Raw genomic sequence first — 112,605 nt, forward strand, 5'->3', positions numbered from 1 at the left:
GAACCGTTTCGACAAGCCGCCAAGCTGCTGAGCACGATGCCCGGCATCAGCGACGTCAGCGCCAACGTCGTCGTTGCAGAGATTGGCATCGATATGTCGCGCTTCCCCACGCCCGGCCATCTGTTGTCCTGGGCATGCCTGTGCCCTCGCAATGACGAGAGTGCCGGCAAGCGACGCAGCACCCGGCTGCGCCGTGGCGGCGTCTGGCTCAAGACTACGCTGGTGCAAGCGGCCTGGGCCGCCATCAAGGTCAAGGGTAGCTACCTGCAGGCCCAGTTCCAACGATTGCGTGCACGGCGCGGCACCAAAAAGGCCATCGTCGCCGTCGCGGCCTCCATGCTCACAGCCGCCTGGCACATGCTGCGCGACGGCACCGAATGGCAAGACCTCGGCGCGGCTCACTTTGATCGCGCCGACATGACCAAGACTGCCAATCGACTCATTCGCCGCCTTCAGCAGATCGGCTACAAGGTCGAGGCCATTCCGGCTTGAGGTTGAGTGTTTCACTTCAGTTGTAGGCGACGGTCACCTGGATGGTGCCGGTGTAGGTGGCCGCAGCCTGGGACGCACCCACCGTCAGCTTGCCGCCGACGAAGACATAGGCCGCCCCCGAGGACAGCGTGCCCGTCGCGGCGTCGGTGGTCTCGTCGGTCTTGCCGCTGGCCGTGGTCGACGTGAGCGCCTCCGTGATCCAGTCCACGGCCATGGTGTTGCCGCCACCGTCGTCGAGCTCGGTGGAGCTGCCGGTGTAGTCGATGGCAAAGGTGTTGTTGCCGGTGCCGGTCACGTCGAAGCGCGCGGCCACGCCGGCGACGCCGGTGGGCAGGGCGGTCGTGCCGCTCCTGGTGCGCGCGCCGTTGGTGGCCAGCGTGACGACGCCGTTGCCGGCGACGACATTGCCGAACACGAGGTCGGCGAACTTGGCCACGGCGATGGGCTGCAGCACGACGGCGGTCGCGCTCGCGGTCGCGTTGTCTGCGGCCTGCACGGCGCGGATGCCGGTGGCGCCCAGCAGCACGAGCGCACTCACGGCCAGCAAGGCCTGCAGGCGCGTGGGACGGTGGAAGGCTTTTGTCATGTGACGCTCCTCGGCGCAAGATGGGCACGGAACCGCGAATGTGCGTGCGTACTCCAGAGGCTTATCGGCCGATGAGCGCCGGGCTTGACCGGCAATTCAGCGCCCTGCGGTTTACCAGGTCGGGCCGAGCAGCAGGTAGGCCGCCGACTGCCCACCCCGCGTCGCCCCCAATGCAAGGAAGAACGGCCCGAAGCGCGTGTCCACGCTGAGGAAACCGCTGGCCGCCTGCTGCCAGCCGGTGCGCGGCACGTTGGACAGCTTCAGCCCTGCGCCGGCGCCGACCGCGCCGGTCTCCAGCGAGAAGCCCACGCGCACCGCGCCGCCCAGGCCCACCGGCATCTCGCCGATGCGCCGCGCCATGACGAGGCGGGCCAGCACCATGTTCTCGCCCAGCAGCGAGCCGTCCGGTGTGCCCGACAGCCGCAGGTAGCCGCCCAGCGAGCGCGCCTGGCCGCGCTCGGCGTGGGCGAATTCGCCGTACAGCTGGCCCGCCCATTCGCCCAGCCGGAAGGCCGTGAGGCCCAGCAGCGAGGCGTTGATGACGCTGGGCTCGCCGCGCGGCTGCAGCCATTCGATGCGCGCCGTCGTCCACTGGCCGCGGCTGGGGAAGGCCAGCGAGTCCAGCGAGTCGGTGTGCAACTCCACGTATTGCTGGCCGTAGGTCTGGGCGCGCCGGCTGCCGCCCGGGATGACGGGCAGCACGACCTCGTTGTTCGCGCGCAGGCGGCCGATGCCGAAGCGCAGGTCGCCCAGGCCAGCGACGCGGTGACCCAGTTCGAGCTGGGCGCTGGTCAGGCTGCTGGACAGGCGCAGCGCGCGCTGGCCCTGGTCGAACAAGTCGTTGCTGCCGGCCGCGTAGCTGAGCTTGGCGCTGGCGAACCAGCGCGAGCCCGGGCCCAGCGGCTGGTAGAACTCAGTGTTGAGGCCGCGCGACGAGCCCAGGCGCGCGACGCTGCGCAGCTCCGCCCCCCAGGGGTTGAGCCAGTTGGCCACGTGCATGGCCACCAGCGAGTAGCTGTTGGCGTCGGCGAAGTTGCTGTACAGCTCCAGGCCGAGGCGCACGCGGCTGGCGGCCCAGTCGGCCTCGGTCACTTTGAACTCGACGTGACGCCGGCCGTCGCGGTCGTCGACGTCGGCCTCGATGCGCTCGAAGTCGCCGGTGCCGTCCAGCCGCTCGACGGCGCGTGTCAGCTCGGCGCGGCCCACCCGGTCGCCCGGCTGCAGCGCCAGCTCCGCGCGCAGCGCCTCGGGGTTCAACCGGTGCGTGCCGCTGATCTTCAGCTCGGCCAGCGGCAGCGCCGGCAGCGCACTCTCGGGCTGCCCCAGGCGGCGGGCCTGCAGCGTGGCGTGGTGCTTCGCCGAGGTGAGGGCGCCCAAGCGCTCGCCAGCCGCCAGCGCCGCGCGCCGGCCGGTGGCCATGGCCTCGTCGGCGCGATGGAAGTCCATGAAGCCCATGCTGCCCAGGTCGGGGTCGATGACGATGTCTTGCGCCTTCAGCTCATGCAGCGAGCGCTGCACGTTCTGCTCGGTCAGGATCTGCAGCATCTGGTTGGCCACGGCGACGGCGCTGGTGATCTCGCGCTCCTCCAGCAGCGGCGTGCCGACATTGACGGCGATGACGATGTCCGCACCCAGACTGCGCGCCAGATCGATGGGCAGGTTGCGCACCAGGCCGCCGTCCACGCGCGGCCGGCCGTTGACGCGCAGCGGCGCGAACACGCCGGGCACGGCCATGGAGGCGCGCAGCGCCTCGAACAGCGGCGTGTCGGCCTGGTCCAGCATGGCGCCGGAGAGCAGGTCCGTCGCCACGGCGCGGAACGGGATGGGCAGGCGGCGCAGCGGGTCGTCCGTGCGCGTGGCGGGCAACAGGGAGGTCAACGTCGCCTCCAGCTGACCGTTGCCAGCCGCACCGCCGGGCAGCATGGCGCCGCGCTCCAGGCTGAAGCCGAATTCGATGCGCGAGGGCAGGCGCTCGTCGTCCTCGCGGCGGCGGATGGACAGGCGCTCGCGTGCCGGGCGGTCGGCCAGGATGGCGTTCCAGTTGGCGCTCTTCACCAGCGCCTCCAGTTCGTCCAGGCTGCGCCCCGACGCGTAGGCGCCGCCGACGACCGCGCCCATGCTGGTGCCGACGATGAGGTCGATGGGCACCTGCTTCTCCTCCAGCACGCGCAGCACGCCGATGTGGGCCAGGCCGCGCGCGCCGCCGCCGGACAGCACGAGGCCGATCTTGGGGCGGGGCGGGTGCTGCGCGCTGACGGCTTGGGCGACGGCGAGCAGGCACAGCAAGCAGGAAAGGGCGAGTCGTTTCATGGCGGGCCGCACCATATCAGGCGGCCGGCGAGAATGTCGTCATGACGCTCCCTCTGCTCAGAATCGGCGAGGGCTGGGACACCCACCAGCTCGTCACCGGCCGCCCGCTCGTCCTCGGCGGCATCACCGTCCCGCACACGCACGGCCTGCTGGGCCACTCCGATGCCGACGCGCTGGCGCATGCCATCACCGACGCGCTGTTGGGTGCCGCTGCCCTGGGTGACATCGGCAAGCTCTTCCCCGACACGGCCGCCGAGTTCAAGGGCGCCGACTCCATGGTGCTGCTGGCCGAGGCCTACCGGCGCGTGCGCGAGGCCGGCTGGCAGCTCGTCAACCTGGATGCGACCATCGTCGCCCAGGCGCCCAAGATGGCGCCGCACATCCCGGCGATGCGTGCCCGTCTCGCCGAGGTGCTGGGCGTGGACATCGGCCAGATCAACGTGAAGGCCAAGACGGCCGAGAAGATGGGCCCGGTGGGCGAGGGCCGCGCCATCGAGGCGCGGGCGGTCTGCCTGCTGTCAGCGGCCTAGGCCGAACTCGGCCAGCTCGCCGTTGACGCGCAACTGCGTCAGGCCCGCGTTCAAGCGGTCGACGATGGCCGCGGGTGTCGCGATATGGCAGGCCACGTACAGGTCGATGCGGCCGAAGCTGTACAGCACGCGTGGCATCGCGGCGCCACTGGCCTTGAGGGCGAGGCGCGTCACCATGTCATTGCCCAGCCAGTAGTCGACACGGCCGGCCTGCAGCAGGCGCAGGCCGGCGGCCACGTCGTTGACCTCGTAGGCGTCGAGCCCGCGCTCCTGCAGCCAGGTGGCCGTCGGTGCGGCGCGCAGCGCGGCGATCCTGGCGCCGCGCATGTCCTCGGGGCCCTTGACCTGGCGCGTCTCGCCGGTACGGCCGTACAGCGCGATGACGCTGCTGGACCAGGGACCCGCCCAGCGATAGCGCGCCTCGCGTTCGGGCGTGCGTGTCAGCGCGATGAGGCAGGTGCCGGGTTGCAGGCTCTCAGCCAGCAGCGCCCGGGCGAAGGGAATGACCTTGGGTTCGAGCTGCGTGCCGCTGAGGTTGCGCAGGCGGTCCAGCATCGCCGCACCGGGGCCCGCGATACGACCGCCGTCGTCGATGTCGAAGATGCCGGCATTCGGATAGACCAGCATGTCCAGCGCCTGGGCAGGGGCTGCGCTGCTCAGCAGCAGCGCAAGAAAGGCAGTCGGTCGCATGCCTTAGGTTATGGGCTTGGCGGCGCGGCGGCAACGGGGGTGTTTCAGCGCACGCCGAACGGCGCCAGCTCACCGCTGCGGCGCAGATGGGCCAGCGCGCTGTGCAGCTTGGTCATCGTGGTGGGCATGCGTGACGTCATCTCACCCGCTCACGCCGCCTGCAGTTTCAGCACCGTGATGAGGCCGCCGCCCTCGGCATTGGCGATGGTGAACGTGCCGCCCAGGCGTTGCACGGACTTCTCGACGATGGCCAGCCCCAGGCCCGCGCCGCTGGCCGCCGTGCGCGCGGCGTCGCCGCGGTAGAAGGGCACGGTGAGGCGCTGCAGCCGGTCGGGCGGCACGCCGGGGCCGTGGTCGCGCACGCGCAGTTCCACCCAGGCACCTTGGCGCGTGGCGCTCACGTCGACACGCGCCGGCTCGCCCTCGGCATGGCCGTAGCGGCGCGCGTTCTCGAACAGGTTGAGCAGCACGCGGCCCAGCTCGGTGTCGTCCACGAACACCTTCAGCGCCTCGCTGACCTGCACGCGGAAGCGGATCTGGTCGGGGTCGCGGAAGCCCTGTACCTCGCGCTCGACGATGTCGGTCAGCCGCGTCTCGCGCAGCTGCGTCTCGTTGGGCCGCGCGTAGTCCATGAACTTGCTGATGATGGCGTCGAGCTGGTCGATGTCCTGCGCCATGAAGTGGCGGGCCTGCTCGTCGTTGACGCTCATCTCGGTTTCCAGCCGCAGGCGCGCCAGTGGTGTGCGCAGGTCGTGCGAGATGCCGGCCAGCATGACGGCGCGGTCTTCCTCCAGCTTGGCCAGCTCGCGGGCCATGCGGTTGAAGCCCATGTTGACCTCGCGGATCTCGCTGGTCATGGTGTTCTCGTCCAGCCGCGAGTCGTACTCGCCGTCGCGGATGCGCCCCGCCGCGTCGGCCAGTTCGCGCAGCGGCTGGTTGATGAGGCGGGCGATCAGCGCCGAGCCGACGACGGTGGCCAGCAGCGCGATGACCACCCACCACCAGTTGCTGGCCAGCGAGATGGACAGCGGCGCCGGCGTCGTGCGCAGCCAGAAAGCGTCCTCGCCGACGATGTAGCGCACCCACAGGCCCGACACATCGTTGACGCTGCGGGCGATGACCGTCTCCGGCCCCAGCGCCTGGCTCAGCTCCGCAGCCAGCTTCTTGCCGAAGGGGCTGGTGTCGTAGGGCAGCCAGCGGTCGCTGGCCTCCGCCACGCGCACCTGCACCGTGTCGCCGCGCGACATGGACGTGATGACGGCCACGCGGTTGATCGGGTCGGTGTGCTCCAGCGCGATGCGGCTGAGCTTGACGAGGCCGGCCAACTGCTCGGCCGACTCCAGCGCCCGCGGCTGCGCTTCCAGCAGCTTGAACGTGTACTGCCACGCCAGCACAGCGCCCGCCAGCAGCAGGGCCAGCCAGGCGAAGGTGCGCCAGAAGAGGTTGAGCGCGAGGTGCGGACGGGCCATGCCCTAGCTGTTTTCGTCGGGAACGAACACGTAGCCCACACCCCAGACGGTCTGGATGTAGCGCGGCTGGGCCGGGTCGGCTTCCAGCATCTTGCGCAGGCGCGAGATCTGCACGTCCAGGCTGCGGTCGAAGGGCTCGAACTCACGGCCGCGGGCGAGCTGGGCGAGCTTGTCGCGGCTCAGCGGCTGGCGTGGGTGGCGCACCAGCGTCTTCAGCATCGAGAACTCGCCGGTCGTCAGCGGCAGCTGCTCGCCGTTCTTCATCAGGCGGCGCAACGCCAGGTCGAACTCGAACGGGCCGAAGGTGACCGTCATCGGCTCCTTGCTCGGCGCGCCGGGCGCTTCCGGCGTCGGGCGGCGGCGCAGCACGGCGTTGATGCGGGCCAGCAGTTCGCGCGGGTTGAAAGGCTTGGCGAGGTAGTCGTCCGCACCCACCTCCAGGCCGACGATGCGGTCCACGTCCTCGACCTTGGCCGTCAACATGATGATGGGCGTCTGGTCGTTGGCGGCGCGCAGGCGGCGGCAGATGGTCAGGCCGTCTTCGCCGGGCAGCATCAGGTCCAGCACGATCAGGTCCACCGTCTCGCGGGTGAGCTGCTTGTTCAGTGCGCGGCTGTCTTCGGCCAGCAGCACCTCGAAGCCTTCCTGCGTCAGGTAGCGGCGCAGCAGGTCGCGGATGCGGGCGTCGTCGTCGACGACGAGGATGCGGTTCTGGCGGGGGTTGGCGGTGGTGCTCATCGCGCTTCCTTGATTTGTAACAGCGCCATTGTGTTCAGGTTTGAAACCCCGGCATGTAGGACAGCAGGCAAGGCTTACAAGTCGTTGCCATATGGCCCGCTAAGCTCGGGTTCCCCTCATTGAAAGGTCGCTCTATGCGTAAGTTCGTCATCGTTTCCGCCCTTGCCATGACGTTTGCGGCCCAAGCCGCCGACGTGCCGCGCGAGCGCCTGAGCCTGTCGGCCAGCGCCAGCGCCGAGGTCGTGCGCGACGTGCTGGGGGTCAGCTTCTCGACGGCGCGCGAGGGCGCGGACGCAGCGGCCGTGCAGGCCGCGCTGAAGCAGGCGCTGGACGCCGCGTTGGCCGAGGCGCGCAAGGTGGCTAAGCCCGGCCAGGTCGATGTGCAGACGGGCGGCTTTGCGCTCTACCCGCGCCATGATCCCAAGACCGGCAAGCTCAACGGCTGGCAGGGCAGTGCGGAACTGCAGGTCGAAGGCCGCGACACGGCGGCAATCGCGCAACTGACCGGGCGCATCAGCACGCTGACGATTGCCCGCGTCGGCTACAGCCTGTCGCGCGAGGCGCGCGAGAAGGCCGAGGCGGACATCACCGCGCAGGCCATCGCCCGCTACCGCGCCAAGGCGTCGGAGTACGCCAAGCTGTTCGGTTATGGCAGCTACGTCGTCGGTGAGGTCAGCATCGGCAGCGACGAGGCGTCGGCACCGCGACCGATGATGGCCATGGCCCGCATGAAGGCCGAGTCGGCCGACATGGCCTTGCCGACCGAGGCCGGCAAGGCGACCGTGACGGTGAACGTCAATGGTTCTGTGCAGCTCACCAAATAGTCAGACCGCCGTCCAGCCGCCGTCCATCGCCCAGGCCTGGCCGCGCACGTTGATCGCCGCGTTGGAGCACAGGAAGACGGTCAGCTCGCCCAGCTCATCCGGTGTGGTGAACTGCAGCGACGGCTGCTTCTCGGCCAGCAGGCGGCGCTTGGCCTCGTCGTTGCTCACGCCGTCTTTCGCGGCAAGCGCGTCGACCTGCTTCTGCACCAGCGGCGTCAGCACCCAGCCCGGGCAGATGGCGTTGACGGTGACGCCCGTGGTGGCCGTCTCCAGCGCGATGCTCTTCGTGAAGCCCACCAGGCCATGCTTTGCCGCCACATAGGCCGACTTCTGTGCCGACGCCACCAGGCCGTGCGCCGACGCGACGTTGACGATGCGGCCCCAGCCCTTGCTCAGCATGCCGGGCAGCGCCAGGCGCGTCGTGTGGAAGGCCGAGGTGAGGTTGATGGCGATGATCGCGTCCCACTTCTCGACCGGGAAGTCCTGCACCGGCGCGACATGCTGGATGCCGGCGTTGTTGACGAGGATGTCGATGCCGCCGAACTCGGCGTCCGCGTAGGCCACCAGCGCGGCGATCTCGGCCGGCTTGCTCATGTCGGCACCGTGGTAGCCGACCTTGACGCCCAGCGCCGCGACTTCGGCCTTGGGTGCCTCGGCGTCGCCGAAGCCGTTCAGGATCACGTTGGCGCCCTGGCGCGCGAGCGACAGCGCGATGCCCAGCCCGATACCGCTGGTGGAGCCCGTGACGAGGGCGGTCTTGCCTTTCAACATGGAGGGTCCTTCTGGGTTGCTACGATGGTTTCAAAGGATTGAACCATGACCCAGCCCGACCTGCGCTTCGTCAATTGCCTCGATGCCACGGGCCTGCATCGCATGGCCTACTGGGAGTGGGCCGGGCCGAGCGCGGACGCGCCGGTGCTGGTCTGCGTGCACGGCCTGTCGCGCCAGGGGCGGGATTTCGACGCACTGGCCCGCGTGATGAGCAGCCGCTACCGCGTCGTCTGCCCCGACGTTGTCGGCCGGGGCCGCTCCGACTGGCTGCGCCAGCCCGGTGGCTACCAGATCCCGGCCTATGTGTGCGACATGGTGGCGCTGCTCGCGCGGCTGGATGTGGGGCAGGTGGACTGGGTGGGCACGTCCATGGGCGGGTTGATCGGCCTGGGCCTGGCCTCGCTGCCCAGGCCGGACGGCGCACCCAGCCCCATCCGGCGCCTGGTGCTCAACGATGTCGGCCCGGCCATCCAGTTCGAGGCGCTGCAGCGCATCGGCAGCTACCTCGGCAAGGCGCCGCGCTTCGTGTCGCTGGCTGACGGGGCGGCCTACCTGCGCAGCATCGCGTCGGGCTTCGGGCCGCACACCGATGAGGAATGGCTGGCGCTGTCGGCACCGCTGTTCCGCGAGGAGGGCGGCGAGCTGAAGCTGCATTACGACCCGGCCATCGCCTTGCCGTTCGCGGCCGTGACGCCCGAGGTCGCTGCCGCCGGCGAGGCCGCGCTGTGGGCCGCCTACGACTCGCTGACCTGCCCGACGCTGCTGATCCGCGGCGCCGAGTCTGACCTGCTCAGCAGCGACACCGCCCGCGCCATGACGCAGCGCGGCCCCGGCGCCCGCCTCGTCGAGCTGCCGGGCATCGGCCACGCGCCCACCTTGGTCCACGACGACCAGATCGCCATCGTGAAGGATTTTCTGAGTTGAAGACAGGCTTGATGCCCGAGGGCGCGGCCACCGCGCCCATCGTCGCGTTGCTGGATGCCGGCACGGGACATTCCAACGCCGAGGTGGCCCGCGCCCGCGCCTTTGCCGAGCCGCTGCTGGTCACCGAGACCCTGGACACCGGCGAGAACGCGCTGGCCCATGCCGACGGCGTGGCGGCCATCCTGCAGGCCATCGGCGCCGCGCAGGAGTTGCAGGCATCGGCCTATCTCGTCTATGCGGCCGACTTCCTGAACAAGCCCGAGGAGGTCGTCGCCAAGGCCTTCGGCGACAGCCAGGCCCGCCTCGTCACCTACACGCGCCGGCTCGTGCAACTGCAGCGCGCGGCGCGTGGCGCGCAGGTGGCTACCGATCGCAGATCGGACCTGCGCGCCGAGCAGACCGAGCGGGTGCGCAAGATGCTGCTGGCCTTCTCCAAGGACTTGCGCGTCGTGCTGCTGCGCCTGGCCTCGCGGCTGCAGACGCTGCGCTGGTATGCCGCCAGCAAGACGCCTTGCCCAGCGGAGCTGGCGGCCGAGTCCCAGGCCGTGTTCGCGCCGCTGGCCAACCGGCTGGGCATCTGGCAGATCAAGTGGGAACTGGAGGACCTGGCCTTCCGCTTCCGCGAGCCCGACCGCTACAAAGCGCTGGCCAAGGCGCTGGATGAGACGCGGGTCGAGCGCGAGCAGCGCGTCGAGGCGGCGCGCGCCGCCTTGCAGGCGGACCTCTACGGGCTGGGTATCGCCGCCGAGGTGCAGGGCCGGCCCAAGCACCTCTACAGCATCCACAAGAAGATGCAGGGCAAGGACCTGGCGCTGGACCGCGTCTTTGACCTGCGCGCGCTGCGAGTCATTGTCGCCAGCGTGGCCGACTGCTATGCGGTGCTGGCCCGCCTGCATGAACTGTTCGCGCCGGTGCCTGGCGAGTTCGACGACTACATCGCCCGCCCCAAGCCCAACGGCTACCAGTCGCTGCACACGGTGGTGCGCGGCTCAGACGGCCGGGCGATGGAGGTGCAGATCCGCACGCGCGAGATGCACGACCACGCCGAGCACGGCGTGGCCGCCCACTGGGCCTACAAGGAGGCTGGCTCGCGCGGCTATGCCGGTGTCAGTGCAGCTGGGGAGTTCGAGGAGCAGGTGGCGCGCGCGCGCAAGGCCGTGCTGAACCAGCTGCTGGCCTGGGAGCGCGACGCGGTGCAAGGCCCGGATGGCGGCGAGGGTGCGCCGACCTTCGACGAGCGCATCTATGTCTTCACGCCGCAGGCCACCATCGTCGAGCTGGCGCCGGGTGCGACGCCGGTGGACTTCGCCTACGCCGTGCACACCGATCTCGGTCACCGCTGCCGGGGCGCGCGCATCGACGGCCAGATGCTGCCGCTGAACACGCCGCTGAAAAGCGGCCAGACGGTGGAGATCATCGCGGCCAAGGAGGGCGGCCCGTCGCTGGACTGGCTCAACGCCGAGCTGGGCTATCTGCAGAGCCAGCGCTCGCGCGCCAAGGTGCGCGCCTGGTTCAACGCGTTGCAGCAGGCGCAGACGATCGCCAAGGGCCGCGAGCTGGTCGAGAAGCTGCTGCAGCGTGAGGGCAAGACGGCGCTCAAGCTCGACGAACTGGCCTCGCGCCTGGGTTTCAAGGGGGCGGACGCACTGTTCGAGGTGATTGGCAAGGACGAGTACTCGCTGCGCAACATCGAGCTGCTGCTGCGCCCGCCGGAGCCCGTCGCCGATGAGGACGAGCTGCTGGCGCAGCGGCACACGCGCAGTGCCAGCAGCGGCACGCGGGGCGGCGTGCTGGTCGTGGGCATCGACTCGCTGATGACGACGCTGTCGCGCTGCTGCCGGCCCGCGCCGCCGGACGGCATCTTCGGCTTCGTCACGCGCGGCAAGGGCGTGGCCATCCACCGCGCCGACTGCAGCAACCTCGCCGAGATGAAGCGCCGCTCGCACGAGCGCGTCATCGCCGTCGAATGGGCCGGTGGCGAGCCTGCGACCGCGTCGGGCAAGGGCGCGCCGGTCTACCCGGTCGACGTACTCGTCGAGGCCGGCGACCGCCAGGGCCTGCTGCGCGACGTGCTGGAGGTCTTCGCCAAGGAGAAGATGAACGTCGTCGCCGTGAACACGCAGTCCTTGCAGGGCGGCGCGGCCAAGCCGAAGACGGGCGGCGGCGACACGGCCTGGATGAGCTTCACGCTGGAGCTGTCCGATGCATCCAGGTTGACCAAGGTGCTGCGCGAGCTGTGCGACATCCCGGGCGTCCGCTCGGCGCGCCGCAAGTGAATTGGACGGAGGCCTGAAAAACCTGCTATAGTGCGCAGCTCTTCAGGCGCGTAGCTCAGTTGGTTAGAGCACCACCTTGACATGGTGGGGGTCGTTGGTTCGAATCCAATCGCGCCTACCAGATTCAAGACCGATCCAGTGGGTTGGTCTGTCGGTAGGTAGAACAAGCACTTAGCGGCGACGCTAGGTGCTTTTTCTTTGCCTGCAGGAAAAAGGTACGAAAAAGCGGTGCGCCAGAAAATAGGGTTCGGTTTTGCCCAGCAAGGGTGCCCGTAGGTTGACGATCGAGTGGGAGTGATGGGCCGTGGGCTGCAACTGATGTCTCGGTCACACCAGCCCGGTCCGTCGTCGACAAATAGGCCGGCGATTTCGCGGAGATTATTCGATCGTTCGAACGGTGGCGCCAATTCTGACGCTCGGGGCGACGGGTTTTAAATCGCCTTCGCCGATCAAATAGAGCGTGACCGCGCTGCCGCGGTCCGCGATGTGTTGGTCAATGGTGGTCAGGCGGAGGCGCTGGCTACGAATGTGAGGCCTTCGCCGATGCCGCGATCTGTCGGCCCGGCGGCAAGCCAAGCCCTGAGCTCACGATCCGTGAGTGGTCGTCGTTGCTGTGTTTCCATGTCCCATCTGCTCCATGAAGCTGTGGGGTTTTTCTGGGAGAAGGCCCAAGAGCGCCACATCCTGAAAAAACCCCACAATAAACCCCACAGGATGCGTGCGCTGCACTGCAACGCCCTGGGACGGTCTGGGACAAGAAAATCCTTATAGATCAGTCAGTTATTGAGTTTTTCGGGGCGTCCTGGAACGCCCCGAAAACCTACTCAATGTTCTGCACCTGCTCGCGCATCTGCTCGATGGCGACCTTCATCTCGACCGAGATGTTGGTCAGCTCCAGCGCGGCTGACTTCGAGCCCAGCGTGTTGGCTTCGCGGTGCAGCTCCTGGATCAGGAAGTCCAGCCGCTTGCCCAGCTCGCCGCCCTTCTTCAGCAGGCGGGTCAACTCTTCCAGGTGGGCGCGTAGCCGGCCCAGTTCCTCGGCCACGTCGATGCGGATGGCGAAGGCCGCAGCCTCGTTCAGTGCGCGCTCCTGCAAGGCATCCTGGGGCACGCTCGCGTTGGCGCCGCTGGTCTTCAGCGCCTCCTGCCAGCGCTCCAGGAAGCGCTGCTGCTGGCGCTGCACGACGGCCGGCAGCAGAGGCTCGGCTTCATCGGCCAGCTCGCGCAGCCGGCCGATGCGTTCGGTCAGGATGGCGACGAGCTTCTCGCCTTCGCGCTCGCGCGACTCCGCCAGGCCGTCGACACAGGCTTGGGCAGCCTCCAGCGTCGCGCTGTCGAGATGGGCAGGCGCCGCCGCGCCGCTCTTGCACCAGTTCAAGGCTTCGTGGACCGACAGCGGCGCCGCCTTGGGCAGCCAGGTGAGCACCTTGGCCTCCAGGCTGGCGAGGCGGTTGAGCTGTTCCGGCTGCGGTTGGGGCAGGGCGCCTTCGGCCTCGCGCTGGCTGTTGATGCGCAGCTCGATCTTGCCGCGCTTGAAGCGTGCGGCAATCAGCTCGCGCAGCTGCGGCTCCAGGCCGCGCAGCTCTTCCGGCATGCGCATGGACAGGTCCAGGAAGCGGCCGTTGACCGACCGCAATTCGACACTGACCGACGCTTGTGGCGTACTGCTGCCGTCCTCGGCTTTAGGGGGATGCGCCACGGAATTGGCGTACCCGGTCATGCTGTAGACTGGCATTTCGCATCTCGCAAAACAGACAAAACGCGATTATGTCCAAGCCGAAGCCGGCGCCATTGCCCGCAGGCACGGTGGTTGGGGGTTATCAGATCATCAAGCGGCTGGCGGCAGGTGGTTTCGGCGTGGTCTATCTCGCCGAGGACCCTGACCATCATCTGGTCGCGCTGAAGGAATATCTGCCCTCGTCGCTGGCCGAACGTTCGCCCGGTGAACTGACTCCGCGCGTCAAGCCCGAAAAACAGCCGCTGTACCGGCTCGGCCTGAAGAGTTTCTTCGAGGAAGGGCGATCGCTTGCCCAGATCTCGCACCCCAGCGTCGTCTCGGTGCTGAACTTCCTGCGCGAGAACGAGACCGTCTACATGGTCATGAACTACCTGCAGGGCGACACGCTGCAGGACTTCATCGTCACCGCGCGCGACATGAAGCGCGACAAGGTCTTCCGCGAGTCCACCATCCGCAGCCTCTTCGACGAGATCCTGCGCGGTCTGCGCATCGTCCACCAGCACAAGATGCTGCACCTGGACATCAAGCCGGCCAACATCTTCATCACGAACGACAACAAGGCCGTGCTGCTGGACTTCGGCGCCGCGCGTGAAGTGCTGAGCAAGGAAGGCAACTTCATCCGGCCGATGTACACGCCCGGCTTTGCCGCGCCGGAGATGTACCGCCGCGACGGCTCGCTGGGCCCCTGGACCGACATCTACGCCATCGGCGCCTGCATCTATGCCTGCATGCAGGGCTACCCGCCCAACGACGCACCCCAGCGCCTGGAGAAGGACCGCCTCAACCTGAGCCTGTCGCGCCTGCGCAATGTCTATTCCGACAACCTGCTCGAAGTGACCGAGTGGTGCATGGCACTGGACCCGCTGTCGCGGCCGCAGAGCGTGTTCGCGCTGCAGAAGGAACTCGCCCGCGAGACCGAGCGGCGCTACACCAAGCTGTCGTTCAGCGAGCGGCTCAAGCTGCAACTTGAGAATTTGAAATCGGGAGCCAAGGCGTGAAGTTCGACGTCTTCCAGGTCAGCCGCCGCGGCGGCCGTGAGACCAATGAAGACCGCATGGGCTATTGCTTCACGCGGGAGGCGGGCCTGTTCGCGCTCGCCGACGGCATGGGCGGCCACCCCGAGGGCGAAGTCGCAGCCCAGATCGCGCTGCAGACGCTGGCCGCCCTGTTCCAGCAGGATGCCCGCCCGGTGCTCGAGGACCCGCAGCGCTTCCTGCAGGACACCATCGTCATCGCCCACCACCAGCTGCTGCGTTACGCGCAGAGCAAGGGCTTGTCCGACACGCCGCGCACGACGCTTGTGGCCTGCATCATGCAGGGCAACCAGGCCTGGTGGGCTCATTGCGGCGACTCGCGCCTGTACCTCGTGCGCGACGGCAAGCTGATCGCTCGCACGCGTGACCATTCCTACTCGGAGTTGCAGGAGGCGCTGGGCCGCGTCGGCCGTGGCGGCGAGGCCTTCAACCGCAACGTGCTGTTCACCTGCCTGGGCAGCCCGGGCAAGCCCATGATCGACTGCCAGGGTCCGTTGGTGATGGAGCCAGGCGATCGTGTGCTGCTGTGCTCGGACGGCCTGTGGGGCAGTGTGGAAGACCAGGAGATCGTCCAGCACCTGGCCGACCAGGCCATCGCCGAGGCGGTGCCCGAGCTGGTGGAGCAGGCGCTTCGCCGAGGCGGCGCCCGCAGCGACAACGTCACCGTGCTTGCCGTCGAGTGGGAAGGCGCGGGCGACCCCGCCGGCGACACGACGCAGAACCTCGGCAACTCCGGCTTTGCCTCCACCATCCAGGGCGCCCTGGATGCCGACCTCGTTGCCGGCATGGCCGGCATGGACGACGAAGAAATCGAGCGCTCGGTGCGCGAGATCAACGAAGTCATCCGCCAGTCCGGCCGCGGCGCCCATCGTCGTTGATGGCCGCTGATTGCCGCTAACCTCCTCTCTCCCATGACCCAGACCTTCACGCGCAGCGCAGGCCGCGCTGCCAATCAATTGCGCCCGGTGCGCATCACCCGCAGCTTCACGGTGCATGCCGAGGGTTCGGTGCTGATCGAGTTCGGCGCGACGCGCGTGCTCTGTACGGCCTCCGTCGAGGAGCGCGTGCCACCGCACAAGCGCGGTTCGGGCGAGGGCTGGGTGACGGCCGAGTACGGCATGCTGCCGCGCGCCACGCACACCCGCAGCGACCGCGAGGCCGCCAAGGGCAAGCAGAGCGGTCGCACGCAGGAGATCCAGCGCCTCATCGGCCGCTCGCTGCGCGCCGTGTTCGATCTTTCGGCCCTTGGCGAGCGCACCATCACGCTGGACTGCGACGTGCTGCAGGCCGACGGCGGCACGCGCACGGCAGCCATCACCGGCGCCTTCGTCGCGGCGCAGGACGCCGTCAACACCTTGCTCGCCAGCGGCAAGCTGACGCGCTCGCCGATCAAGGATTCGGTGGCGGCCATCTCGGTCGGCATCGTCGACGGCGTGCCGCTGCTGGACCTCGAATACACCGAGGACTCGGCCTGCGACACCGACATGAATGTGGTCATGACGGGCAGCGGCGGCTTCGTCGAGCTGCAGGGCACGGCCGAGGGCGTCGTGTTCACGCGCGACGAGGTGAATGCGCTGCTGGACCTGGCCGACAAGGGCATCCGCGAGCTGATCGTCTTGCAGAAGGCTGCATGAAACTCGTCCTGGCTTCCAACAACGCCAAGAAGCTCGTCGAGCTGCAGGCCTTGTTCGCACCGCTCGGCATCGAGCTGGTGACGCAGGGCAGTCTGGGTATTCCGGAAGCGGAGGAGCCGTATCTGACCTTCGCCGAGAACGCACTGGCCAAGGCCCGCCATGCGGCGCAGCTGAGCGGTCTGCCAGCGCTGGCGGATGACTCGGGCCTGAGCGTGGACGCACTCGGTGGCGCACCTGGCGTGCGATCAGCGCGTTATGCGCTGGACGCGGGCGGCGAGAAGAGCGATGCGGCGAACAACGAGCGCCTGCTGCGCGAGATGGCCGGCTTTGAAGATCGTCGCGCCCGCTTCGTCTGCGCGCTGGTGGTCGTTCGCAGCGCCGACGACCCCGAGCCGCTGATCGCCATGGGGCGCTGGGCGGGCGAGATCCTGACTGCAGCGAGCGGCGAGGGCGGTTTTGGCTACGACCCGTTGATGCACGTTCCCGCCCTTGGTGGGTCGGTCGCCAGCCTGTCCGCCGAGGTCAAGAACCAGCACAGCCACCGAGCGCTTGCCGCCGTGCACCTGATCGAGCAGTTCCGCGAGGTGTGGCGGCTTGGCTGACGTCATCCAGCTGATGCGCCCGGGCACGCTGCAACTGCCCGCGCTGCCGCCGCTCGCCCTCTACGTGCACCTGCCTTGGTGCCTGCGCAAATGCCCGTACTGCGACTTCAACTCGCACGAGATGAAGTCCGGCCTCGCGCCCGACACCGCCGAGGCCTACCTCGCTGCGCTGCGTGCCGACCTCGAAGCCGCGTTGCCGTTGATCTGGGGTCGCCCCGTCGTCAGCATCTTCATCGGCGGCGGCACGCCCAGCCTGTTCAACCCCGAGCAGATCGCCCAGCTCATCAGCGACATCCGCGCCCGCCTGCCGTTGGAGCCCGGCTGCGAGATCACGCTGGAAGCCAACCCCGGCACCTTCGAACGCGAGCGCTTTGCGGGCTTTCGCCAGGCCGGCGTGACGCGCCTGTCGGTCGGCGTGCAGAGCTTTGACGACGCGCAACTCAAGGCGATTGGCCGCGTGCACAGCTCTACCCAGGCGCGCGAGGCGCTGGCCGAGGCGGCATCGGCCTTCGAGACCTTCAACCTCGACCTGATGTACGCGCTGCCCGGCCAGACGCTGGACGACCTGGCCCGCGAGATCGACACGGCGCTCAGTTTCAAGCCGCCGCACCTGTCCATCTACCACCTGACCATCGAGCCCAACACGGTGTTCGCGACGCGCACGCCCGAGCACCTGCCCGACGCCGACCTGGCCAGCGACATGCTGGACCTCATCACCGACAAGACCGGCGCCGCTGGTCTTGAGCGTTATGAGGTCTCGGCCTATGCGCGCGACGGCCATCGCTGCGCCCACAACCTGAACTACTGGCAGTTCGGCGACTACCTCGGCATCGGTGCCGGCGCGCACAGCAAGTTGAGCTTCCCGCACCGCGTGCTGCGCCAGGTGCGTTGGCGCGAGCCGGCCGCCTTCATGGCGCAGGCCAACAAGGTCAGCAACGAGCACGAGGTGGCGCGCAAGGAGCTGCCGTTCGAGTTCATGCTGAACGCGCTGCGGCTGAAGGAGGGCGTCACCGTCACGCAGTTCCTGGAGCGTACCGGCCTGCCACCGTCCAGCATCGCGAAGGCGCTGGAGACGGCGCGTGACCGCGGCCTGCTGATGCCCGACCCGGCGCGCATCCAGCCCACCGAACGGGGCTTCGACTTCCTCAGCGACCTGCAGCAGCTGTTTCTGTGAGGTCGCCGGGCCAGCGTTGAGCGCAAGCCGTCAGACCCGGTTCAGCGACATGCCCGACGTGGCCCGCAGCCGCTCGAGCACCTTGGTCGCGATCTGGTTCAGCGGCAGCACCTCGTCCGCAGCGCCATGCGCGATGGCCTCGCGCGGCATGCCGAAGACGACGCAGCTGGCCTCGTCCTGGCAGTAGTTGTAGGAGCCGGCGTCCTTCATGACCTTCATGGCCCGGGCGCCGTCCGCGCCCATGCCGGTCAGCATGATGCCGATAGCGTTCGGGCCGACGACCTTGGCCGCCGACAGGAACAGCGCCTCAACCGACGGCTTGTGGCGGTTGACAGGCTCGCCGTCCTGCACGCGGGCGATGTAGTTGGCGCCGCTGCGCTCCACCGTCAGGTGCAGCCCGCCCGGTGCGATGTAGCCGTGGCCGGGCAGGATGCGCTCGCCGTCCTGCGCTTCCTTGACGCGGATCTTGCACAAGCCGTCCAGCCGCGCCGCGTAGCTCTTCGTGAAGCCGGGCGGCATGTGCTGCGTGATGACCACCGCCGGGCTGTCGGCCGGAAGGTTGAGCAGCACGTCCTTGGTGGCCTCGGTGCCGCCGGTGGAGGCGCCGATGAAGATGATCTTCTCGGTCGAGGCGCGGCCCAGGCTGGCCATCGTGACGGCCTTGACCGGCGCGGCTGGCGCCGCCCCTGCGGCGGGCGGTGGCGGTGCGCGGCGGATGTGGGCCTTGGAGGCCACGCGGATCTTGTCGGTGATGTCCTGGGCCAGTAGCTTGATGCCGTCGGCCACGCCGATCTTGGGCTTGGCGACGAAGTCCACCGCGCCCAGCTCCAGCGCCTTCAGCGTGACCTCGGCACCGCGCTCGGTCAGCGTGGAGACCATGACGACGGGCATGGGCCGCAGCCGCATCAGGCGGGAGAGGAAGTCCAGCCCGTCCATGCGCGGCATCTCGACATCGAGCGTGATGACGTCCGGGTTCAGCGTGCGGATCATCTCGCGCGCAACCAGCGGGTCGGCCGCTGCGCCTATGCATTCCATGTCCGTCTGGCGGTTGATGATCTCGGTCAGGATCGAGCGCACCAGCGCCGAATCGTCCACCACCACGACCTTGGTTTTGGCCATCGTTGGCCTCCTCAGAACAAGTCGATGGAGCCGCCGCTGCTCGCGACGGGCTGCACTTTCTGGATCGCCGCCCGGTCTTGCTGGACCAGCGCGTCGGTATTCGTCGGCGCCAGGCGCTTGACCATGGCCTTGCCGCTCGCCGGCAGGAAACAAACCTTGCGCGGGTACACGTCCATCACGTCCTTGGACACGATGGGAATGCGTTCCAGCTTCAGAAAGTCGATGACGAAGTTGGTGTTGCGCTCGCCGACGTTGAGCGAGTTCATGCCCGAGATGACGGCGCCGCCGCCGAAGATCTTGGCCTCCATGCGCGACTTGCTGGCGCCACGCTTCATCATCTCGTTGATCAGCAACTCCATCGCATAGGAGCCGTAGCGGCCGGAGTCGCCATTGCCCTCGGGAAGCATGAAGTGGTTCATGCCGCCGACCTTGGCCACGCGGTCCCACAGGCAGGCGGCGATGCAGGAGCCCAGCGTCGTCATGACGAGCAAGTCCTCCGTGTCGACGAAGTACTCGCCCGGCAGGATCTTGACGGCCGCGTTCTTGAAGTGCGCGTCGTAGAAGAAGAAAGAGGCCTCGCCCTGCTTGCGCGGCTGGGCCTTGAGGTGGGCTACCTTGGCCACGGCGACGGGATTGCCGCCGAGGCCGGTGGCCGGGGGCGAAGCGAAAGGGGTACTCATGCTCAGACCCTTTCGTAGATCGTCTTGCCGCGCAGCTTGAACAGGTCGCGCGATTCGGTGAAGTTCTCGGAATGACCCACGAACAGCAGGCCGCCGGGGCGCATGACGCGGTGGATGCGCTCCAGCACCTTGCGCTGGGTGGGCGCGTCGAAATAGATCATCACGTTGCGGCAGAACACCATGTGGAAGGGGTCGCCCAGTTGCCACTGCGCGTCCATCAGGTTCAGCGAGCGGAACTCCACCCAGCGCTGCAGCTCGGGCTTGACGCGGATCTTTCCCGAGTTGGCGCCGGTGCCGCGCATGAAGAAGTTCTTCAGCCGTGTGGCATCCAGCCCACGTGAGTCGGCGTTGTAGACGCCGCGCTTGGCCGTCGCGAGCACATTGGTGTCGATGTCGCTAGCGACCAGCTGCACCGACGCGCCGGCCCCGAGGGCCTCGCTGCAAGTCATCAGGATGGAGTAGGGCTCTTCGCCAGTGGACGCCGCGCAGCACCAGATGCGGACCTGCTTTCCCACAAACGGCTTGAGGTCGTCCTTCAGTGCGTGGAAGTGATGTTCCTCGCGGAAGAAGGAGGTCAGGTTGGTCGTCAGGCAGTTGACGAACTCCTGCCACTCGGCGGCGCCGGACGGGCCGGTGGACGCCTCCAGCCATTGCAGGTAGCTGCCGAAGCTCTTGTGCCCCGTCTCGCGCAGTCGTCGCGACAGACGGCTGTAGACCATCGCATGCTTGCCGTCATGCAGGCTGATGCCGGCATGCTTGTAGATCAGCTCGCGCACGCGGTCGAAGTCGGCCTTGCTGAAGCTGAATTCGTGGTCTGCAGAATCGCCGCCGTGGGCGAGGTCGTGTGCGGGCATGTCTCGGGATCAGATTTGTTGGCGCTCGCAGCAGATGTGGCGTTGGCGCGCCGATTCTGCACCGCAGGGTCGGTTGTACGCCCTGCCTGCGGGGCAGGATAGTGCAAACAGGCTTCAGGAACGTGCCTGTTTCACGACCTGCGTGCACGGGGGGCGCTGCTAGACTGCCCCGAAACCACAATCGGTTACCCGCACGCTGCTGCTCTGACTTTGGAACACCGTTTGCCCGCCCCCGCATTGATCGATGCTGCCACGCTCGATCTGGAACAGGCCCTGCAACTGCTGCAGCAGGCCGGGGCGCTGCTTCCAGACGAGCGGCCGTTCAGCGCCGCCTGGCTGCAGGCCGTGCTGGACGCGCTGTGCGACCTGTCCAGCAAGGACGCGCTGACCGGCCTGGTCAACCGGCGCAGCTTCGAGATGTGCCTGGCCCGCGAGGTCGACCGCGTCGCCCGCAGCGGCGAAGCGGCGCTGCTGCTGATGCTGGACATTGATCATTTCAAGGCCGTGAACGACACCTATGGCCATGGCGCAGGCGACCAGGTCATCCGCGCCGTGGCCGGCGCCGTCGCGCTGACCGTGCGGCCGATGGACATCGTGGCCCGCGTGGGCGGTGAGGAGTTCGCCATCATCCTGCCCAACTGCGCCTCGCATGTGGGCCTGGCCGTTGCCGAGCGCGTGCGCGAGCGGGTCTCCGAACTCAGCATCGAGATCGGTCCCGGCCAAATGCTGAATGTGAGCATCAGCCTGGGCGGCGCGTTCGCCCCGCAGTGGGTGCGCTCGTCGCCGCTGCTGTGGACCGAGCGCGCCGACCGCCAGCTCTACCGCGCCAAGGCCGAAGGGCGCAACCGCGCCTGCCTCGAACCCCAGATCGACTCCCTGGTCAGCGCCGAAGAAAAGGGCATGTTGTACGCCTCCCTGAACCTCGACACGCAACAGGACCTGCCATGAGCATGACCCCCGATCCTGCTGCAACGCGCCCCGCGCGAGCCGGTGCGCGCACGCTTGCCGTCACCAGCGGCAAGGGTGGCGTCGGCAAGACCTTCGTCACCGCCAACCTCGCAGCGGCGCTGGCCGCGCGCGGCGAGAAGGTGCTGGTGCTGGACGCCGACCTGGGCCTGGCCAACCTCGACGTGGTGCTGAACCTGCACCCCAAGCTGACGCTGCACGACGTCTTCACCGAGAAGGCGACGCTGGAGCAGGCCATCCTGCCGGCGCCCGGCGGCTTCAGCGTGCTGCTGGCCGGTTCGGGCATGGTCGAGTATTCGCGGCTGACGCCCGAGGTGCGCGACAAGCTGCTGCACATCATCGACCTCGTCAAGCCGCGCTTCGACTGGGTGCTGCTGGACACCGGCGCCGGCATCTCAGATGTCGTGCTGTTCGCGGTCTCGCTGGCCACCGACGTGCTGGTCGTCGCGACGCCCGAGCCCACGTCGCTGACCGATGCCTACGCGACGATCAAGGTGCTGGCCACGCAGCAGGATCGCCGCCACGTGGGCCTGGTCGTCAATCAGGCCAATCGCACCGGCGAGGGCAAGCTGATCTGCGGCCAGTTGCAGCAGGTCTTGCAGCGCTTCGTCGGCCCGACGCCAGGCGCGCCTTTCCGGCTCGAACTCTTTGGCGAGATCAAGTCCGACCAGGCCGTGCGCCAGGCCGTGCTGAAGCGTCAACTGATGCTGGAGCACTATCCCGGCTGCGTCGCGGCGCAGTCCATCAAGGCGCTCGCCTCCAAGCTCCTTGGCTGACGCTCCCGACACAGCGTTCGAGTGGATGGGCGGCGAGGCGCGCGTGCGCGAACTCGTCGACCGCTTCTACGACTTGATGGATCTGGAGCCGGCCTACGCGCGACTGCGCGCGGCGCACGGCGACACGCTCGAATCGGCGCGCGACAAACTGTTCTGGTTCCTGTGCGGCTGGCTGGGCGGGCCCGACCACTACATCAGCCGCTTCGGGCACCCGCGTTTGCGGGCGCGGCACATGCCGTTTCGCATCGGCATCGCCGAGCGGGACGAATGGCTGGCCTGCATGGGCCAGGCCATGCAGGAGACCGGGGTGGACCCGGCCCTGCAGGCCCGGCTGGCCGAGTCCTTCGCGGGCACGGCCGACTGGATGCGCAACGTTTAGTCGAGCCTGAACGCGAAGTCCTGCTGGAACATCGCGTCGCCCTGGCACTGGTAGCCGGCCAGCGCCGACTCCACGGAGCGCTGCAGCGAGCGCCGGGTCTTGCCGTCCAGCGCGCCTTGGGTCACGCGGAACTCACTGCCGACGACGCGGCCGCCGCGCACGGTGGCCATCACCTGCAGCACGGCCTCGCCGCTCCAGTTCAGCGCCGGCAGTTCGGGCTTGGGCATCACGGAGCAGACGGCGCCCGCCGTGTGCACGACCGGCTGGGCGTCAACCTGTGGCTGCGTCGAGACCGGCGTGTTGGGGCCGGTTGCCGCGCTTCGGTTGATCGCAGGCATTGCATCTGACATGGGCTCTGCGGTGATCGTCGGTGCTTCCTGCCAGCTGGGAGGCACGGGCACGTCGGGCACCTGCACGGGGCCGAACACCGGCTTGTCCGGATTGAAGACCGGTTCGCGAAGGATCTCGGGCTCGCGCGGCTCCGGGATCGGCGGCAGCAAGACGGTGGGTTCCTTGACTCTGGTGGGCGCCTGGATCAACCCTGCGCTCAATGCATAGATGCCGGCCAGGTGCAGCGCGACCACCAGGCCGATGCCCACATAGCTCCTGGGCTTGGGCGCACGATCGGAATAGGCGTGTGACAGGTTCATGGAAGCTCCTCTCTGCAGCGGTTGGGAAACCGGGTGCCACGCTTGCGGCGGCTCGACCCCAGGCTACTGCGGCCAGGTGAGGGCGGTCAATGCTGGCTTTGCCCGCCGCTGTGGCGCCGTGTGCGACAGAGTGCACACCGGTCAGTGCCGTGTCAGGTCGAGCCGCTCAGCAACACGATGAGGGCGCCCGCGCCGCCGTCGCTGCCGCGCGCCTGCACGAAGGCCAGCACCTCGCTCTTCTGCACCAGCCAGCGGCGAACGCGGCCCTTCAGCACCGGCTCGCGGCCCGGCGAGCCATGGCCCTTGCCGTGCACCACGCGCACGCAACGCAGGCCGCGCCGGTTGCTGTCGTGGACGAAGTGGCTGAGCGACTCGCGGGCGGCGTCGCGGCGCAGGCCGTGCAGGTCGAGCTGGCCCTGCAGCGCCCAATGGCCGCGGCGCAGCTTGCGCACGACCTCGACGGAGATGCCTTCGCGGCGGAAGCTCAAGCTCTCGTCGGTGTCGAGCAGCGTGTCGACGTCGATGTCATCGGACAGCGCCTGCAGCAGCACGGCGCGCTCGTCGGCCTCGCGCTGGCGCGGCTCGGGGGCGGGCGGCTCCAGGTCGTGCAGCACGCGCTCGACATGGCGCAGCGGGGTGACCGGGCCGATGCTCAGCTCGAAGACGCGCCGCTCCTGCTCGGCCAGCCGCAATGCAGCCGCCAGCCGTTCGCGCTCCATTTCGGCCGCCAGGCGCGCCGCCGCCAGCTCGCGGGCGAGCGGCTTCAGGTCTGCCAGGCTGCGCACGACGGTCTTGGTCACAACAACCCTCGCTCGGCAAACGAGACGACCTCGCCTGCACCCACGATGAAATGGTCCACCACGCGCACCTCCACCAGCGCCAGCGCCTGGCTGAGGTGCTTGGTCAGCAGCTCGTCGGCACGCGAAGGTTCGGCCACCCCGCTGGGGTGGTTGTGTGCCAGGATGGCTGCGCCGGCACCCAGCGCCAGCGCGCGCTTGACGACCTCGCGCGGATGCACGGTCGTGTGGCTCAGCGAGCCCTGGAACAGCGTCTCCATCGCGATCAGCTTCAGCTGCGCGTCCAGGAAGAGCACCGCAAACACCTCGTGGCCCAGCGAGCCCAGGTGCAGCCGCAGGAAGGTCTTGACCGACTCCACATCGTTCATCGCCGGCTTCTCGGCGAGCCGCTGGTTCAGCGACCGCCGCGCGATCTCCAGCACGGCGGCGATCTCCGCGCGCTTGGCCGGGCCCAGGCCCTTGACCGTGCCCAGGTCCTGCACGCTGGCCGCCAGCAGCCCGGCCCAGCCGCCGAAGCGGTCCAGCATCTGCTGCGCCAGCTGCAGCACGCCGGTGCCCGCGATGCCGGTGCGCAGCAGCAGCGCCAGCAGCTCTGCGTCCGCCAACGCCTGCGGGCCGCGGGCGAGCAGCTTCTCGCGCGGGCGGGCGTCGGGGGGCAGGTGGGTCAGCGGCATAAAATCGGCAGTCTAGCCAAGCGCTCTCTGACCCCTCACGAATGAACCCCATCCAGGCCGGCTCCTTCCTCACGCTGCATTACCGGCTCTCGGGCCCGGACGGCGCCGACATCGTCAACACCTTCGACGACAAGCCCGCCACGCTGTCCATCGGCGCCGGCCAGCTGTCGCCGGCCATCGAGGCGCGGCTCATCGGCCTGCCAGAAGGCGCGCACGAGCGCTTCACGCTGGCGCCCGGCGAGGCCTTTGGTGACCGCAACCCCGAGCTGCTGCAGCGCGTGAAGCTGACGCTGCTGCGCCAGCTGGGCGACCCGGACGAGACCTACCACGTCGGCGACGTCGTGCAGTTCCCCGGCCCGGACGGGCAGGGCGGCTATGCCGGCGTCGTGCGCGAGCTGGGTGACGAGGCGCTGTTGTTCGACTTCAACCATCCCCTCGCTGGCCAGCCGGTCAGCTTTGAGGTGCAAGTGATCGGGGTGCTGTGATGAATGCTGCCGTGCATCCCCAGGAAGTGCTGCTGGCCGAGCCGCGTGGCTTCTGCGCCGGCGTTGACCGCGCCATCGAGATCGTCGAGCGCGCCCTCGTCAAGTTCGGCGCGCCGATCTACGTGCGCCACGAGATCGTCCATAACACCTACGTCGTCAACGACCTGAAGTCGCGCGGCGCCATCTTCATCGAGGACCTGGCCGACGTGCCGGCCGGCGCCACGCTGGTGTTCAGTGCCCACGGCGTCAGCCAGGAAGTGCGCCGCGAGGCCGCCGCGCGTGGCTTCAATGTCTTCGACGCGACCTGCCCGCTGGTCACCAAGGTCCACGTCGAGGTGGCCAAGCTGCACCGCGAGGGCTTCGAGTTCATCATGATCGGCCACAAGGGCCACCCCGAGGTCGAAGGCACGATGGGCCAGCTGTCCGAGGGCATCTACCTCGTCGAGGACGTCGAGGACGTGGCCAAGGTGCAGGTGCGCAACCAGAGCAAGCTGGCCGTCGTCACGCAGACGACGCTCAGCGTGGACGACGCGGCCGAGATCCTGGCCGAGGTGAAGCGCGTCTTCCCGCAGGTGCGCGAGCCTAAGAAGCAGGACATCTGCTACGCCACGCAGAACCGTCAGGACGCGGTCAAGGTGCTGGCGCCGCAGGTCGACGTGGTGATCGTCGTCGGCAGCCCTACCAGTTCGAATAGCAACCGCCTGCGCGAGCTGGCCGAGCGCCTGGGCACGCCCGGCTACATGGTCGATGCCGCCGAGGACTTGCAGGCCGAGTGGCTGGAAGGCCGTGCCCGCGTGGGCCTGACCGCCGGTGCGTCGGCGCCCGACGTGCTGGTGCAAGCCGTCATCGACCGCCTGCGCGCGCTGGGTGCCACCACCGTGCGCAGCCTGCCTGGCGTGGAAGAGCATGTGCGCTTCCCGCTGCCGATGGGGCTGGGCGACAAGTCCATGGCCGAGGTGAGCGCGTCTCGATCTTGAAGCCGGTGCCTCATGCATCCGGCGGCGCTGATATCGGCGCCGTTTTCACATTCGATTTCTAAAGGTTTTCTCACATGCTCGACATCACCCAGCTGCGCAAGGACCTCGATGCCGTCATCGAGCGCCTGAATGCGCGCAAGAATCCGCAGCCTTACCTTGACGTGGAGCGCTTCAAGGCGTTCGAAGGCGAACGCAAGGGCGTGCAGATGCGCACCGAAGAACTGCAGGCCCGCCGCAACGCGCTGTCCAAGCAGATCGGCATGGCCAAGAGCAAGGGCGAAGACGCCTCGGCGCTGATGGCCGAGGTTGGCAGCATTGCCGACGAGCTGAAGGCCGGCGCGGAGCGGCTGGATGCCATCCAGGTCGAGCTCAACCAGATGCTGATGGGCGTGCCGAACCTGCCGGATGCGACTGTGCCTGCAGGCGCGGACGAGCACGGCAACGTCGAAGTGCGCCGCTGGGGCACGCCGCGGACGTTCGACTTCGAGGTCAAGGACCATGTCGATCTGGGCGCCCCGCTGGGCCTGGACTTCGAGATGGGCGTCAAGCTCTCGGGCTCGCGCTTCGCCTTCATGAAAGGCCCGGCCGCGCGCCTGCACCGCGCGCTCGCACAGTTCATGCTCGACGTGCAGACGACCGAGCACGGCTACACCGAGTGCTACACGCCCTACATTGTCAACCGCGAGATCCTGGAGGGCACCGGCCAACTGCCCAAGTTCAAGGAAGACATGTTCTGGGTGCTGCGCGGCGGCGACGAGGAGCAGGTCGAGCAGTACCTGATCTCCACGTCGGAAATCTCGCTGACCAACACCGTGCGCGAGAGCGTGCTGAAGCCCGAGGACCTGCCCGTCAAGCTGACGGCCCACAGCCCCTGCTTCCGATCGGAGGCGGGCTCTGCCGGTCGCGACACGCGCGGCCTGATCCGCCAGCACCAGTTCGACAAGGTCGAGATGGTCCGCATCGAGCATCCCGACAACAGCATGGCCGCGCTGGAAGAGATGACCGGCCACGCCGAGGCCGTGCTGCAAAAGCTCGGCTTGCCTTACCGCACCGTGCTGCTGTGCAGCGGCGACATGGGTTTCGGCTCGACCAAGACCTACGACCTGGAGGTGTGGCTGCCGGCGCAGAACACCTTCCGCGAGATCAGCTCCTGCTCGAACATGGGCGCCTTCCAGGCCCGCCGCATGCAGGCGCGCTTCAAGAACGCGCAGGGCAAGAACGAGTTCGTGCACACGCTGAACGGGTCAGGTCTTGCCGTGGGGCGCACGCTGGTCGCGGTTCTCGAAAATTATCAGAACGCAGACGGCAGCATCACGGTGCCGGAAGCGCTGCGACCTTATCTGGGCGGCGTTGACATGCTGCGCGGTTGAGAGCTGAAAAAGCCTGGCTATAATGCTGGGCTCAGCTCGCACCAGATTCGGAGAGGTGGCAGAGTGGTTGAATGTACCTGACTCGAAATCAGGCGGACGGTAACGTCTCGGGGGTTCGAATCCCCCCCTCTCCTCCAAGACCAAGCCCGCCGGCAACCCCGGCGGGCTTTTTCTTGGGCGCTTGGCGCGGAAATGGTCCGTGCCCTTCGGCTGCCAGCGGGCGGAGCCAGGAGAATCGCGGCCTTCCCACAAGGAGAGGCTATGAAACCCGCCCTGATCACCCTGGCCGTGCTGCTGCTGACCGCAGCCGCCGCCCAGGCACAACCCAAGCTGCCCGCGCCCAACTTTCCCCACTACGCGTCCATCGCCGATGTGCAGACCCGCTGCGATGCCGGCCTCAAGGGCGCCACGCAGCGCGTCAAGGCGCTGGAGAAGCGCAAAGTCGACGCCGGCTGGCTGGCCGCGCTGGACGACCTGACCGTCCACCTCGAGGACCATCAGGGCCCCAACGACTTCATCCTCAACATCCACCCGGACAAGGCCATCCGCGACGCCGCCCAGGCCTGCTCGCTGCGCTGGGCCGACTTCGCCTCCAGCCTGGGCCAGAACGAGAAGGTCTACCGCGCGCTGCAGAAGGCGCCGAAGGCGGACGGCATCGACGCCGAGTTCGTGCGCCTGGCCTCGGGCCAGTTCGAGGACAGCGGCGTGGCGCTGCCTGCGACCAAGCGTGCTCGCGCCAAGCAGATCCTGGACAAGCTGACCGAGCTGGACCAGCAGTTCAACAAGACCATCCGCGACGCCGGCACGCGCGTCGCCTTCACCGAGGCCGAGCTGAAGGGCGTGCCGGTCAGCGTGTGGGAGAAGGCCAAACGCGACGCCCAGGGCCGCGTGCTGCTGGGCGTGGACTACCCGAGCTATGTGCCCGTCATGCGCAGCGCGGAAAGCAGCGAGACGCGCCAGCGCATGTGGCTGGCCAAGACCAACGAGGGCGGCCAGCCCAACCTCGACGTGCTGGCCCAGATCGTCACGCTGCGTGGCGAGTACGCCGGCCTGTTCGGCTTCGGCAACTACGTCGACTTCAACCTGCGCCGCCGCATGGCCAAGGACGGCGCGACGGCCGCGCGCTTCCTCGACTCCGTGACTGGCGCCGTCAATGCGCGCGAGAAAGCCGAGCTGCAGGAGCTGCGCGCTGCCAAGGCCCAGCACCTGGGATCACCGCTTGACCAAACCAAGGTCGAGCGCTGGGACGCCACCTTCTACAGCGAGCGCGTCAAGCGCGAGAAGTTCAGCGTCGACCAGAACGCCTTCCGTCCCTACTTCCCGCCCCAGGCCAGCCTGGAGTTCTCGATGCGCATCGTCGAGAAGCTGATGGGTGTGAAGTACCAGCGCGTCACCAACAAGCTCTGGTATGAGGAGGCGCAGACCTATGTCGTCAGTGACGCGGCCTCGGGCCAGCCCATCGCCCAGATGTATGTGGACCTCTACCCGCGCGATGGCAAGTACAACCATGCCGCCGTCTGGCCGCTGCGCGGCAGCGCCACGCGCATTGGCCGCACACCGGCGGCGGCGCTGGTCGTCAACTTCGACCGCAACGGCCTGACGCTGGACGAGGTGGAGACGCTGCTGCACGAGCTGGGCCATGCGGTGCATGTGAACCTGTCGACGACGCGCTATGCAGCCACGGCCGGTACGACGGTCATGCACGACTTCGTCGAGGCGCCGTCGCAGATGTTGGAGGACTGGATCTACGACAAGCAGGTGCTCAAGCTGATGCAAGAGGTCTGCGCGACCTGCAAGCCGGTGCCGGACACGATGGTCGACCAGGCCCTGGCCGCCAAGCACTACGGCAAGGGCGGCCAGTTCGGCCGCCAGCACCTGTACGCCAGCTACGACCTCGCGCTGCACCAGCAGGCCAAGCCTGAACCGCTGCCGTTGTGGGCGCGCATGGAAGGCGCCACGCCGCTGGGTTACGTGCCGGGCACGATGTTCCCGGCCGGCTTTGCGCACATCGCGGGTGGCTACGGCTCGGGCTATTACGGCTATCTGTGGAGCCTGGTCGTCGCGATGGATCTGCGCACGGCTTTCGCTGCAGACAAGTTGAACGCCGATGTCGGCAAGCGCTACCGCGACCTCGTGCTGGGCCAGGGCGCGCAGAAGCCGGCACCGGAGCTGGTCAAGGCCTTCCTGGGTCGCGAGTCGAACTCGCAGGCGTTCTTCGAGTACCTGAAGAAGTAGTCAGGCGCAGCCGCCCGAGCCGCAGCTGTGGCTCTCGGCGGCTTCAGCCACCGTCTCGCGGCACTCGCCCGTCACCGGGTCAAAGCCGCGCTGCTCCATCGTGAACACCAGCGCCGCGTCCATCATCTCGGCATGCTGCGGGAACCAGCCCGCCAGCTCCGTGCGCAGGATGTTCAGCGGCTCGCGGTCGTTCAACTCGGTGGCGTAGCGCAGCGCCTCGCGCATCACGTTGAGCACCATGGCGTGCTGGCTGGAATGGCAGTTCTGCGCCTCGAAGCCGCAGCGCGCCATCCAGTCCTCCTCCATCGCGAAATGGGCCTCGGTGTGGGCCAGCAGCGCGTGGTAGGCGGGCAGGGCGTCGGCGCCGTCGTCCAGCGCGTGGCCGAAGGCGTTCAGCAGGCCCACGAACTCTTCGTGCGTGGTGTCCAGCGTGGGCTGGTTCAGCACCAGCTTGTCGGTCCAGGCCAGCGTGGTCATGCCAGACGCGCCTGATGCCGCGCGACCTGAGCGCGAACTTGGGCCGGCGCCGTGCCGCCCAGCACGTTGCGCGCATTCAGCGAGCCTTCCAGCGACAGCACGTCGAACACGTCCGCCTCGATGCTGGCATCGAAGGCCTTCAACTCGTCCAGCGACAGCGCGGCCAGGTCCACGCCCTTGGCCGTGGCCGTCTTCACGGCATGCGCCACCACCTCGTGCGCATCGCGGAAGGCCACGCCCTTCTTGACCAGGTAGTCCGCCAGGTCGGTCGCCGTCGCGTGGCCCTTCAGCGCGGCCGCGCGCATGGCCTCGGGCTTGACGGTCAGGCCGGCCAGCATGTCGGCAAAGATGCGCAGCGTGTCCTTCAAGGTGTCGACCGTGTCGAACAAGGGTTCCTTGTCCTCCTGGTTGTCCTTGTTGTAGGCCAGCGGCTGGCCCTTCATCAGCGTGACGAGGCCGACGAGGTGCCCCACCACGCGGCCGGTCTTGCCGCGCGCCAGCTCGGGCACGTCGGGGTTCTTCTTCTGCGGCATGATCGACGAGCCGGTGCAGAAGGCATCCGGCAGCGCGATGAAGCCGAAGTTCTGGCTCATCCACAGGATCAACTCCTCGGACAGCCGCGAGATGTGCAGCATCACCAGCGTGGCGGCCGACGTGAACTCGATGGCGAAGTCGCGGTCGCTGACCGCGTCCAGGCTGTTCTGGCACACGCCCTCCATGCCCAGCGTGGCGGCCACGCGCTCGCGGTCCAGCGGGTAGCTGGTGCCGGCGAGGGCTGCGGCGCCCAGAGGCAGGCGGTTGACGCGCTTGCGGGTGTCCAGCATGCGCTCGGCGTCACGCGCAAACATCTCCACGTAGGCCAGCAGGTGGTGGCCGAAGCTGACCGGCTGGGCCACCTGCAGGTGGGTGAAGCCGGGCAGGATGACGTCGGCATGCTTGGCGGCCTGCTCGACCATCACGCGCTGCAGGCTGTTCAGCAGGCCACCGATCTCGTCGATCTCGCCGCGCAGCCACAGGCGCACGTCGGTGGCGACCTGGTCGTTGCGGCTGCGGCCCGTGTGCAGGCGCTTGCCGGCGATGCCGACGCGCTCGGTCAGCCGCGCCTCGATGTTGAGGTGCACATCCTCCAGGTCCAGCTTCCACTCGAACTGGCCGGCCTCGATCTCGCCAGCGATCTCGTTCAGGCCGCGCTGGATGGCGGCATGGTCATCGGCGCTCAGGATGCCCTGGCTGTGCAGCATCTCCGCATGGGCCAGGCTGCCGGCAATGTCGGCGCGCCACAGGCGCTGGTCGAAACCGACGCTGGCCGTATAGCGCTTGACCAAGTCACTCATGGGCTCGGAGAACAGGGCGGACCAGGCTTGGGACTTGTTGGCGAGTTGGTTGTCTGACATGGAGCGAACGACGTTTTGGCGCGCGCACAATCGCGCGCAGCCCGGCATTATCGAACGCCCATGCCTCCGTCCTCCTCCCGGTCTCACCGGCCCGACAGGCCCGCCACGCCTGACAGCGCCTGGCGCGACTCCGCTGCTGCCAGCACGGGTGAGGGCTTCGCGCCGCTGCTCGACCCCAGCCGCACTTTCGACGTCTGCCATGTCGGCCTCGTGCTGCGCACCGTGCTCGGCGTGCAGGTGCTGCTGGGCCTGGGCACGGCGCTGCTGGCGCGCGACGCCGCGCAGTGGCTGACGCTGACGGCCAACGGCACGGTCGTGACGATGTTCGCGGCGCTGTCCTGGCTGCTGATCGTCTGTGCCGGCAAGCGCCTGTGGCCGCAACTGGCCGAGCCGCTGCAATGGCTGGCGCTGATGTCTCTGGGCGCCGCCTGCGCGCTGCTGGGCTTCGCGTTGCTCAACCTCACCAGCGACGAAGCCGCCTCGGCCTGGCGCTGGGGCAGCATCGCGGCGGTTGGCGCCAGCGGCGCGGCGCTGCTGCTGGCCTGGCTGCGCCAGCGCGACCGCAGCCAGCGCCCGGCCGATGCGCTGGCCCAGCTGGCCGAGCTGCAGTCGCGCATCCGGCCGCACTTCCTGTTCAACACGCTGAACAGCGCCATCGCGCTGGTGCAGATCGACCCGGCGCGCGCCGAGGGCGTGCTGGAGGACCTGGCCGAGCTGTTCCGCGTTGCGCTGGCCGACTCCAGCGCCTCCGTCACGCTGGCCGACGAGGTGGAGCTGGCCAAGCGCTACCTGGCCATCGAGGAGATCCGCTTCGGCGAGCGCCTGCGCGTCACCTGGCACCTGGACCCGGCCGCCAGCGCCGCCCGGCTGCCGCCGCTGCTGTTGCAGCCGCTGGTGGAGAACGCGGTGCGCCACGGCGTGGAGCCCAACGATGAAGGCGGCGAGCTGGAGGTGACGACGCGCAGGCGCGGCGACGAGGTGGAGATCCGCATCGTCAACAGCGTCGGCGCGCCGGCCCGCACCGCCGGCCACGGCCTGGCGCTACGCAACGTGCGCCAGCGCCTGGGCCTGATGCACGACGTCGCCGCGCGCTTCCACATCGAGGCCACGCCTGGCCGTTTCGACCTGCGTATCCTGCTGCCGCTATGACGTCTCTACGCACCCTCATCGTCGACGACGAACCGCTGGCGCGGCTGCGCTTGCGCGGCCTCGTGGAGGCCATCACCGAGCCACGCTGCGAGGTCGTCGCCGAAGCCGCGACCGGCTCCCAGGCTGCCGCCTGGCTGCGCGACCACGGCTGCGACCTCGTGCTGCTGGACGTGCAGATGCCCGGCGCCGACGGCCTGCAGTTCGCCGACGGCCTGCTGCAGCGCGCCGCTACCGGCCAGCCCTCGCCGCTGATCGTCTTCGTGACGGCGCACGCGATGCACGCGCTACGCGCCTTCGAGCTGGACGCGGCGGACTACCTGACCAAGCCCGTGCGCCGCGAGCGCCTGCAGGCTGCACTGGCCCGCGTGGCCCAGCGGCTGGCCGAGCGGGCGGCCGTGCAGGTGCAGCAGCCGGCCGAAGCGCCGGGCGTGGCCAGTGTGGCGGACGCCGACTTCGTCACCATCACCGACCGCGGCCGGCTGCGGCGCGTGCCGGTGTCCGAGGTGCTGTACTTCAAGGCCGAGCTGAAGTACGTGACACTGCGCACCGCCAGCGAGAGCCATGTGCTGGACGGTGCGCTGTCCGACCTGGAGCAGCGCCACGGCGAGCGTTTCCTGCGCATCCACCGCAACGCGCTGGTGGCCCGCTGGGCCGTGCGCGAGCTGGAGCGCCACGCGGTGACGAACTTCGGCGAGCTGGATGGCGGCGATGCCGACGCCGGCGACGGCTGGGCCGTGCGCATCGTGCATGTGGACGAGTGGTTGGCGGTGTCACGCCGGCAGGTGGCGGCGGTGCGGGAGGCGCTGGCGGGGCAGGGGCGGTGAGGGCTTCCATGGTCGCTTGCATCCGCTGCCGCCAAGGCCCGAAAGCGCGCGTCAAGCTGACGGCGTGACTGCACGGAGCAAGCGCCTTCATGGGCTCATCCTTTTCGCGATGGTGTTGGCGGTCGCGAGCTGGCTGGCATACCGGGCGAATCCACGGACGGCGGGTGCCGCTGTTGAGCAGGCACCCGGTCCTGCGGAGCCGGCTGGCGCACGTGAGGGCTCGGCGCCGGTCGCACCCGCCGGTGTCGGCGCACCCGCTGCGATGGCCGTCGAGGCACTGCAGGCAGGCGACAAGGACATTCCGCCCGAGGGCGTGGAGGTCTGCGGCGTCAGGCACGTGCCGGGCGAAGAGCTGAGACGTTGGAAGGCCGATCCCGCGCTGGGCCAGGCACAGGCCGAGCAGGTGGACGTACAGAGGCAGCGCATCGGCGAGGCAGGGTTGGTGCATATCGCGGGGCGGCTGGCGGCCGGCAACGAGCATCAGCAGGTCGCCGCGCGTCTGCTCATGCGGGACCGCGAGGGGGCTGCGGTGCTGGCCGAGCGCAGCCGCGATCCGCTGGCCTACCAACTGGCCCTGACGGCCTGCCGCTTGCAAGGCGAAGGCGCGCCGAGCTGCGGGCGGCTGAACGCACGCCGCTGGGCGGAACTGGACCCGTCCGACGCTCGGCCCTGGCTGCAGGTCATCACCGAAGAAGAACAGCGCAAGAACGCTGCCGGCGTGGAGGCCGCGCTGGCGCAGGCGCTCGCCAGGACGCGCTTGTCACGAGGGGACTACCTGCTGGAGGCGCAGGCCGTGGCCGCGGCCGATGCAGTGCCGGATGCCGCGCAGTTGGGCCATGCATTGGTTGGTGCCATCGGCATGGACCAGACGATGCCGGGGATGGATATGGCGCTCAGAGCGTGTCGGGCCGATGCGCTGAAGGACTCGACGCGCGCCGAGCAATGCCGAAAGTTGGCGAAATGGGTGCTCGCGAACACCCGCGATCTGCTGGAAGCGGATCTGGCGCAGCGGCTGGCCGATCGTCTGGGCGTGCCGCGCGTGCAGCAGGCCCATGACGCTGCGACCTTGAAGGCCGCGTGGGATCGCGCTACGACGCGGGCGATGGAGAACATCGCCGACACGGGCTGCGCGGGCATGCGGCGCGCGAAGCAGTTCTCCGCCGAGCGAGCCGCGTCGGGCGACCTGGCGATGGCTTTGGCGCTGTTGCCGGCCCGTCAGGGGGCGCGCTGAGTCACCGCACGCAGGTGTTCCAGGATCAACGGATTGACCCGCTCCGCCTCCGCAATCGGCGCCATGTGGCCCGCGCCTGCCAACGCCACCAGTTCGACGCGGGGCAGCGTGGTCGCCAGCGTCTGCGCCACACGCCGCGCGCTGGCGCGCGTGGCGCCGCCGCAGATCAGCCGCACCGGCATCTGCAGCGTGGCCAGTTCGGCATCGCTCCAGCGCGTGGCGGCCAGGGCCTCGAAGTGGCGGCTGATGGTGGGCATGGGCTCGGCCAGGCGGGCGCGCTGGGCCGTTTCCAGCTCGGGCCAGACGTCGCGCCTCTGCCAGTAGCCAACGAAGCCGCGTGCGGCCTGGTCCAGGTCACCGCGTGCCAGTGCCGCCGCCACGGCGGCGGCGACCTGCTGGGCTTCCTGCCACTCGGGCAGGTCCTCGCCCAGCGCCGGCAGCACGCCGAAGGCGACCGGCTCGTACAGCGTCAGCGAATGCACGCGGTGGGGCTGCTGCAGCGCGATCTGCAGTGCCACCGCGCCACCATAGCTGTGGCCGACGAGGTCGAAGCGCTGCTCGGCGCCAAAGGGCAGGTGGGCCAGCACGCCGTCGGCGTCGACTGCCAGGTCGCTGGCCGCCCCCTCGGGCCAGGCCGACCGGCTGCCGTGGCCAAAGAGGTCCGGCGTGTGCCATGACCAGGCCGTGCCGCCGTCGGCCACAAGGCTTCGCCACTGCCGGCCGCTGGCGCCGCTGGAGTGCAGGCAGACGACGGGGCGGGCGGGGGTGTCGGGCATGAGGGTCTCCAGGTGTGAGCAGCCCGTATTGTTGGCTTGTCTGTACCGGTGCAGGCCTGTGCGCGTAGGTTGCCGCCTACTGCCGCTCAAGCCGCAGGCCCACCCGATGCCGGCGCGGGCGCGCCTAGGCTGCAGACACGTCAAACAACAAGGAACGGCGATGAACCACTCCAGGCACTTCTCGGCAGCGGCTCTGGCCTGCGCCCTCTTGGCGGGCACGCCCTTCGCAGTGGAACCCGCCCACGCGCAGCAGCGCGCCGCGCAGGCGGCGGCGCTGCGCGTGACGGGCTTCGACGTGGAGCAGGTCGACCGCATCGAGCCCGGCGCCGAGCTGAACTTCACCGTCTGGGGCACGCCGGGCGCGACTGCGGTCGTGCAGATCGATGGCAGCAAGCGCACGGTGCGGCTGGACGAGACGACGGCGGGCCGCTACCAGGGCAGCTATGTGGTGGGCCGCTCGGACCGCATCGGCCAGGAGTCCCGCGTGCATGCCAACTTGCGCAGCGGCAACCGGGTGGCCACGGCCACGCTGGGTGAGGCCTTGCAGGTGGGCTGGTCGCTGCCCGGCGAGGCGGCACTGGCGCCGGAGATCCAGTCGGTCAAGGTCGCGCGCGAGCCGGGTCGGGGCAGGGCGGAGACGCTGCGCTACACGGTGCGGGGCACGCCGGGCGGGCAGGCTTCGGTGCAGCTGCAGGGCAGCCAGCCGGTCAACGTCGTGCTGGAAGAGGTGCGCGCCGGTGAATATGTTGGCAGGCATGTGCTGCCGCAGGGCGCCTGGGTGGACACGCAGCAGCCGCTGGTGGCACAGCTCCGGCTGGGTACGCGTACGACGCGCTCCAGCGTGGACAACGCCTATGCCGGCGTGGAGTTGCGGGCGCGCCGCGCTGACAACCGGGGCGACCGCTGCACCGATTGCGCCACCGTGCAGGCGGTGAACGAGGTGGTCGTCGACGGCGAGGGCAAGGTGCTGGGCACGGTGGCCGGCGGCGTGCTGGGCGCGGTGGTGGGCAGCCAGATCGGCAAGGGCGATGGCCGCAAGCTGGCCGGCGTGGCCGGCGCCGTGGGCGGCGCGCTGCTGGGCCGCGAGATCCAGCGGCGCCACAACCAGCGCACGCAATACGAGGTGGTGGTGCGCCAGAACGACGGCGTGCAGCGCACGGTGGTCTATGCCGAGCCGCCGAGCCTGCGCGTGGGTGACCGCGTGCGCATCGTCGGCGAGACACTGGAACTGCAGCGTTAGGCGGCGCCGAGGCCCTCGGCCACGACCCGATTGCGGCCCCCGGCCTTGGCGCGGTAGAGGGCCGCATCGGCCGCCGCGAAGACCTGGTCCAGCGGCCGGTCGCTGTCCATCGCCGCCACGCCGAAGCTGGCGGTGATGCGCAGGTCGCCTGAAAAATGGTGCCCGGCCACCAGCGCGCGCAGCTTCTCGGCGATGGCCACCGCCTGCGGCAGGTGCGTGTCGCGGCAGACGAGCAGGAACTCCTCGCCGCCCCAGCGGCCCAGCAGGTCCTGGCCACGCACATGGTTGCGCACCAGCTCGGCCAGCCCGGCCAGCACGCGGTCGCCGGCCTGGTGGCCGTGGGTGTCGTTGACGGCCTTGAAGTGGTCGACGTCGATCAGCACCAGGCCCAGCGGGTGCTGGTGGCGGCGCCAGTCCGTCAGCGCCTGCTGCAGCACGTCTTCCAACCCCTTGCGGTTGAAGGCGCCGGTCAGCGCGTCGGTGGTGGCCATCTGCACGAGCTGCTGGCTGCGCACGTCCAGCGCGCGGTTGATCTCCTGCAACTCGTGCGACTGCTGGCGCTGCTGGCGCACGACGCTCTGCAGCCGCAGCAGGCGCATGAACAGATACAGCAACGCCAGCGCCAGCCAGATGCTCATGATGATGAGATACCAGCGTTCGGTGGAGATGTGTTGCACGTCGTACTCGATCTTGTGCAGCACGAAGCGGTAGTTGCCCAGCGGCGCCTCGGTGCCGGTCGTGATTTCCAGCGTGATGACGTTGTCGAACTCCGGGCGACCCAGGTGCGGCGCGACGTGGAACTGCTGCATCCACCAGTTCGCGACGACAAAGTTGCGCAGGTCCAGCTCCACCATGCCGTTGTGGACCGAGTCGGTGTTGATCTCGATGTGGTTGTACTTGGCCGATTCGTTTTCCGTCTGCGGGATGCCGTAGGCCGGGCTGGCATTGCGCAACTGGACCTTCAGCGTGCTGGCCGGGCCTTTGTAGTCCAGCCACAGTCGCATGCGGCGCACCTCGCTGAGGTCGATGCCCTTGAGGAGCTGCGGGTCGAAGCGCAGCGCAATGCCGCAGTAGGGATAGCGGTAGCGATCGCGCAGCGCGCAACGCAAATCGAAGCCCGCGCCCGGAACGCGCGTGACCTCGCTGTTGCCACCGTTGCGCTGGTCGGACATCGCCTCCGCGATGAAGGGATTGCCGGGCCGGATGACCCGGGCCTGCTGCAGCAGTTCATCGGAGAAATGCACGGCTGCCACGCTGAGCAGCACCATCGACAACAGGCTGTATTCGAAGCGCCACCTGAACCCCATGCGCGGGACTCTAGCGTGCAGCCAAAGCCCGCGTCATGAGGGTTATGCCAATTCCGGCACGGCTAACGCTGGCGTCGGTCGGCGTCAGCCCGTGTTGCGCAGCCCCGCCGCGATGCCGTTGATGGACAGGTGGATGCCGCGCTGCACGCGCTCCATCGCCGGGTCGTCCGCCTGGGTGCGGCGGTAGCGGCGCATCAGCTCGACCTGCAGGTGGTTGAGCGGGTCGATGTAGGGGAAGCGGTGCTCGATGGAGCGGGCCAGCGACGGGTTGGCCGCCAGGCGCTTGGCGTCGCCGGTGATGAGGCTGAGTGCGGCCTGGGTGCGCTCGAACTCGGCGCGGATGGCCGCGAAGATGCGCTTGCCGAGCTTCTTGTCTTCCACCAGTTCGACGTAGCGCTCGGCCAGCGTGAGGTCGGCCTTGGCCAGCACCATGTCGAGGTTGGACAGCACCGCGCGGAAGAACGGCCAGCCCTTGAGCATGCGCTTGAGCAGCGCCAGGTTCTTGGCGCGCTGGACGGGTTCCTCGCCGAGGAAGGCCTCGATGCCGGAGCCGAAACCGCACCAGCCCGGCAGCGCCACGCGGGCCTGGCCCCAGGAGAAGCCCCAGGGGATGGCGCGCAGGTCCTCGATGGCCCGCGTGGCCTTGCGGGAGGCTGGCCGCGAACCGATGTTTAGCTCGGCGATCTCGCGGATGGGGGTGGACGCGAAGAAGTAGTCGGCGAAGCCGGGCGTGTCGTAGACCAGGCCGCGGTAGGCGGCGAAGCTGGCGTCCGACAGCGCCTGAGCCGCTTCCAGGAAGCTCATGGGCGCGCTCTGCGTGGGGTGCAGCAGCGTGGCCTCCAGCGTGGCGGCGACCAGCGTTTCGAGGTTGCGCCGGCCGATCTCCGGGTGGGCGTACTTTGAGGCGATGACCTCGCCCTGCTCGGTCAGGCGGATCTGGCCGTTCACGGTGCCCGGGGGCTGGGCCAGGATGGCCTGGTAGCTCGGGCCGCCGCCACGGCCCACGGTGCCGCCACGGCCGTGGAAGAGGCGCAGCGTGATGGGGCCGACCTTCTTCAGCTCGTCGAACAGCTCGACGAGGGCGATCTCGGCACGGTACAGCTCCCACGAGGACGTGAACATGCCGCCGTCCTTGTTGCTGTCGGAGTAGCCGAGCATGATGTCCTGCTCGCCACCCGACCGGTCCACCAGGCCGCGCACGCCGGGCAGGGCGTAGAACTCGCCCATGATCTCGGGCGCGACGCGCAGGTCGCCGATGGTTTCGAACAGCGGCACGATGATGAGGTCGCTGGTCGCATAGCCGTCCAGCGTGCCGCGCAGCAGGCCGGTCTCCTTGAGCAGCAGGGCCACTTCCAGCAGGTCGGACACCGACTCGGTGTGCGAAATGATGTAGTGCCGCAGCGCCTCGCGGCCAAAGCGGGCGAGCGCCTCGCGGGCGGCTTCGAAGGTGGCCAGCTCGCCCTGCGTCTTCTCGGTGTAGGTGGCGCCGATGACGCGCAGCGGGCGGGCATCGTTGAGCAGCTTCAGCAGCAGCGTGCGCTTGGCCTGCTCGTCCAGTGCGGTGTAGTTGTCCTCGATGCGTGCCGCAGCCAGCAGCTCGGCCAGCACCAGCTCGTGCTGGTCGCTGCTCTGGCGCAGGTCCAGCGTGGCGAGGTGGAAACCGAAGACCTGTACCGCGCGGATCAGCGGGCTCAGCCGCGGCGCGATCAGCGCCTGGGCATGGTGGCTCTTCAGCGAGGCCTCGATGGTGCGCAGGTCGGCCAGCAACTCGTCGGGCGAGGCGTAGGCGTTCTGCGGCGCGACCGCGTGGCGCAGGGCCTCGGTGCCGGTCAGGCCGTGCAGCGTGGCAGCAAGGCGGGCGTACATCCCGGTCAGCGCGCGGCGGTAGGGCTCGTCCAGCCGGTGGGCGTTCTGGTCCGGGCTGCGCTCAGCCAGCAACTGCATCTCGGGCGACACGCCGGTCAGGCGCAACGAGATCGACAGTTCCGCGCCCAGCTCGTGCAGTTCGGTCAGGTAGTGGCGCAGCGCCACCTCGCTCTGACGCTGCATCGCGCGCTTCAGCGTGACGGCGCCGACGTTGGGGTTGCCGTCGCGGTCCCCGCCGATCCAGTGGCCCATGCGCAGGAAACTGGGCAGTTGCTCGCCGGGCAGGTGCTCTTCCAGTTCGGCGTACAGCTTGGGGATCTGGCGCAGGAAGGTCGACTGGTAGTAGGACAGCGCGTTCTCGATCTCGTCGGCCACCGTCAGCTTGGAGTAGCGCAGCATGCGCGTCTGCCACAGCTGGGTGATGCGGGCGCGCAGCAGCGCCTCGGCGTCGCGCAGTTCACGTTCCGTGGCGGCGCGGTCGCGGGCCTCAAGCAGGCCGGCGACGGCGCGCTCGGCGTCGAGGATGCTCTTGCGCTGCACTTCCGTCGGGTGCGCGGTCAGCACCGGCGCGATGTAGCCTCGCTGCAGCACCTGGGCGATCTCGCTCGGACGGATGCCGGCCTGGTGCAGGTGTTCCAGGCAGTAGGCCAGCGACCCCGGCTGCAGGCTGCCGGCGCGCTCGTGCACGTCGCGGCGGCGGATGTGGTGACGGTCCTCGGCGATGTTGGCCAGGTGCGAAAAATAGCTGAAGGCGCGGATGACGCTGACGGCCTGTTCGCCCGACAGGCTCTTGAGCAACTTGTCGAAGCGCTTGCCGGCCTCCTTGTCGTGCTTGTGGCGGTAGGCCACCGACAGCTGGCGCACGCGCTCGATCAACTCGTAGGCCTCGCGCCCCTCCTGCTCGCGGATGACATCGCCGAGGATGCGGCCGAGCAACCGGATGTCGGCCACCAGCGGTTCGTTCTTGTCGGCCTTCTTGTCGATTTCGGGGCGGGCAGGAGCGGCGCGTGAGGTCATGGCGGGTCGTCCGAGGTGAAATTGCTATAGGAGAGGTAACTGAATTACCTGATTGCAACTCTAGCAGTTTCTTCCTCGAAACGACCCGCTTCAGCGCGGCTGCAACGGTCGCGAAGCCGTCCGGTCGAGGCTCGACGCAGGCGTCGACCTGGCGGGGCGTGCGGACGGTGGGGCGCTGGGGTGTGCTGCCGGCGCGCAAACCTGAAGGGAGGCGGCTGGGGTGATTCGGCGCGGTGAGGGTTGCGCCGGCGCGGGGGTGAGTCCATCCCCGGCTGCGGCCGGCTTGTTGCGTTTTGGCGATTGACGCGCTGCCTCCAGTGGACCCCTGATTGCAACGCCACCAGGAATCGTCTAACGTTGACAGCGTTGTCTATTTCGAGCGCAGGCGGAAATTGCGGTCTCTGCACGACGTGCTGAGATCGCTACCAATGTGGGCTCCGTCATGTTGTGAACACTGCACGTTTCTGTGCTTCGTTACGCGGCAAAGCGGGGCTTCTTGGGGTGTTGTGTATTGCGCGAATGCAGGTGGACAACTCGCGTAAACCCCAGCAGAGCAGGGCGGAGCATAAAAATAAAGTACGTTGGGCGCTTGAGGTGGTAGCCCTATCGCAGGTTTGTTGTTAACGCTAACAAATCGTCGTATTTGCGGGCCACAAGTCGTCATCAAAATCGGTCCAGCTTTTGGATCAACGCAAGCAAGGAGACAAATGAAACACCCCCAGATTTCCAAGACTCGTCGGCAGTCCACGCGGATGCAGCGTCACCCGGTGGCGCTGGCATCTACGCTCGCGCTGCTCGCGAGCGCGGGCGCTGTCCAGGCTCAGCAGGCCGCACCGGCTGCTGGAACACAGTCGCTCGAGACCGTCGTCGTCACGGGCATTCGCAGGTCCCTTGACAGCGCTGTCACCTTGAAGCGTGAGTCCCGCGGGCTGGTTGACGGCATCGTCGCTGAAGACATCGGCAAGTTCCCCGACACCAACCTCGCTGAATCGATGCAGCGCATCGCCGGCGTGTCCATCGACCGCAACGCCAGCGGCGAAGGTTCGCGCGTCACCGTTCGCGGTGTCGGCCCTGACTTCAACATGGTGCTGCTGAATGGCCGTCAAATGCCGACGTCCATCATCAACCAGTTGAACAACGGCGCCAGCGGCTCGCGAGCGTTCGACTTCGCCAACCTCTCGTCGGATTCGATCTCGGCTCTTGAGGTCTACAAGACGGCCCGCGCCGAATCGCCCACCGGCGGCATCGGTGCCACGATCAACGTCAAGACGGCCCGCCCGCTCGACATGCGTGAGCGCATCGCCAGCATCGGCGTCAAGGCCAACTACGACGGGTCCGTCTCCCGCCTGCCCAATGAGATCAAGGGCGACAAGGTCACGCCCGAGATCTCCGGCATCTACAGCGACACCTTCGGCAACCGGACGCTCGGCATCGCGATCAGCGGTAGCTACTCCAAGCGCAGCTCGGGCTCCAACAACGCCTACACCCAGAACGGCTGGCTTTCCGAGGCGTACAACGCCACTGGTGGTGCTTTCGCTGGCGTGCCGGCGAGCAATCTGAAGAACTTCCCGACTAGCGGCTTCTACACGCACACGAATGACATGCGTTATTCGGTGACCGCTCTGGATCGTGAGCGCCTGAACGGCCAAGTGGTGTTGCAGTTCGCCCCGACGAAGGAACTGAAGTTCACGGTCGATCACACGATGGCTGTGAATACCGTCAAGTCGAAGAACCTCGAGAACTCGGCCTGGTTCGGCCCTTCGTTCTCTGGCCCACTGAACGGTGCTCCGCAAACGACGTTCACTTCCGGCCCGGTCGCGACCCCCATCATCCAGACCGCCACCTGGGACGGCACGCACGACTACAGCTTGAACGCCGGCCAGTTCGCTCAGAAGACCAAGCTGAACTCCACCGGCTTCAATGCGGCCTGGAAAGTCAACGACGCCCTGAGCTTCGATCTGGATGTGCACTCCTCCAAGTCCAAGACCACGCCGGACAGCCCTTACGGCACTTACGCGACCATGTCGCTGGCGCTGTTCACCCAAGGCAATACGACGGCCTACTACGACAAAGACCTCCCGATCATGGAGTCGAAGGGCATGGTCTACGACCCTGCCAAGACGAATGTGACGGGCTCGCAGTTCTACAACAACCTGTCTGATCAAACGGTCGACCAAGGACAACTGCGCGGAACCTACCGCCTGAGCGCCGACGACAAGCTGATCGTCGGCCTGGGTTTCACCAAGCTCAAAAACCGCGCCGCCAGTGCCAACAATTTCCACGGCGACTGGAGCGGTATTGGCCCTGCGGGCGGGTTCAAGAACCTGGCCGTGGGTCAATATAGTTTGGGTGGCTTGTTCAACCGCATCCCGGGGCACGACGATCCGCGTTTGTACCCGACGTTCTTCGCGCAGGATTTCGAGGCTCAGCGCAAGCAGGCGGTCGCCAATGCGATGCAATTCGGCTCGTCGAGCACGGGTAATGTGCCGATGTCGAAGGCCGTCGCTGAAGCCTATTTCGCGGCCCCGAGCGACTTCAGCCAACCTGGTGCGAGCGACTGGCGTACGACGGAAAAGTCCACGTCGGCTTACGGCCAGTGGGATCACTCCTTCGACACGGCCATTCCGATGAATCTGTCGGTTGGACTGCGGTACGAAAGCACCAAGATCGAATCGTCCTCTCAAGTCACTGCCTACACCGGCACAGACTGGTATGCCCAGAATGAAGTGAGGCTGACGGGCGGCACCAGCACCTTCGGAACCAAGTCAGGCAAGTACTCGTATTGGCTTCCGAGCATCGACTGGGATGCTGATCTGGCCGACAACCTCAAGGTGCGCGCAAGCTTTGGCGTGAACATCGGTCGACCTGGCTTTGACCAGATGCTCGGCGGCACGGCGCTGAACGCCGACTCGGCTCGCTACAACGTCCCAGGGGCGGGTTCGGCTGGCGATCCGGCATTGAAGCCGCTGAAGTCCAAGAATCTGGATCTTTCTGCTGAGTACTACTACGCCAAGTCGTCCTATGTGGCGCTCGGTGCCTTCTACAAGAAGGTGAGCGACTTCATTACCGCGACCGTCGTCCAGCAGACTTTCCCGGGCTTGAACCAGCCGGCAAGCGGTACGTATCACCAAGCTGCACTGGCCTCCGGCATTCCGGCCGACAGGCCGGACCTGATCCGGCAATACATTTTCAATAACTACGCCGGCCAGCCGGGTGTCACGGTCACGAATGCCACCTTGAACCAGGGCAACATCCTGGGCTCGGTTCCCGGCACACAGCCGCTGCAGTTCAACATCACCAGCTTCGCCAATGCCGCCGGCGACAACATCAAGGGCCTGGAATTCAACTTCCAGCACATGTTCGGCAACAGTGGCTTCGGTGTTTCGGGCAACTACACCATGGTGAAGAGCGGCCTGAAGTTCATCAACAACACGGACAGCAACGCGCAGCAGTCTCCGTTGGTCGGCATCAGCGATTCCGCGAACTTGGTGGGCTTCTACGAAAACGACGTGTGGTCGATTCGCGCCGCCTACAACTGGCGTGATGAGTTCCTGGCACGCCGTACCGATGGCGGAGGCAACAACCCGATGTACACCGAGGCGTATGGCCAGGTGGATGCCTCCATCGGCTACAAGATCGGCAAGAACCTGACGCTGCAGGCCGACCTGCTGAATCTGAACGACGGCTATATCCGCCAGCACGGCCGCACGAAGGACCAAGTGAATTCGGTGCTGCAGACCGGCCGTCGCTACCTGATCGGTGCTCGCTATCGCTTCTGAGCGATGAGCACTGCCGTGCGGTAGCCGCCTCCCCTGGCGGTGCCGCATGGGTCCCTTTGGCCGGAGCGGGTGCGAAACCCGCCCCGGCCAAATTTCTTTGCTGATTTTCCCGGCCGCTGCCGCGCCCTGCGGCAACGCCCATACTCCTTGCGCATGAACTCCGAATCGACGACGTCAATCCGACGCATCGTGGTGCTGGGAGGCGGCTCGGCAGGCTGGCTGACCGCTGCGACCCTGGCTGCCGAACTGGGCGGTGAAGGCCCCGACGCTTTGCAGGTCACACTGATCGAATCGCCCGACGTGCCCTCCATCGGCGTGGGCGAAGGCACTTGGCCCACGATGCGCGCGACGCTGCATCGGATTGGCCTGAGCGAAGTCGACCTCATCCGCGAATGCGACGCTGCGTTCAAGCAGGGTTCCTGCTTCGACGGCTGGCTGCATGGCGGCGCGGGCGACCGTTACTACCATCCCTTCACCTTGCCGCACGGACAGGGCGAGGTCGACCTGGCAGGGGCTTGGCTGCAGGGCGGGGCGGAGCTGTCGTTTGCGGAAGCCGTTGGCGCCCAGCCGCATGTGTGCAACGCCCACCTCGCACCCAAGCAAACCACAACGCCCGATTTCGGCGGCGCGATGAACTACGGCTATCACTTCGACGCCGTCAAGCTCGGTCATCTGCTGCAACGGCAAGCGACCACCGTGCTCGGGGTGCGTCATGTCGTCGACCATTTCACCGCCGTGCGCTCCCATGACAACGGCGACATGAAGGCCCTCGCAACGCGCGAGCATGGCGATCTTGAGGGCGACCTGTTCATCGACTGCTCGGGCCTGGCCAGTCTGCTGCTGGGCCAGCACTACGGCGTTCCTCTCCGCTCCGAAAAAGGCGTGCTGTTCAACGACAGCGCGCTGGCGGTGCAGGTGCCGCATGCCGATGCACGCGCGCCCCTGGCCTCGGCCACCGTGGCTACGGCCCATGCCGAAGGATGGACCTGGGACATCGGCCTGCCGACGCGCCGCGGCATCGGCCTCGTCTACTCCAGCAGCCACACGGATGACGCTGCCGCCGAGCGCGCGCTGCTGGCCTACCTGCAGCGCAGCGGCCTCAAGCACGCCGACGTGACACCGCGCCGCCTGCGCTTCAGCCCCGGCTACCGCGAGCAGTTCTGGCACCGCAACTGCGTCGCAGTCGGCCTCGCGGCCGGCTTCATCGAGCCGCTGGAAGCCTCGGCGCTGGCCTTGGTCGAGCTCTCGGCGGCGTTCATCCGTGATGAGATGCCCGCCAACCGGGCGGACATGGACCTCGTCGCCAAGCGCTTTAACGACGCCTTCGCCTACCGCTGGTCGCGCATCATCGATTTCCTGAAGCTGCACTATGTGCTGAGCCGCCGCGATGACGCCGACTACTGGTGCGACCACCGCAGCGCCGCCACGCAGCCCGAGTCGCTGCGAGAGCTGCTGCAGCTCTGGGAGCACCGCGTGCCGTCGCGCAACGACTTCTACCGCGTGGAAGAAGTGTTCCCTGCGTCCAGCTATCAGTACGTGCTCTACGGCATGCAGTTCAAGCCGGCGCTTCGCGCGCTGCGTGCCGAACAGCTCGCCAAAGCCGAGAGCTGCTTCAAGGACGTGACGACAATCACGCGGCGGCTGCTGGGCGGGTTGCCCCGCCATCGCGATCTCATCCAACACATCCACGCGCACGGCATTGCCGCCGCCGCCTGACTTCTTAACCGACACCCATGCTGCAACTACTCAACAACATCGAGCACAAAGACCTGCGCATCGTGACCCAGCGCGGCGCCCGGTGGGGCGACGACTTCATGTCGGCCCCGGTCACGCCCGACGAGTTCCGCAAGCTGCAAGCGCACTACCCCATCGTTTTTCAGGAAGACGGCAAGGGCGGCTTCCTGCCGACGGTGCTGTTCGGTCTGCAGGAAGGCGAGAACCTGTTCCTGACCGAGGATGGCTGGGACGCCGAGGCCGACTACCTGCCGCTGTCCGTGCAGCGCATGCCGTTCTCGATTGGCGTCGCCGAAGGTGACGAACTGCGCATGATGGTCGACATGTCCAGCAAGCACATCAGCCAGGGCGCCGAGGGCGAAGCCGTCTTCCTGCCGCATGGCGGCACGACCGATTTCATCGAGAACGCCAACGCCGTGCTGCGCACGCTGCACGAGGGCTTCCAGGCCACGCCCGCCTTCATCGAGACGCTGCTGGCGCACGGGCTGTTGGAGTCCTTCGTGCTGGATGTGGAGCGCCCGGATGGCACGCGCGGTCAGCTCGTGGGCTTTTACATGATCCACGAGGAGCGTCTGGCAGCGCTGGACGCCAGCACCATCGGCATGCTGCATCAGGCGGACTACCTGCAGCCGATCTATATGGCGATCGCATCGCTGTCCAACTTCACCAAGCTGATCCGCCGCCACCTCGCCCGCGAAGCCTGAGGCCATGTTGGAGCGCAGTGATGTGAGCGCCGAGGCGATTCCCGACGAGGTGCTCCGGTCCACCCAGCCGGTGCTGCTGCGCGGCCTGGTGCGGCACTGGCCGCTGGTGCAGGCGGCGCAGCGGTCCGACGCGGACTTCTGCGACTACCTGCGGTCCTTCGGCGCGCAAACCCGCCTGAGCCTGTGGCGCGGCGCGCCGGAGATAGCCGGGCGCTTCTTCTACAACGCCGACTTCAGCGACTTCAACTTTCGCCGCGAGACCCACACCTTCGGCGCGCTGCTGGACGAGTTGCTCGCTGGCACGCCCGACGCCCTCTACCTCGGCTCGACCGATCTCGACCGCTGCTTCCCCGGCCTGCGGCAGCCCAACGACCTGACCGTGCTGGCTGCCTTCAATCCGATGGTGAGCCTGTGGCTGGGCAACCGCACGCAGGTGGCGCCGCATTTCGACCTGCCCGACAACATCGCCTGCGTCGTCGCGGGCCGGCGCCGCTTCACGCTGTTCCCGCCCGAGCAGGTGGCCAATCTCTACATCGGCCCGCTGGACCTGACGCCGGCTGGCCAGCCCATCAGCCTGGTAGACCAGGCACGCCCGGACTTTGAACGTTTCCCGCGCTACGCGGAGGCGCTCAAGCACGCGCAGGTCTTCGAGCTGCTGCCCGGCGACGCGCTCTTCATCCCCAGCCAGTGGTGGCACGGCGTCGAATCGCTGGAGCCCATCAGCGCGCTCGTCAACTTCTGGTGGCGGCAGTCGCCTGCCTTCATGGACACGCCGCTCAACACGCTGATGATGGCCTTGCTGTCGCTGCGCGACCTGCCGCCGACCCAGCGCGATGCCTGGCGCGCACTGTTCGACCACTACATCTTCGACGCCGACGAGCAGAGGGCTGCCCACATCCCGCCGGCCGCGCGCGGCATCCTCGCGCCGATGAACGACAGCAGCGCACGCCAACTGCGCTCGATGCTGTTGAACCGCCTCAACCGATGAGCTCATCCACGATCATGACCACTGCTCCCAAACCCGTTCGACGCGTCGTCATCGCCGGCGGCGGCACCGCAGGCTGGATGGTGGCCGCCGGGCTGTCCAAATGCCTGGGCAAGCAGATCGACATCCTCCTCGTCGAGTCCGAGGAGATCGGCACAGTGGGCGTCGGCGAGGCGACGATCCCGACGCTGCATCTCATGCACGAGATCCTGGACCTGGACGAGCGCGAGTTCATCCAGGCCACGCAGGCCACGTTCAAGCTCGGCATCAACTTCGAGAACTGGCGCAACGTCGGCGAAGACTATTTCCACTCCTTCGGCAAGACCGGCAAGGGCCACTGGACGGCCGGCTTCCACCACTTCTGGATGGAGGGCCGGCGGCGCGGCCTGGCGAGCGACTACGGCGACTACTGCCTCGAGCTGCGCGCCGCGCGCGACAACCGCTTCGCGACGCTGCCCGACAACGGCATCAACTACGCCTACCACTTCGACGCCACGCTCTACGGTCAGTACCTGCGCCGCATGGCAGAAGCCATGGGTGTGCAGCGCATCGAAGGAAAGATCGCCAAGGTCCACACCGATGCCGTCAGCGGCGACATCACCGGCCTGCAACTCGACGGCGGCGCGCTGGTCGAGGGCGATTTCTTCATCGACTGCACCGGCATGCGCTCGCTGCTGCTCGGCGAGACGCTGGGCGTGCCCTACGAAAGCTGGTCGCACTGGCTGCCCTGCGACAGCGCGGTCGCCGTGCAGACCACGCTCGTCGGCGAGCCCGTGCCTTACACCCGCTCCATCGCCCACCCCTGGGGTTGGCAGTGGCGCATCCCGCTGCAGCACCGCGTCGGCAACGGCGTCGTGTTCAGCAGCAAACACATCAGCGATGACGAGGCCAAGGCCGCGCTGCTGGCCAACGTCCAGGGCGAGGTGCTGCGCCAGCCGCGCGTCATCAAGTTCACGCCAGGCCAGCGCGACGTGGTCTGGAAGAAAAACGTCGTCGCCATCGGCCTGTCCAGCGGCTTTCTGGAGCCGCTGGAGTCGACGAGCATCCACCTCATCCAGAAGGGCATGACGCGCCTTGTCGAGCTCTTCCCGACCGACGGCGTCCGCCAGAGCGATGTCGACGAATACAACCGCCAGGCGCGCGACCAGATCGAGATCGTCCGCGACTTCATCATCCTGCACTACCACGTCACCAACCGCACGGACACTGCCTTCTGGCGCGGCTGCCGCGAGATGGAGGTGCCACCGCTGCTCAAGCACCGCATCCAGCACTTCCGGGACACGGGGCGCATCATGCTGGACCAGGGAGAGCTGTTCGCCGAGAACTCCTGGGTGCAGGTCATGATGGGGCAGGGCATCGTGCCCGCCAGCCATCACCCGATCACCCGCAACATGGACGACCGCAGCCTCGCGGACTTCCTGGGCGAGATCCGCAAGGACGTGGCGCGCACGATGATGAAGCTGCCCAAGCACCAGCAGTTCATCAACCACTACGCCCCGGCGCCCAGGATCGACGTGGCCGCCGCTTCCAGCGCTTCAGGCGGCCCGGCGCTGCGCATCAATCCCCACGCCAGGCTGGAAACCGTCGAACTGACCAATGGCGCCAAGGTCTGCGTCGTTGACGATTTCGTGCAGGACCCCGAGGGTCTCGTCGCGCTGGCCGCAGGCGCGGCCAGCCAGTTCAACGTCATTGCCGGGCACCCCTATCCCGGCGCGCTGCTGGATCTGCCGAACGGCTTGTGCAACGAGCTGAACGCCTTCTTCCGCCAGCGCATGGGTGGCCTGCTCAAGCTCGGCGCGCCGCTGGGCATGACCGGCCGCTTTTCCCGCGTCACGCAGGACGCGGCCACGCTCGATCCCCGCCAGCGCATCTGCCACCGCGACGATTCCGACCTGCAGGCGGGTGAGATGGTCTCGGCCTCCGTGCACTACCTGTTCAAGGACGAGCAGCTGGGCGGCACCGTCTTCTTCCGCTCGCTGATGTCTGACGCCGACACGCAGCGGTTCCGGCGCGACGCCGGCACGCTGGACGGCAGCGCTTTCGCCGACAAGTACGGCATCCCGCCGGGCTACATGACCGAGAGCAACCGCTACTTCGAAGTCATCGGCCGTGTGCCAGCGAAGTGGAACCGCGCCGTCTTCTACGACGGCGGCATCTTCCATTCCGGCGACATCAACTGGGCGGGCCACAAGGCCGGCTATCAGGCCGCTCCCGGTCGCCTGACCATCAACGCCTTCTTCAAAAGCAGGCTGCCCTGAGCGGTGCAATGGCGGCCTCGATAATCGGGGTATGACGACCTCCATCACCATCGCCACCCGTGAGAGCCGTCTCGCGCTGTGGCAGGCCGAGCATGTGCAGGGCCGACTGGCCGACGAGCTGGGCATCACGGCCACGCTGCTGGGCATGACCACCCGCGGCGACCAGATCCTCGACCGCACCTTGTCCAAGGTCGGCGGCAAGGGTTTGTTCGTGAAGGAGCTGGAAGCAGCGCTCGCCGAAGGCCGCGCCCAGCTCGCCGTGCACTCGCTGAAGGACGTGCCGATGGAGCTGCCCGAGGGCTTCACGCTCGCGGCGGTGCTGGAGCGCGAGGACCCGCGCGACGCCTTCGTCTCCAACGACTTCGCCTCGCTGGCGGAGCTGCCGCACGGCGCCGTGGTGGGCAGCTCCAGCCTGCGCCGTGTCACGCAGATCCTCAGCCAGCGGCCGGACCTGCGCGTCGAGCCACTGCGCGGCAACCTCGACACGCGGCTGCGCAAGCTCGACGAAGGCGGCTACCACGCCATCGTGCTGGCGGCGGCCGGCCTGAAGCGCCTGAGCCTGGCCCATCGCGTGCGGGCGCTGTTCGAGATCGATCAGATGCTGCCTTGCGCAGGGCAGGGCGCCCTGGGGCTGGAGATCCGCGCCGATGACCCGGCGCTGGCCGAGGCCCTCGCTAGGCTGGCCCACGCGCCGACGCAGCTTGCCTGCGAGGCCGAGCGCGCCGTGTCCCGCGCGCTGGGCGGCAGCTGCAGCCTGCCGCTAGCAGCCCACGCCCGCTGGCAGGGTGGCACGCTGTGGCTGGACGCCGCGCTGGGCCACGCCGAGGCGCACACCTCGCCGCTGCTGCGCGCCAGCGTGGCCGGCGATGTGGCGGACGTGGCGGCTGCCCGCGCGCTGGGCCAGCAGGCCGCTGCCCGGCTGCGCGACCTCGGCGCCGGCGCCTACCTGCCCGGATGACGACGCTGATCGTCACGCGCCCGCGGCCGCAGTGCGCGGGCTGGCTGGCGCGCCTGGCCGCGCTCGGCGTGGACGCCGTGGCGCTGCCGCTGATCGACATCCAACCCGCCCGCGACCCCGCCCCGGCGCGCGCCGCCTGGGCCGCGCTGGCCGCCACCGACCTGGCCGTTTTCGTCAGCCCCAACGCCGTCGAGCAGTTCTTCGCCCATGCCGACGGAGCCGGCTGGCCAGCGACCACGCTGGCCGCCTGCGTCGGCCCCGGCAGCGCCCAGGCGCTCACGGCCCACGGCGTGCCTGCCGGGTTGATCGTGCAGCCGGCGGTCGACGCGGCCGGCCTGGACTCCGAACACCTGTGGCAGCAACTGCAGCCGCGCCGCCCCTGGGCCGGCGCCCGCGTGCTGCTGCTGCGTGGCGACGGCGGCCGGGAATGGCTGGCCGAGCGGCTGGTCGAGGCCGGGGCCAGCGTCGAGGCCGTCACCGTCTATCACCGCGCCGGCCCGCGCTTCGAGGCCGCCGAGCAGGCGCTGCTGGATGACGTGCTGGCTCGCCCTCAAGACCATGTCTGGTTGTTCAGCAGCGCCGAGGCCGTGGGCCACCTGCTGGTCCACATGCTGGCTGGCCAGCGCGCCATCGCCACCCATCCCCGCATCGCCGACGCCGCCCGCGCCGCCGGTTTCTCGCCTGTGGTTTTGGCGCGACCCGATCCCGAAGCCGTGACTCGGGCCCTGAAAGGCCTCTGACAGAATCCCCCGCACTGTGACCGAGCCGATGCCAGCTGTTCCCGCCGCCGAGCCTGCCGCGCCTGTTGCGGCGCCGCCGCCCCCACCCGCGACCCTGCCCGCCTGGCTGCCCTGGCTGCTGGCGCTGCTGGGCGCTGCGGTGCTCGTCTGCGTTGCGCTGGCCTGGCAGAGCCTGTCGCGCCAGCAGTCGCTGGAGCAGGAGCTGGTGCGTCGCCAGGAGGCCAGCCACGCCCAGGCCAGCGAGGCCCGCCTGGCCGCCAAGCAGTCCGCCGAGCTGGTGCGCGACACCGCCGCCAAGGTCTCGCTGCTGGAAGCCCGGCTGGCCGAGGTGGCCCTGCAGCGCGGGCAATTGGAGGAGTTGATCCAGTCCATGTCGCGCTCGCGGGACGAAAACGTTGTCGGCGACATCGAAGCCGCCATCCGCGTCGCGCTGCAGCAGACGCAGATCACCGGCAGCGCCGAGCCGCTGGTCGCCACGCTCAAGCAGGCCGACGAGCGCTTGCTGCGCTACAAGCAGCCGCGCCTGGAAGGCGTGCGGCGCGCCGTCGCGCGCGACCTGGACCGCGTCAAGGCCATCGCCATCGTCGACGTCTCGACGTTGACCATCAAGCTCGACGAAGTCGTGCGCATGGCCGATGAGCTGCCGCTGGTCTCGGGCGGCGATGCCAGCGTGCCCCAGCGCGACGAGCGCCAGGCCGACACGGCGGCCCGCGAACGCGAGCGCGTGCTGAAGTTGCAGCGCGAACAGGCCGCCGCAGCAGCCGAGGGCCGGCTGGCGCTGTGGGCCTGGCAGGCGCGGCAGCAGCTGTCGAGCTGGACCGGCATCGTCTGGGGCGAGGCCAGGACGCTGCTGCGCGTGACCCGCATCGACCATCCCGAGGCCGCGCTGATTTCGCCCGACCAGAGCTTCTTCCTGCGCGAGAACCTCAAGCTGCGCCTGCTGAACGCGCGGCTGGCCCTGCTGAGTCGCCAGTTCGACACCGCCCAGTCCGACCTGCGCGACTGCCAGGAAATGCTCAGTCGCTATTTCGATACCCGCTCGCGCAAGGTGACCAGCGTCGCTGAGCTGCTGCGCCAGGTCACGGGTCAAGCGCGTCAGGTCAGCGTGCCGCGGCCGGATGACACGCTGGCCGCGCTGACCGCCGCCGCAGCCGGCCGTTGAGGGGACGCTGACATGCGCCTCGTCATCTGGCTGGTCCTGCTGTTCGCTGCCGCCGTCGTCGCGGCGCTTTATCTAGGCTCCAACGACGGCCTTGCCAGCTTCTACCTGGCCGGCTGGCGGCTGGATATCTCGCTGAACCTCTTCCTGCTGCTGCTCGTCGCGAGCTGCTTCGCGCTGGTCACCGCCATCCAGGCCATCGAGGCGCTGACGACGCTGCCCCGGCGCGCCCGCGAATGGCGGCTGGCCCAACGTGAACGCAGCGCCCAGCTGGCGCTGCGCGAGGCGCTGATCGAACTCTTCGGCGCCCGTTTCAGCCGTGCGCAGAAGGCGGCGCAGAAGGCGCTGAACGTGCAGTCCGCGACGCCGGAACTCGCCGCCGACCAGGGCTTCATGGCGCTGGCCCACCTGCTGGCTGCGGCCAGCGCCCATCGCCTGCAGGACCGCCGCCACCGCGACGAGCAGCTCGGCCGGGCGCTTGACCTCGCCCGCCGTGGCGGCGGCGCACGCGCCCAGGAAGACGGCGCTCGCCTGCTGGCCGCCGAGTGGGCGCTGGAGGATCGCGATGCCCCGCGCGCGCTGAGCCTGCTCGGCGAACTGCCCCCCGGCGTTGCCCGCCGCACGCAGGCCTTGCGGCTGCGCCTGCAGGCCTCGCGCCTGGCCCAGCAGCCGCTGGATGCATTGCGCACCGCGCGTCTGCTCGCCAAGCACCAGGCCTTCTCGAAAGTGGCGGCCCAGGGCCTGCTGCGCTCGCTGGCCTTCGAGGCGCTGGACGGTGCCCGCGATGTCGACCAGTTGCGCACCATCTGGCAGCAGCTCGACCCGGCCGACCGGCGCGACCCGCTCGTTGCCGCCCGCGCCGCCCAGTGTTCCGGCCAACTCGGCGCGCCCGACGATGGCCGTGGCTGGCTGCGACCCTTCTTCGACGACCTCGGTGACCTGTCCGCCGACGACCGTGCCGCCGTCGCGCAGGCCCTCGTGCCCGTGCTGGCTGGCTGCGGGCCCGACTGGCTGCAGCGGCTGGAAACCGCGCACACCCGCTTTCCGCGCGAACGCGCGCTGGCCTATGCGCTGGGTCATACGCTGGCGGAGCGGCAGCTCTGGGGCAAAGCCCGGCTCATGCTGGAGACCGTGGCGGAAGACGCGGGCATGCCCAGCGCCGCGCGCCGCCGCAGCTGGCTGGCGCTGGCGGCCCTGGCCGAGCAGGAGGGCGACGACGCCCGCCGTGGGCGCTGCTACGAAGCCGCCGCCCGCCTGCCTTGAACCGGGATCGAACTTATTTTGAAAAAATCGCCGTCTTCTTGCCGGGAGCCAAAAAATCTGGCTATACTGTGAGGCTTCAGCGGCTGTAGCTCAGTTGGATAGAGTACTTGGCTACGAACCAAGGGGTCGTGGGTTCGAATCCTGCCAGCCGCACCAAAAATAAGAAGAGAACCAACGGGTTAGCACCGCAAGGCGCTAACCCGTTTTCCTTTGTCGAATGACTTTTCGGCTGTCGTTCCCTTGGCGGTTTCCGCTTTAAACCTTGCCTTGGGGCGGCGGGTGGCGATCACTCCGTAGACTCGGCCGCATGTCTCTTCTGCTCCTGCTCCTGCTGCCCTTCATCGGCAGCGCCGTCGCGGCGGTGTTGCCGACCGGCGCGCGCAACATCGAATCGATCTGGGCCGGCCTGGTGGCGCTGGCGGTCGCGGTGCCGCTGGCCCTGCTGTACCCGGAGGTGCGCGACGCCGGTGTCGTGTCCGAGCGCCTGGTGTGGCTGCCCAGCCTGGGGCTGGACCTGGTGGTGCGCATCGACGGCTTCGCGTGGATGTTTGCGATGCTGGTCACCGGCATGGGCGTGCTGGTGGTCATGTACGCCCGCTACTACCTGTCGGCCGACGACCCGGCGGCGCGCTTTTATTCGCTGCTGCTCGGCTTCATGGGCTCGATGCTGGGCGTGGTCGTGTCGGGCAACCTGATACAGCTGGTGCTGTTCTGGGAGCTGACTAGCGTCTTCTCCTTCCTGCTCATCGGCTACTGGCACCACCGCCAGGACGCGCGGCGTGGCGCGCGCATGGCCTTCACCGTCACCGCCACGGGCGGTCTGGCGTTGCTGGCCGGCGCACTGCTGCTGGGGCACATCGTCGGCAGCTACGAACTGGACGCGGTGCTGGCCGCTGGCGACGTGGTGCGCGCCCATGCGCTGTACCCGTTGACGCTGGTGCTGGTGCTGCTGGGCGCGCTGACCAAGAGTGCGCAGTTCCCCTTCCACTTCTGGCTGCCGCACGCGATGGCCGCCCCGACGCCGGTCTCGGCCTATCTGCATTCGGCGACGATGGTGAAGGCCGGCGTGTTCCTGCTGGCGCGGCTGTGGCCGGTGCTGGCGGGCACGGACGAGTGGTTCTGGATCGTAGGCGGCGCCGGCCTCGTCACGCTGCTGCTTGGCGCCTATGCGGCGATGTTCCAGAACGACCTCAAGGGGCTGCTCGCCTATTCGACGATCAGCCATCTCGGGCTGATCACCTTGCTGCTGGGCCTGAACAGCTCGCTGGCCGCCGTCGCGGCGGTGTTCCACATGATGAACCATGCGACCTTCAAGGCCTCGCTGTTCATGTCGGTGGGCATCATCGACCACGAGACCGGCACGCGCGACATGCGGCGGCTGGACGGCTTGTACCGGAGCATGCCCATCACCGGCACGCTGGCCATCGTCGCCTGCGGGGCGATGGCCGGCGTGCCGCTGCTCAACGGCTTCCTGTCCAAGGAGATGTTCTTCGCCGAGACGGTGTTCGTCAGCGCGCATCCGTGGGTGGAGTTTGGCCTGCCGCTGGCGGCCACGGTGGCGGGCGTGTTCGCGGTCGTCTACTCGCTGCGTTTCGGCCATGACGTGTTCTTCGGCCCGCCCGCGCGCGACCTGCCGCGGCGGCCGCATGAGCCCGTGCACTGGATGCGCGTGCCGGTCGAGCTGCTGGTGCTGGCCTGCGTGGTGGTGGGCACCGTGCCGGCCTGGTCGGTCGGCCCGCTGCTGGCGACTGCGGCAGCGCCGGTGGTGGGCGGCACGCTGCCGGCCTACAGCCTGGCGGTCTGGCACGGCTTCAACACGCCGCTGATGATGAGCCTGGTGGCGATGGCGGGCGGCATCCTCGTCTACCTGCGCTTTGCGCGCCGCTTCAAGCAACGCGCGCTGCGGCACACGCCGGTCATCCATCTGCTGGACGGCAAGCGGCTCTTCGAGCGCACGCTGGCCTGGCTCACCGCGCTGTCCCGCCGCGCGTTGCGCCTGGTCAGCACCAACCGCCTGCAGCCGCAGCTGCTGTGCATGCTGCTGATTGCCGGCGCGACGGCGCTCGGCTCGGCGCTGGTCGTGCCGCTGGCCTGGGGCGACCGGGCGCGCGTGCCGGCCACGCCCGAGTTCGTGCTGCTGTGGCTGATCGGCGGCGCGGCCGCCATCGGCGCGGCCTGGCAGGCCAAGTTCCACCGCCTGGCCGCACTGGCGCTGCTGAGCGTGGTGGGGCTGGTGATGTGCCTGACCTTCGCCTGGTTCTCGGCGCCCGACCTGGCCCTGACCCAGCTGGCCGTGGAGGTGGTCACCACCGTGCTCTTCCTGCTGGGCTTGCGCTGGCTGCCCAAGCGGGTGGAGCAGGACGACCCGCTGACGCGCCGCCGCGCGCGGTGGCGGCGGGGGCGCGACCTGGTGCTCGCGCTGCTGATCGGCGCGGGCCTCGCCGCGCTGTCCTACGCCATGCTGACCCGCCAGGCGCCGCAGAGCATCTCGCCCTTCTTCATCGAGCGCGCCCTGCCCGAGGGCGGTGGCACCAACATCGTCAACGTGATGCTGGTGGACTTCCGCGGCTTCGACACGCTGGGCGAGATCACCGTGCTGGGCATCGTCGGCCTGACGGTCTATGCGCTGCTGCGGCGCTTCCGCCCGCCGCGCGAGGTCATCGGCCGGCCACCGCAGCAACGCGCGGTCGCCGACGACGAACAGAGCGACCTGCTGGACCGGCCCGATACCAGCGACGCCGCCAGCGGCTATCTGCTGGTGCCCGCCGTGCTGGCGCAGCTGCTCCTGCCTGTGGCCGGGGTGTTCGCCTTCTACCTGTTCATGCGCGGCCACAACGAGCCCGGTGGTGGCTTTGTTGCCGGCCTCGTGATGGCCATCGCCTTCATCGCGCAATACATGGTGAGCGGCACACGCTGGGTCGAGGCGCGCATGCCGCTGCAGCCGCCGCGCTGGATCGCGGTCGGCCTGCTGGTGGCCGTGGTCACCGGGCTGGGCGCGCTGGCGTTCGGCCATCCCTTCCTGACGACTCACACCGCGCATGTCACGCTGCCCGGCATCGGCCTCATCCACCTGCCCACGGCAGCGCTGTTCGACCTGGGCGTGTTCGCCGTCGTGCTCGGCTCGACGCTGCTGCTGCTGACCGCGCTGGCCCACCAATCGCTGCGCGTGCGCCACCGACCAGCATCTACGGGAGACCAGTGATGGAAATCATCATCTCCATCGCCATCGGCGTGCTCGCGAGTGCGGGCGTCTGGCTGCTGCTGCGGCCGCGGACCTTCCAGGTGCTGATCGGCCTGTCGCTGCTGGCCTATGCGGTCAACCTCTTCATCTTCAGCGTCGGGAGCCTGTCCATCGACAAGGAGCCCATCGTCAAGCCGGGGCTGGCGCCCAACCTGGTGAACTACACCGACCCGCTGCCGCAGTCGCTCGTGCTAACGGCCATCGTCATCGGCTTCGCCACCACCGCGCTGTTCCTTGTCGTGCTGCTGGCGTTGCGCGGCCTGAGCGGTGGCGACCATGTCGACGGCGAGGAGGAGCGGCCATGACGGGGTGGTTGTCGCTGCCCATGCAGCAACTCGTCATCGCCCCCGTGCTGCTGCCTCTGGTCACAGCGGCGTTGCTGTTGCTGCTGGGTGAACAGCGGCGGGTGGCCGCCGTCGTGCTCAACCTGGCTTCGACCGTGGCGGGCCTGCTACTCGCCGCGGCACTGCTGCTGTGGGTCGACCGGCAGGACGCGCCCGCCGCCTTCGGCATCTACCTGCCGGGCAACTGGCCGGTGCCCATGGGCATCGTGCTGGTGGCCGACCGGCTCTCGGCGCTGATGATGGTGCTGGCCGGCAGCGCCGGCCTGGCGGCGCTGTTGTTCTCGCTGGCACGCTGGCACCGTGCCGGCGTGCACTTTCACCCGCTGTTTCAACTGCAGCTGATGGGCTTGTACGGCGCCTTCCTCACGGCCGACCTGTTCAACCTGTTCGTCTTCTTCGAGGTGCTGCTGGCCGCGTCCTACGGCCTGCTGATGCACGGCGGCGGCGGCCACCGCGTGCGCGCCGGCCTGCACTACATCGCCATCAACCTGGTCGCCTCGCTGCTGTTCCTGATCGGCGTGGCGCTGATCTACGGTGTGACCGGCACGCTGAACATGGCCGACATCGCCCAGAAGCTGTCCCAGGTGCCCGACAGCGACCGCGGGCTGCTGGGTGCCGGTGCGGCCATCCTGTCCATCGCCTTCCTGGCCAAGGCCGCCGTGTGGCCGTTGAACTTTTGGCTGCCGCCGGCCTACGCAGCCGCCGGGGCACCGGTGTCCGCGCTGTTCGCCATCCTCACCAAGGTCGGCGTCTATGCCGTGCTGCGGCTGTGGACGCTGTGCTTCCCGGCCAGCGCCGGCCCCTGGGCGCTGTTCGGCGGCGAGGTGCTGGTCTGGGGCGGGCTGGCGACGCTGGCCTTTGGCGCGCTGGGCATGATGGCCTCGCAGCGGTTGGACCGGCTCGCGGGTTTCAGCGTCATCGCGTCCTCGGGCACGCTGCTGGCCACCATCGGCTTCGACTCGCCGGCCCTCGGCGCCGGGGCGCTGTTCTATCTGGCCAGCTCCACGCTGGCAGGCTGCGCGCTGTTCCTGCTGGTGGAGCTGATCGAGCGGGCGCGGCAGGTGGAGCTGGCGCCGCTGGCGGACGACGATGACCACCTGCCGGACTTCATCGACGCCGAGCCGCGCGACGACGCCAACCTCGATGATGAGGAACAGGTGCTGATCGGCCGCGCGATCCCCGCAGCACTGGCCTTCCTCGGGCTGGCCTTCATCCTGTGCACGCTGGTGGTGGCGGGGCTGCCGCCGCTGTCGGGCTTCATCGCCAAGCTGGCCATGCTGTCGGCGCTGCTCGCGGCGCCGCCCGGCCCTGCTGGCGCCGTTGCAGGCCAGGCGCTGTTCGCGCTGCTCATCGTGTCAGGGCTGCTCGCCACCACCGCGCTGCTGCGCGTGGGCGTGCGGCACTTCTGGGCGCCGCAGAACCGGCCGCCGCCGCGCCTGCGCGTCACGGAATGTGTGCCCATCGCCCTGCTGCTGTCGGGCTGCCTGCTGCTGGTGGTGCGTGGCGAGACGGCTTTGACGTACACGCGCGCCACGGCCGACGCGCTGCACCAGCCCCAGCTCTACATCGATGCGGTCTTTCGTGCAAGACCGGTCGCGGAAAGGACGGCCCCATGAAGCGTTGGTTGCCCGCACCGCTGCTGTCCGCCGGCCTGTTCGCGCTGTGGCTGGTTCTGAACCAGTCGCTCGGCCTGGGCCACCTGCTGCTGGGCGCCCTGGTCGCCCTCGCCATGCCCGTGCTGATGGCCCCGCTGCGCCCTGCTGCCGGGCCGCTGCGCCGCCCGAGGCAGTTGGTGCGACTCGTGCTCTACGTCGGTGTCGACGTCGTGAAGTCGGCCCTCGTCGTCGGCCGTACCGTGCTGCGCGCAAGCCGCCGGCCGCCCCAGGGCCGCTTTGTCACCGTGCCGATGGACCTGCATCATGCACACGGGCTGGCCGCGCTGGCCATCATCACGACGGTCGTTCCGGGCACGGTGTGGTCCGAACTGGCGCCTGACCGCAGCGCGCTGCTCCTGCACGTGTTCGACCTCGACGCCGCCGACGAGGCCGCCTTCATCGCCCACTTCAAGGCCCGCTACGAGCGGCCGCTGCTGGAGATCTTCGGATGAGCCTGCTTCTCACGACGGCCATCGCCGTCACGCTGGTGCTCTACGTGCTGGCCATGGCGCTGGGCCTGCTGCGCCTGATGCGCGGCCCCAGCGCGCAGGACCGCGTGCTGGCGCTGGACTTCATGTTCATCGTCGCCATGCTCATCATGCTGGTGCTGGCCATCCGCTACGACAGCAGCATGTATTTCGAAGGTGCCTTGCTGATGGCGTTGTTCGGCTTCGTCAGCTCGGTGGCGCTGGCGAAGTTCCTGTTGCGCGGCGAGGTGATCGAATGATGGAGATCCTCGTCGCCGCGCTGCTGCTGGCCAGCGGTGGTCTCGTGCTGACGGCCGCCCTCGGCCTGTGGCGGCTGCCGGATTTCTTCCTGCGCATGCACGCGCCGGCGCTGGCGTCCACGCTCGCGGCCTGGCTGGTCACGCTGGCGTCGATCATCCATTTCTCGGTGCGCGGCTCCGGTCTGTCGCTGCACGTCTGGGTGGTCATCATCCTGTTGTCCATCACCGCGCCGCTGACGACGCTGGTGCTGGCCCGCGCAGCGCTGTTCCGCCGCCGCCAGGCCGGGGACGCGCTGCCGCCTGCGCTGACGGGTGAACAGCAGGGGCCCGGGACAATGCACCGATGAGCAAGGCATTCACCAAGGAAAGCGACGGACCGGAAGACGATGACGGCGACGGCCCGTCGCTGCCCGCACTGCCTGCCGGCTCTCGCAACTACCTGACGCCGGCCGGCTATGCCCGGCTGCGCGCGGAGTTCATGGAGCTGCTGGACGGCGAGCGGCCCAGGATCGTCGAGATCGTTTCGTGGGCGGCCAAGAACGGCGACCGCTCGGAGAACGGCGACTACCTCTACGGCAAGAAGCGGCTGCGCGAGATCGACCGCCGCCTGCGCTTCCTGACCAAGCGGCTGGACATCGCCGAAGTCGTGGACCCCAGCGTTCATCATGGCAGCGAGCAGGTGTTCTTTGGCGCGACGGTGACCTACGCGAACGCCAGGGGCGACGAAAAGACCATCCGCATCATCGGCATCGACGAGGCCGACAGCCTGGCCGGCGAGGTGAGCTGGGTGTCGCCCATCGCCCGCACGCTGCTGAAGGCGCGCGTGGGCGACGAGCTCAATCTCGTCACGCCGGTGGGCGTGGAGAAGATCGAGGTCGTCGAGGTGCAGTACCCAGCGCCTGCCGGTGGCTGATCAGGACTTCTTGGGCGCGGGCTTCAGTAACGTGTCGGCGCGGGCCTTGTCCTCTGGGCTGAGCCTGGCTTCGATGGCGGGGAGGGCGGTCGCGGCCTGCTGATGGCCCAGACGCTTGCTGAGGCTGCACCAGGCATAGGCGGTGGCCAGGTCCCTGGCCCCGCCCTGGCCGTGGGCGAGCATGACGGCGAGGTTGAACATCGCATCCGCCTGCATTTGCTTCGCTGCGGTCTGGAAGAACTGCCGTGCGGTGTCGAGGTTCTGTTCGACCACCTCGCCGCGGTAGAAGTAGGTGGCCAGCGCATTCTGCGCATCGGCATTGCCCTTGAGTGCGGCGTCCTTGTAGAGCACAACGGCGCGCTCGGGCGCGGCCGGCACCCCTTCGCCGAGGTCCAGCATCCGGGCGGCAGCGTAGGTGGCGTCTGCGTGGCCGGCCTTGGTGGCGGCCAGGTAGTACGCCCCGGCTCGTTTCAGGTCCAGCGGCACACCCTCGGGTTGTCGCGGCCACTGGTGGTGGTAAAGCTGGCCCAGCAAGTACAGCGCATTGACGTCGCCAGCCTCGCCGGCGGTCTGCAGCAGGCTCAGCGCGCGCTGGATGTCAGGCTGCGGGCCGACGCCAGTCAGATGGGCCTGGGCCAGCAGCGTGCCCGCAGGTTCGTAGCCGAAGTCCAGCGCCTTGCGCCACCACTTGTAGGCCTCGGCGGCGTCGCGCTTGGTGCCGGCGCCGGTGAGGTGGATGCGCGCGAGCAGCAGGGCGGCCTCGACGCGGGTGTTGAGGGCCTCGGGCTTGCGCGGGTCGAAGCGCAGGCGGTCGGTAACGGGGTCGTAGCGCGCGTCGACCACCTCGCGCAGCCAGCGCACTGCCTTGGGTGTGCTGGCCGGCGTGCCCAGGCCCAGCAGATGCAGGCGGCCCAGCATCAGGGCTGCGTCTTCATACCCCAGCTTCTTCCAGCTCTCTTCGAACCGGGCAAGTGCTTCGGCGTAGTTGCCGCCCTCGTAGGCGTCGAAGGCCTGGGTCAGGGACTTGTCCTTGCGGGCGATGTAGTTGTGGCCGGCGGCTAAGTTGACGTCGGCGAGCGTGCAGTTCGTGTAAGGCACCCTGTTGAAGCTGTCGTTGGCTATGTCAACCTGCTTCAGCATCTGGTCGATCATCCGGTCGTTGTCAGTTCCGGAACTGGCGTCGCCCCCGGGGCTCAGGTCGCTGAAACGCTGGTCCTTGCGCTCGACCAGCTTTCCCGTTTCCTCGTCGACCTCGACGCCCAGCAGCGGGTCGCCGTCCGCGTAGAGGCCTCGCATATAGGCCAGCGTGACCTCGTCCTGACCGCCAGCCAGGAAAGCGCAGGTCGATGCGTACCTGTGCGACAGCACCTTGCTGTGCGCGGCGATGACGGTCGACTCAGTCGCGCCACCATTGCGTCGCGCCTTGACCTTGACGCCCTCCAGCGTGTTCGGCGCTTCCGCCTTGTTGGTCGTGTCCGGCACGGCCCAAGGCGTCGCGTGGGCCAGCGCCAGCATCAGCGCCAGCCAGCCAGGGGCTGCAATGCCCCGTTTGAGTTTGAACGAGTGCATGCAGGTCTCCCTGTCGTTGCTGGCTTGTCGATCAGGACTTCTTGGCTGGCGGCTTGAGCATTGCCTCGGCGCGGGCCTTTTCCTGCGGGGTGAGCCTGGCCTCCAGGGCGGGTAGCGCAGCGCTGGCCTGATCGTTGCCCAGGCCCTTGCTGAGCGAGCACCAGGCGTAGGCGGCCGCCATGTCCTTGCCACCGCCCTGGCCCTGGGCCAGCATCACGGCGAGGTTGAACATCGCGTCGGGCTGGCGCCGTTGCGCGGCGGCCTGGAAAAGTTGCCGCGCCGTGGCGAGGTTTTGGCCGACGACTTCGCCGCTGTAGAAGTAGGTGGCCAGCGCGTTCTGCGCGTCGGCGTGGCCCTTGAGCGCAGCGTCCTTGTAGAGCACGACGGCGCGTTCTGGCGCCGGTGCCGGCAGGCCTTCGCCCAGGTCCAGCATGCGCGCGGCGGCGTAGGTGGCCTCAAGGTGTCCGGCCTTGACAGCCGCGTTGTAGTACGCGCCCGCGCGCTGCAGGTCCAGCGGCACGCCTGCGGGCTGCTTTGGCAACTGATGGTGGTAGAGCTGGCCCAGCATGTAGAGAGCCCTCACGTCGCCCGCCTCGCCAGCGGACTTCAGGAACTCGAGGGCGCGACCGGCATCGGGCTTGGTGCCGACGCCGCTGAGGTTGGCCTGGCCCAGCAGCGTGCCGGCGGGTTCGAACCCGTAGTCCAGCGCCTTGCTCCACCACTTATAGGCTTCGGCGGGATTGCGCTTGGTGCCCTTGCCGCTCAGGTGGATGTTGGCCAGCAGCAGCGCGGCCTCGACGCGGGTGTTGATGTTGTCGGGCTTCTTGGGATCGAAAGTCAGCCGATCCTTGACGGGGTCATAGCGCGCGTCGACAACTTCCTTCAGCCATTCGATGGCTTTGGGCGTGTTGGCCGGCGTGCCCAGGCCGAGCAGCTGGATGCGGCCGAGCATCATGGCCGCTTCCTCGTAGCCCAGCTTTTTCCAGCCTTCCTCAAACTTCGCCCGAGCCTCGACGAAGTTGCCAGCCTCGTAGGCTTCGAAGGCCTGGGTGAGGGATTTGTCCTTGCGGGCAATCCAGTTGCGGCCGGCGGAGAAGCGGCGGTCGCCCGCGCCGCAGGCGACGGCCGGCGAGGTGCCGCTGATGTCGTCGGGGTCGGGGGCGGGTGCGTCCAGCGGGCCGGCAACACCGCCGGTTCTGGCATTGCCAGCGGGGCTCAGGTCGCTGAAGCGCTCAGCTTCGTTGGACTCGCTGTCCAGCAGGCCCATGTCACGCATGTAGGCCAGCGTGACATCGTCATCGGCAGCCGAGTAGCCACTCATGAAGCCGCAGGACGACGCGAAGTTGCGCCCCAGGATCTTGTCCTTGGCCGCGGTGACGATCGAGGGATCGACACCGCCGTTGCGCTTGCCGGTCACCTGGACCGAGTTCAGCGCCTGTGTCGGCGCGGGCGCGGCCGACGGCTTGGCGCCATCGGCCTGCTGTGCGCCCGCGAGCGGCGCCGCGAAAGCCAGGGCAAGGACGGCCCGTGCCGCCCAGTTCAGTTGAAGGAATGGGCGGTCGGTGCCGGTCATCTTGTCTCCCTGTTTTATTGCTTAGCGCGGGCTGCGCAACGTGAAGCCTACCGTGTAGCGGCGGCCGGCGTAGTCGTCGGTGTAGATGTTGGGGATGCCGTCGGCGTAGTCCTGATAGCCGCCCGTGTTCACTTGCTTGCGCTCGCCGGTCAGGTTGCGTGCGTCGGCAAAGATCTCCAGGCCGTTCTTGAACTTGTAGGAAACCTTGGCATCGACGAACGCCCTGCGCGGGGAGAAGATCGGCGCGCCCGGGTTGTACGGCAGGCGCCAGGTGTTGGTGCCAACGGATGGGTAGTTGTTGACCAAGATGGTGCTGTTGTCCGCGCCCGGCGTGAAGCGCTGGTAGCGCGTGGCCACCACCTGCATCGCGACGCGCGCCTGGAAGCCGCCGTCGTCGTACCACAGCGAGGCGTTCCAGGAGTACTTGGGCACGTTAGCGGGTGGCAACACGTCGCCACTGATCAGATCCAGCGTCGGCTGACCTTGCTTGTCCTTGGCCTTCGTGAAGTTGGCGTCCAGGCCGGTGTAGCGCAGGATGGACGGCAGGAAGGTAAACGCCGTCTTCATGCTGAACTCAATGCCCTTGCGCGTCGAGGCCGGCTGGTTGTCCCAGGTGGTGTACGTGAACTCCTGGTCGGCCAGCGATGCGCCCGTGAAGGGGTCGACGGCGTTGCTGTCCTTGAACAGTCGCACGTTTTGGCGCGAGACGGTCAAGGTCGGCGCACCGATCAGGCCGCGTTGCTTGTAGTAGGCGAACGAGAACATGGTGTCCCGGTTAGCAAACCATTCCAGCGACAGGTTGTGGTTGACGTTGGTCTGGGGCTTGAGGTCCGGGTTGCCGAAACGGCCGCAACCCTGGTCTGGCTCGTCGCCGTCGTCGTCCGTCGTTGCTGCCGAGTAGACGAACTCATACATGTTGCAGGTGCCTTCGGGCAGCAACCTGGAAATGCCAGGGCGGGCAACCGTCTTGCCGACGCTGTAGCGCGTCACCAGCTTGTCAGGCACGACCCAGGTCGCCAGGTTCAGAGACGGCATCACGTCGGTGTTGCTGCCCTTGATGGAGGTGTTGGTCGTCTGCGAGTAGCTCTGCAGGCCGGCGGCGTTGTAGGGGTCAGCAGGATTGAAGGTGCTGGCGATGACGCGGTTGGAGCGTAGGGTCACGAAGCCCGTGGCATCCACATCGGTCTTGACCATACGCACGCCGAAGTTGCCGCTGATTTCCATGCCGAAGGGCAGAGACCAATTCGAGAACGGCACGCGGTCGACTTCGAAGTCGGTCATCAGGTAGGCGGCGGTCACCGTTTCCTTCGAGCTGCGGACCGGATTGTCGTAGACCTTGCCGTCACTGGCCGTGCACTGGCGGAGGCAGTCCAGCTGCACCGGCACGCCGGCGAGCTGGAACAGCTTGTCGATGTCGAGGTTGTACCAGCCGTTCAACAGGGTCGCTGGTCGACCCTTGGAACCGCTGTAGAACTGGCTGGCTGGAGCCATGGTCATGGTCTGGCGGACGATCTCCTCGAACTGCGCCTGGGTCAGCGTGGTAGTGCCGCCCACGTTGTTGCTGGCGATGCCCTTGTTCAGCGTCGTGTTGGGCACGTAGCCATACGCACAGGGGCGGCCAGGCGTCGCTCCACCCACGATCAGCGAGCCAGGGGTGTTCTCGCAGCCGACGAGATTCCAGCGTGAGTTGACCGGCTCCATGTAGACGCCTGGTACGAAGCCGGCCTGGCCGAATGTGCCCACGGGCTCCTTGACGGTACTGCCGCCGCCGCCCCAGAAGTCGCCCTTGTTGGTGCGGTACTGCACGCCACCCTTGAGCGATGTCAGGAAGGGCACCTTGTCCACGAGGTTGTAGGAGAGATCCAGCTTGCCGTTCCGCTCGCTGTTCTCGGAGTCGTAGGAGCGGATGACCTGCAGCACCGACGTGTTGGTGTACCGCGCAGTCCTGTCGGCAGCGTATAGGGGCGATGAAACAGGGTTTGTTGCAGAGGCGTTAATTGCTGCTTGCTGCACAGCCGGATTCAGCGTCGCGTAGCGGGGGAAGTTCAGTTGATCGGTGCCTCCCGGCATCGAGAAAGCCCAGAGCCCGTCGGGCTGGATGGTGAAATTGGCAACGCCGGCGTTGTAGCCGAACGAGGCGCGGCGGTCATAACGCTTTGCCGTGTTCTTGACCAAGCCACCCATGAACTGGGCCTTCAGTCGGTCGCTCTTGTACTCGCCACCGGCGACCAGCGTTTTCGTCGTCGTGTCGATGGTGCTGAAGATGGTGTCGGTGGTGTAGCCGGCGTTGTCGATCGAGTAGCTGGTCAGATGGTGCGCAGAGTCGACCGTGTAGCCCGGCAGGATGGTGGTCGTGGCGCCCATGGTGAGCGGCCGCGTGACGCCGTTGTTTGCCGTTGCGCTGGGCAGGGAGTACATGTTGGGCAGCAGGCTGCCCCTGAAGTTCGCACTGGCGGGCGGCAGCGTGCGGGTTGCCGCTCCGTAGCTGGTCGGGATTACTTCGGTGAAGGCGCTGTTGAACTGCGGGGTGCTGCCCAAGCCCAGGAAGTTCACCCAGTCGTTCACTTGGCGCTTGGCACTGGCCAGCTTGGTGTAGACGGACAGGTTGTTGTTGACCTTGAAGTCGAAGCGGATGTCGGCGTTGTCGCGGCGATCTTCCTGGCGACGCAGGTTGTAGCGGATGCCACCGGCGTTGGACGGCGTGTAGTCGTTCCACTGGTTCAGGCAGGTCAGCTGCTCCAGGTTGCGCTGGTTGATCGCGGAGTTGACCGTGGCGTTGCGGGTGCCTGGGACGATCCGGGACTGGACACTCTGGGTTGGAGCGTCGGCCAGGAAAGTGTTGGTCAGATTCGGGAAAGCGGTGAAGCAGTCCGCCTTTGTCTTTGCGGCAGCAGACTTGGTGAGCAGTTCCAGTGGCGTCGCTGCGGTGAATGTGCCCCCCCCGACCAGCGGCGAGGACAGGAAGGTCGCGGTCGCCGCAGGCTGCGTCTGGTCCAGCGTGCTCGGGTTGAACGAGAAGGTCTTCTCTGGCGAGTTGTCGAGGTCGAGCTGGCGCAGCAAGCCTTGCTGGTTGTTGCTGCCGCCCTGCGTGATCGAGTGCATCTCGCTGTTCGTGCGCGCCTTGCTCACGTTGAGCAGCACGCCCAGCTTCTTGTCCAGGAATTTGTCGGCCAGGATGAGGTTGAAGCGAGGCGTGGTCTGCTTGACCAGGTCGCTCTGCGTGGCCTCGCCCTTGATCATGTAGAAGGGCTTGTCGAAGTCCAGGCCGGTGCGGGTCTGGATGAGGATGCCGCCGCCCAGCGAGCCTTCGGTCATGGCTGCGGTGGAGCCCTTGATGACGTCGACGCTCTTGATCAGATCGGACGGCAGCTCGCGGAACTCGGTGCCCCGGCCGTCGCCGCCTTCGGCGCCGCGGCCCAGCAGGTTGGTGCCGGCGCCCGATTCCACACCCATGCCGTCCACTTCGACGCGAGTCAGGTCCGGGCCGTTGCCGCGGATGGAGACGGTGACGCCCTCGCCGAAGTCGCCAGTTTCCAGCGACACGCCGGCGATGCGCGAGATGGCTTCGCCGATATTGCGGTCCGGGAAGGCGCCGACATCCTCGGCCACGATGGAGTCCTGAGCCGTCGCCGCGTTCTTCTTGCGGTTGATGGAGGACTGCTGTGACTGGCGTGTGCCCACGACCATCACGGTCTCGAGCTCATTGACAGGCGCTTTCGCCTGCGCAGCGGGGGCCGGCTTGGCAGCTGCAGCCGGCGCGGAGGCCGCTGCGGCGGGCGCGGCCGGGGTCTGAGCCATGGCGGCCTCATGGGCCATCAGGGCGAGCGCCAGGGAAACGGCGGTGCCGATGCGGTCGCGGCGGGGCGTGGGGGTGCTGGTGGGGGTCATGCAATCTCCGTCTCGCTATGGCCGGTACGAAGCCGGCGCGCGTTTTAGTCAAGGGACAGGCGCCCGGACGGAGGACTTATGTCGCTCCAATCCAGGACGTTGGCCCGGACGATAGACATCGAGTTACATCACGAGAAATACGATTTCGGCGATTTGCTATCTCGCGCCGGAATAGCGGGGCCAGAAACAATGGTTAACCCGCGGGAAGCATTTCAAACACTCAAGGCCGTGAGCGGAGTGGCCCGCTCACCGTGGCGCGAATGCCTCAGGGTTTCACCCGCCTGACGCTCTCGACGGCGGCCGTGCGGCGCAGCACGCGCAGCACATCGGCCAGATGCAGGCGGTCGCGCACGGCGATGATGAGGTTCATCTCGGCCGTTTCGCGCAGGGCCGCTTCGTCGCCCATGGCGATGTGGGTGATGTCGGCCTCGGCCTGGGCGACGGCTTGCGCCACCTGGGCCAGCACGCCTTTGCCGTTGCGCAGCAGCAGCGAGATGCCGGCCTCGAAGCTGCGCGTCGGCTCCTCGGCCCATTCGACGCGTATCCAGTGTTCGCTGTCGCGCTGGTAAAGGCGCCGCCCGACCGCGCATTCGCAGGTGTGCACCACCAGCCCCTCGCCGCGGCCCAGGTAGCCGCGCACCTCGTCGCCGGGGATGGGCCGGCAACAGCTGGCCAGCTGCACGGAGGCGCCTTCGCCGCCGTCGATGATGACGCTGCCGCGGTCCACCGGCGCCTCGGCAAAGCGGCCCAGCGTCAGCGCCAGTGCGTCGGGTCGCTGGCCTTGCTCGGCCATCAGGCGGGCCATCTTCTTGGCGATGATGGCGGCGATCTTGCGGCCGCCGCCGATGTCGACCAGCAGCTGCTCCGTGCCCGAGCTTCCGGCCCAGGCGGCCAGCTCGTGCCAGATCTTGGCGGCGGGGTCGTCCAGCTCCAGGCTGGGCAGGCCCAGGCCCTCCACGCGCATGGCTTGGGCGAGCATCTTCTCGCCCAGTTCGCGCGACTCCTCCTGCTCCAGGTCCTTCAGGTAGTGGCGGATCTTGGAGCGCGCGCGGCCGGTGCGCACGAAGCTCAGCCAGGCCGGGTTGGGGCTGGCGCCGGGCGCGGTGATGATCTCGACGATGTCCCCGCTCTTCAGCTCGGCCCGCAGCGGCACGGCCTCGCCGTTGACCTGGGCGGCCACGCAATGGTCGCCAACGTCGGAGTGGATGGCGTAGGCGAAGTCCACCGGCGTCGCGCCCTTGGGCAGGGCCATGATCCGGGACTTCGGCGTGAAGACGTAGATGGCGTCGGGGAACAGGTCGATCTTGACGTGCTCCAGGAACTCGTTGGCGTCGCGTGTCTCGTCCTGGATGTCGATCAGGCTTTGCAGCCAGCGCGTGTTGGCCTGCTGGGCCGCGAGCGCCGAGCCCTGCTTGCCGCGGCTCTTGTAGATCCAGTGCGCGGCCACGCCCTGCTCGGCGATCTGGTGCATGCCCTCGGTGCGCAGCTGGAACTCCAGCGGCGTGGCCAGCGGGCCCATCAGCGTCGTGTGCAGGGACTGGTAGCCGTTCTCCTTGGGCGTGGCGATGTAGTCCTTGAAGCGGCCCGCCTGCGGCTTGTAGAGCTGGTGCAGCACGCCCAGGGCCGTGTAGCACTGCAGCGGCTCCTCGGTCAGGATGCGAAAGCCAAAGATGTCGCTCACCTGGGCGAAGCTCATCAGCCCCTTGCCCTTCTCGCTCATCTTCTTGTAGATGGAGTAGACCGTCTTCTCGCGGCCCTGCACCTCCACACGCATGCTGTTCTTGGCGAACGCAGCGCGGATCTCGCCCTCGATGCGCGACACCAGGTCACGCCGGTTGCCGCGCGCCTTGGCCACCGCCTTGCTCAGCGCCGAATAGCGCCAGGGATGGAAGTACTGGAAGGACAGGTCCTCCAGCTCGCGGAAGGTCTGGTTCAGGCCCAGCCGGTGGGCGATGGGCGCGTAGATGTCGAAGGTCTCGCGGGCGATGCGGCGGGCCTTGTGCGGCGCCATCGCGCCCATGGTGCGCATGTTGTGCAGGCGGTCGGCCAGCTTGATGAGGATGACGCGCAGGTCGCGCGCCATCGCCAGCAGCATCTTGCGGAAGGACTCGGCCTGCGACTCCTCCTTGGTGGAGAACTGCAGCTTGTCCAGCTTGGTGAGGCCGTCGACGAGATCAGCGGTGGTGGCGTCGAACTTCTCGATCAGCTCGGCCTTGGAGATGCCGCAGTCTTCCACCACGTCGTGCATCAGCGCCGCCATCAGCGCCTGGGCGTCCAGCCGCCATTCGGCGCAGATGCCGGCCACGGCGATGGGGTGGGTGATGTAGGGCTCGCCGGTGGCGCGCTTCTGGCCGAGGTGGGCCTCGTCGGCGAACTTGTAGGCCTCGCGCACGCGCTTGACCTCGGCCTTGCTCAGGTAGCCAAGCTTGGGGAGGAGGGCGTCAAACGAGGCTGCTTCCGCCGGCGTGGGAGGCGCCAGCTGGCGAAGGCCAGGCAGCGTGAACCAGGCAGTGAGGGAGCGTTGAGCCATAGGAGGCTGAATCTACCCGAAGCGCAAAGGACAACGGGCGTCCAAGGACGCCCGTTTCATGTTCAGCAAAGGCCGAGTTAGACCGGCACCTTGCGCAGCATCTCGATGCCGACTTCGCCAGCGGCGATTTCGCGCAGCGCGGTCACGCCGGGCTTGTTCTTGCTCTCGATGCGGGCGCTGTGGCCCTGGCTCAGCATGCGCGCGCGGTAGGTGGCGGCCAGCACCAGCTGGAAGCGGTTCGGGATCTTGGTCAGGCAGTCTTCGACGGTGATGCGGGCCATGGTGTTCCTTGGAGATAAGCGGATCAGGGCAGGTCGAGCGCCTGAAAGACGGCCGAGCGGTTGCGCCGCTGAGCCGCGTATTTTAGCCGCTGCGCGTGGACGATGGCCTTGAGGTCGAAAACGGCCGTGTCGAACACCGCATTGACGACGACGAAATCGAAGTTCTGCGCCTGTGCCACCTCGATGCGCGCGTTGTTCATGCGCTTGGCGATGACCTCGGGCTCGGTGTCGCCGCGGCGGTTCAGGCGCAGCCGCAGTTCGTCCCAGCTTGGCGGCAGGATGAAGATCAGCACGGCATAGGGGAAGAGCTGCTTGATCTGCAGCGCGCCCTGGAAGTCGATCTCCAGCACCACGTCCTCGCCATGCTGCAGCCGCGCCTCGATGCCGGCACGCGAGGTGCCGTAGAGGTTGCCGTGCACCTCGGCCCATTCGAAGAAGTCGCCGCGGTCGGCCATCGTGCGGAACTCATCCGGCGTGATGAACCAGTATTCGCGGCCGTGCTGCTCCTGGCCGCGCGGCGCGCGCGAGGTGTGGGAGATCGACACGGCGAGGCGGGCATCGACCTCCAGCAGCGCCTTGACGAGGCTGGACTTGCCCGCGCCGCTGGGCGCGGCGACGACGAAGAGATTGCCGGGGTATTCCATGTTGGGCGTTTGATTGCGGGGCCAGACTTTAGCCTGTGACCCTGCTGCGCCGCAGGCTTGATCCAGCGCAACCTGGCGCCGTGGCCTGCGCCTAGCATGGGCCGGTGCCCGCATGGGCACGAAGCGAGGATCGCCATGACTGCGCAACGCAACGCCCCCAGACCGACCTTGAGCGCCAAGGGGCGGCGCCACCGTGTCACGGCACTGGCCGCCGTCGCACTGGCGGCCATGGCCGCAGGCTGTGCGGTGGAGGTGGAGAACACCCGGCCGGCGCGGCAGCTGGCGCAGCAGGCCTTGCCGGAGGGTGATGTCTACATCGGCTGGCGCGTGTTCCAGCAGAAGTGCGCCAGCTGCCACGGCACGATGGCAACGGGTGGGGCGACCGGCCCGGACCTGCTGCCGAGGCTGCGGGAGATGGGCTCGCACCAGTTCATCGGCCTGGTGCTGCGGCGCTACGACTGGATACTCGCCGCGGCGGAGTCCAGCCCGCAAGGCACGGCCCCAAGCAGCACGGCCGAGAAGGTCTTGCAGGGGAAGGATGCCGCGCTGGTGATGCCGGCCTGGCAGGGCGACCCTACCGTGACGGCCCACATCGTCGACCTCTATGCCTACCTGGCGGCGCGCGCCGACGGCACGCAGGGCCCCGGTCGGCCGGCGCGTTAGCAGGCCCTCATGGCGGCGGGCGCTGTTCGTCCGCCGCGTCCTTCATGGCGCAACTGCTGAAGCCGAACGGCAGGTAGGCGGGGCAACTGCCGAGCAGCCCGGTCAGCAGTGGCAGCAGGCCTATCCAGCCCCAGCCGCCCACGGCGCCCAGCCAGGCAGCGGTGACCAAGCCCAGGCCGAGGAGTACGCGCGCGGTGCGGTCGATGAGGCCAACGTTCTGAAGCATGGTGTTCTCCTGGAAGCGGTGAAGACATCATCGGAGCGGCCCTGCGCTGTGCCCTTGATGGAGATCAAGACCCGGCGCCAGTGGCGCACGGCCGCCGTGTCATGCAAAGCAGCGCTTGTCCGACACCGCCGGCGGCAATCCCCGGATAGCGTGGCCAGCTCACTCATTTGATGGAATGCCATGGCTCTCACTCCACTGCTGCTCCTGCCCGGGCTGATGACCGATGCGCGCATGTGGGACCCGGTCCTGCATGCGCTGTCGCATGAACGCCTGGTGGTCATTGGCCAGACGCATGTCGCCGACAACATGGCGGAGCTCGCTGCCGCCGCCATCTCCAACATGCCCGACGGGCCCTTTGCGGTCGCCGGCTTCTCGCTGGGCGGCTATGTCGCGCTGGAACTGTGCCGCCAGGCGCCGGAGCGCGTCGTCGGCCTGGCCTTGATCGACACCAGCGCGCAAGCCGACAGCGCCGAGGCCCGGCAGAACCGGCAGCGCGTCATCGATGGCCTGGTGTCCGGCGGCAGCAGCTTTGCCGACGCGATCGCGCCGTTCCCGGAAAAGCTGTTCCACCCGGCGCATGCCGATGACCCGGGCCTGCGGCGCCTGCTGGAAGGCATGGCGCGCAGCGTGGGCGAGGCCGGCTTCATTCGCCAGCAGAAAGCGGCGATGGACCGGCATGACCGGCGCGATGTGCTGGCCAAGCTGCGCGGCCCGGCGCTGGTGGTCTGTGGCCGTGAAGACAAGGTCACGCCGCCCGAGCGCGCCCAGGAGATGGCGGGGCTGCTGCCGGGCGACGTGGAACTGGTGCTGGTGCCCGACGCCGGCCACCTGACCACGCTGGAGCAGCCGGCGGCTGTCGTGGCGCCGTTCCAGCGCTGGCTGGCGAAGGTCGACGGACGCGTTTAACCGCGACGCAGGTAGTCGACGAACTCGAAGCGCAGCCCGTTCGCGTTGGTGTGCGGCTCGCGGGCGGCTTCGGTGAATTGCGTGCGTGGCCAGTCGGGGAAATGGCGATCAGCGTCGGGGAAGGCGGCGTCCACTTCGGTCAGCGCGAGCTTGCTCGCCAGCGGCAGGGCCAGCGCGTAGATCTCGCTGCCGCCGATGACACAGACCTCGGGCTCGCTGCAGGCGGCCAGCGCGGCGTCCAGTGTGCTGAACACCTCGGCACCGGGCAACTCGGTCGCGCTGCGGCTGACGACAAGGTTGCGCCGGCCCGGCAGCGGGCGGAACTTCGCCGGCAGCGAGTCCCAGGTCTTGCGGCCCATGACGACCGGCTTGCCGGCGGTGACCGCCTTGAAGCGCGCCATGTCCTCGGGGATGTGCCACAGCAGCGCGTTGTCGCGGCCGATGGCGCCGTCCCTGGCAACGGCAGCCACCAACGTGATGAGGCTCATACGGCCACCGGCGCCTTGATTGCCGGGTGCGGGTCGTAGCCGGTCAGCTCGAAGTCCTCGTACTCGTAGTCGAAGATCGACGCCGGCCGGCGCTTGATCGTCATGGTCGGATAGGCGCGGGGCTCGCGGGCGAGCTGGGTCTGCACCTGCTCCACGTGGTTGTCGTAGATGTGGCAGTCGCCGCCGGTCCAGATGAAGTCGCCCAGTTCGAGGTCGCACTGCTGGGCCAGCATCATCGTCAGCAGCGCGTAGGAGGCGATGTTGAACGGGACGCCGAGGAAGATGTCGGCGCTGCGCTGATACAGCTGGCAGCTCAGTTTTCCATCAGCGACGTAGAACTGGAAGAACGCGTGGCACGGCATCAGCGCCATCTGCGGCAGGTCGGCCACGTTCCAGGCGCTGACGATGATGCGGCGGCTGTCGGGGTTGGTCTTGAGTGTCTTGACGACGTCGGCAATCTGGTCGATGTGGCCGCCGCCGGGCGTGGGCCAGTTGCGCCACTGCACGCCATAGACAGGCCCCAGGTCGCCGTCCTCCCGCGCCCACTCGTTCCAGATCGTCACGCCGCGCTCCTGCAGCCACTTCACGTTACTGTCGCCGCGCAGGAACCACAGCAGCTCCAGCACGATGGACTTCAGGTGCACCTTCTTCGTCGTCACCAGCGGGAAGCCGGCCGCCAGGTCGAAGCGCATCTGGTGGCCGAACACGCTGCGCGTGCCGGTGCCGGTGCGGTCGCTTTTCTGCACGCCGTGCTCGAACACATGGCGCATGAAGTCTTCGTATTGGGAGGAGGGCATCAGTAGGCGCCGAACAAGGTGTCGAGGGCGGTGGTGATTTCGTCTCGCTGGGCGCGGAGGTTCACCACAGGGCGTTTGAGCAGATTCAGCGGCACGGCGCCGATGCCGGCGGTGTCGAGCACCAGCGCTTCGTCGTCGACCTGGACCAGCGGATTCAGCCGATTGGCCAGGGTGCCGAATTCCGTCTCACGGCGCAGAGGAATCATCACCCGGGTGGCCAAACTGCCAAGGAAGTCGTTCTGTACGTCCAGAAAGAACGGCGTCGTGCGCCGTTCGCGAGCCACCGGATTGGCGTAGACGTCGAAGCGAGCCATCAATCTTCCCGCGCAAAGGTGCGGTACCGGGCCAAGGTCAGGCCCTCACGTTCGATGCGGGCGTTGTAGTCCACGATGGCCTGGCGGTTGTCTTCGTTCCAGCGCTCCCAGTAGCGCTTCTCGACTTCAACGGCCAGCAAGGCGTCGACTGTCGCGGAGACGTTCATGCCAAGCTCCTTGGCCATGTCCAGCACCTTGCTATTCAGGCTCAGATTGGCTGGCCGTTTGGGGGCGTCGGCGATCTTCGGCATGAATACGCTCCAGGAATGATGCGCATGGATTATGCGCGTGCTTGGCGCTCAGGGCGCCAGCAGCACCTGCAGCACGCGGCGCATGACGGGCGCCATGGCGGGCACCTGCTGCCCCATGGCGGGGTCGCGCACGCTCAGCACGGTCAGCCCGTTGAACAACGCGCCCAGCAGCAGCGCACGGCCCTGGATTTCCTCCGGCGGCAGCTGGTCGGCCTGCTCGCCCAGGCTCTGGCGAATCAACTCCTGCGCCTTGCGGTTCACCTGCGCCTGGCTCTGATGCACCACGGCCGCCAGCCGGGCGTTGCGGCTGGCCTCGGCCAGCACTTCCAGCTGCAGCGCCGCTTTTGCCACCTGGCTGTGCTCGTCGATGGCCTCTTCGGTGCCGGCCAGCATCTGCTCCAGCAGGTCGCCGGCTTGCTGAAACTCCGCAATCCGGCCCAGCACCTCCTCGCAGTCCCGCTCGACGATGGCCGCAATGATGTCGTCCTTGTTCTCGAACAGGTTGTAGATGTGGCCCGGGCTCATGCCCGCCGTCTTGGCGATCTCGGCCATGCTGGCGGCATGGAAGCCGCGGCGGCGGAAGCACTCGGCCGCGGCGTCCAGCACCTGCTGGCGGCGGGCGAGGGCCCGGTCGGAGGGATGGGTGGAGACAGTCACGACGCAGATTGTGTGCCGGCTTGGCCGCCACCCAGGGCCTTGTACAGCGTCACCCGGTTGACCTGCTGCGCCAGCCGCGCGTTGATGAGCCCCTGTTCGGCGGCGTACAGCGTGCGCTGTGCATCCAGCGTGGCGAGGCGGTCGTCCACGCCCTGGCGGAAGCGCGCCTCTGCCAGGCGCAGCGCGTCCTGCGTCTGCGCCACCAGCCGCTGCTGCGACGCGACCTGCTGGCCGATCGTGGCGCGCTGTGCGAGCGCATCGGCCACGTCGCGGAAGGCGCTCTGGATGCTCTTCTCGTACTGCGCCACGGCGATATCCCGGTCCACCTGGGCGATCTTCAGGTTGGCGCTGTTGCGGCCGGCATCGAAGATCGGCAGCGACACCTGCGGCATGAAGGTCCACAGGCCCGAGCCCGAGCGGAACAGCCCGTCCAGCTCGTTGCTGGCCGTGCCGGCGCTGGCCGTGAGGCTGATGCGCGGGAAGAACGCCGCGCGTGCCGCGCCGATGCTGGCGTTGGCGGCCTGCAGCGTGCGCTCGGCCTGCTGCACGTCGGGGCGGGTCAGCAGCACGTCGCTGGGCAGGCCGGCGGACAACTCGGCCTGTCGCGTCACCGGCGCGCTTGTGCCGGTGACAGGCAATTGCTCGGCGCCCACCGGCTGGCCCACCAGCAGCGCCAGCGCATTGCGGTCCTGCGCGACCTGGGCGGTCAGGCTGGCGAGGTCGGTCTGCGCCTGCTCGGCCGCGATCTCGGCCTGGCGCAGGTCCAGCGTCGACGCGACACCGGCGCCCTGCAGCCGCTGCGTCAGCCGCAGCCCGTCCTGCCGCGCCAGCAGCGTCTGCTCGGCCAGACGCAGGCGCTCCTGGTCGGCGGCCAGTGTCAGGTAGCTGCCTGCTACCTGGGCGATGAGGCTGATTTGCGCGCTGCGGCGGGCGTCGTCGGTCGCGAGGTACTGCTGCAGCGCGGCGTCGTTCAGGCTCTTGACGCGGCCGAACAGGTCCAGCTCGTAGGCGCTGACGCCTAACGTGGCCGTGTACTGGCGCGTGATGGTGCCGCCGGGGGCGCGCGTCGCGGTCTGGCCCGCACCGGCGTTCACCGTTGGCAGACGGTCGGCCCGCTGCACGCCGTACTGCGCCTGGGCGCGTTCGACGTTCAGCACCGCCACACGCAGGTCGCGGTTGTTGGCCAGGGCCTGTTCGATCAGCGACTGCAGCCGCAGGTCGGTGAAGAACTCGCGCCAGCCGAGGTCGGCGGCCTTGGCTTCAGCGGTGCCGGCTTGCGGCACGGGCCACTGCGGCGCCACCGGCGCGGCGGGGCGCTCGTAGGTGGGCGCCATGCTGGCGCAGCCGGCGAGCGCCAGGCTCGCGGCGAGGATGGTCAGGAACTTGGTCATGTCACACGCCCTCCAGGGCTTGGGGCGCCGCCACGGGGGCGGGCGCCGGGGAAGTCTTCGTTGGGAACCAGCGCTGCACGGCAATGAAGAACACCGGCACGAAGAAGATGCCCAGCACGGTCGCGCTCAGCATGCCGCCCAGCACGCCGGTGCCGATGGCGTTCTGGCTGCCCGAGCCGGCGCCGGTGGCGATGGCCAGCGGCAGCACGCCCAGGGCGAACGCCAGCGACGTCATCAGGATGGGCCGCAGCCGTTGGCGCACGGCGTCCAGCGTGGCGGTGATGGCGTCCTTGCCGGCTTCCATCTCGGCCTTGGCGAACTCGACGATCAGGATCGCGTTCTTCGCCGACAGGCCGATGGTGGTCAGCAGGCCGACCTGGAAGTACACGTCGTTGGACAGCCCGCGCATCGTGGCGGCCAGCAGCGCGCCGATGACGCCCAGCGGCACCACCAGCATCACCGAGAACGGGATGCTCCAGCTCTCGTACAGCGCGGCCAGGCACAGGAACACCACCAGCAGCGAGATCGCGTACAGCATGGGCGCCTGGTCGCCGGTCAGGCGCTCCTGGTAGGACATGCCGGTCCAGCTCACGCCCACGCCGGGCGGCAGCTGGGCCGCGATGGCCTCCACCGACTTCATCGCCGCGCCCGAGCTCTTGCCCGGTGCGGGCTGCCCCAGCACTTCCAGCGCGGGCAGGCCGTTGTAGCGCTCCAGGCGGGGCGAACCCAGCTCCCAGCTCGCCGTGCCGAAGGCCGAGAACGGCACCATCTGGCCGGACGCGCTGCGCACGCGCCAGTTGTTCAAGTCCTCGGGCTGCATGCGGTAGGCGGCGTCGGACTGCAGGTAGACCTTCTTCACGCGGCCGCGGTCGATGAAATCGTTGACGTAGGCGCCGCCCCAGGCGGTGGACAGCAGGCTGTTGATGTCGGCGACCGACAGGCCCAACGCGCCGGCCTTGGCCGTGTCCACGTCCAGGCGCAGCTGCGGCGCGTCGGCCAGCCCGTTCGGGCGCACGGCCACCAGGGTCGGGTCTTGCGCGGCCATGCCCAGGAACTGGTTGCGCGCGGCCACCAGCGCCTCGCGGCCCACGCCGCCCTGGTCCTGCAGGTAGATGTCGAAGCCGCTGGCATTGCCCAGCTCCAGCACGGCCGGCGGCGCGAAGGCGAACACCGAAGCGTCGCGGTACTGCATGAAGCTGCCCATCGCGCGGCCGGCGATGGCCTGCACCTTTTGCGCGGCGGCCTTGCGCAGGCTCCAGTCCTTCAGCTTCACGAAGCCGATGGCCATGTTCTCGCCGCGGCCGGCGAAGCTGAAGCCGGTGACGGCGAAGACCGAGTCGACGTTGTCCTTCTCGTTCTGCAGGAAGTGGTTTTCCACGCGCTGCACCACGTCCAGCGTGCGCGCCTGCGTGGCGCCGGCGGGCAGTTGCACCTGCGAGAACAGGATGCCCTGGTCTTCTTCCGGCAGGAAGGAGGTGGGCAGGCGCAGGAACAGCCAGGCCATGCCGAGCACCAGCGCGCCGTACACCACCAGGTGGCGGCCCCAGCGGCGAATCATGCGGGCGACGACGCCCTGGTAGCCGTTGGCGGCGCTGTCAAAGCGCCGGTTGAAGGCACCGAAGAAGCCGGTCGTGGCGGCACCGTGGCCGGGCTTGAGCAGCGTGGCGCACAGCGCCGGCGTCAGCACCAGCGCGACGAACACCGACAGCACCATGGCCGACACGATGGTGATGGAGAACTGGCGGTAGATGACGCCCGTGGACCCGCCGAAGAAGGCCATCGGCACGAACACCGCCGACAGCACCAGTGCGATGCCCACCAGCGCGCCGGTGATCTGGCCCATGGACTTGCGCGTGGCCTCCACGGGCGACAAGCCCTCCTCGGTCATCACGCGCTCGACGTTCTCCACCACGACTATGGCGTCGTCCACCAGCAGGCCGATGGCCAGCACCAGGCCGAACATCGTCAACGTGTTGATGGAGAAGCCCGCCGCAGCCATGACGCCGAAGGTGCCCAGCAGCACGACCGGCACGGCAATCGTCGGGATCAGCGTGGCGCGGAAGTTCTGCAGGAACAGGTACATCACCAGGAAGACCAGCACGACCGCCTCGATCAGCGTCCACACCACCTCCTTGATGGACACCTCGACAAAGGGCGTGCTGTCGTAGGGGATGACGGCCTTCACGCCGGCGGGCATGTAGGGCTCCATGCGCGTGAGTTCGGCCTTGACCGCCTTGGCCGTGGAGAGTGCGTTGGCGCCCGTGGCCAGCTTGACGGCCACGCCCGCAGCGGGCTTGCCGTTGTAGCGCGACACGGTGGCGTAGCTCTCCGCGCCCAGCTCCACGCGGGCCACGTCGCGCAGGTGCACGGTCGCGCCGTCGGCGCTGGTGCGCAGCACGATGTTGCGGAACTGCTCGGGCGTCTGCAGGCGGCTCTGGGCCGTGACGGTGGCGTTGAGCTGCTGGCCCACATTGGCGGGCGCTGCGCCCAGCTGGCCGGCGGAGACCTGTGCGTTCTGCGCCTGGATGGCGGCGGTCACGTCGGCCGGGGTCAGGCCGTGCTGGTTGAGCTGGTTGGGGTTGAGCCAGATGCGCATCGCGTACTGCGCGCCGAACAGCTGCGCCTCGCCCACGCCTTCGATGCGGCTCAGGCTGTCCAACACGTTGGTGGAGACGTAGTCCGACAGGTCGACCGCAGACTGCTTGCCGTCCTCGGACACGAAGCCCACCACCATCAGGAAGTTGATCGTGGACTTGACCACCTGCACGCCCTGGCGCTGCACTTCCTGTGGCAGCAGCGACGTGGCGGAGGCCAGCTTGTTCTGCACCTGCACCTGCGCGGTGTCGGGATCGGTGCCGGATTCAAACGTCAGCGTGATGCTGGCGTTGCCCTGCGAGTCCGACGTGGACGACATGTAGGTCAGGCCGTCGATGCCCTTGAGCTTCTGCTCGATGACCTGGGTGACGGTGTCTTCCAGCGTCTTGGCGGAAGCGCCGGGGTAGCTGGCGTTGATGGAGACCTGCGGCGGCGCGATGCTGGGGTATTGCGAGACCGGCAGCGTGTTGATGGACAGTGCGCCGGCCAGCATGACGACGATGGCCAGCACCCACGCAAAGATGGGGCGGTCGATGAAGAAGCGGGACATGGTGTGGGGCTCCCGTTCAGCGTGCGGCCGTGGCCGACGCAGCGATGGCAGCGGTGGGCGCAGCAGCCTGCACCGGCGCCCCCGGGCGCAGGCGCTGCAGGCCGTCGACGATGAGGTGGTCGCCCGCCTTCAGGCCCGACGTCACCAGCCACTGGCCGTTGATGACCGGCCCGGTCTGGAGCTGGCGCGCCTCGGCGCGGCCGTCCTTGTCGACCACCATGGCCGTCGCGTTGCCCTTGGCATCGCGCGAGACGGCCGCCTGCGGCGCCAGCAGCGCCTCGGCCTGCACGCCGCTCTGCACCTGGGCGCGCACGTACATGCCCGGCAGCAGCTGCCGCTTCGGGTTGGGGAACTGCGCGCGCAGCGTCACGCTGCCGCTGGCCGGGTCCACCTGCAGCTCGCTGAACTGCAGCTTGCCTTCCTGCGCGTAGGTCGTGCCGTCTTCCAGCACCAGCTTCACGCGCGCCTGGCCGGCGGCGTCGCGCTGCAGCCGGCCTTCGGCCAGGTCGCGTTGCAGGCGCAGCAGCTCGGCGCTGGTCTGCGTCACGTCCACATAGATCGGGTCCAGCTGCTGCAGCGTCGCCATCGCGCCGGCCTGGTTGGCCGTCACCAGCGCGCCGGGCGTGACCGCCGAGCGGCCGATGCGGCCGGCGATGGGCGCGGCCACGCGGGTGCGGTCCAGGTCGATCTGCGCGGCGCGCACGGCGGCGGTGGCGGCGGCCACGTCGGCCTGCGCCTGCTTCAGCGCGGCCTGCGTGTCGTCGCGCAGCTGCTTGCTGACGGCGTCGATGCCGGCCAGCTCGTCATAGCGGCCGGCCTTGAGCCTGGCCGTCGTCGCATTGGCCTCGGCCTTGGCGAGCGAGGCGCGGGCAGAGTCCAGCGCGGCCTCGTAGCTGGCGGGGTCGATCTGATACAGCAGCTGGCCGGCCTTCACATCGCTGCCTTCGGTGAAGGCGCGGGTCTTGACGATGCCGGTCACCTGCGGGCGCACCTCGGCGTTCTGGTAGGCCACGGTGCGGCCGGCCAGCTCGGCGGTGAGTTCCACGCGCTGGGGCTGCAGCGTGACGATGCCGACCTTGGTGGCGGGCGGGGCGCCTGCGTTGGCGCCGGCCTGGGACTCGGCCTGGCTGCAGGCGCTCAGCGTGCATGCGGCGATGACGGCGACGACCAGCGTCAGCACCGTGAACGCCGGCATGCCGAGCGATGAGCGGGAAAAAGAAGGCTTGGGCATTTGGGCGAACCTCGTTGGTCGGACGGGCTGTTCGCCACGCGCTTCCCTCGGGTTGCCGCGTGGCTGTCAGCCGGTCACATGTACTGAATGAGCGTTCATTCTAGTTTTCGAGCAGGCGATGGCAAGCAAAAAGTGAATGACCATTCAGAAATGAAGGGTCATTCAGCGTGTTTCGTGAAAAGTTGCGCGATCGGTGAGCACGAAGCCCGGCCAGCCCCGAATCGCGTCAATCGCGCCACCGGATCTGTCGCGAAAGCGATTTGCGCGACAACTCCGGCTGCCGGGCAGCCTGGATCGCGCCGGGCTGTCCTAGAAAGGCCCGCTGATCGCCACCGTGAAGCCGGGCCGGTACACGTTGGCGAACAAGGTCTTGCCGTCGGCGCTGAAGCAGGTGCCGGCCCACTCGGCGCCGCGGAAATCACCCTTCAGGACTGGCTGCGCCTGCAGCTCGCCGCCGGCCAGCTGCACGTTGTTGCGCGCCAGCTCGAACAAGCCCTCCAGCCCAGCCTCGCGCTTCAGCCCATAGAGGCGCTGTACCGGCTGCTTGCTGTCCTCGCACACCACGATCAGGCCTTGGCGCGGATGCAGGCAGAGGTTGTCGGGGTAGTCGAACACGCTGGCCGCCGGCGACTCCAGGAACAGCTCCAGCCGCTGCTGGCTGGGCACGAAGCGCCAAACCTGGCCCGCCTTCGCATCGCCGCCGTCCGTGCTGGTGAAGAAGATTTCGTCGCGCCCTGCATCCAGGCCCTCCAGCCGCGTGAACAGGCTGCCGCCCCGGGCGCGGCCCTGCAGCAGCACGCCGTTGTTGCCGTTGTCGCCCACGCCATCGGCGGGGCGATCGATGTCCACCCAGGAGACGTCGAACTGCTGGCCCGCCTTCAGGCCGGTGCGCAGGTCGGAGGCGCCGCGCGCGCTCAGCATCTGCAGGCGCCCGCCCGCCGCCAGGTCACCCTTCCTGGCCGGCAGCAGCCGGTAGAAGCCTGCCGGCCGGGCGTCCTCGGTCAGGTAGACCGTGCCGTCAGCGTCCACCAGCGCGGCCTCGTGCCTGAACTGGCCCAGTGCCGTCAGCGCCTGCGCCTTGGACACACCATCGGCCGGCACCTCGAACACAAAGCCATGCGGCTTTTCCAGCCGGAAGGGCTGGCCGCGCAGCTGCCCCGTGTGCCCGGCCGGCGTGACGATCTCCTCGCACGACAGCCAGCTGCCCCAGGGCGTGGTGCCGCCGGCGCAGTTCACCAGCGTGCCCGACAGCGAGCCGCGCATCTCCAGCAGCTTGCCCGCCGCACGGTCGTAGCGCAGCGTCACCGTGCCGCCATCGCAACCCGCGTCGTACTGGCTGGCCGCCGGCCCGAAGCCGCCGCCCACGCCCATGAGTTCGTGGTTGCGCACCAGCGTGAAGACCTCGCCTGCGGTCTTGACGATGCCCATGCCATCGGCCGCGCCCGGCACCACGCCGCCATTGGCCAAGGCCTCACCGGCCCAGCCAAAGCTACGGTAGCTGAAGCCCTCGGGCAGCATCAGCAGCGGCAGGCCCGTGGCCTGGTCGGCTACCGGCCGCAGCGGGCCGTAGCCGGCGGCCGGGCGGCCTTGCTGGCGCGTCTGGGCGCTGGTGGTGAAGGCGCTGGCCAGGGGGCTCAGCGCGAGGGCTTGGAGGAGGGGGCGGCGTTGCATGGGGGGCAGTATCACCGTGGGGCGCCCGCAGTCTGCTGCCCGCTCATGCGGTCAATTCTTCAGCCAGCTCCGGGTGATTGACGATCAAGCGCATCAGGCAGGCCACCGCGCCGGGCGGCGAAAAACGGCCTTGCTCCCAATCCCGCAGCGTCGCCACCGGCGTGTCGATGCGCTCGGCAAAGGCGGCCTGTGTCAGCCCCGACTTTTCCCGTGCCTGCCGCACCAGCATCTGCTCCGGCGTGGTGACGCGCCCTTCGCCGGCCTGGGCTTCCTTGAGTGCCTGGCGCAGATCGGGCAGCGCGTCGCCGGCGTCGGCTTCGATCGCTCGCGCCACTGCATCGATATTGAGTTTTTTGGCCATGTCAGGTCGGGGTTCCAGTCACCGAGCGCATGAGCGGTGAATGTACGGGATGCCCGCATTTTCGGGGCGTCGGCGGGATGGCGGCACTCTCGCCGAGGCGCGGGCTACCTGACTGACGCCGACGGCCTCGAGCCGTGCACAGCAATGAAAAGCGCCGTGACCTGTAGGAGCTCAGAATTGGAACTAACGCCGACTTCCCCGTGAACCCGACTTCGCTCGCGCCCGTTCATAGTCCGCTGCAATCAACACTGGCGAAGCCACAAGACCGCGCGAATGATCCGAGTAACTCGGTATCCTAAGAAGTCAATTAAGGGTTGATGGCGATGCTAGACGGCTGTTGTTAAGACAAACTGCTCCCGCAAAAGTACAGGGGGAAAGTATGAAATACGTATTTAAGCGGAATGGCTCGATCGGTGCTATGGACGCTGAGTCAGACGCAAAGTTTTTGGCCGATTGCTTTTTTGATACTGGTGATGTGGATGTTCTACTAGATTGCGAAGATCCAAAAAGGATAGTTGTTGGACGGGTTGGTGCAGGTAAAAGCGCGCTGCTTGAGCAACTGAAGACTCGCTCGTCAAATGTAATCGACGTGCGCGCAGAAGAGTTGTCTTTAAACTATGTGGCCAACTCAGATGTAATTCAATTTTTTGAGGCTGCGGGTGTAAAGCTGGACTTGTTCTATCAGCTGCTTTGGAAGCATGTTTTTGTCGTTGAATTGCTTAAGAAGAGGTATCGAATTACAGAGAAAGAGCCCCGCTCGCATTGGGACTTTTTGAAAGACGTTTTTTCGAGGGACCCGGCGAAGGAACGGGCTGTTAAGTATTTGGAGCAATGGGGGGATCGATTTTGGCAAGATACCGAAATTAGAATTAAGGAATTTACAACTCGACTTGAAGAAAAGCTTTCCGCTGCGGTTGATGCGAAAATATTTGGTGCGTCTTTAAATGCTCAGGCGGCGCGGGCTTTGTCAGAGGAGGTCAAGGCGGAAATAGTTCACAAGGCGCAGTCCATCGTTAACTCAAATCAAGTTCGTGAGCTGACTGAGGTGGTAAGCCTTCTTGCGGAGGTGATTTTCATCGATCCAATGAATCGCCACCATATAGTGATTGATAGGCTTGATGAGTCTTGGGTGGATGAGAGGATTCGATACAAACTTATCCGGGCGCTAATTGAAACTGTGCGGGCATTTCAGAGAATCCGGGCGGTTAAGATCGTTATCTCTATGCGAGAGGACTTGTTGAGAAGGGTGTTTGATGCAACAAGGGACGCAGGCTTTCAAGAGGAAAAGTATGAAACTCTGTTCTTGAGAGTCAGGTGGAAGAAGCATCAGCTAATGCAGTTGCTCGAAATGCGACTTAATCGGCTGGTGCGGGAGCAATACACCACCAAATCTATTGCTTTTAATGATGTGTTTCGTGGTGATGTTCGAAAAGAGAGTGCAATCGACTACGTCGTTGATCGATCGCTGCTTCGGCCTAGGGACGTAATTTCGTTTGTTAATTGCTGTATTGAGTTGTGCGAAGGAAAGGAATATATAACGCCTTCCGCGGTTCAAGATGCTGAGAAAAAATACTCGGAAGGGCGTCTGAGATCATTATTCGATGAATGGCGTACTGAATTCCCAAATTTGTCTTGTTGTGTCCAGCTTTTGAGAGGGCGCGCTTCTAGCTTTAAATACTCCGAATTGTCGGATGAAGATGTTCAAAGGTTCATGAGTGAATCGTTCAACGAGATGGTGGAAGATGATTTTGCCAAGCGAGCTATATCCGAGTATTTGATTAATAACAGGACTTTAAGTAATTGCCTCATTCAAATTGTCAAAATCATCTACACGGCATCTGTAGTGGGCATTAAACCGCAAGCTACGGACAAGACAAGTTGGGCTCACAACGATGACCGCGGCATTACTGAAGGGCAGTACAAGAGTTCCTCTACTATCTATGTGCACAAGATGCTTTGGCGAGCTCTTGATATCCAACTGCCACCTCGCGGGGCTGTCTGACCCCTGTGCTTGAAATGAGCCCAATCCGGGTTGCTCAAGTCGCCACGCGAGCTTTCCCAAGCACCAGCGTGTAGCAAGAAGATAAAAGCTCGGGGTCTCTGGATTGAACCCCGGGCACATCGATCCGGTTTGCCTCTCCGCCTCGCGCGCTTAGCGCCGCATGAACCGCACGTACCAAGGGCGATCAACGGCCACCGCGCCGCCAACGCGCACCAGCGTCCCGCGCTCGGCGTCCACACGAAACGCCGTGACATTCCCGCTGTTCTGATTCGCCGCCACCAGAAACTGCCCGCCCGGCACAAGCCCAAAACTGCGCGGCGTGCGCCCGCCGATGCTGGTCGACTCGACAAACCGCAGTGACCCAGCCTTCGCGTCAATCGCGAACACCGCGATGCTGTCGTGCCCCCGGTTGGACACGTACCGAGACACCGCCCATTCGGCTGCACCAGCGTGTCGGCCGTGCTGTTGCCTTCGGTCGAGGCGCCGACTGGCAGGGTGGACAGCACCTGAATGCCTTTCAGCGCACCCGTGACCGCGTCCGCGCCGTAGGCGGCCACGCGGGACCTGAGTTCCAGGTCCACATAGGCATAGCGGCCGTTCGGGTGGAAGGCCATGTGGCGCTGGCCGCCGCCGGGTTCGGTGTTGGCGAATGCGGGCATGTTGGGCGAGAGCAGGCCGTTGGCCGCGTCCAACCCAAAGGTCACCACCTTGTTCAGCCCCGGGTCTGGCACGTAGGCGCAGGTCTGGGTCGGGCCGGAGTAGATGCCGTGCGGGTTAGGTGCCCTCTGGCGCTGCGGGTTGACGCTGGCGCCCTCCTGCTGAACCGTGTGCGCCGCAGGACCCAGGCTGCCTTCGGCTGCAGGCGAAGGCGGCGACTGCGGCCTGTCTACTCAACCATGGACCGCATCGATCGGCGGCTGCGCGAATTCGTCTTCAAGGCTCCAGCGTTCCAGGCCTCGCTCGCGCCACTGTCCAGGCCGGCGCGAACGTCGCGGCGCAAGTCATCAAGCCCTAGCTGCTGAACCCGGTCCCGCTCGTCCAGCAGCCGAAGGGCCACGCCCACGACCTCGCTGGCCGACGCGTACCTGCCCGAGGCCACCTGCGCGCGGATGAGATCCTCAAGCTGAGGCGTTAGGTTCACGTTGATGCCCATGACTTGCCCCCCCCTGTGAAGGGTGGAACTTTAAGCAGCCGCCTCGTCAGCCACCAACCCAAACTGCATCGCCGCCAACTTCGCATACAGCCCACCCCGCGCCACCAGCTCGTCATGCCGCCCGATGTCGACGATGCGCCCCGCATCCAGCACGACGATGCGGTCCGCCTTCTGGATGGTCGCCAGCCGGTGCGCGATGACCAGCGTCGTGCGGTGCTTCATGGCCGCTTCCAACGCCGCTTGAACAACGCGTTCGCTCTCGGCGTCCAGCGCGCTCGTCGCCTCATCCAGCAGCAGCAGCGGCGGGTTCTTCAGCATGGCGCGGGCGATGCTGATGCGCTGGCGCTGGCCGCCGGACAGGCGCACGCCACGCTCGCCCAGGAAGCTGGCGTAGCCCTCGGGCAGCGCGCGGATGAAGTCGTCGGCGAAAGCGGCCTTGGCCGCAGCGATGACCTCGTCGTCGCTCGCGCTGGGGCGGCCGTAGCGGATGTTCTCCAGCGCCGTGGTCGAGAAGATGACGCTGTCCTGCGGCACCAGGCCGATGTTGGCGCGCAGGTCGGCCAGGCTGAGCTGCTGCGTGGGCACGCCGTTGAGTCGGATGGCGCCGGCCTGCGGGTCGTAGAAGCGCAGCAGCAGCTGGAACATCGTCGTCTTGCCGGCGCCGCTGGGGCCGACGAGTGCGACGGTTTCGCCGGGCTCAATGGTGAGCTGCACACCATCCAGCGCGGCGCTCAAGGGGCGCGACGGGTAGTTGAAGCGGATGTTGTCGAACTCCACGCGGCTGCCGCCTTGAACCACCGCCAGCGCCTGCGGCGCGACCGGGTCGGCCACCGGCGAGCGGGCTTCCATCAGCTCGATGAGGCGCTCGGTCGCACCCGCAGCGCGCAACACATCGCCCCACACCTCGGCCAGCACCGCGACGGAGCTGACCAGCAGCGTCACATACACCACCGTCTGCCCCAGATGCCCCGCCGTGATCTTGCCGGCGATGACGGCCTGCGTGCCTTGATACAAGCCCCACAGCATGGCGCCGAACACGGCCGTGATGATGAAGGCCACCATGAAGCTGCGGATGCGGGTGCGCTTGCGGGCCACGTCGAAGGCGGCCTCGCTGGCGGCGGAGAAGCGCTGCGCCTCGGCCCCTTCCTGCGTGTAGCTCTGCACCACGGTCACGGCGTTCAGCACCTCGCCGGCAATGGCCGAGGTGTCGGCCACGCGGTCCTGGCTGGCGCGCGACAGCTTGCGCACACGCCGGCCAAAGTACAGAGCCGGTGCCACGATGAGCACCAGCAGGCCCAGCACCTGGCCCATGACGTAGGGGTTGGTGACGACCAGCATGATCAGCGCGCCGATGCCCATGACCGTGTTGCGCAGGCCCATGGACAGGCTGGAGCCCACCACCGTCTGCACGACCGTCGTGTCCGTCGTGATGCGGCTCAGCACCTCGCCGGTCTGCGTGGTCTCGAAGAACTCGGGGCTCTGGCGCAGCACATGGCTGTAGACGGCGTTGCGCAGGTCGGCGGTCACGCGCTCACCCAGCCAGCTGACCATGTAGAAGCGCGAGGCCGAGAACAGGCCCAGCGCGGCGCCCACGGCGAACATGGCGAGGAAGTGCTCGCGCAGCGCCACCAGCCGCTCGCCCGCGTTGTCGGCACCGAAGCCGGCGTCGATCAGGCCGCGCAGCGCGATGGGAAAGGCCAGCGTGGCCAGCGCGGCGCACACCAGCAGCACCAGCGCGAGCGCGATGCGGCCCCGGTAGGGGCGCAGAAAGGGCGCGAGGCCGCTCAGGGAGCGGGCGTTCTTGGAGGCGGGTCGGTCGGTCGTGGAACTCATGGGGTCAAGTTTTGCTTCACATGGGTGCGCCAGCGCGCGCCGCGGTCGCCCGGGAAGTCAGGCGCGCCGTGCCAGACGCTGTCCCGGCGGAACACGGTGCCGAGCACCGCGCTGCCCAGCCGAACGTGGGGCCTGTGGGTTGTCGGTGCGGATTCGAGGCCATGGGGCGCGGATTAGAGCAGCGGCGGGCGACCGGCGTACCCGGTCAGCTCCAGATAGCCCCAGCCGATCTCCTGCCCGGCGCCGTTCAGCAGCCGGGCCGCGCCCTCCCAATAGACGAGGCCGCTGCTGCCGCGCGCGTCGATCTCCTGCGCATCGAAGGCGGCCAGCAGCCGCAGCTCGCCGGCCGGGCTCTGCAGCCGCCACTCGACCGGCCAGCGTGTGCCGGTGGCGGGGCTGGTCCACTGCCGCGTCGGCGTCATGTCGACCTCGTCGGGCGCAAAGCTGCGGTCGGGCTGGCCCGGCGTGCGCAGGCTGCCGCCGGCCCAGTCGCGCGTGCCGTCCTTGCGGCGCAACTGGAAGAGGGTGAGCGCCCGGCCGTCGTGCAGGTTGATGCCCAACCAGTCCCAGCCCACCGCGCTGCCCAGCACGCTGTCGCTCCACTCATGGTCCAGCCAGGCGCGGCCGGCCAGGCTGTGGCGACGGCCGTCCAGCCTCAGCGCGGCCTGTGTCAGCAGCTGCGGGCGCGAGTAGTAGCGGCTGAACTGCGCCGGCAGCGGCCCCTTGCGCGAGATGCCGGCGTCGCCCTGCAGCAGCGGCGCGTCGGGCGTGGCCAGCTCCAGCTCCATGGTGAAGCCCGGGCCGGTGAAGGCCGCGCGGTAGCCGTCGCCCTCGCGCTTGAGCGTCCAGTCGCGCAGCCGCACGTCGCAGTCGCCCACGCGGGCCTCCACCACGCCTGGCAGCCCGCGCAGCAGTCGCTGGGCCTTGATCATGCGGCGCGCGGCCAGGTCCGACAGCGCCACATGCCCCAGCAGCAGCTGCCGCGCCGCCAGCGCGCTGGGGTGGCCGGCCGCCGCCGGACCGGGCACGCGGAAGAAGGTCAGCTGGTAGCCGAAGCGCGGCGGGCTGCCGTCGCGGTCGCCGAGCAGGCCGGTCAGGTACCACCACTCGATGCGCGTCGCCGGGTGGGCGCCGAAGTCGTGCGGAAAGTTCAGGGCGGCTTGCGCCGGCAAGGGCAGTGCGGCCAGCAACAGCGTTCGGCGTTTCATGCGTCGTCCTTCACCGCCCGCACCGCGTCGGCCCCCAGCGCGCGCCGCCCGGCCAGCAGCGACGCGCCCACGGCCGCCGCGAAGGCCAGGCCCACCAGCACCGCCAGCCGCGCCACCGGCAGGCTCAGCTCCATGCTCCAGTGGAAGCTCTGCGGGTTGACGACGTAGACAAGCACCAGGCTCAACCCCAGCCCCAGCCCCAGCCCGGCCAGCGCGCCGGCGCCGCCGGTCAGGCTGGCCTCGATCAGCAATAACCGCATCAGCATGCGCCGCGACAGGCCCAGGTGGCGCAGCAGCCCGAACTCGCGCCGCCGCGCCAGCGCCTGGGCCGACTGGCTGGCGATGACGCCGAACAGACCGACCGCCAGCGCCACGGCCTGCAGCCACAGCGTGATGGCAAAGCTGCGGTCGAAGATCTGCAGCGACAGCGCGCGCAGCTCACCGGCGGCGGCGGTCTCGATGTCGTCGCCGGCCAGCCGGCGGATGGCGGCACGCGCCTCGTTCAGCGGTTGGCCGGGCGCCAGCCACAGCGCCAGCTCGGAGGTGGCCGTGTCGCCGCTGACACGGCGGTAGTCCGGCAGCGCCATCCACAGCGCCGCGCTCTGCCGCGAGTAGTCGCGCCACACGCCCAGCACCTGCAGGCGCACGGGGCGGCCGGCGTCGATCAGCTCGGCGTCGAAGACCTTGCCCGGCACCAGCCCGTCGCGGTCGCGCGCGGCTTCGTTGACCCAGACGGCCACCGCATCGGCCTCGGTCGCGCCGCTCCAGCGCTCCAGCAGCGGCAGGTTGCCGGTGCCCATCTCGCGTGCCGTCAGCGCGACCGCATCGCCACCCGGCGCCAGCCGCAGCCGGGCCGACCGCTGTGGCGCCGTGCGGGCGAACTCGGGCAGCTGCCGCAGGCGCTCGACTAGCGCCGGCGGCAGCGGTGCGGCCAGGCCGTCGCCACTGCGCAGTGCGCTGCGGGCGTAGAGGTCGGCCGGCAAGGCATGGTCCAGCCAGCGCTCCAGCGAGTCGCGGAAGCTGCCGATCATCACCGTCATCGCCACGGCCAGCGCCAGCGCGACCAGCACGCCGGCCAGGGACCGCCGCGCTTCCGCCGCCTGGTCACGACTGCGTTCGCGCGCCAGCATCAGCAGCGCCGTGGCCGGCAGCCGGCCCAGCAGCGCACCGAGCGCGCGCACCAGCGCCGGCACCAGCGCCAGCCCGCCCAGCAGCAGGCACAGCATGGACGCATAGGCCGCCACCGGCGTGCCCTGCCACAGCGGCGGCAGCCAAGCCAGCGCCGTGCCCAGCGCCAACAGCGCCAGGCCCGCCCAGGCGGGCAGCACGCGCCCGGCCGGTAGGCCCAGGCCCTTCAGCACCAGGGCCGGCGCGATGCGGCGCACCGTCAACGCCGGTGCCCACGCGGCCAGCAGCGCGGCGGCCAGGCCCAGGCCACCGTAGACCAGCGCCGGCAGCAGCAGCGGCTGGCGCAGCAGCAGCTCGGTCGACGAGCCGCCGCCACCGTGCAGCCCCAGGTCGCTGCCCAGCAGCTTCAGCGCGCCTGCCGCCAGGCCCACGCCCAGCGCCAGGCCCAGCCCCGTGCCGACGATGCCGATGACCAGCCCCTCGGCCAGGATCAAGCGCCAGCGCATGCGCGCCGACACGCCCAGCACGCCCACCAGCGCCCAGTGCGGCAGCCGCTGCGCGGTGGCCAGCGACAGCACCGCGTAGACGAGGAAGCCGCCGGTGAACAGCGCCATCAGCGCCAGCAGGCCCAGGTTGACGCGGTAGGCCCGCGTCAGGTCGGACAGGCGCTCGCCTTCATCGGCCGGCGGCGCGGCCCGCCAGCGCGACGGCAGCGTGGCGGCCCAGGCGGTGTCTTCCGTGCCGGGCGTGAGCTGCAGGTCGATGCGGTCCAGCATGCCCAGGCGGCCGAACAGCGCCTGCGCGTCGGCGATGTCCAGCACGCCCAGCGGCGCGCTGCCGGCGGCGACGCGGCCGCCGATGGTCAGCACCACATCGCGCGGCGCGCCGCCGCCCGGCGTGGGCAGACGCAGCGTCAGCATGGTGGCGCCGGCCGGCAGGCGGGCGCGCGCGGCGGCGTTCAGGTGCACGGTGCGGGCGCCCAGCAGCGCCTCGGTGCCGCCGTCGACCTGCGGCATCAGCTCCGGCGCCAGCGGCTGGCCGTTGGCGGCCGAGGCCAGCAGCGCCAGCGCGTCCAGGCCGATCAGGCGGATGGACAGGCCCATCCCGCCCGGCCCCGCCTGGCCGGGCCAAAGCGCCACGGCTTCGAGCACGGGGTTGGCAGCGGCGACCTCGGGGCGCTTCAGCAACTCGGCCAGGTCGCCGTCCGCCAGCGCGCCGGTGCGGGCGCGCAGCACCAGGTCGGGCTGGCCGTTGACGCTGCGGGCGGCGCGCGCGAACTCGGTCAGCGCCGCGCCATTGAGCAGGTGCACGCCGAAGGCCAGCGCCACGCCCAGCATGACGGCGACGACGGCCAGCATGATGCGGCCCGGCTGGTCGCGCCAGGCTGGCCAGCTCAAATGGCGCCAGAGATGGGTCAGACGTCTTCCCAAACGCCGTTCTTGAGGATCTGGTGCGGCGTGAAGCCGGCCTTGTAGGCCATCTTGGGGCTCTCCTCGATCCAGTAGCCCAGGTAGAGGTGGCTGAGCTTCAGCTCCCGGGCCTGCTGGATCTGCCACAGCACGCCGTAGGTGCCGAAGCTGCCTTCCGCGTCGGGGTCGTAGAAGGTGTAGACCGCCGACAGGCCGTCGCTGAGGATGTCGAGGATGGACACCATGCGCAGCGGGGTGCTGCCGTCAGGCATCTCCTCGCGGAACTCGACGAGGCGGGAGTTGATGCGCGACTGCAGCAGGAACTGCGTGTACTGGTCCACGCTGTCATGGTCCATGCCGCCGCCGCTGTGGCGGCCAGCCTGGTAGCGCAGGTAGAGCGCGTAATGCTCGGGCGAGTAGCCCAGCCGCATGACCTTGGCCTGCAGGTGGCGGTGCGCTTTCAAGGCGCGCTTCTGGCTGCGGTTTGGCTGGAAGCCGGCCACCGGCACGCGCAGCGCGACGCAGGCGCGGCACTGGTCGCAATAGGGGCGGTAGGTGAACAAGCCGCTGCGCCGAAAGCCGGCGGCGACGAGGTTGGAATAGGCGTCGGCGTGGATCAGGTGGCTGGGCGTGGCGACCTGCGAGCGTGCCTGGCGGCCGTCGACATAGCTGCACGGGTAGGCGGCCGTGGCGTAGAACTGGATCTGCGCGAGGGGCAGTTCTTTGGGGTGGGTCACTTGGTGTTCAGGAGCCTTTGCCAGTGGGCCGGATGATAGGTCCAGGGCCCCGGCGAGGCTTCGCCCACATGGGTGGCGAGGTGGGCTTCGAAGGCGCTGCGCGGCACTTCGGCGGCGCCCAACGAGGCCAGGTGGCCGGTGTTCTGCTGGCAGTCGATCCACGGGATGCCGAACTCGCGGCACAGGCAGACGAGGGCGCACAGCGCGATCTTGGACGCGTCCGTGCGGCGCATGAACATCGATTCGCCGTAGAACATGCGCCCGAGGTTGACGCCGTACAGGCCGCCGACGAGCTCGCCGTCCATCCAGGTCTCGACGCTGTGCATGGCCGGCCAGGCGAGGTAGGCGGCTTGCAGCTCGGGCACGATCCAGGTGCCGTTCTGCCCCTCGCGCGGCGCGCTGGCGCAGGCTTCGAGCACGGCGGCGCGGTCATGGTCGATGCGGATTTCGTAGCCGGGCGTGGCGGCAAAGCGCTGCACCGTCTTGCGCAGCGAGCGCGACAGCTTGAAGTGGGCCGTCTGCAGCACCATGCGCGGGTCGGGCGCCCACCACAGCGGCGGCTGGCCGGGGCCGTACCAGGGAAAGATGCCGCGGCTGTAGGCGGCCTGCAGGCGCTCCGGCGTCAGCGTGCCGCCGGCGGCGAGCAGGCCGGGCGCGTCGGTGTCGGGGCCGAGCGCCTTGGCGCTGGGCGGGAAGGCCAGGGAGGCCTCGTCGAGCCAGTCGATCATGGGCGCCAACTTAACATGGCGCCCATGATCACCGTCTATGGCATCCCCAACTGCGACACCGTCAAGAAGGCCCGCGCCTGGCTGACCGACCGAGGTCTGGAAGTGACCTTTCACGACTTCAAGAAGCAGGGTGTGCCTGCCGACCAACTGCCCGAGTGGCTCAAGGCCTTCGGCCGCGACAAACTGGTCAACCGCGCCGGCACGACCTGGCGCAAGCTGGACGACGCCACCAAGGCCGCCGTTGTCGACGATGGCTCGGCCGCCGCGCTGATGCTGGCCGAGCCCAGTGTCATCAAGCGGCCGGTCGTGCGCTGGGCCGATGGCCGTTGGACGCTCGGCTTTAGTGCGCAAACGTTCGAAGAAGGTGCGTTTGGTGCACCAAAGTAGATCGATTGCGCTAGACGTAGCCGCCCCCGCGCCGGGGCGAATGCGCATTAAAACTGGGCATTGAACTTGCTGTTTCGGTGCGGTTTGTGTCAGCTTGGTGCATTTGCCCAGCCGCACGCCACCGAACGGAGACAGCGTTGGAGACATCGATCAAGCAGGGCGCGGATGCGCTCTTCATCTTGCTGGGCGCCATCATGGTGCTCGCCATGCACGCCGGGTTTGCCTTCCTGGAGCTGGGCACCGTGCGCAAGAAGAACCAGGTCAATGCGCTGGTGAAGATCCTCGTGGACTTCGCCGTGTCCACGCTGGCCTATTTCCTCGTCGGCTACCTGGTCGCCTACGGCACGCACTTCTTCATCGGCGCGGAGCAGCTGGCGCAGAAGAACGGCTACGAGCTGGTCAAGTTCTTCTTCCTGCTGACCTTTGCGGCGGCCATTCCGGCCATCGTGTCGGGCGGCATAGCCGAGCGGGCGCGCTTTGGCCCGCAGCTGGCGGCCACGGCGGTCATCGTCGGCTTTGTCTACCCGTTCTTCGAGGGCATCGTCTGGAACCAGGGTTTCGGCATCCAGGCCTGGCTGAAGGCGACGACGGGCGCGGAGTTCCATGACTTTGCCGGCAGCGTCGTCGTGCATGCGGTGGGCGGCTGGATCGGCCTGGCTGCCGTGCTGCTGCTGGGCCCGCGCCTGAACCGCTACCGCAAGGACGGCGCGATGAGCGCGCATCCGCCGTCCAGCATCCCCTTCCTCGCTTTAGGCGCCTGGGTGCTGACGGTGGGCTGGTTCGGCTTCAACGTGATGAGCGCGCAGACGCTGGACAAGATGTCGGGGCTTGTCGCCGTCAACTCGCTGATGGCCATGGCCGGTGGCACGCTGGTGGCGGTGCTGCTGGGCCGCAACGATCCGGGCTTTGCCTACAACGGGCCGCTGGCCGGGTTGGTGGCCGTGTGCGCAGGCTCGGACGTGATGCATCCGCTGGGCGCGCTGGTGACCGGCGGCATCGCCGGCTGGGTGTTCGTCAAGTTCTTCACCCTGACGCAGAACCGCTGGAAGATCGACGACGTTCTGGGCGTGTGGCCGCTGCACGGCCTGTGCGGCGCCTGGGGCGGCATCGCCTGCGGCATCTTCGGCCAGCAGGCGCTGGGTGGCATCGGCGGCGTCAGCTTTGGCGCACAGCTGATCGGCACGCTGGGCGGCGTGGCCTGGGCCACGGCCGGCGGCTTCGTCGTCTACGGGTTGATCCGCCAGTTCGTCGGCCTGCGGCTGGACGCCGAGCAGGAGTTCGAGGGCGCCGACCTGTCCATCCACAAGATCGGCGCGACGCCTGACCGCGAGGCCAACTGGTAAGCTGGCGCCACTCCCAAGAACAGGCCCCAAACGGGGCCTTTTTCAATCATGTTCACAGGCATCGTCCAGGGCGTCGCCCGCGTCGAATCGATTGACGCCCGCGAGGGGCTGCATACGCTGGCGCTGAAGCTGCCGGCCGGGTTCGACGACGAACTGGCCATTGGCGCCAGCGTGTCCTGCGACGGCGTCTGCCTGACCGTCACCGAGCGGCCGTCGCCCGACGTGGCGCTGTTCGACGTGATGGGCCAGACGATGAACCTGACGACGCTGGGCGGGCTGAAGGTCGGCTCGGGCCTGAACGTCGAGCGGGCGGCCAAGGACGGCGCCGAGATTGGCGGCCACCCGCTGTCGGGCCATGTCGACGTGTCGGCCCGCATCGCCGAGATCCGCCGGCCCGACAACAACCACGTCATCCGTTTCGCCGTGCCGGCGCCGTGGATGCGCTACGTCTTCGCCAAGGGCTACATCGGCGTCAATGGCTGCAGCCTGACGGTGGCCGAGGCCCAGCGCGAGCGCGACGGCTCGGGCTGGTTCGAGGTGTGGCTGATCCCCGAAACGCTGCGCATGACGACCTTCGGCGACAAGGTAGAGGGCGACGCCATCCACATCGAGATCGACCGCAGCACGCAGGTCGTCGTCGACACGGTGCGGGATGCGCTGGACGAGAAGCTGGGGCCGTTGCTGCCCGTGCTGGAAGCGATCGCGCGGGAGCGCGGCATCGACATCACGCAACTCGCGATCAGCAATTCTTGATGCTTTCTTGATGCCCCCCGCCTCGATCTTGTCGAGGCGTTGAGGGGGGAATTTCCAGAATGCCTCCATCGTTACTGGAGGTGTCATGGACATCGTTTTTCTGGGTCTTGGCGCGGCACTCGCGCTGCTGACCGGGCTCGCGGCCTGGGGCTGTGACAAGTTGGCGGGGAAGAAGTCATGACCGGCTTCGAACTCGCCGCAGCCGTGCTCGTCGTCGGGCTGGTGGGCTATCTGTTCTGGGCGTTGCTGTTCCCGGAGGACTTGTCATGAGTGCCTCTGCCTGGATGCAGTTGATCGCCTTCCTGGTGGTGCTTCTCGCCCTCGCGTGGCCGCTGGCCCGCTGGGTGCACGCCGTCATGGAGGGGCGTGTCGCCTGGCTGCAGCGCATCGAACGCGGCCTGCTGAAGGTGGCCGGCGTCAACCCCGACGCTGAACAGGGCTGGCTGCGTTATGCCCTGGGTCTGGTCGTCTTCAATGCGCTGGGTTTCCTGGCCGTCTATGCGCTGCAACGCCTGCAGGGCGGGCTCCCGCTCAATCCGCAAGGCCTGGGCGCCGTGTCGGCCGACTCGGCCTTCAACACCGCCATCAGCTTCGTCACCAACACGAACTGGCAGGGCTACGGTGGCGAGACGACGATGAGCTATCTCACGCAGATGCTCGCGCTGACGGTGCAGAACTTCCTGTCCGCCGCCACGGGCCTGGCCGTCGTCATGGCGCTGCTGCGCGGCCTGGCACGCCACAGCGCCGCCACGGTCGGCAACATCTGGGCCGACCTGACCCGCGCCACGCTGTGGGTGCTGATGCCGCTGTCGCTCGTCTTTGCCATCGCGCTGGCGGGCATGGGCGTCGTGCAGACGTTCAAGCCCTACCAGGACGTGACGACCGTGGAGACGCAGTCCTGGCAGACGCCCAAGCTGGGCGCCGACGGCCAGCCGCTGAAGGCCGCTGACGGCACGCCGGTCATGGAAGACCACACCGGCCAGACGCAGACCCTCGCCGTCGGCCCGGTCGCGTCACAGCTCGCCATCAAGATGCTGGGCACCAATGGCGGCGGCTTCTTCAACGCCAACTCGGCCCATCCGTTCGAGAACCCCACGGCGGCCACCAATGCGCTGCAGATGCTGTCCATCTTCCTGATCCCGGCGGCGCTGTGCTTCGTCATGGGTCGGCAGGTGGGCGACATCCGCCAGGGCTGGGCCGTGCTCGCGGCCATGACCGTGATGTTCGTTGTTGCGGTCGTCGCCGCGACGGCGGCTGAAAGCGCCGGCAACCCGCTGCTCAAGCCGCTGGGTGTGGACGCATTGACCAGTGCCACGCAGGCCGGCGGCAACATGGAAGGCAAGGAAGTGCGCTTCGGCATCGACGCCTCGTCGCTGTTCGCCGTCATCACCACGGCCGCCAGCTGCGGTGCGGTGATTGCGATGCACGACAGCTTCACGCCGCTGGGCGGCGCCGTGCCCATGGCCATGATGCAGCTGGGCGAGGTCGTCTTCGGCGGCGTCGGCGCGGGCCTGTACGGCATGCTGGTGTTTGCCATCCTGGCCGTGTTCGTCGCGGGCCTGATGATTGGCCGCACGCCCGAGTACCTCGGCAAGAAGATCGAGGCGCACGAGATGAAGATGGTCTCGCTGGCCATCCTGCTGACGCCTCTGGCGGTGCTCATCGGCACGGCCGTGGCCGTGGCCACCGAGCCTGGCCGGGCCGGCATCTCGGCGCCCGGGTCGCACGGCTTCAGCGAGGTGCTGTATGCGCTGTCCTCGGCCGGCAACAACAACGGCAGCGCCTTCGGTGGCCTGTCGGCCAACACGCCCTTCTACAACCTGCTGCTCGGCGTCGTGATGTGGATCGGCCGCTTCGGCGTGATCCTGCCGGTGCTGGCGATGGCCGGCTCCTTCGCGGCGAAGAAGCGGCTGGCCGCCGGCGAGGGCACGCTGCCCACGCATGGCCCGCTGTTTGTCGCGCTGCTGATCGGCGTGGTGCTGCTGGTCGGTCTTCTGAACTATGTGCCGGCGCTGGCTCTCGGGCCTGTCGTCGAGCACCTGATCCTCTGAAGCAAATCATGAGCCGCGTCGGCTTTTCCCTGCTCGACCCCAAGCTGGCCCGCCAGGCCTTGGGTGAGTCCTTCACCAAGCTGGACCCGCGCACGCAGTGGCGCAACCCGGTGATGTTCGTCGTCTACCTCGGCAGCCTGCTGACGACGGCGCTGGCCATCGCCCAGCCCAATGGTTTCGTCATCGCGGTGACCGTCTGGCTGTGGTTCACCGTGCTGTTCGCCAACTTCGCCGAGGCGCTGGCCGAGGGCCGCAGCAAGGCCCAGGCCGCATCGCTGCGTGGCCTGAAGAAGGAGACCTGGGCCAAGGTCGCGGAAGACTGGAAGCCCGGCGTCGCCCGCGATGCCGTGAAATGGCACCCGCGCGAGGCCGGCACGCTGCGCAAGGGCGAGGTCGTGCTGATCGAGGCCGGCGACATCGTGCCGGCGGATGCCGAGGTCGTCGACGGCGTTGCTTCGGTCGACGAGAGCGCCATCACCGGCGAGTCGGCCCCCGTCATTCGCGAGAGCGGCGGCGACTTCTCGGCGCTGACCGGCGGCACGCGCGTGCTGTCCGACTGGGTCGTGGCCCGCGTGGCCGTCAACCCGGGCGAGACCTTTGTGGACCGCATGATCGCCATGGTCGAGGGCGCGCAGCGCAAGCGAACGCCCAACGAGATCGCGCTGACCATCCTGCTGGTGGCGCTGACGCTGGTGTTCCTCGGCGTCGTCGCCACGCTGCTGCCGTTCTCGCAGTTCAGCGTGGCGGCGGCTGGCGCCGGTGAGCCCGTCAGCCTGGTCGTGCTGGTGGCCCTGCTGGTCTGCCTGATCCCCACAACAATAGCCGGCCTGCTGTCGGCCGTGGGCGTGGCCGGCATGAGCCGCATGCTGCAGGCCAATGTCATCGCCACCTCGGGCCGCGCGGTGGAAGCTGCGGGCGACGTGGACGTGCTGCTGCTGGACAAGACCGGCACCATCACGCTGGGCAACCGCCAGGCCGATGCTTTCTGGCCGCTGGACGGTTTCAGTGAGGCCCAGCTGGCCGACGCCGCCCGCCTGGCCTCGCTGGCCGACGAAACGCCGGAAGGCCGCAGCATCGTCGCGTTGGCCGACCGCAAGTTCGGCCTAGCCGCTGCGGCGGAGCGCGGGGACTTCGTGCCCTTCACGGCGCAGACGCGCATGAGCGGCGTGGACCTGCCCGGCCGCCAGATCCGCAAGGGTGCCGGCAGTGCCGTGCGCGCCCATGTCGAAGCGCTGGGCGGCCGCTGGCCCGCCAGCGTGCAGGCCAGCGTGGACGAGGCCGCCCGCCGTGGCAGCACGCCGCTGGTGGTGGCCGATGGCGTGCAGATCCTCGGCGTCGTCGAGCTGAAGGACATCGTCAAGCCCGGCATCAAGGAGCGCTTTGCGCAGCTGCGTCGCATGGGCATCAAGACGGTCATGGTCACCGGCGACAACCGCCTCACGGCCGCGGCGATTGCCGCAGAAGCCGGGGTCGACGACTTCCTCGCCGAGGCCACGCCCGAGGCCAAGCTGGCGCTGATTCGCGAGCACCAGTCCCAAGGCCGGCTGGTGGCCATGACCGGCGACGGCACCAACGACGCGCCCGCGCTGGCCCAGGCCGACGTGGCCGTGGCGATGAACACCGGCACGCAGGCCGCGAAAGAGGCCGGCAACATGGTCGACCTGGACAGCAACCCGACCAAGCTCATCGAGGTGGTGGAGACGGGCAAGCAGATGCTGATGACGCGCGGGTCCCTCACGACCTTCAGCATCGCCAACGACCTGGCCAAGTACTTCGCCGTGCTGCCGGCCGCCTTCGTGTCCACCTACCCGCAGCTGGCCGCGCTCAACGTCATGCACCTGGCCAGCCCCAACTCGGCCATCCTGAGCGCGGTCATCTTCAACGCGCTGATCATCGTCGTGCTGATCCCGCTGGCGCTCAAGGGCGTGGCCTACCGCGCCGTCGGCGCCGCCGCACTCTTGCGCCGCAACCTGGCGGTCTACGGCCTGGGCGGCGTCATCGTCCCCTTCATCGGCATCAAGGCCATCGACCTCCTCATCTCCGGCTTCGTCTCATGAACACCCAACTCCGCCCCGCGCTGACGCTCTTCCTGCTGCTCAGCCTCATCACCGGCCTGGCCTATCCGCTGCTCGTCACCGGCATTGCGCAGACGCTGTTCCCGCACGCGGCCAACGGCAGCCTCGTCGAGAACAACGGCAAGCCGGTCGGCTCCGCGCTGATCGGCCAGGCGTTCAGCGACCCCGGTCACTTCTGGAGCCGCCCGTCGGCCACCGCGCCCGCGCCCTACAACGCGGCCGGCTCCGGCGGCTCCAACCTGGCGCCCACCGCGCCGGCGCTGGTCGATGCGGTCAAGGCCCGCATCGCCGCGCTGCGCGCCGCCGACCCGGGCAACACGGCGCCGGTGCCGGTCGACCTGGTCACCACGTCCGCCAGTGGCCTGGACCCGCACATCAGCCGCGCGGCCGCCGACTACCAGCTCGCCCGCGTCGCCCGGGTGCGCGGCCTGGCTGAGGCGCAGGTGAAGGCGCTGCTGGACGCGCACACCGAGACGCGCCTGCTCGGCGTCCTCGGCGAGCCGCGCGTCCATGTGCTGGCCCTGAACCTCGCGCTCGACCGTGCGACCATTCCCGCTCGATGACTGCGAACAGAACAACATGCTGATCAACAGCGCCGTGTACGAGGATGGCCGCATCGTCTGCGAGCCGGGTCTGGAGGGCGTCTCCGAGGCGTTGCAGAGCCAGTCGGGCTTTGTCTGGATCGCGCTGCGCGACCCCAGCGACGACGAGCTGCAGCTGCTGCAGCGCGAGCTGGACCTGCCGCCGCTGGCCGTGGAAGACGCGCGCAAGGGCCTGCAGCGCCCCAAGCTGGAGGAGTACGGCGACATGCTGTTCGCCGCCATGCATCTGCTGGAGGCCGGCCCCGACGGCCTGGAGGTGGGCGAGGTGCATGTGTTTGTCGGCGCGCGTTTCGTCGTGTCGGTGCGGCACCGCAGCGCCCAGGGCTTCCTGGGCGTGCGCGACCGCGCCGAGCGCGAGCCGGAGCTGCTGCGCCAGGGGCCAGGTTTTGTCTTCTACGCGCTGATGGACGCGGTGGTGGACCGCTACTTCCCGCTCATCGATGCCATCGATGCCGAGCTGGACCAGTTGGAGACGACGATGTTCCTGCCCCGCCAGGACCGGCAAGCCGTCGTCGAGCGGCTGTTCGGCCTGAAGCAGCGGCTCACCACACTGCGCCACGCCGTCACGCCGCTGCTGGAGGTGGCGTCCAAGCTGCACGGCGGCCGCGTGCCGGTGGTCTGCAAGTCCATGCAGGACTATTTCCGCGATGTCTACGACCACCTGCTGCGCATCCAGGCCAGCATCGACGCGGCCCGCGAAACCATCATCGCGGCGACCCAGGTCAACTTGACGCTGGTGTCCATCGACGAATCGCTGGTCACCAAGCGCCTGGCCGCCTGGGCCGCCATCTTTGCCGCGTCCACGGCGCTGGCGGGCATCTGGGGCATGAACTTCGAGAAGATGCCTGAGCTGCGGTGGGCGTTTGGCTACCCGATGGCGTTGGGCGTGATCGCGGTCGTCAGTGGGGCGCTGTACTGGCGCTTCAAGCGGCTGGGGTGGCTTTGAAGGACGCTACCGCCGTAGGTTGGGGTGAGCGCAGCGAACCCCAACGTCCACGGCACCGGGCCCTGTTGGGGTTCGCAAGGCTCACCCCAACCTACGAACGATGACCGACGCAAGACCCGACCCCGACGCGCTGCTCGCGCAGCTGCAGCGCGACGAAGCCGCTGCCAAGCGTGGCCGGCTGAAGATCTTCTTCGGCGCCAATGCCGGCGTCGGCAAGACCTTTGCGATGCTGGCCGCTGCGCATGCGGCGCAGAAGGAGGGCAAGGCGGTGCGCATCGGCGTCGTCGAGACGCATGGCCGTGCCGATACCGAGGCCATCGCCCGCGACCTGCCTCGTCTGGCCTTGAAGGAACTGGCGCACAAGGGCCAGACGCTGCGCGAGTTCGACCTCGACGCCGCGCTCGCCTGGGGCGCTGCCGAGCCCGGCGGCGTGCTGCTGCTGGATGAACTGGCGCACAGCAATGCCCCTGGCTCGCGTCACGCAAAACGCTGGCAGGACGCGCAGGAGCTGCGCGAGGCCGGCGTGGAGGTCTGGGCGACGCTGAACGTGCAGCATCTGGAGAGCCTGAACGACATCGTCGGCGGCATCACCGGCATCCGCGTCTGGGAGACGCTGCCGGACAAGGTCTTCGACGGCGCCGACGAGGTGGTCGTCGTCGACCTGCCGCCCGACGAGTTGCTGCAGCGCCTCAAGGAGGGCAAGGTCTACCTGCCCCAACAGGCCGAGCGCGCGGCGAAGAACTTCTTCCGCAAGGGCAACCTGCTGGCGCTGCGCGAGCTGGCACTGCGCCGCACGGCCGACCGTGTCGACGACCAGATGCAGGCCTACCGCCGCGAGCACAGCGATGTGAGCCGTGGGGCCGTGTGGCCCAACCGCGAGTCGCTGCTGGCCTGCGTGGGCCCGGGTGCGGCCAGCGACAAGGTGGTGCGCAGCGCCGCGCGGCTCGCGCAGCAACTGGAGCTGGACTGGCACGCCGTGCATGTGGAGACGGCGCGGAGCCTGAGCGAGGCCGACCGCCAGCGCGTGCAGCGCACGCTGGAGCTGGCGCAGAGCCTGGGCGCGCGCACGGCGGTGCTGTCGGCGCCCGAGGTCGCGGCGGCGCTGGTGGGCTATGCGCGCGAGCACAACCTGGCCCGGCTTGTCGTCGGCCGGCGCGAGCGCGCCTGGCGCTGGCCGGGCCGGCCGACGCTGGCCGAGGCGCTGAGTCATCTCGCCGAGGAGATGGACGTGCTGCAGGTGGCCCTGCCCACCCACTCGCGCCCGCCCGTGCCGTCGCCGCAGCGCGAGTTCGGGCTGCTGGCGCCGCACGCACTGCGTGGTTATGCGGCGGCCCTGCTCTGCACGCTGGGGCTGACGGCCGTCGGCCACTTGCTGCTGCTGGGCATCATGGAGCCCACCAACATCGCCATGCTCTACCTGCTCAACGTCGTCGGCGTGGCGCTGCGCTTCGGCCGTGCGCCGGCTGCGCTGACGGCGCTGCTGGGCGTGGCGGCCTTCGACGTCGTCTTTGTCGAGCCGCGCTGGTCGTTCGCGGTCGGGGACGCGCAATACCTGGTCACCTTTGCCGTGCTGCTGCTCGTGGGCCTGGTCATCGGCCAGCTCGCCGCCGGTTTGCAGGCCCAGGCGCAGGCCGCCCGCGAGCGGGAGCGGCGCGTGCGTGGGCTGTACGCGATGTCGCGCGACCTCGGCGCGGCGCTGGTGCCTGAGCAGGTCGCCGAGATCGCGACGCGCTTCCTGCGCGCCGAGTTCGGCGCCGCCTCCGCGTTGCTGGTGCCACCGCTCGGCACCCTGCCGGGTCGCGAAGTTCTTGCCGTACTCCCAGGCGCCAGTACCCAGCCCGACCTCGGCGTCGCCCAGTGGGCCTTCGACCACGCCCAGCCGGCCGGGCAGGGCACCGACACCCTGCCGGCCAGCGCCTGCCTGATGCTGCCCTTGACAGCGCCCATGCGGCTGCGCGGCGTGCTGGCGATCGAGGGCAAAGGCCGGCGCTGGTCGCCCGAGCAGCGCGAGCTGCTGGACACCTGCGCCGCGCTGCTGGCCATCTCGCTGGAGCGCATCCACTACATCGAGGTGGCGCAGGCCAGCACGCTGCAGATCGAGTCGGAGCGCCTGCGCAACTCGCTGCTGACCGCCATCTCGCACGACCTGCGCACGCCGCTGGCGGCGCTGGTGGGCCTGGCCGATGCGCTCAAGCTGACGCCGCTGAACGGCAGCCAAGCCGATGTGGCCGACGCGATGCGCCGCTCGGCGCTGCGCATGAGCGCGCTGGTGGGCAACCTGCTCGACATGGCGCGGCTGCAGTCCGGCACCGTGCAGTTGAACCGTCAATGGCTGCCGCTGCAGGAGGTCGTCGGCAGCACGCTGGCCGGCCTGGACGAGGTGCTGGCCGGCCGGCAGGTCGACGTGGACCTGCCCGCCGACCTGCCACTGGTGGAGTTGGACGCGGTGCTGATCGAGCGCGTGCTCGTCAACCTGCTGGAGAACGCGGCCAAGTACGCGAGCGGTGCCATCCGCATCAGCGCGCGCACTGCCGGGCGCCATGTCGAGATCGACGTGGCCGACAACGGCCCCGGCTTCCCGGCCGGGCGCGAGGCCCAGCTGTTCGACAAGTTCGAGCGCGGCGACCGCGAGAGCGCCACGCCCGGCGTGGGCCTGGGCCTGGCCATCTGCAAGGCCATCGTCGAGGCGCATGGCGGTCGCATCAGCGCCCACAATGTCTCGACCGGCGGTGCATGCGTCCGCGTCGAACTGCCGTTAGGCCAGCCGCCGAAGGAGAAACCGGAGTGAGCGCCGCCCGCGTGTTGATGATCGAGGACGAGCCGGAGATCCGCCGCTTCGTGCGCATGGCACTCGAAAGCGAGGGCCTGGAGGTGTTCGAAGCGGCGACGCTGCAGCGCGGCCTCATCGACGCCGCCACACGCCGGCCCGAGCTGGTGGTGCTGGACCTGGGCCTGCCGGATGGCGACGGCCTGGACTTCATCCGGGAGTTCCGCGGCTGGTCGCAAGCGCCCGTGCTGGTGCTGTCGGCCCGCGAGGGCGAGGCCCGCAAGGTGCAGGCGCTGGACGCCGGCGCCGACGACTACCTCGTCAAGCCCTTTGGCGTAGCCGAGTTGCTGGCGCGGGTCCGCGTGCAGCTGCGCCGGCATGCGGGCAGCAGCAGCGCGGCCGATCCTGTCTTCCGCTTCGGCGACGTGGCCATGGACCGCTCCCTGCGCACCGTCACCCGCGCCGGTGAGGAGCTGCATCTCACCCCCATCGAATACCGCCTGCTGCAGGAGCTGGCCACCGCGCCCGGCCGCGTGCTGACCCACCAGCACCTGCTCAAGGCCGTCTGGGGCCCGGGCCATGCCGAGGACGTGCACTACGTGCGCGTGCATATGGCCAATTTGCGCAAGAAGATCGAGGCCGACCCGAACCGGCCGCAGTGGCTGGTGACGGAGGCGGGTGTGGGCTATCGGCTGAAGGCCTGACGGCGAGCCGGCTGCGGCCTGTAGGCAATTTGCCTACAGCGACTCCCGCAATCCACGCGCATGCACGTCAGGCGTCCCCGGCTCGTCGCCTTGCCTGCGCTTCCCGAAGATGACGTTCATCCAACGTTGACTTCGAAACCCCCGGGAGCGCTGCCATGTCATTCTGGAAGAACCTGTCCGTCAAGACCAAGCTGGTCGGTGCGTTTGGCCTGCTGATCCTGATGCTCGTGGCCGTGTCGGTCGCGTCGCTGGAGTCCATCAAGGAGGACGGTGACCACTTCACCGACTACGTGCAGGGCGTGGAAGCCCGCGCCGTTGCGGCCAACCAGGTGCGCCTGGCCGTGGACCGCCGCGCCATCGCCGCGCGCAACCTGGTGCTGGTGACCAAGCCGGAAGACGCCGCACTGGAAAAGGCCGCCGTGATGGCCGCCGTGGCCGACGTGCGCACGTCGCTGGACAAGTTGCAGGAACTCTCCGGCCGCGCCGGTGTGCCGGCCGAGGCGCGGCGTCGCGTGGAGGAGATCTCCGGCATCGAACTGCGCTACGCCCGCGTCGCCGATGCCATCGTGGGCCTGGTGCTGGCCGGTGACCGCGAGGCGGCCATCGGCCGCATGAACGAGCATTGCCGCCCGCTGCTGGCCGCGCTCGTTCAGGCCAGCGACGACTACATCCGCTACACCGCCGAGACCTCCGAGGCGCTGATCGCCACGAACAACCAGGTGCACCAGCAGCGCATGCTGCTGCTGGCGGTCGGCTGCGCGGTGGTGATCGTGCTGTCGCTGTTCGCCGCCTTCGCCATCACGCGGTCCATCGTCGTGCCGCTGAACCAGGCAGTCGCGGCGATCAACGACGTGGCGCAGGGCAACCTGGACGCCGAGGTCGCCGTCGAGACCCATGACGAGTTCGGCAAGCTGCTGCAGGCCATTGCGGCCATGCAGGGCGGGCTGCGCACCCTCGGCGCCTCCGTGCGCCAGGGGGCAGACAGCCTCTCGCTGGCCAGTGCCGAGATCGCCCAGGGCAACCACAGCCTGTCGTCGCGCACCGAGACCCAGGCCAGCGCGCCGCAGCAGACGGCGGCGTCGATGGAGCAGCTGGGCGTCACCGTGCGCCAGAACGCCGACAACGCCGGCCAGGCCAACGAGCTGGCCCAGGCCGCCAGCGCGGTGGCGGCGCGGGGCGGCCAGGTGGTGGCGCAGGCCGTGGACACGATGCGTGGCATCAGCGAGTCCAGCAAGCGCATCGCCGACATCACCGCCGTCATCGACGGCATTGCCTTCCAGACCAACATCCTGGCGCTGAACGCGGCGGTGGAGGCGGCCCGCGCCGGTGAGCAGGGCCGCGGCTTTGCGGTGGTGGCCGGCGAGGTGCGGGCGCTCGCCCAGCGCAGCGCCGAGGCGGCCAAGGAGATCAAGCAGCTCATCGGCGACAGCGTGACGCGTGTGGAGACGGGGGTCAGCCAGGTGAGCGAGGCCGGCAGCACGATGCAGGACGTGGCGGCCAGCATCGACCGCGTGACGGCCATCATGAGCGAGATCAGCAGCGCCAGTGCCGAGCAGAGCGAGGGCGTGGGCCAGGTGGGCGGCGCCGTCACGAGCATGGACTCGGCTACCCAGCAGAACGCCGCCCTCGTCGAGGAAATGGCGGCTGCGGCGTCCAGCCTGAAGAACCAGGCCCTGGACCTGGTGCGGGCGGTGGGCGTGTTCAAGATGGCGCGCTGACCCGCTGGCACACTGCCCGCATGAACCCGGAAGACCTGCTCAAACTCGTCACCACCGAGATGCCCTTCGGCAAGCACCAGGGCACGCTGATCGCCGACTTGCCAGGGAACTACCTGGGCTGGTTTGCGCGTGAAGGCTTTCCTAAGGGCGAGATCGGGCGGCTGCTGGCGCTGATGTACGAGATGGACCACAACGACCTGCGCGAGTTGCTGAGGCCTTTGCGCCGCTGAACCGGCGGCCTTGGCCTACAGATCAACCGCCCGCAATGGCGCAAGATCGATGCACCATGACGGCGACACGCTCCGGCCTCTTCTTCGCACTGGCCCTGGCCTTCGGGCCACCATTGGTTGCCCAGGCCGACGAGCTGCCCAGGTCGCCGGCCTGCAGCACGGCGCTGAAGGCACTGGAAGACGCGGAGGACGCCTTGGCGGCGGCCCGCGCCACCGAGTCGCCCATCGCGCAGCCGGACGTGCAGCGCCGCGACGCCGTGGCTGCCCGCCTGCAGCCGCTGCGCAAGCGCGTGGCGGATGCCTGTCTGGGCGGGCTCACCACCTCGCCGCCGCCGTCGCAGCGCACCTGGGCCGCGCCGTCGCCTCCCCGACAGCCACCGGCGGTGCCGCAGGTTCGCGCGGCGCCCAAGCCGTTGGGCTCGGAGCCGCTGCTGCGCTGGGAGGCACCCGCCACTGTCACGCATTGCAACGGCGCCACGTGCACCGCCAGCGATGGCTCGACGCTGACCCGTGTCGGCCCCAACCTCGTCGGGCCGCGCGGGGCCTGCCGCGTCGAAGGCGTGTTCCTGCGCTGTCCCTGATGCGTCAGCGGTCCCGCCAGGCGGGCGGCGTCTCGTTGGTGATGTCCTCGGCCCGTGCCCGCTCGGGTTCGAGCGGACGCACCTCCAGCATCAGCCCAAAAGCCAGGCAGGGGTTCTGCAGCGCCAGTTCGGCGGCCTCGTCCAGGCTGGTCGCGACGATGAACCAGTAGCCGCCCACCAGCTCCTTGGTCTCGGTGTAGGGGCCGTCGGTGACCAGGCCCTGGGTGATGAGCTTGCCCTCGCGCGTCAGCCGGCTGCCGGGCTTCATGCGCCCGCTGGCGAGGTGGCCTTCGTACCAGACATAGAACTGGTCGATGGCTCGCTGGACGTCTTCGGTGCTGGCCCGCTCGTCCCATTGGCCGCGTGAGATGACGAGGTAGTCGTGCTTGGGCTTGTCCATCTCTGGATGCTAGCCGTGTCACAAACGTCGCAGCTGTTTCGTCATGGCAGCATGACCCCAGCCATGACCCATCCCAGCGACTCCCCCGCCGCCCGCGCCCGCCGTTTCGACGCCGACCACGCCCGCCGTCTGCGCGCTCTGGCCTACCGCATGCTCGGCTCGCGCGCCGAAGCGGAGGACATCGTGCAAGAGGCCTGGCTGCGCTGGGCCGAGGTGGACGAAGCCACCGTCGACCACGCCGGCGCCTTCCTGTCCAAGCTGGTGACCAACCTCTGCCTGGACAAGCTGCGCTCCGCCGCCCATCAGCGCGAGCAATACGTGGGCGTGTGGCTGCCCGAGCCGCTGCTGGAGGACGAAGCCTTGTTCGGCTGGGCGCCCGGCCCCGAAATGCAGGCCGAGTTCGCGCAGGACGTGTCCATCGCCTTCATGCTGGCCCTGGAGCGCCTGTCGCCTCTGGAGCGTGCGGCCTTCCTGCTGCACGACGTGTTCGACCTCGGCTACGACGAGATCGGCCGCCACCTGGACCGCAGCGAGGCCGCCTGCCGCCAGCTCATCAGCCGTGCGCGCAAGAACGTCAAGGCCGACTACGCGCGGCGAGAGGTGGCGAAGGAGGAGGGCGAGCGCCTGGTGGCCGCCTTCATGCAGGCCGTGCGCAGCCAGGACGTGTCGAGCCTGGCGGCATTGCTGGCGGAGGACGCCGTCATGCTGGCCGACGGCGGCGGCAAGGTCAGCGCCGTGCCGCGCGCGCTGCATGGCGGCGCCCTCATCGCCCGCACCTTCATCGGTTTCGCGCAGATGCCCAGCAGCCGCGCCTGGCGCATGGTGCCGGCGCTGGTCAACGGCCTGCCCGGCCTGCTCGTCATCGACACCGCCGCCGGCGGGCGGCTGGTGCAGACCATTGCGCTGGCGCCAGCCCAGGCCGACGGCCAGATCGGCGCCATCTACATCCAGCGCAATCCCGACAAGCTGGCGGCAATAGCGGGCCGTGTCACAAACGGCGAAGCTGATCCGTCTTGAGGGTGAGGCCGGCAAATTCGCCGGCCCGCCACACCCCAAGGACATCGCCATGAGCACGCACGCCCCCCGCCTCGACTACTTCCGCCAATCCGCCGACCTGTCCAAAAAGTACATGGACTTCGGCATGGCCTTCCGCATGGACAAGGGCCTTGCCGTGCTGGTGGACATCCGCGCCTCCCAGCTCAACGGCTGCGCCTTCTGCCTGGACATGCACGTCAAGCAGGCCAAGATGCACGGCGAGCGCGAGCTGCGCCTGCACCATGTGGCCATCTGGCACGAGTCGCCGCTGTTCACGCCGCGCGAACGGGCAGCGCTGGCCTGGACGGAGCTGCTGACGCACATCCCGGCCGAGGGCGTTTCCGACGCCGCCTATGCCGAGGTGAGCGAACAGTTCTCCCTGGAAGAGCTGTCCGAGCTGACCTGGCGCGTCGCTGCCATCAACGGCTGGAACCGCATGAACGTGGCGGTGCGCAACGTGCCAGGCTCGCTGGACAAGATGTTCGGGCTTGAGAAAGCCGGCCTCGCCTGATCTAGCGCAAACCAGCCGCCGGCCTCGCGTCCTACGCTGTAAAGGCGCTCCCACCCTCGACGCCTGGCAAGCTTGGGTTCAGGATGGTCTGACGTCATGGAACCCTTCCAGGCGCGTAGCGCCTTTTGGAGGAATTCCCCATGGCCATGATGAAAGCCGCCGTCTTTGTCGAGCCCGGTCGCATCGTGCTGGACGACAAGCGCATCCCCGATGTCGGCCCGCAGGACGCGCTGATCCGCGTCACGACCACGACCATCTGCGGCACCGACATCCACATCCTCAAGGGCGAGTACCCGGTCGAGCGCGGCCTGACCATCGGCCACGAGCCCGTGGGCGTCATCGAGAAGCTGGGCTCCGGCGTGCGCGGCTACCACGAGGGCCAGCGCGTCATCGCCGGCGCCATCACGCCCAGCGGCTGGAGCACCGCCTGCCTGTGCGGCTGCGGCTCGCAGGACGGCGCCGGCACCAAGCACGGCTGGAAGGCCATGGGCGGCTGGCGCTTTGGCAACACCATCGACGGCTGCCAGGCCGAGTACGTGCTGGTGCCCGACGCCATGGCCAACCTGGCGCCGGTGCCCGATACGCTGACCGACGAGCAGGTGCTGATGTGCCCCGACATCATGTCCACCGGCTTCAGCGGCGCCGAGAGCGCGGGCGTGCGCATCGGCGACACGGTGGCGGTGTTCGCGCAAGGCCCCATCGGCCTGTGCGCCACGGCCGGCGCCAAGCTCAGCGGCGCGTCCATGGTCATTGGCGTTGACCGCCTGGCCAACCGCCTGCACATCGCCACGCAGATGGGTGCGGACCATGTCATCGACGGCAGCAAGGTCGATGCGGTGGAAGAAATCATGCGTCTCACCGATGGCCGCGGCGTGGACGTCGCCATCGAGGCGCTGGGTACCCAGCAGACCTTCGAGGCGTCCTTGCGCGTGCTGCGGCCGGGCGGCACGCTGTCCAGCCTGGGCGTCTATTCCACCGACCTGACCATCCCGCTGGGCGCCTTTGCCTCCGGCCTGGGTGACCACAAGATCGTGACGACCCTGTGCCCCGGCGGTAAGGAGCGCATGCGCCGGCTGATGTCCGTCATCGCCGCGCGGCGCGTCAACCTGGAGGCCATGGTGACGCACCGCTTCAAGCTCGATGACATCGAGGCGGCCTACGAGCTGTTCGGCCATCAGCGCGACGGCGTGCTGAAAGTGGCCATCACGCCGTGAGCATTCGCCACCTCGACCAGCTTCTCTCACCACGCTCGGTCGTGGTGGTCGGCGCCTCCAACCGACCCGGCAGCGTCGGCGCGACCGTCTGGCGCAACCTGCGCGCCGGCACGTTCGCGGGGCCTGTTTTCGGCGTCAACCCCAATCGCCCCGACCTTGACGGCGTGGCGCTGTCCGCCCGCGTCAGCGACCTGCCCGAGGCGCCCGACCTGGCCGTGCTGTGCACACCGCCCGACACAGTGCCTGGCCTCATTGCCGAGCTGGGCGAGTTGGGCACACGCGCGGCCATCGTCATGACTGCGGGCCTGAGCGCCGCGCAAAAACAGGCGGCGCTGGACGCCGCGCGGCCGCACCTGCTGCGCCTGCTGGGCCCCAACTGCCTGGGCCTGGTGTCGCCGCGCATCGGCCTGAACGCCAGCTTCGCCCACGTCGACGCCTTGCCCGGCGACATCGCCTTCGTGTCGCAGTCGGGCGCGCTGGTCACGGCCGTGCTGGACTGGGCGCGCTCGCGGCGCATCGGCTTCTCGCACATGGTGTCGCTGGGCGAGCGCGCCGATGTGGACTTTGGCGACCTGCTGGACCATTTCGCCAGTGACCCGCACACCCGCGCCATCCTGCTCTACATGGAGTCCATCGAGTCGCCGCGCAAGTTCATGTCGGCCGCCCGCGCGGCGGCGCGCAACAAGCCGGTCATCGTGGTGAAGGCCGGCCGCGCTGGCAAGGGCCTGCAGGCGGCGGCCTCGCACACCGGCGCGCTGGCGGGGTCCGACGTGGTGATTGACGCCGCCATCCGCCGCGCCGGCATGCTGCGCGTGGACACGCTGCAGGATCTGTTCATGGCGGCCGAGACGCTGGCGCACTTTCGCGGCAATCCACAGCGTGGCCTGACGCTGATGACCAACGGCGGCGGCGCGGGCGTCATGGCGGCCGACGCTGCCGCGCTGGCTGGCGTCGACCTGCCACCGCTGAGCGAAGCCTTGCGCGGCAAGCTCGACGCCGTGCTGCCGCC

General features: G+C 68.4%; 100 protein-coding genes, 3 tRNA genes and 1 pseudogene (1 of these 104 only partly in view). 60 read left to right on the plus strand and 44 right to left on the minus strand.

From position 1 onward, the window contains the following. On the plus strand, positions 1–492 hold a 492-nt coding region (locus ACG00Y_RS27085), incomplete at its 5' end, for a transposase (protein WP_394484467.1). A gap of 16 nt (positions 493–508) precedes the next feature. On the opposite strand, the gene ACG00Y_RS27090 is transcribed toward ACG00Y_RS27085, so the two are convergent. Beyond that, positions 509–1,078 carry a DUF4402 domain-containing protein gene (locus ACG00Y_RS27090; protein ID WP_394484469.1) on the minus strand — a complete coding sequence of 190 codons (570 nt, stop codon included), beginning with the start codon at positions 1,076–1,078 and terminating at the stop codon, positions 509–511. Between the two features lie 111 nt (positions 1,079–1,189). Further along, a complete protein-coding gene (locus ACG00Y_RS27095) occupies positions 1,190–3,388 on the minus strand; it encodes a patatin-like phospholipase family protein (protein ID WP_394484471.1) in 2,199 nt (732 codons plus the stop codon). Positions 3,389–3,429: 41 nt separating this feature from the next. Here ACG00Y_RS27095 and ispF point away from each other — a divergent pair, with 41 nt between their 5' ends. Continuing rightward, entirely contained in the window at positions 3,430–3,918 is a 489-nt protein-coding gene (gene ispF / locus ACG00Y_RS27100; protein ID WP_394484473.1) for a 2-C-methyl-D-erythritol 2,4-cyclodiphosphate synthase, read from the plus strand. Here the strand turns inward: ispF and ACG00Y_RS27105 are convergent. The 3 genes from ACG00Y_RS27105 to ompR all read right to left on the minus strand — a co-directional run bounded on the left by ACG00Y_RS27105 (position 3,907) and on the right by ompR (position 6,815). Further along, positions 3,907–4,608 (minus strand): substrate-binding periplasmic protein, encoded by a 702-nt coding sequence (locus tag ACG00Y_RS27105; RefSeq protein WP_394484475.1) that lies wholly within the window; start codon positions 4,606–4,608, stop codon positions 3,907–3,909. The genes ispF and ACG00Y_RS27105 overlap by 12 nt on opposite strands. A 149-nt stretch (positions 4,609–4,757) precedes the next feature. Then, positions 4,758–6,077 carry an ATP-binding protein gene (locus ACG00Y_RS27110; protein ID WP_394484477.1) on the minus strand — a complete coding sequence of 440 codons (1,320 nt, stop codon included), beginning with the start codon at positions 6,075–6,077 and terminating at the stop codon, positions 4,758–4,760. A 3-nt stretch (positions 6,078–6,080) separates the two neighbouring features. Beyond that, on the minus strand, positions 6,081–6,815 hold the full coding sequence (gene ompR / locus ACG00Y_RS27115) for an osmolarity response regulator transcription factor OmpR (protein ID WP_394484479.1): 735 nt from the start codon (positions 6,813–6,815) through the stop codon (positions 6,081–6,083). Positions 6,816–6,949: 134 nt separating this feature from the next. Between ompR and ACG00Y_RS27120 the strand changes: the two genes are divergently transcribed. Beyond that, the gene (locus tag ACG00Y_RS27120) at positions 6,950–7,639 is read left to right on the plus strand and encodes an SIMPL domain-containing protein (RefSeq protein ID WP_394484481.1); all 690 of its coding nucleotides are present in this window, start codon (positions 6,950–6,952) and stop codon (positions 7,637–7,639) included. Here the strand turns inward: ACG00Y_RS27120 and ACG00Y_RS27125 are convergent, their stop codons facing one another. Further along, positions 7,640–8,410, minus strand: coding sequence for a 3-hydroxybutyrate dehydrogenase (locus tag ACG00Y_RS27125; protein ID WP_394484483.1), 771 nt, complete (start codon positions 8,408–8,410; stop codon positions 7,640–7,642). A 45-nt stretch (positions 8,411–8,455) separates the two neighbouring features. Between ACG00Y_RS27125 and ACG00Y_RS27130 the strand changes: the two genes are divergently transcribed. The 3 genes from ACG00Y_RS27130 to ACG00Y_RS27140 all read left to right on the plus strand — a co-directional run bounded on the left by ACG00Y_RS27130 (position 8,456) and on the right by ACG00Y_RS27140 (position 11,731). Then, on the plus strand, positions 8,456–9,334 hold the full coding sequence (locus tag ACG00Y_RS27130; RefSeq protein ID WP_394484485.1) for an alpha/beta fold hydrolase: 879 nt from the start codon (positions 8,456–8,458) through the stop codon (positions 9,332–9,334). 11 nt (positions 9,335–9,345) lie between these two features. Next, complete coding sequence (locus tag ACG00Y_RS27135; protein WP_394484667.1) at positions 9,346–11,610, plus strand: RelA/SpoT family protein; 2,265 nt, start codon at positions 9,346–9,348, stop codon at positions 11,608–11,610. Positions 11,611–11,654: 44 nt separating this feature from the next. Then, positions 11,655–11,731 (plus strand) — tRNA-Val (locus ACG00Y_RS27140). 699 nt (positions 11,732–12,430) lie between these two features. On the opposite strand, the gene ACG00Y_RS27145 is transcribed toward ACG00Y_RS27140, so the two are convergent. Continuing rightward, on the minus strand, positions 12,431–13,345 hold the full coding sequence (locus ACG00Y_RS27145; protein ID WP_394484487.1) for a YicC/YloC family endoribonuclease: 915 nt from the start codon (positions 13,343–13,345) through the stop codon (positions 12,431–12,433). Positions 13,346–13,377: 32 nt separating this feature from the next. Here ACG00Y_RS27145 and ACG00Y_RS27150 point away from each other — a divergent pair, with 32 nt between their 5' ends. Genes ACG00Y_RS27150 through hemW form a run of 5 tightly spaced genes read left to right on the plus strand, consistent with a single transcriptional unit; the run spans position 13,378 to position 17,792 of the window. Then, entirely contained in the window at positions 13,378–14,346 is a 969-nt protein-coding gene (locus ACG00Y_RS27150; RefSeq protein WP_348012661.1) for a serine/threonine protein kinase, read from the plus strand. Beyond that, positions 14,343–15,260 carry a PP2C family protein-serine/threonine phosphatase gene (locus ACG00Y_RS27155; protein ID WP_394484490.1) on the plus strand — a complete coding sequence of 306 codons (918 nt, stop codon included), beginning with the start codon at positions 14,343–14,345 and terminating at the stop codon, positions 15,258–15,260. The genes ACG00Y_RS27150 and ACG00Y_RS27155 overlap by 4 nt, the downstream gene beginning before the upstream one ends. 33 nt (positions 15,261–15,293) lie before the next feature. Further along, complete coding sequence (rph, locus tag ACG00Y_RS27160; protein WP_394484492.1) at positions 15,294–16,016, plus strand: ribonuclease PH; 723 nt, start codon at positions 15,294–15,296, stop codon at positions 16,014–16,016. After that, on the plus strand, positions 16,013–16,618 hold the full coding sequence (rdgB, locus tag ACG00Y_RS27165) for an RdgB/HAM1 family non-canonical purine NTP pyrophosphatase (protein ID WP_394484494.1): 606 nt from the start codon (positions 16,013–16,015) through the stop codon (positions 16,616–16,618). Before rph ends, rdgB begins: the two co-directional genes overlap by 4 nt. Positions 16,619–16,631: 13 nt before the next feature. Continuing rightward, positions 16,632–17,792: a radical SAM family heme chaperone HemW gene (gene hemW, locus ACG00Y_RS27170; RefSeq protein ID WP_394484669.1), complete on the plus strand. Its 1,161-nt coding sequence runs from the start codon at positions 16,632–16,634 to the stop codon at positions 17,790–17,792. A 30-nt stretch (positions 17,793–17,822) separates the two neighbouring features. Here hemW and ACG00Y_RS27175 read toward each other — a convergent pair whose 3' ends face one another. From ACG00Y_RS27175 to ACG00Y_RS27185, 3 genes are read right to left on the minus strand one after another with little or no spacing between them, the layout of a single operon-like run. Further along, on the minus strand, positions 17,823–18,911 hold the full coding sequence (locus ACG00Y_RS27175) for a protein-glutamate methylesterase/protein-glutamine glutaminase (protein ID WP_394484496.1): 1,089 nt from the start codon (positions 18,909–18,911) through the stop codon (positions 17,823–17,825). A gap of 11 nt (positions 18,912–18,922) precedes the next feature. Continuing rightward, positions 18,923–19,591, minus strand: coding sequence for a chemoreceptor glutamine deamidase CheD (gene cheD, locus ACG00Y_RS27180; protein ID WP_394484498.1), 669 nt, complete (start codon positions 19,589–19,591; stop codon positions 18,923–18,925). 2 nt (positions 19,592–19,593) lie between these two features. Then, the gene (locus ACG00Y_RS27185) at positions 19,594–20,445 is read right to left on the minus strand and encodes a CheR family methyltransferase (RefSeq protein WP_394484500.1); all 852 of its coding nucleotides are present in this window, start codon (positions 20,443–20,445) and stop codon (positions 19,594–19,596) included. Between the two features lie 222 nt (positions 20,446–20,667). Between ACG00Y_RS27185 and ACG00Y_RS27190 the strand changes: the two genes are divergently transcribed. Genes ACG00Y_RS27190 through ACG00Y_RS27200 form a run of 3 tightly spaced genes read left to right on the plus strand, consistent with a single transcriptional unit; the run spans position 20,668 to position 22,566 of the window. Further along, positions 20,668–21,393 (plus strand): GGDEF domain-containing protein, encoded by a 726-nt coding sequence (locus ACG00Y_RS27190; RefSeq protein WP_394484502.1) that lies wholly within the window; start codon positions 20,668–20,670, stop codon positions 21,391–21,393. Next, positions 21,390–22,187: a MinD/ParA family protein gene (locus ACG00Y_RS27195; protein ID WP_394484504.1), complete on the plus strand. Its 798-nt coding sequence runs from the start codon at positions 21,390–21,392 to the stop codon at positions 22,185–22,187. Before ACG00Y_RS27190 ends, ACG00Y_RS27195 begins: the two co-directional genes overlap by 4 nt. After that, complete coding sequence (locus ACG00Y_RS27200; RefSeq protein WP_394484506.1) at positions 22,180–22,566, plus strand: group II truncated hemoglobin; 387 nt, start codon at positions 22,180–22,182, stop codon at positions 22,564–22,566. The genes ACG00Y_RS27195 and ACG00Y_RS27200 overlap by 8 nt, the downstream gene beginning before the upstream one ends. On the opposite strand, the gene ACG00Y_RS27205 is transcribed toward ACG00Y_RS27200, so the two are convergent. The 3 genes from ACG00Y_RS27205 to radC all read right to left on the minus strand — a co-directional run bounded on the left by ACG00Y_RS27205 (position 22,563) and on the right by radC (position 24,687). Beyond that, on the minus strand, positions 22,563–23,216 hold the full coding sequence (locus tag ACG00Y_RS27205; protein ID WP_394484507.1) for a hypothetical protein: 654 nt from the start codon (positions 23,214–23,216) through the stop codon (positions 22,563–22,565). The two genes, ACG00Y_RS27200 and ACG00Y_RS27205, sit on opposite strands and share 4 nt — an antisense overlap. A gap of 152 nt (positions 23,217–23,368) precedes the next feature. Beyond that, the gene (locus tag ACG00Y_RS27210) at positions 23,369–24,016 is read right to left on the minus strand and encodes a Smr/MutS family protein (RefSeq protein ID WP_394484509.1); all 648 of its coding nucleotides are present in this window, start codon (positions 24,014–24,016) and stop codon (positions 23,369–23,371) included. Next, positions 24,013–24,687, minus strand: a complete 675-nt coding sequence (gene radC, locus ACG00Y_RS27215; protein WP_394484511.1) for a RadC family protein — start codon at positions 24,685–24,687, stop codon at positions 24,013–24,015. Before radC ends, ACG00Y_RS27210 begins: the two co-directional genes overlap by 4 nt. A gap of 41 nt (positions 24,688–24,728) precedes the next feature. Between radC and ACG00Y_RS27220 the strand changes: the two genes are divergently transcribed. From ACG00Y_RS27220 to ACG00Y_RS27240, 5 genes are all read left to right on the plus strand, one after another. Continuing rightward, a complete protein-coding gene (locus ACG00Y_RS27220; RefSeq protein ID WP_394484513.1) occupies positions 24,729–25,172 on the plus strand; it encodes an FKBP-type peptidyl-prolyl cis-trans isomerase in 444 nt (147 codons plus the stop codon). After that, the gene (gene ispH / locus ACG00Y_RS27225) at positions 25,172–26,149 is read left to right on the plus strand and encodes a 4-hydroxy-3-methylbut-2-enyl diphosphate reductase (protein WP_394484515.1); all 978 of its coding nucleotides are present in this window, start codon (positions 25,172–25,174) and stop codon (positions 26,147–26,149) included. Before ACG00Y_RS27220 ends, ispH begins: the two co-directional genes overlap by 1 nt. 74 nt (positions 26,150–26,223) lie before the next feature. After that, entirely contained in the window at positions 26,224–27,519 is a 1,296-nt protein-coding gene (gene serS / locus ACG00Y_RS27230; protein WP_394484517.1) for a serine--tRNA ligase, read from the plus strand. Between the two features lie 49 nt (positions 27,520–27,568). Continuing rightward, positions 27,569–27,656 (plus strand) — tRNA-Ser (locus ACG00Y_RS27235). Positions 27,657–27,780: 124 nt separating this feature from the next. Beyond that, entirely contained in the window at positions 27,781–29,754 is a 1,974-nt protein-coding gene (locus ACG00Y_RS27240) for a M3 family metallopeptidase (RefSeq protein WP_394484519.1), read from the plus strand. On the opposite strand, the gene ACG00Y_RS27245 is transcribed toward ACG00Y_RS27240, so the two are convergent. Both ACG00Y_RS27245 and argH read right to left on the minus strand, forming a co-directional pair. Then, positions 29,755–30,231 (minus strand): hemerythrin domain-containing protein, encoded by a 477-nt coding sequence (locus ACG00Y_RS27245; RefSeq protein WP_394484521.1) that lies wholly within the window; start codon positions 30,229–30,231, stop codon positions 29,755–29,757. Next, on the minus strand, positions 30,228–31,625 hold the full coding sequence (argH, locus tag ACG00Y_RS27250) for an argininosuccinate lyase (protein ID WP_394484523.1): 1,398 nt from the start codon (positions 31,623–31,625) through the stop codon (positions 30,228–30,230). The genes ACG00Y_RS27245 and argH overlap by 4 nt, the downstream gene beginning before the upstream one ends. A gap of 60 nt (positions 31,626–31,685) precedes the next feature. Between argH and ACG00Y_RS27255 the strand changes: the two genes are divergently transcribed. The 3 genes from ACG00Y_RS27255 to ACG00Y_RS27265 all read left to right on the plus strand — a co-directional run bounded on the left by ACG00Y_RS27255 (position 31,686) and on the right by ACG00Y_RS27265 (position 34,829). After that, on the plus strand, positions 31,686–32,774 hold the full coding sequence (locus ACG00Y_RS27255) for a sensor histidine kinase (RefSeq protein WP_394484525.1): 1,089 nt from the start codon (positions 31,686–31,688) through the stop codon (positions 32,772–32,774). Continuing rightward, positions 32,771–33,598: a LytR/AlgR family response regulator transcription factor gene (locus tag ACG00Y_RS27260; protein ID WP_394484527.1), complete on the plus strand. Its 828-nt coding sequence runs from the start codon at positions 32,771–32,773 to the stop codon at positions 33,596–33,598. Before ACG00Y_RS27255 ends, ACG00Y_RS27260 begins: the two co-directional genes overlap by 4 nt. Before the next feature lie 262 nt (positions 33,599–33,860). Further along, entirely contained in the window at positions 33,861–34,829 is a 969-nt protein-coding gene (locus ACG00Y_RS27265) for a hypothetical protein (protein WP_394484529.1), read from the plus strand. Here the strand turns inward: ACG00Y_RS27265 and ACG00Y_RS27270 are convergent. Then, complete coding sequence (locus ACG00Y_RS27270) at positions 34,814–35,605, minus strand: alpha/beta fold hydrolase (RefSeq protein WP_394484531.1); 792 nt, start codon at positions 35,603–35,605, stop codon at positions 34,814–34,816. The genes ACG00Y_RS27265 and ACG00Y_RS27270 overlap by 16 nt on opposite strands. Before the next feature lie 160 nt (positions 35,606–35,765). Between ACG00Y_RS27270 and ACG00Y_RS27275 the strand changes: the two genes are divergently transcribed. Then, positions 35,766–36,845 carry an outer membrane lipoprotein gene (locus ACG00Y_RS27275; protein ID WP_394484532.1) on the plus strand — a complete coding sequence of 360 codons (1,080 nt, stop codon included), beginning with the start codon at positions 35,766–35,768 and terminating at the stop codon, positions 36,843–36,845. Here ACG00Y_RS27275 and ACG00Y_RS27280 read toward each other — a convergent pair. Beyond that, positions 36,842–38,152 (minus strand): GGDEF domain-containing protein, encoded by a 1,311-nt coding sequence (locus tag ACG00Y_RS27280; protein WP_394484534.1) that lies wholly within the window; start codon positions 38,150–38,152, stop codon positions 36,842–36,844. The genes ACG00Y_RS27275 and ACG00Y_RS27280 overlap by 4 nt on opposite strands. A gap of 84 nt (positions 38,153–38,236) precedes the next feature. Next, the gene (gene ppc / locus ACG00Y_RS27285) at positions 38,237–41,035 is read right to left on the minus strand and encodes a phosphoenolpyruvate carboxylase (RefSeq protein ID WP_394484535.1); all 2,799 of its coding nucleotides are present in this window, start codon (positions 41,033–41,035) and stop codon (positions 38,237–38,239) included. A gap of 707 nt (positions 41,036–41,742) precedes the next feature. On the opposite strand from ppc, the gene ACG00Y_RS27290 reads away from it, so the two are divergent. The 17 genes from ACG00Y_RS27290 to greB all read left to right on the plus strand — a co-directional run bounded on the left by ACG00Y_RS27290 (position 41,743) and on the right by greB (position 61,495). Beyond that, positions 41,743–44,814, plus strand: coding sequence for a TonB-dependent receptor (locus ACG00Y_RS27290; protein WP_394484536.1), 3,072 nt, complete (start codon positions 41,743–41,745; stop codon positions 44,812–44,814). 153 nt (positions 44,815–44,967) lie between these two features. Then, positions 44,968–46,530, plus strand: a complete 1,563-nt coding sequence (locus ACG00Y_RS27295; RefSeq protein WP_394484538.1) for a tryptophan halogenase family protein — start codon at positions 44,968–44,970, stop codon at positions 46,528–46,530. Between the two features lie 17 nt (positions 46,531–46,547). Beyond that, positions 46,548–47,252: a SapC family protein gene (locus tag ACG00Y_RS27300; protein ID WP_394484540.1), complete on the plus strand. Its 705-nt coding sequence runs from the start codon at positions 46,548–46,550 to the stop codon at positions 47,250–47,252. 4 nt (positions 47,253–47,256) lie between these two features. Continuing rightward, positions 47,257–48,240, plus strand: a complete 984-nt coding sequence (locus ACG00Y_RS27305) for a cupin-like domain-containing protein (RefSeq protein ID WP_394484542.1) — start codon at positions 47,257–47,259, stop codon at positions 48,238–48,240. Positions 48,241–48,254: 14 nt separating this feature from the next. After that, entirely contained in the window at positions 48,255–50,495 is a 2,241-nt protein-coding gene (locus tag ACG00Y_RS27310) for a DUF6445 family protein (RefSeq protein ID WP_394484544.1), read from the plus strand. 31 nt (positions 50,496–50,526) lie between these two features. Continuing rightward, entirely contained in the window at positions 50,527–51,453 is a 927-nt protein-coding gene (gene hemC / locus ACG00Y_RS27315) for a hydroxymethylbilane synthase (protein ID WP_394484546.1), read from the plus strand. After that, positions 51,450–52,193 carry a uroporphyrinogen-III synthase gene (locus tag ACG00Y_RS27320; protein ID WP_394484547.1) on the plus strand — a complete coding sequence of 248 codons (744 nt, stop codon included), beginning with the start codon at positions 51,450–51,452 and terminating at the stop codon, positions 52,191–52,193. The genes hemC and ACG00Y_RS27320 overlap by 4 nt, the downstream gene beginning before the upstream one ends. A 28-nt stretch (positions 52,194–52,221) precedes the next feature. Continuing rightward, a complete protein-coding gene (locus ACG00Y_RS27325) occupies positions 52,222–53,355 on the plus strand; it encodes a uroporphyrinogen-III C-methyltransferase (protein WP_394484549.1) in 1,134 nt (377 codons plus the stop codon). Between the two features lie 12 nt (positions 53,356–53,367). Then, positions 53,368–54,615, plus strand: coding sequence for a heme biosynthesis HemY N-terminal domain-containing protein (locus ACG00Y_RS27330; RefSeq protein WP_394484551.1), 1,248 nt, complete (start codon positions 53,368–53,370; stop codon positions 54,613–54,615). Positions 54,616–54,694: 79 nt separating this feature from the next. Beyond that, positions 54,695–54,771 (plus strand) — tRNA-Arg (locus ACG00Y_RS27335). A 151-nt stretch (positions 54,772–54,922) separates the two neighbouring features. Next, positions 54,923–57,817, plus strand: coding sequence for a monovalent cation/H+ antiporter subunit A (locus ACG00Y_RS27340; protein WP_394484553.1), 2,895 nt, complete (start codon positions 54,923–54,925; stop codon positions 57,815–57,817). After that, positions 57,817–58,161: a Na+/H+ antiporter subunit C gene (locus tag ACG00Y_RS27345; RefSeq protein ID WP_394484555.1), complete on the plus strand. Its 345-nt coding sequence runs from the start codon at positions 57,817–57,819 to the stop codon at positions 58,159–58,161. Before ACG00Y_RS27340 ends, ACG00Y_RS27345 begins: the two co-directional genes overlap by 1 nt. Further along, a complete protein-coding gene (locus ACG00Y_RS27350) occupies positions 58,158–59,816 on the plus strand; it encodes a monovalent cation/H+ antiporter subunit D (RefSeq protein WP_394484557.1) in 1,659 nt (552 codons plus the stop codon). Before ACG00Y_RS27345 ends, ACG00Y_RS27350 begins: the two co-directional genes overlap by 4 nt. After that, entirely contained in the window at positions 59,813–60,307 is a 495-nt protein-coding gene (locus tag ACG00Y_RS27355; RefSeq protein ID WP_394484559.1) for a Na+/H+ antiporter subunit E, read from the plus strand. Before ACG00Y_RS27350 ends, ACG00Y_RS27355 begins: the two co-directional genes overlap by 4 nt. Further along, the gene (locus ACG00Y_RS27360) at positions 60,304–60,582 is read left to right on the plus strand and encodes a K+/H+ antiporter subunit F (protein ID WP_394484561.1); all 279 of its coding nucleotides are present in this window, start codon (positions 60,304–60,306) and stop codon (positions 60,580–60,582) included. The genes ACG00Y_RS27355 and ACG00Y_RS27360 overlap by 4 nt, the downstream gene beginning before the upstream one ends. Beyond that, entirely contained in the window at positions 60,579–60,929 is a 351-nt protein-coding gene (mnhG, locus tag ACG00Y_RS27365; protein WP_394484563.1) for a monovalent cation/H(+) antiporter subunit G, read from the plus strand. The genes ACG00Y_RS27360 and mnhG overlap by 4 nt, the downstream gene beginning before the upstream one ends. After that, positions 60,926–61,495 (plus strand): transcription elongation factor GreB, encoded by a 570-nt coding sequence (gene greB / locus ACG00Y_RS27370; RefSeq protein ID WP_394484565.1) that lies wholly within the window; start codon positions 60,926–60,928, stop codon positions 61,493–61,495. Before mnhG ends, greB begins: the two co-directional genes overlap by 4 nt. Here the strand turns inward: greB and ACG00Y_RS27375 are convergent, their stop codons facing one another. From ACG00Y_RS27375 to gmk, 6 genes are all read right to left on the minus strand, one after another. Beyond that, positions 61,496–63,064, minus strand: coding sequence for a tetratricopeptide repeat protein (locus ACG00Y_RS27375; protein WP_394484567.1), 1,569 nt, complete (start codon positions 63,062–63,064; stop codon positions 61,496–61,498). Between the two features lie 31 nt (positions 63,065–63,095). After that, a complete protein-coding gene (locus tag ACG00Y_RS27380) occupies positions 63,096–64,637 on the minus strand; it encodes a tetratricopeptide repeat protein (RefSeq protein WP_394484569.1) in 1,542 nt (513 codons plus the stop codon). A gap of 21 nt (positions 64,638–64,658) precedes the next feature. Beyond that, the gene (locus ACG00Y_RS27385; RefSeq protein WP_394484571.1) at positions 64,659–68,525 is read right to left on the minus strand and encodes a TonB-dependent receptor domain-containing protein; all 3,867 of its coding nucleotides are present in this window, start codon (positions 68,523–68,525) and stop codon (positions 64,659–64,661) included. A 265-nt stretch (positions 68,526–68,790) separates the two neighbouring features. After that, the gene (locus ACG00Y_RS27390; RefSeq protein ID WP_394484573.1) at positions 68,791–71,055 is read right to left on the minus strand and encodes a RelA/SpoT family protein; all 2,265 of its coding nucleotides are present in this window, start codon (positions 71,053–71,055) and stop codon (positions 68,791–68,793) included. Between the two features lie 77 nt (positions 71,056–71,132). Then, positions 71,133–71,336: a DNA-directed RNA polymerase subunit omega gene (gene rpoZ / locus ACG00Y_RS27395; protein ID WP_056264690.1), complete on the minus strand. Its 204-nt coding sequence runs from the start codon at positions 71,334–71,336 to the stop codon at positions 71,133–71,135. A gap of 23 nt (positions 71,337–71,359) precedes the next feature. Then, positions 71,360–71,980, minus strand: a complete 621-nt coding sequence (gmk, locus tag ACG00Y_RS27400) for a guanylate kinase (protein WP_394484576.1) — start codon at positions 71,978–71,980, stop codon at positions 71,360–71,362. Between the two features lie 135 nt (positions 71,981–72,115). Between gmk and ACG00Y_RS27405 the strand changes: the two genes are divergently transcribed. Then, the gene (locus ACG00Y_RS27405; RefSeq protein WP_394484579.1) at positions 72,116–72,643 is read left to right on the plus strand and encodes a c-type cytochrome; all 528 of its coding nucleotides are present in this window, start codon (positions 72,116–72,118) and stop codon (positions 72,641–72,643) included. Between the two features lie 7 nt (positions 72,644–72,650). On the opposite strand, the gene ACG00Y_RS27410 is transcribed toward ACG00Y_RS27405, so the two are convergent. Further along, positions 72,651–72,869, minus strand: a complete 219-nt coding sequence (locus ACG00Y_RS27410; RefSeq protein ID WP_394484581.1) for a YgaP family membrane protein — start codon at positions 72,867–72,869, stop codon at positions 72,651–72,653. 180 nt (positions 72,870–73,049) lie between these two features. Here ACG00Y_RS27410 and ACG00Y_RS27415 point away from each other — a divergent pair, with 180 nt between their 5' ends. Next, the gene (locus tag ACG00Y_RS27415) at positions 73,050–73,775 is read left to right on the plus strand and encodes an alpha/beta fold hydrolase (protein WP_394484583.1); all 726 of its coding nucleotides are present in this window, start codon (positions 73,050–73,052) and stop codon (positions 73,773–73,775) included. On the opposite strand, the gene ACG00Y_RS27420 is transcribed toward ACG00Y_RS27415, so the two are convergent. From ACG00Y_RS27420 to ACG00Y_RS27465, 10 genes are all read right to left on the minus strand, one after another. Next, positions 73,772–74,263: a dihydrofolate reductase gene (locus ACG00Y_RS27420; RefSeq protein WP_394484584.1), complete on the minus strand. Its 492-nt coding sequence runs from the start codon at positions 74,261–74,263 to the stop codon at positions 73,772–73,774. The two genes, ACG00Y_RS27415 and ACG00Y_RS27420, sit on opposite strands and share 4 nt — an antisense overlap. Continuing rightward, positions 74,260–75,060 (minus strand): thymidylate synthase, encoded by an 801-nt coding sequence (locus ACG00Y_RS27425; protein WP_394484586.1) that lies wholly within the window; start codon positions 75,058–75,060, stop codon positions 74,260–74,262. The genes ACG00Y_RS27420 and ACG00Y_RS27425 overlap by 4 nt, the downstream gene beginning before the upstream one ends. Beyond that, a complete protein-coding gene (locus ACG00Y_RS27430; RefSeq protein ID WP_394484588.1) occupies positions 75,060–75,374 on the minus strand; it encodes a CcdB family protein in 315 nt (104 codons plus the stop codon). The genes ACG00Y_RS27425 and ACG00Y_RS27430 overlap by 1 nt, the downstream gene beginning before the upstream one ends. After that, a complete protein-coding gene (locus ACG00Y_RS27435) occupies positions 75,374–75,625 on the minus strand; it encodes a type II toxin-antitoxin system CcdA family antitoxin (RefSeq protein ID WP_394484591.1) in 252 nt (83 codons plus the stop codon). Before ACG00Y_RS27435 ends, ACG00Y_RS27430 begins: the two co-directional genes overlap by 1 nt. A gap of 48 nt (positions 75,626–75,673) precedes the next feature. After that, entirely contained in the window at positions 75,674–76,282 is a 609-nt protein-coding gene (locus tag ACG00Y_RS27440; RefSeq protein ID WP_394484593.1) for a TetR/AcrR family transcriptional regulator, read from the minus strand. After that, entirely contained in the window at positions 76,279–77,673 is a 1,395-nt protein-coding gene (locus tag ACG00Y_RS27445) for an efflux transporter outer membrane subunit (RefSeq protein ID WP_394484595.1), read from the minus strand. Before ACG00Y_RS27445 ends, ACG00Y_RS27440 begins: the two co-directional genes overlap by 4 nt. Before the next feature lies 1 nt (position 77,674). Next, positions 77,675–80,818, minus strand: a complete 3,144-nt coding sequence (locus ACG00Y_RS27450) for an efflux RND transporter permease subunit (protein WP_394484598.1) — start codon at positions 80,816–80,818, stop codon at positions 77,675–77,677. Positions 80,819–80,834: 16 nt separating this feature from the next. After that, entirely contained in the window at positions 80,835–82,049 is a 1,215-nt protein-coding gene (locus ACG00Y_RS27455; RefSeq protein WP_394484600.1) for an efflux RND transporter periplasmic adaptor subunit, read from the minus strand. A 309-nt stretch (positions 82,050–82,358) separates the two neighbouring features. Next, positions 82,359–83,720 (minus strand): alkaline phosphatase PhoX, encoded by a 1,362-nt coding sequence (locus tag ACG00Y_RS27460; protein WP_394484603.1) that lies wholly within the window; start codon positions 83,718–83,720, stop codon positions 82,359–82,361. A 43-nt stretch (positions 83,721–83,763) separates the two neighbouring features. Further along, entirely contained in the window at positions 83,764–84,081 is a 318-nt protein-coding gene (locus ACG00Y_RS27465) for a helix-turn-helix domain-containing protein (protein WP_394484605.1), read from the minus strand. Positions 84,082–84,460: 379 nt separating this feature from the next. Here ACG00Y_RS27465 and ACG00Y_RS27470 point away from each other — a divergent pair, with 379 nt between their 5' ends. Continuing rightward, a complete protein-coding gene (locus tag ACG00Y_RS27470) occupies positions 84,461–86,083 on the plus strand; it encodes a P-loop ATPase, Sll1717 family (protein WP_394484607.1) in 1,623 nt (540 codons plus the stop codon). Positions 86,084–86,233: 150 nt separating this feature from the next. Here ACG00Y_RS27470 and ACG00Y_RS27475 read toward each other — a convergent pair whose 3' ends face one another. The 8 genes and pseudogenes from ACG00Y_RS27475 to aat all read right to left on the minus strand — a co-directional run bounded on the left by ACG00Y_RS27475 (position 86,234) and on the right by aat (position 94,279). Further along, positions 86,234–86,512, minus strand: a complete 279-nt coding sequence (locus ACG00Y_RS27475; RefSeq protein WP_394484609.1) for a lactonase family protein — start codon at positions 86,510–86,512, stop codon at positions 86,234–86,236. 50 nt (positions 86,513–86,562) lie between these two features. Next, a pseudogene (locus tag ACG00Y_RS27480) lies at positions 86,563–86,928 on the minus strand (lactonase family protein); the annotation flags it as partial. Between the two features lie 41 nt (positions 86,929–86,969). After that, positions 86,970–87,236, minus strand: a complete 267-nt coding sequence (locus ACG00Y_RS27485) for a type II toxin-antitoxin system ParD family antitoxin (protein WP_394484611.1) — start codon at positions 87,234–87,236, stop codon at positions 86,970–86,972. Positions 87,237–87,266: 30 nt separating this feature from the next. Beyond that, a complete protein-coding gene (locus ACG00Y_RS27490; protein WP_394484613.1) occupies positions 87,267–89,069 on the minus strand; it encodes an ABC transporter transmembrane domain-containing protein in 1,803 nt (600 codons plus the stop codon). Positions 89,070–89,242: 173 nt separating this feature from the next. Beyond that, positions 89,243–90,277 carry a lipocalin-like domain-containing protein gene (locus tag ACG00Y_RS27495; protein WP_394484615.1) on the minus strand — a complete coding sequence of 345 codons (1,035 nt, stop codon included), beginning with the start codon at positions 90,275–90,277 and terminating at the stop codon, positions 89,243–89,245. Beyond that, positions 90,274–92,802 carry an ABC transporter permease gene (locus ACG00Y_RS27500; RefSeq protein WP_394484617.1) on the minus strand — a complete coding sequence of 843 codons (2,529 nt, stop codon included), beginning with the start codon at positions 92,800–92,802 and terminating at the stop codon, positions 90,274–90,276. The genes ACG00Y_RS27495 and ACG00Y_RS27500 overlap by 4 nt, the downstream gene beginning before the upstream one ends. Before the next feature lie 17 nt (positions 92,803–92,819). After that, positions 92,820–93,551, minus strand: coding sequence for an arginyltransferase (locus ACG00Y_RS27505; protein WP_394484619.1), 732 nt, complete (start codon positions 93,549–93,551; stop codon positions 92,820–92,822). After that, complete coding sequence (gene aat, locus ACG00Y_RS27510) at positions 93,548–94,279, minus strand: leucyl/phenylalanyl-tRNA--protein transferase (protein ID WP_394484621.1); 732 nt, start codon at positions 94,277–94,279, stop codon at positions 93,548–93,550. The genes ACG00Y_RS27505 and aat overlap by 4 nt, the downstream gene beginning before the upstream one ends. A gap of 15 nt (positions 94,280–94,294) precedes the next feature. On the opposite strand from aat, the gene ACG00Y_RS27515 reads away from it, so the two are divergent. From ACG00Y_RS27515 to ACG00Y_RS27575, 13 genes are all read left to right on the plus strand, one after another. Beyond that, positions 94,295–94,666 (plus strand): ArsC family reductase, encoded by a 372-nt coding sequence (locus ACG00Y_RS27515; RefSeq protein WP_394484623.1) that lies wholly within the window; start codon positions 94,295–94,297, stop codon positions 94,664–94,666. 194 nt (positions 94,667–94,860) lie between these two features. Next, entirely contained in the window at positions 94,861–96,009 is a 1,149-nt protein-coding gene (locus tag ACG00Y_RS27520; RefSeq protein WP_394484671.1) for an ammonium transporter, read from the plus strand. A gap of 48 nt (positions 96,010–96,057) precedes the next feature. Further along, positions 96,058–96,762 (plus strand): riboflavin synthase subunit alpha, encoded by a 705-nt coding sequence (locus ACG00Y_RS27525; RefSeq protein WP_394484625.1) that lies wholly within the window; start codon positions 96,058–96,060, stop codon positions 96,760–96,762. A 177-nt stretch (positions 96,763–96,939) separates the two neighbouring features. Further along, a complete protein-coding gene (gene kdpF / locus ACG00Y_RS27530; RefSeq protein WP_233374964.1) occupies positions 96,940–97,032 on the plus strand; it encodes a K(+)-transporting ATPase subunit F in 93 nt (30 codons plus the stop codon). Continuing rightward, positions 97,029–98,813: a potassium-transporting ATPase subunit KdpA gene (gene kdpA / locus ACG00Y_RS27535; protein ID WP_394484628.1), complete on the plus strand. Its 1,785-nt coding sequence runs from the start codon at positions 97,029–97,031 to the stop codon at positions 98,811–98,813. The genes kdpF and kdpA overlap by 4 nt, the downstream gene beginning before the upstream one ends. Before the next feature lie 8 nt (positions 98,814–98,821). After that, positions 98,822–100,870 carry a potassium-transporting ATPase subunit KdpB gene (gene kdpB / locus ACG00Y_RS27540; RefSeq protein WP_394484630.1) on the plus strand — a complete coding sequence of 683 codons (2,049 nt, stop codon included), beginning with the start codon at positions 98,822–98,824 and terminating at the stop codon, positions 100,868–100,870. Beyond that, positions 100,867–101,451 (plus strand): potassium-transporting ATPase subunit KdpC, encoded by a 585-nt coding sequence (gene kdpC, locus ACG00Y_RS27545; RefSeq protein ID WP_394484632.1) that lies wholly within the window; start codon positions 100,867–100,869, stop codon positions 101,449–101,451. The genes kdpB and kdpC overlap by 4 nt, the downstream gene beginning before the upstream one ends. Before the next feature lie 16 nt (positions 101,452–101,467). Then, complete coding sequence (gene corA, locus ACG00Y_RS27550; RefSeq protein ID WP_394484634.1) at positions 101,468–102,436, plus strand: magnesium/cobalt transporter CorA; 969 nt, start codon at positions 101,468–101,470, stop codon at positions 102,434–102,436. Positions 102,437–102,536: 100 nt separating this feature from the next. Further along, complete coding sequence (locus ACG00Y_RS27555) at positions 102,537–105,224, plus strand: DUF4118 domain-containing protein (protein ID WP_394484636.1); 2,688 nt, start codon at positions 102,537–102,539, stop codon at positions 105,222–105,224. A 17-nt stretch (positions 105,225–105,241) separates the two neighbouring features. Further along, positions 105,242–105,907 carry a response regulator gene (locus ACG00Y_RS27560; protein ID WP_394484673.1) on the plus strand — a complete coding sequence of 222 codons (666 nt, stop codon included), beginning with the start codon at positions 105,242–105,244 and terminating at the stop codon, positions 105,905–105,907. Between the two features lie 155 nt (positions 105,908–106,062). Then, entirely contained in the window at positions 106,063–107,625 is a 1,563-nt protein-coding gene (locus tag ACG00Y_RS27565) for a methyl-accepting chemotaxis protein (protein WP_394484638.1), read from the plus strand. A gap of 20 nt (positions 107,626–107,645) precedes the next feature. Beyond that, the gene (locus tag ACG00Y_RS27570; protein ID WP_394484641.1) at positions 107,646–107,855 is read left to right on the plus strand and encodes a DUF3820 family protein; all 210 of its coding nucleotides are present in this window, start codon (positions 107,646–107,648) and stop codon (positions 107,853–107,855) included. A 56-nt stretch (positions 107,856–107,911) separates the two neighbouring features. Next, the gene (locus ACG00Y_RS27575; protein ID WP_394484643.1) at positions 107,912–108,436 is read left to right on the plus strand and encodes a hypothetical protein; all 525 of its coding nucleotides are present in this window, start codon (positions 107,912–107,914) and stop codon (positions 108,434–108,436) included. A 4-nt stretch (positions 108,437–108,440) separates the two neighbouring features. On the opposite strand, the gene ACG00Y_RS27580 is transcribed toward ACG00Y_RS27575, so the two are convergent. After that, positions 108,441–108,836 carry a YciI family protein gene (locus tag ACG00Y_RS27580; protein ID WP_394484645.1) on the minus strand — a complete coding sequence of 132 codons (396 nt, stop codon included), beginning with the start codon at positions 108,834–108,836 and terminating at the stop codon, positions 108,441–108,443. 63 nt (positions 108,837–108,899) lie between these two features. Here ACG00Y_RS27580 and sigJ point away from each other — a divergent pair, with 63 nt between their 5' ends. The 4 genes from sigJ to ACG00Y_RS27600 form a co-directional block, all read left to right on the plus strand. Continuing rightward, positions 108,900–109,853, plus strand: a complete 954-nt coding sequence (gene sigJ / locus ACG00Y_RS27585; RefSeq protein ID WP_394484647.1) for an RNA polymerase sigma factor SigJ — start codon at positions 108,900–108,902, stop codon at positions 109,851–109,853. Between the two features lie 49 nt (positions 109,854–109,902). Then, positions 109,903–110,382: a carboxymuconolactone decarboxylase family protein gene (locus ACG00Y_RS27590; protein WP_394484649.1), complete on the plus strand. Its 480-nt coding sequence runs from the start codon at positions 109,903–109,905 to the stop codon at positions 110,380–110,382. A gap of 140 nt (positions 110,383–110,522) precedes the next feature. Continuing rightward, positions 110,523–111,596: an NAD(P)-dependent alcohol dehydrogenase gene (locus ACG00Y_RS27595; protein WP_394484651.1), complete on the plus strand. Its 1,074-nt coding sequence runs from the start codon at positions 110,523–110,525 to the stop codon at positions 111,594–111,596. Continuing rightward, positions 111,593–112,605 carry the beginning of a bifunctional acetate--CoA ligase family protein/GNAT family N-acetyltransferase gene (locus tag ACG00Y_RS27600; protein WP_394484653.1) on the plus strand. Its footprint extends 1,645 nt past the window's final position, so 1,013 of the gene's 2,658 nt are visible here — the first part of the coding sequence; the start codon lies at positions 111,593–111,595; its stop codon lies off the right edge, out of view. The genes ACG00Y_RS27595 and ACG00Y_RS27600 overlap by 4 nt, the downstream gene beginning before the upstream one ends.

It is taken from the genome of Pelomonas parva (genome assembly GCF_043555835.1).
Classification (GTDB): Bacteria; Pseudomonadota; Gammaproteobacteria; order Burkholderiales; family Burkholderiaceae_C; genus Pelomonas; species Pelomonas parva.

Bases quoted from the DNA above. Each gene is read 5' to 3' on its own strand.
- ACG00Y_RS27090 (WP_394484469.1), bottom strand. From the start codon at position 1,078: ATGACAAAAGCCTTCCACCGTCCCACGCGCCTGCAGGCCTTGCTGGCC.
- ACG00Y_RS27095 (WP_394484471.1), bottom strand. From the start codon at position 3,388: ATGAAACGACTCGCCCTTTCCTGCTTGCTGTGCCTGCTCGCCGTCGCC.
- ispF (WP_394484473.1), top strand. From the start codon at position 3,430: ATGACGCTCCCTCTGCTCAGAATCGGCGAGGGCTGGGACACCCACCAG.
- ACG00Y_RS27105 (WP_394484475.1), bottom strand. From the start codon at position 4,608: ATGCGACCGACTGCCTTTCTTGCGCTGCTGCTGAGCAGCGCAGCCCCT.
- ACG00Y_RS27110 (WP_394484477.1), bottom strand. From the start codon at position 6,077: ATGGCCCGTCCGCACCTCGCGCTCAACCTCTTCTGGCGCACCTTCGCC.
- ompR (WP_394484479.1), bottom strand. From the start codon at position 6,815: ATGAGCACCACCGCCAACCCCCGCCAGAACCGCATCCTCGTCGTCGAC.
- ACG00Y_RS27120 (WP_394484481.1), top strand. From the start codon at position 6,950: ATGCGTAAGTTCGTCATCGTTTCCGCCCTTGCCATGACGTTTGCGGCC.
- ACG00Y_RS27125 (WP_394484483.1), bottom strand. From the start codon at position 8,410: ATGTTGAAAGGCAAGACCGCCCTCGTCACGGGCTCCACCAGCGGTATC.
- ACG00Y_RS27130 (WP_394484485.1), top strand. From the start codon at position 8,456: ATGACCCAGCCCGACCTGCGCTTCGTCAATTGCCTCGATGCCACGGGC.
- ACG00Y_RS27135 (WP_394484667.1), top strand. From the start codon at position 9,346: ATGCCCGAGGGCGCGGCCACCGCGCCCATCGTCGCGTTGCTGGATGCC.
- ACG00Y_RS27145 (WP_394484487.1), bottom strand. From the start codon at position 13,345: ATGCCAGTCTACAGCATGACCGGGTACGCCAATTCCGTGGCGCATCCC.
- ACG00Y_RS27150 (WP_348012661.1), top strand. From the start codon at position 13,378: ATGTCCAAGCCGAAGCCGGCGCCATTGCCCGCAGGCACGGTGGTTGGG.
- rph (WP_394484492.1), top strand. From the start codon at position 15,294: ATGACCCAGACCTTCACGCGCAGCGCAGGCCGCGCTGCCAATCAATTG.
- rdgB (WP_394484494.1), top strand. From the start codon at position 16,013: ATGAAACTCGTCCTGGCTTCCAACAACGCCAAGAAGCTCGTCGAGCTG.
- hemW (WP_394484669.1), top strand. From the start codon at position 16,632: ATGCGCCCGGGCACGCTGCAACTGCCCGCGCTGCCGCCGCTCGCCCTC.
- ACG00Y_RS27175 (WP_394484496.1), bottom strand. From the start codon at position 18,911: ATGGCCAAAACCAAGGTCGTGGTGGTGGACGATTCGGCGCTGGTGCGC.
- cheD (WP_394484498.1), bottom strand. From the start codon at position 19,591: ATGAGTACCCCTTTCGCTTCGCCCCCGGCCACCGGCCTCGGCGGCAAT.
- ACG00Y_RS27185 (WP_394484500.1), bottom strand. From the start codon at position 20,445: ATGCCCGCACACGACCTCGCCCACGGCGGCGATTCTGCAGACCACGAA.
- ACG00Y_RS27195 (WP_394484504.1), top strand. From the start codon at position 21,390: ATGAGCATGACCCCCGATCCTGCTGCAACGCGCCCCGCGCGAGCCGGT.
- ACG00Y_RS27205 (WP_394484507.1), bottom strand. From the start codon at position 23,216: ATGAACCTGTCACACGCCTATTCCGATCGTGCGCCCAAGCCCAGGAGC.
- radC (WP_394484511.1), bottom strand. From the start codon at position 24,687: ATGCCGCTGACCCACCTGCCCCCCGACGCCCGCCCGCGCGAGAAGCTG.
- ACG00Y_RS27220 (WP_394484513.1), top strand. From the start codon at position 24,729: ATGAACCCCATCCAGGCCGGCTCCTTCCTCACGCTGCATTACCGGCTC.
- ispH (WP_394484515.1), top strand. From the start codon at position 25,172: ATGAATGCTGCCGTGCATCCCCAGGAAGTGCTGCTGGCCGAGCCGCGT.
- serS (WP_394484517.1), top strand. From the start codon at position 26,224: ATGCTCGACATCACCCAGCTGCGCAAGGACCTCGATGCCGTCATCGAG.
- ACG00Y_RS27240 (WP_394484519.1), top strand. From the start codon at position 27,781: ATGAAACCCGCCCTGATCACCCTGGCCGTGCTGCTGCTGACCGCAGCC.
- ACG00Y_RS27245 (WP_394484521.1), bottom strand. From the start codon at position 30,231: ATGACCACGCTGGCCTGGACCGACAAGCTGGTGCTGAACCAGCCCACG.
- argH (WP_394484523.1), bottom strand. From the start codon at position 31,625: ATGTCAGACAACCAACTCGCCAACAAGTCCCAAGCCTGGTCCGCCCTG.
- ACG00Y_RS27255 (WP_394484525.1), top strand. From the start codon at position 31,686: ATGCCTCCGTCCTCCTCCCGGTCTCACCGGCCCGACAGGCCCGCCACG.
- ACG00Y_RS27260 (WP_394484527.1), top strand. From the start codon at position 32,771: ATGACGTCTCTACGCACCCTCATCGTCGACGACGAACCGCTGGCGCGG.
- ACG00Y_RS27265 (WP_394484529.1), top strand. From the start codon at position 33,861: ATGGCCGTCGAGGCACTGCAGGCAGGCGACAAGGACATTCCGCCCGAG.
- ACG00Y_RS27270 (WP_394484531.1), bottom strand. From the start codon at position 35,605: ATGCCCGACACCCCCGCCCGCCCCGTCGTCTGCCTGCACTCCAGCGGC.
- ACG00Y_RS27275 (WP_394484532.1), top strand. From the start codon at position 35,766: ATGAACCACTCCAGGCACTTCTCGGCAGCGGCTCTGGCCTGCGCCCTC.
- ACG00Y_RS27280 (WP_394484534.1), bottom strand. From the start codon at position 38,152: ATGGGGTTCAGGTGGCGCTTCGAATACAGCCTGTTGTCGATGGTGCTG.
- ppc (WP_394484535.1), bottom strand. From the start codon at position 41,035: ATGACCTCACGCGCCGCTCCTGCCCGCCCCGAAATCGACAAGAAGGCC.
- ACG00Y_RS27290 (WP_394484536.1), top strand. From the start codon at position 41,743: ATGAAACACCCCCAGATTTCCAAGACTCGTCGGCAGTCCACGCGGATG.
- ACG00Y_RS27295 (WP_394484538.1), top strand. From the start codon at position 44,968: ATGAACTCCGAATCGACGACGTCAATCCGACGCATCGTGGTGCTGGGA.
- ACG00Y_RS27300 (WP_394484540.1), top strand. From the start codon at position 46,548: ATGCTGCAACTACTCAACAACATCGAGCACAAAGACCTGCGCATCGTG.
- ACG00Y_RS27305 (WP_394484542.1), top strand. From the start codon at position 47,257: ATGTTGGAGCGCAGTGATGTGAGCGCCGAGGCGATTCCCGACGAGGTG.
- ACG00Y_RS27310 (WP_394484544.1), top strand. From the start codon at position 48,255: ATGACCACTGCTCCCAAACCCGTTCGACGCGTCGTCATCGCCGGCGGC.
- hemC (WP_394484546.1), top strand. From the start codon at position 50,527: ATGACGACCTCCATCACCATCGCCACCCGTGAGAGCCGTCTCGCGCTG.
- ACG00Y_RS27320 (WP_394484547.1), top strand. From the start codon at position 51,450: ATGACGACGCTGATCGTCACGCGCCCGCGGCCGCAGTGCGCGGGCTGG.
- ACG00Y_RS27325 (WP_394484549.1), top strand. From the start codon at position 52,222: ATGCCAGCTGTTCCCGCCGCCGAGCCTGCCGCGCCTGTTGCGGCGCCG.
- ACG00Y_RS27330 (WP_394484551.1), top strand. From the start codon at position 53,368: ATGCGCCTCGTCATCTGGCTGGTCCTGCTGTTCGCTGCCGCCGTCGTC.
- ACG00Y_RS27340 (WP_394484553.1), top strand. From the start codon at position 54,923: ATGTCTCTTCTGCTCCTGCTCCTGCTGCCCTTCATCGGCAGCGCCGTC.
- ACG00Y_RS27345 (WP_394484555.1), top strand. From the start codon at position 57,817: ATGGAAATCATCATCTCCATCGCCATCGGCGTGCTCGCGAGTGCGGGC.
- ACG00Y_RS27350 (WP_394484557.1), top strand. From the start codon at position 58,158: ATGACGGGGTGGTTGTCGCTGCCCATGCAGCAACTCGTCATCGCCCCC.
- ACG00Y_RS27355 (WP_394484559.1), top strand. From the start codon at position 59,813: ATGAAGCGTTGGTTGCCCGCACCGCTGCTGTCCGCCGGCCTGTTCGCG.
- ACG00Y_RS27360 (WP_394484561.1), top strand. From the start codon at position 60,304: ATGAGCCTGCTTCTCACGACGGCCATCGCCGTCACGCTGGTGCTCTAC.
- mnhG (WP_394484563.1), top strand. From the start codon at position 60,579: ATGATGGAGATCCTCGTCGCCGCGCTGCTGCTGGCCAGCGGTGGTCTC.
- greB (WP_394484565.1), top strand. From the start codon at position 60,926: ATGAGCAAGGCATTCACCAAGGAAAGCGACGGACCGGAAGACGATGAC.
- ACG00Y_RS27375 (WP_394484567.1), bottom strand. From the start codon at position 63,064: ATGCACTCGTTCAAACTCAAACGGGGCATTGCAGCCCCTGGCTGGCTG.
- ACG00Y_RS27380 (WP_394484569.1), bottom strand. From the start codon at position 64,637: ATGACCGGCACCGACCGCCCATTCCTTCAACTGAACTGGGCGGCACGG.
- ACG00Y_RS27385 (WP_394484571.1), bottom strand. From the start codon at position 68,525: ATGACCCCCACCAGCACCCCCACGCCCCGCCGCGACCGCATCGGCACC.
- ACG00Y_RS27390 (WP_394484573.1), bottom strand. From the start codon at position 71,055: ATGGCTCAACGCTCCCTCACTGCCTGGTTCACGCTGCCTGGCCTTCGC.
- rpoZ (WP_056264690.1), bottom strand. From the start codon at position 71,336: ATGGCCCGCATCACCGTCGAAGACTGCCTGACCAAGATCCCGAACCGC.
- gmk (WP_394484576.1), bottom strand. From the start codon at position 71,980: ATGGAATACCCCGGCAATCTCTTCGTCGTCGCCGCGCCCAGCGGCGCG.
- ACG00Y_RS27405 (WP_394484579.1), top strand. From the start codon at position 72,116: ATGACTGCGCAACGCAACGCCCCCAGACCGACCTTGAGCGCCAAGGGG.
- ACG00Y_RS27410 (WP_394484581.1), bottom strand. From the start codon at position 72,869: ATGCTTCAGAACGTTGGCCTCATCGACCGCACCGCGCGCGTACTCCTC.
- ACG00Y_RS27415 (WP_394484583.1), top strand. From the start codon at position 73,050: ATGGCTCTCACTCCACTGCTGCTCCTGCCCGGGCTGATGACCGATGCG.
- ACG00Y_RS27420 (WP_394484584.1), bottom strand. From the start codon at position 74,263: ATGAGCCTCATCACGTTGGTGGCTGCCGTTGCCAGGGACGGCGCCATC.
- ACG00Y_RS27425 (WP_394484586.1), bottom strand. From the start codon at position 75,060: ATGCCCTCCTCCCAATACGAAGACTTCATGCGCCATGTGTTCGAGCAC.
- ACG00Y_RS27430 (WP_394484588.1), bottom strand. From the start codon at position 75,374: ATGGCTCGCTTCGACGTCTACGCCAATCCGGTGGCTCGCGAACGGCGC.
- ACG00Y_RS27435 (WP_394484591.1), bottom strand. From the start codon at position 75,625: ATGCCGAAGATCGCCGACGCCCCCAAACGGCCAGCCAATCTGAGCCTG.
- ACG00Y_RS27445 (WP_394484595.1), bottom strand. From the start codon at position 77,673: ATGACCAAGTTCCTGACCATCCTCGCCGCGAGCCTGGCGCTCGCCGGC.
- ACG00Y_RS27450 (WP_394484598.1), bottom strand. From the start codon at position 80,818: ATGTCCCGCTTCTTCATCGACCGCCCCATCTTTGCGTGGGTGCTGGCC.
- ACG00Y_RS27455 (WP_394484600.1), bottom strand. From the start codon at position 82,049: ATGCCCAAGCCTTCTTTTTCCCGCTCATCGCTCGGCATGCCGGCGTTC.
- ACG00Y_RS27460 (WP_394484603.1), bottom strand. From the start codon at position 83,720: ATGCAACGCCGCCCCCTCCTCCAAGCCCTCGCGCTGAGCCCCCTGGCC.
- ACG00Y_RS27465 (WP_394484605.1), bottom strand. From the start codon at position 84,081: ATGGCCAAAAAACTCAATATCGATGCAGTGGCGCGAGCGATCGAAGCC.
- ACG00Y_RS27470 (WP_394484607.1), top strand. From the start codon at position 84,461: ATGAAATACGTATTTAAGCGGAATGGCTCGATCGGTGCTATGGACGCT.
- ACG00Y_RS27485 (WP_394484611.1), bottom strand. From the start codon at position 87,236: ATGGGCATCAACGTGAACCTAACGCCTCAGCTTGAGGATCTCATCCGC.
- ACG00Y_RS27490 (WP_394484613.1), bottom strand. From the start codon at position 89,069: ATGAGTTCCACGACCGACCGACCCGCCTCCAAGAACGCCCGCTCCCTG.
- ACG00Y_RS27495 (WP_394484615.1), bottom strand. From the start codon at position 90,277: ATGAAACGCCGAACGCTGTTGCTGGCCGCACTGCCCTTGCCGGCGCAA.
- aat (WP_394484621.1), bottom strand. From the start codon at position 94,279: ATGATCGACTGGCTCGACGAGGCCTCCCTGGCCTTCCCGCCCAGCGCC.
- ACG00Y_RS27515 (WP_394484623.1), top strand. From the start codon at position 94,295: ATGGCGCCCATGATCACCGTCTATGGCATCCCCAACTGCGACACCGTC.
- ACG00Y_RS27520 (WP_394484671.1), top strand. From the start codon at position 94,861: ATGGTGCTCGCCATGCACGCCGGGTTTGCCTTCCTGGAGCTGGGCACC.
- ACG00Y_RS27525 (WP_394484625.1), top strand. From the start codon at position 96,058: ATGTTCACAGGCATCGTCCAGGGCGTCGCCCGCGTCGAATCGATTGAC.
- kdpF (WP_233374964.1), top strand. From the start codon at position 96,940: ATGACCGGCTTCGAACTCGCCGCAGCCGTGCTCGTCGTCGGGCTGGTG.
- kdpA (WP_394484628.1), top strand. From the start codon at position 97,029: ATGAGTGCCTCTGCCTGGATGCAGTTGATCGCCTTCCTGGTGGTGCTT.
- kdpB (WP_394484630.1), top strand. From the start codon at position 98,822: ATGAGCCGCGTCGGCTTTTCCCTGCTCGACCCCAAGCTGGCCCGCCAG.
- kdpC (WP_394484632.1), top strand. From the start codon at position 100,867: ATGAACACCCAACTCCGCCCCGCGCTGACGCTCTTCCTGCTGCTCAGC.
- corA (WP_394484634.1), top strand. From the start codon at position 101,468: ATGCTGATCAACAGCGCCGTGTACGAGGATGGCCGCATCGTCTGCGAG.
- ACG00Y_RS27555 (WP_394484636.1), top strand. From the start codon at position 102,537: ATGACCGACGCAAGACCCGACCCCGACGCGCTGCTCGCGCAGCTGCAG.
- ACG00Y_RS27560 (WP_394484673.1), top strand. From the start codon at position 105,242: ATGATCGAGGACGAGCCGGAGATCCGCCGCTTCGTGCGCATGGCACTC.
- ACG00Y_RS27565 (WP_394484638.1), top strand. From the start codon at position 106,063: ATGTCATTCTGGAAGAACCTGTCCGTCAAGACCAAGCTGGTCGGTGCG.
- ACG00Y_RS27570 (WP_394484641.1), top strand. From the start codon at position 107,646: ATGAACCCGGAAGACCTGCTCAAACTCGTCACCACCGAGATGCCCTTC.
- ACG00Y_RS27575 (WP_394484643.1), top strand. From the start codon at position 107,912: ATGACGGCGACACGCTCCGGCCTCTTCTTCGCACTGGCCCTGGCCTTC.
- ACG00Y_RS27580 (WP_394484645.1), bottom strand. From the start codon at position 108,836: ATGGACAAGCCCAAGCACGACTACCTCGTCATCTCACGCGGCCAATGG.
- sigJ (WP_394484647.1), top strand. From the start codon at position 108,900: ATGACCCATCCCAGCGACTCCCCCGCCGCCCGCGCCCGCCGTTTCGAC.
- ACG00Y_RS27590 (WP_394484649.1), top strand. From the start codon at position 109,903: ATGAGCACGCACGCCCCCCGCCTCGACTACTTCCGCCAATCCGCCGAC.
- ACG00Y_RS27595 (WP_394484651.1), top strand. From the start codon at position 110,523: ATGGCCATGATGAAAGCCGCCGTCTTTGTCGAGCCCGGTCGCATCGTG.